At 49.1% G+C, this 115,343-nt stretch carries 103 protein-coding genes and 6 tRNA genes (2 of these 109 only partly in view); 49 read left to right on the top strand and 60 right to left on the bottom strand.

The genetic code is table 11. The annotated features are described in order from the left end of the window. On the bottom strand, positions 1-129 hold the start of the coding sequence (sucD, locus tag K384_RS01925; protein ID WP_038029028.1) for a succinate--CoA ligase subunit alpha. The gene continues 756 nt to the left of window position 1, outside the view; only the first 129 of its 885 coding nucleotides appear in the window; the start codon lies at positions 127-129; its stop codon lies beyond the left edge, outside the window. Positions 130-290: 161 nt separating this feature from the next. Between sucD and K384_RS01920 the strand changes: the two genes are divergently transcribed. Next, entirely contained in the window at positions 291-506 is a 216-nt protein-coding gene (locus K384_RS01920; protein ID WP_038028780.1) for a hypothetical protein, read from the top strand. A gap of 70 nt (positions 507-576) precedes the next feature. Here K384_RS01920 and K384_RS01915 read toward each other — a convergent pair whose 3' ends face one another. From K384_RS01915 to purB, 21 genes are all read right to left on the bottom strand, one after another. Then, on the bottom strand, positions 577-1,200 hold the full coding sequence (locus K384_RS01915; RefSeq protein ID WP_038028778.1) for a lipoprotein signal peptidase: 624 nt from the start codon (positions 1,198-1,200) through the stop codon (positions 577-579). A gap of 12 nt (positions 1,201-1,212) precedes the next feature. Beyond that, the gene (hemL, locus tag K384_RS01910) at positions 1,213-2,508 is read right to left on the bottom strand and encodes a glutamate-1-semialdehyde 2,1-aminomutase (RefSeq protein WP_038028776.1); all 1,296 of its coding nucleotides are present in this window, start codon (positions 2,506-2,508) and stop codon (positions 1,213-1,215) included. Between the two features lie 11 nt (positions 2,509-2,519). After that, positions 2,520-4,238 (bottom strand): tetratricopeptide repeat protein, encoded by a 1,719-nt coding sequence (locus tag K384_RS01905; RefSeq protein WP_038028774.1) that lies wholly within the window; start codon positions 4,236-4,238, stop codon positions 2,520-2,522. Between the two features lie 85 nt (positions 4,239-4,323). Continuing rightward, a complete protein-coding gene (locus K384_RS01900) occupies positions 4,324-5,004 on the bottom strand; it encodes a DUF2461 domain-containing protein (protein WP_038028772.1) in 681 nt (226 codons plus the stop codon). After that, entirely contained in the window at positions 5,004-5,312 is a 309-nt protein-coding gene (locus K384_RS01895) for a DUF3467 domain-containing protein (RefSeq protein WP_038028770.1), read from the bottom strand. The genes K384_RS01900 and K384_RS01895 overlap by 1 nt, the downstream gene beginning before the upstream one ends. Before the next feature lie 97 nt (positions 5,313-5,409). After that, positions 5,410-9,747 (bottom strand): DNA-directed RNA polymerase subunit beta', encoded by a 4,338-nt coding sequence (gene rpoC / locus K384_RS01890; protein ID WP_038028768.1) that lies wholly within the window; start codon positions 9,745-9,747, stop codon positions 5,410-5,412. A 93-nt stretch (positions 9,748-9,840) separates the two neighbouring features. Then, the gene (gene rpoB, locus K384_RS01885) at positions 9,841-13,740 is read right to left on the bottom strand and encodes a DNA-directed RNA polymerase subunit beta (RefSeq protein WP_051633020.1); all 3,900 of its coding nucleotides are present in this window, start codon (positions 13,738-13,740) and stop codon (positions 9,841-9,843) included. Positions 13,741-13,871: 131 nt separating this feature from the next. After that, positions 13,872-14,249: a 50S ribosomal protein L7/L12 gene (rplL, locus tag K384_RS01880; protein ID WP_038028766.1), complete on the bottom strand. Its 378-nt coding sequence runs from the start codon at positions 14,247-14,249 to the stop codon at positions 13,872-13,874. Positions 14,250-14,325: 76 nt separating this feature from the next. After that, positions 14,326-14,868 carry a 50S ribosomal protein L10 gene (rplJ, locus tag K384_RS01875; protein ID WP_038028763.1) on the bottom strand — a complete coding sequence of 181 codons (543 nt, stop codon included), beginning with the start codon at positions 14,866-14,868 and terminating at the stop codon, positions 14,326-14,328. Further along, a complete protein-coding gene (rplA, locus tag K384_RS01870; protein ID WP_038028760.1) occupies positions 14,865-15,563 on the bottom strand; it encodes a 50S ribosomal protein L1 in 699 nt (232 codons plus the stop codon). Before rplA ends, rplJ begins: the two co-directional genes overlap by 4 nt. 13 nt (positions 15,564-15,576) lie before the next feature. Beyond that, complete coding sequence (gene rplK, locus K384_RS01865; RefSeq protein WP_038028757.1) at positions 15,577-16,032, bottom strand: 50S ribosomal protein L11; 456 nt, start codon at positions 16,030-16,032, stop codon at positions 15,577-15,579. An 86-nt stretch (positions 16,033-16,118) separates the two neighbouring features. Continuing rightward, positions 16,119-16,694, bottom strand: a complete 576-nt coding sequence (gene nusG, locus K384_RS01860; protein WP_038028755.1) for a transcription termination/antitermination protein NusG — start codon at positions 16,692-16,694, stop codon at positions 16,119-16,121. 34 nt (positions 16,695-16,728) lie between these two features. Next, positions 16,729-16,959 carry a preprotein translocase subunit SecE gene (gene secE, locus K384_RS01855; protein WP_051633019.1) on the bottom strand — a complete coding sequence of 77 codons (231 nt, stop codon included), beginning with the start codon at positions 16,957-16,959 and terminating at the stop codon, positions 16,729-16,731. A 14-nt stretch (positions 16,960-16,973) separates the two neighbouring features. Next, positions 16,974-17,046 (bottom strand) — tRNA-Trp (locus tag K384_RS01850). A 91-nt stretch (positions 17,047-17,137) separates the two neighbouring features. Then, on the bottom strand, positions 17,138-18,325 hold the full coding sequence (gene tuf / locus K384_RS01845) for an elongation factor Tu (RefSeq protein WP_038028752.1): 1,188 nt from the start codon (positions 18,323-18,325) through the stop codon (positions 17,138-17,140). 110 nt (positions 18,326-18,435) lie between these two features. Further along, positions 18,436-18,507 (bottom strand) — tRNA-Thr (locus K384_RS01840). Between the two features lie 24 nt (positions 18,508-18,531). After that, positions 18,532-18,604, bottom strand: a tRNA-Gly gene (locus K384_RS01835). 10 nt (positions 18,605-18,614) lie between these two features. After that, positions 18,615-18,697 (bottom strand) — tRNA-Tyr (locus tag K384_RS01830). A 137-nt stretch (positions 18,698-18,834) separates the two neighbouring features. After that, positions 18,835-19,824: a SiaC family regulatory phosphoprotein gene (locus tag K384_RS13885; protein WP_211245206.1), complete on the bottom strand. Its 990-nt coding sequence runs from the start codon at positions 19,822-19,824 to the stop codon at positions 18,835-18,837. Beyond that, entirely contained in the window at positions 19,802-20,557 is a 756-nt protein-coding gene (locus K384_RS01820; RefSeq protein WP_038028750.1) for a ribonuclease H-like domain-containing protein, read from the bottom strand. Before K384_RS01820 ends, K384_RS13885 begins: the two co-directional genes overlap by 23 nt. Before the next feature lie 56 nt (positions 20,558-20,613). Further along, positions 20,614-21,969, bottom strand: a complete 1,356-nt coding sequence (gene purB, locus K384_RS01815) for an adenylosuccinate lyase (RefSeq protein WP_038028748.1) — start codon at positions 21,967-21,969, stop codon at positions 20,614-20,616. Between the two features lie 163 nt (positions 21,970-22,132). Here purB and K384_RS01810 point away from each other — a divergent pair, with 163 nt between their 5' ends. From K384_RS01810 to K384_RS01780, 7 genes are all read left to right on the top strand, one after another. Beyond that, positions 22,133-23,407 carry a dicarboxylate/amino acid:cation symporter gene (locus tag K384_RS01810; RefSeq protein ID WP_051633018.1) on the top strand — a complete coding sequence of 425 codons (1,275 nt, stop codon included), beginning with the start codon at positions 22,133-22,135 and terminating at the stop codon, positions 23,405-23,407. A gap of 122 nt (positions 23,408-23,529) precedes the next feature. Then, positions 23,530-24,195, top strand: a complete 666-nt coding sequence (locus K384_RS01805) for a heme exporter protein CcmB (RefSeq protein WP_038028747.1) — start codon at positions 23,530-23,532, stop codon at positions 24,193-24,195. Positions 24,196-24,207: 12 nt separating this feature from the next. Further along, the gene (ccsA, locus tag K384_RS01800; RefSeq protein WP_051633017.1) at positions 24,208-24,903 is read left to right on the top strand and encodes a cytochrome c biogenesis protein CcsA; all 696 of its coding nucleotides are present in this window, start codon (positions 24,208-24,210) and stop codon (positions 24,901-24,903) included. After that, complete coding sequence (locus K384_RS01795) at positions 24,900-25,106, top strand: CcmD family protein (protein WP_038028746.1); 207 nt, start codon at positions 24,900-24,902, stop codon at positions 25,104-25,106. The genes ccsA (K384_RS01800) and K384_RS01795 overlap by 4 nt, the downstream gene beginning before the upstream one ends. An 18-nt stretch (positions 25,107-25,124) precedes the next feature. Continuing rightward, complete coding sequence (locus tag K384_RS01790; RefSeq protein WP_038028744.1) at positions 25,125-25,562, top strand: cytochrome c maturation protein CcmE domain-containing protein; 438 nt, start codon at positions 25,125-25,127, stop codon at positions 25,560-25,562. 97 nt (positions 25,563-25,659) lie between these two features. Further along, positions 25,660-28,236, top strand: a complete 2,577-nt coding sequence (ccsA, locus tag K384_RS01785; protein ID WP_038028743.1) for a cytochrome c biogenesis protein CcsA — start codon at positions 25,660-25,662, stop codon at positions 28,234-28,236. 87 nt (positions 28,237-28,323) lie between these two features. Next, positions 28,324-29,553, top strand: a complete 1,230-nt coding sequence (locus K384_RS01780; RefSeq protein WP_038028742.1) for a WG repeat-containing protein — start codon at positions 28,324-28,326, stop codon at positions 29,551-29,553. Positions 29,554-29,571: 18 nt separating this feature from the next. Here K384_RS01780 and K384_RS01775 read toward each other — a convergent pair whose 3' ends face one another. Continuing rightward, the gene (locus tag K384_RS01775; RefSeq protein WP_038028740.1) at positions 29,572-30,189 is read right to left on the bottom strand and encodes a rhomboid family intramembrane serine protease; all 618 of its coding nucleotides are present in this window, start codon (positions 30,187-30,189) and stop codon (positions 29,572-29,574) included. 79 nt (positions 30,190-30,268) lie between these two features. On the opposite strand from K384_RS01775, the gene K384_RS01770 reads away from it, so the two are divergent. Both K384_RS01770 and K384_RS01765 read left to right on the top strand, forming a co-directional pair. Beyond that, the gene (locus tag K384_RS01770) at positions 30,269-31,825 is read left to right on the top strand and encodes an NFACT RNA binding domain-containing protein (RefSeq protein ID WP_038028739.1); all 1,557 of its coding nucleotides are present in this window, start codon (positions 30,269-30,271) and stop codon (positions 31,823-31,825) included. A gap of 58 nt (positions 31,826-31,883) precedes the next feature. After that, positions 31,884-32,525 (top strand): LysE family translocator, encoded by a 642-nt coding sequence (locus K384_RS01765; protein ID WP_038028738.1) that lies wholly within the window; start codon positions 31,884-31,886, stop codon positions 32,523-32,525. Here the strand turns inward: K384_RS01765 and K384_RS01760 are convergent. Next, positions 32,515-33,036, bottom strand: a complete 522-nt coding sequence (locus tag K384_RS01760) for a dihydrofolate reductase (RefSeq protein ID WP_038028737.1) — start codon at positions 33,034-33,036, stop codon at positions 32,515-32,517. The two genes, K384_RS01765 and K384_RS01760, sit on opposite strands and share 11 nt — an antisense overlap. Next, positions 33,033-33,950 carry a methionyl-tRNA formyltransferase gene (gene fmt / locus K384_RS01755; protein WP_245605267.1) on the bottom strand — a complete coding sequence of 306 codons (918 nt, stop codon included), beginning with the start codon at positions 33,948-33,950 and terminating at the stop codon, positions 33,033-33,035. Before fmt ends, K384_RS01760 begins: the two co-directional genes overlap by 4 nt. A 137-nt stretch (positions 33,951-34,087) precedes the next feature. On the opposite strand from fmt, the gene K384_RS01750 reads away from it, so the two are divergent. Together K384_RS01750 and K384_RS01745 are read left to right on the top strand one after the other, a co-directional pair. Further along, complete coding sequence (locus K384_RS01750) at positions 34,088-35,236, top strand: iron-containing alcohol dehydrogenase (RefSeq protein ID WP_038029015.1); 1,149 nt, start codon at positions 34,088-34,090, stop codon at positions 35,234-35,236. Between the two features lie 111 nt (positions 35,237-35,347). After that, on the top strand, positions 35,348-35,917 hold the full coding sequence (locus K384_RS01745; protein WP_038028735.1) for an NDR1/HIN1-like protein: 570 nt from the start codon (positions 35,348-35,350) through the stop codon (positions 35,915-35,917). Here the strand turns inward: K384_RS01745 and K384_RS01740 are convergent. Then, positions 35,914-38,916, bottom strand: a complete 3,003-nt coding sequence (locus K384_RS01740) for a glycoside hydrolase family 3 N-terminal domain-containing protein (RefSeq protein WP_157630008.1) — start codon at positions 38,914-38,916, stop codon at positions 35,914-35,916. The genes K384_RS01745 and K384_RS01740 overlap by 4 nt on opposite strands. Positions 38,917-39,061: 145 nt before the next feature. Between K384_RS01740 and K384_RS01735 the strand changes: the two genes are divergently transcribed. Together K384_RS01735 and mutL are read left to right on the top strand one after the other, a co-directional pair. Continuing rightward, on the top strand, positions 39,062-39,397 hold the full coding sequence (locus K384_RS01735; protein ID WP_038028734.1) for a hypothetical protein: 336 nt from the start codon (positions 39,062-39,064) through the stop codon (positions 39,395-39,397). A gap of 4 nt (positions 39,398-39,401) precedes the next feature. Further along, positions 39,402-41,300, top strand: a complete 1,899-nt coding sequence (gene mutL / locus K384_RS01730; protein WP_038028733.1) for a DNA mismatch repair endonuclease MutL — start codon at positions 39,402-39,404, stop codon at positions 41,298-41,300. Positions 41,301-41,340: 40 nt separating this feature from the next. Here the strand turns inward: mutL and K384_RS01725 are convergent, their stop codons facing one another. Continuing rightward, positions 41,341-42,813, bottom strand: a complete 1,473-nt coding sequence (locus K384_RS01725) for a trypsin-like peptidase domain-containing protein (RefSeq protein ID WP_051633014.1) — start codon at positions 42,811-42,813, stop codon at positions 41,341-41,343. Between the two features lie 209 nt (positions 42,814-43,022). On the opposite strand from K384_RS01725, the gene K384_RS01720 reads away from it, so the two are divergent. Next, positions 43,023-43,096, top strand: a tRNA-Asn gene (locus K384_RS01720). A gap of 29 nt (positions 43,097-43,125) precedes the next feature. Here the strand turns inward: K384_RS01720 and K384_RS01715 are convergent. The 5 genes from K384_RS01715 to K384_RS01695 all read right to left on the bottom strand — a co-directional run bounded on the left by K384_RS01715 (position 43,126) and on the right by K384_RS01695 (position 49,293). Next, a complete protein-coding gene (locus K384_RS01715) occupies positions 43,126-43,983 on the bottom strand; it encodes a hypothetical protein (protein WP_038028732.1) in 858 nt (285 codons plus the stop codon). Positions 43,984-44,110: 127 nt separating this feature from the next. Continuing rightward, positions 44,111-45,091: a hypothetical protein gene (locus tag K384_RS01710; protein WP_157630007.1), complete on the bottom strand. Its 981-nt coding sequence runs from the start codon at positions 45,089-45,091 to the stop codon at positions 44,111-44,113. A 138-nt stretch (positions 45,092-45,229) separates the two neighbouring features. Further along, a complete protein-coding gene (locus tag K384_RS01705; RefSeq protein ID WP_038028730.1) occupies positions 45,230-46,111 on the bottom strand; it encodes a hypothetical protein in 882 nt (293 codons plus the stop codon). A 264-nt stretch (positions 46,112-46,375) separates the two neighbouring features. After that, positions 46,376-47,011 carry a DUF4290 domain-containing protein gene (locus K384_RS01700; protein WP_038028728.1) on the bottom strand — a complete coding sequence of 212 codons (636 nt, stop codon included), beginning with the start codon at positions 47,009-47,011 and terminating at the stop codon, positions 46,376-46,378. A gap of 14 nt (positions 47,012-47,025) precedes the next feature. Beyond that, the gene (locus K384_RS01695) at positions 47,026-49,293 is read right to left on the bottom strand and encodes an ATP-dependent helicase (protein WP_245605266.1); all 2,268 of its coding nucleotides are present in this window, start codon (positions 49,291-49,293) and stop codon (positions 47,026-47,028) included. A 104-nt stretch (positions 49,294-49,397) separates the two neighbouring features. On the opposite strand from K384_RS01695, the gene K384_RS01690 reads away from it, so the two are divergent. Together K384_RS01690 and K384_RS01685 are read left to right on the top strand one after the other, a co-directional pair. Continuing rightward, positions 49,398-50,633, top strand: a complete 1,236-nt coding sequence (locus tag K384_RS01690; RefSeq protein WP_051633013.1) for a WG repeat-containing protein — start codon at positions 49,398-49,400, stop codon at positions 50,631-50,633. A gap of 108 nt (positions 50,634-50,741) precedes the next feature. Then, positions 50,742-51,317 carry a DJ-1/PfpI family protein gene (locus K384_RS01685; RefSeq protein WP_084147078.1) on the top strand — a complete coding sequence of 192 codons (576 nt, stop codon included), beginning with the start codon at positions 50,742-50,744 and terminating at the stop codon, positions 51,315-51,317. A gap of 60 nt (positions 51,318-51,377) precedes the next feature. Here K384_RS01685 and K384_RS01680 read toward each other — a convergent pair whose 3' ends face one another. The 7 genes from K384_RS01680 to K384_RS01650 form a co-directional block, all read right to left on the bottom strand. After that, on the bottom strand, positions 51,378-51,977 hold the full coding sequence (locus K384_RS01680) for a short chain dehydrogenase (protein ID WP_038028720.1): 600 nt from the start codon (positions 51,975-51,977) through the stop codon (positions 51,378-51,380). 101 nt (positions 51,978-52,078) lie between these two features. Further along, complete coding sequence (locus K384_RS01675) at positions 52,079-52,537, bottom strand: VOC family protein (RefSeq protein ID WP_051633012.1); 459 nt, start codon at positions 52,535-52,537, stop codon at positions 52,079-52,081. 81 nt (positions 52,538-52,618) lie between these two features. After that, positions 52,619-52,930 carry an ArsR/SmtB family transcription factor gene (locus K384_RS01670; RefSeq protein ID WP_038028717.1) on the bottom strand — a complete coding sequence of 104 codons (312 nt, stop codon included), beginning with the start codon at positions 52,928-52,930 and terminating at the stop codon, positions 52,619-52,621. A 363-nt stretch (positions 52,931-53,293) separates the two neighbouring features. Next, a complete protein-coding gene (locus K384_RS01665; protein ID WP_157630006.1) occupies positions 53,294-55,972 on the bottom strand; it encodes a TonB-dependent receptor in 2,679 nt (892 codons plus the stop codon). Beyond that, positions 55,944-56,846, bottom strand: a complete 903-nt coding sequence (locus K384_RS01660) for a GLPGLI family protein (RefSeq protein WP_038028713.1) — start codon at positions 56,844-56,846, stop codon at positions 55,944-55,946. The genes K384_RS01665 and K384_RS01660 overlap by 29 nt, the downstream gene beginning before the upstream one ends. 89 nt (positions 56,847-56,935) lie before the next feature. Next, entirely contained in the window at positions 56,936-57,229 is a 294-nt protein-coding gene (locus tag K384_RS01655; protein WP_038028711.1) for a hypothetical protein, read from the bottom strand. Between the two features lie 214 nt (positions 57,230-57,443). Next, positions 57,444-58,697: a cystathionine gamma-synthase family protein gene (locus tag K384_RS01650; protein ID WP_051633011.1), complete on the bottom strand. Its 1,254-nt coding sequence runs from the start codon at positions 58,695-58,697 to the stop codon at positions 57,444-57,446. 143 nt (positions 58,698-58,840) lie between these two features. Here K384_RS01650 and K384_RS01645 point away from each other — a divergent pair, with 143 nt between their 5' ends. Both K384_RS01645 and K384_RS01640 read left to right on the top strand, forming a co-directional pair. Next, positions 58,841-59,452, top strand: a complete 612-nt coding sequence (locus K384_RS01645) for a DUF3109 family protein (RefSeq protein ID WP_051633010.1) — start codon at positions 58,841-58,843, stop codon at positions 59,450-59,452. After that, a complete protein-coding gene (locus K384_RS01640) occupies positions 59,449-60,363 on the top strand; it encodes a hypothetical protein (RefSeq protein ID WP_038028709.1) in 915 nt (304 codons plus the stop codon). The genes K384_RS01645 and K384_RS01640 overlap by 4 nt, the downstream gene beginning before the upstream one ends. A 27-nt stretch (positions 60,364-60,390) precedes the next feature. Here K384_RS01640 and K384_RS01635 read toward each other — a convergent pair whose 3' ends face one another. The 5 genes from K384_RS01635 to K384_RS01615 all read right to left on the bottom strand — a co-directional run bounded on the left by K384_RS01635 (position 60,391) and on the right by K384_RS01615 (position 63,388). Beyond that, positions 60,391-60,738 carry a hypothetical protein gene (locus K384_RS01635; protein WP_038028708.1) on the bottom strand — a complete coding sequence of 116 codons (348 nt, stop codon included), beginning with the start codon at positions 60,736-60,738 and terminating at the stop codon, positions 60,391-60,393. A gap of 153 nt (positions 60,739-60,891) precedes the next feature. After that, a complete protein-coding gene (locus K384_RS01630; protein WP_038028706.1) occupies positions 60,892-61,311 on the bottom strand; it encodes a BrxA/BrxB family bacilliredoxin in 420 nt (139 codons plus the stop codon). Positions 61,312-61,343: 32 nt separating this feature from the next. Next, complete coding sequence (locus K384_RS01625) at positions 61,344-61,685, bottom strand: SUF system Fe-S cluster assembly protein (RefSeq protein WP_038028705.1); 342 nt, start codon at positions 61,683-61,685, stop codon at positions 61,344-61,346. Between the two features lie 13 nt (positions 61,686-61,698). Next, the gene (locus K384_RS01620; RefSeq protein WP_038028703.1) at positions 61,699-62,118 is read right to left on the bottom strand and encodes a SufE family protein; all 420 of its coding nucleotides are present in this window, start codon (positions 62,116-62,118) and stop codon (positions 61,699-61,701) included. A 31-nt stretch (positions 62,119-62,149) separates the two neighbouring features. After that, positions 62,150-63,388 (bottom strand): aminotransferase class V-fold PLP-dependent enzyme, encoded by a 1,239-nt coding sequence (locus K384_RS01615; protein ID WP_038028701.1) that lies wholly within the window; start codon positions 63,386-63,388, stop codon positions 62,150-62,152. 202 nt (positions 63,389-63,590) lie between these two features. On the opposite strand from K384_RS01615, the gene K384_RS01610 reads away from it, so the two are divergent. From K384_RS01610 to clpX, 3 genes are all read left to right on the top strand, one after another. Beyond that, the gene (locus K384_RS01610) at positions 63,591-65,192 is read left to right on the top strand and encodes a DUF4139 domain-containing protein (RefSeq protein ID WP_038028698.1); all 1,602 of its coding nucleotides are present in this window, start codon (positions 63,591-63,593) and stop codon (positions 65,190-65,192) included. A gap of 104 nt (positions 65,193-65,296) precedes the next feature. Next, a complete protein-coding gene (locus K384_RS01605) occupies positions 65,297-65,980 on the top strand; it encodes a ClpP family protease (RefSeq protein WP_038028696.1) in 684 nt (227 codons plus the stop codon). A 134-nt stretch (positions 65,981-66,114) separates the two neighbouring features. After that, on the top strand, positions 66,115-67,344 hold the full coding sequence (gene clpX, locus K384_RS01600) for an ATP-dependent Clp protease ATP-binding subunit ClpX (RefSeq protein ID WP_038028694.1): 1,230 nt from the start codon (positions 66,115-66,117) through the stop codon (positions 67,342-67,344). 84 nt (positions 67,345-67,428) lie between these two features. On the opposite strand, the gene K384_RS01595 is transcribed toward clpX, so the two are convergent. From K384_RS01595 to K384_RS01580, 4 genes are all read right to left on the bottom strand, one after another. Continuing rightward, complete coding sequence (locus K384_RS01595; RefSeq protein WP_038029004.1) at positions 67,429-69,615, bottom strand: S9 family peptidase; 2,187 nt, start codon at positions 69,613-69,615, stop codon at positions 67,429-67,431. Between the two features lie 218 nt (positions 69,616-69,833). Beyond that, positions 69,834-73,103 carry a TonB-dependent receptor gene (locus tag K384_RS01590; protein WP_038028692.1) on the bottom strand — a complete coding sequence of 1,090 codons (3,270 nt, stop codon included), beginning with the start codon at positions 73,101-73,103 and terminating at the stop codon, positions 69,834-69,836. A 467-nt stretch (positions 73,104-73,570) separates the two neighbouring features. After that, entirely contained in the window at positions 73,571-75,595 is a 2,025-nt protein-coding gene (gene ligA / locus K384_RS01585) for an NAD-dependent DNA ligase LigA (RefSeq protein WP_038028690.1), read from the bottom strand. Then, positions 75,592-75,843, bottom strand: a complete 252-nt coding sequence (locus K384_RS01580; RefSeq protein WP_038028688.1) for a cytochrome b5 domain-containing protein — start codon at positions 75,841-75,843, stop codon at positions 75,592-75,594. Before K384_RS01580 ends, ligA begins: the two co-directional genes overlap by 4 nt. Positions 75,844-76,129: 286 nt before the next feature. Here K384_RS01580 and K384_RS01575 point away from each other — a divergent pair, with 286 nt between their 5' ends. The 10 genes from K384_RS01575 to K384_RS01530 all read left to right on the top strand — a co-directional run bounded on the left by K384_RS01575 (position 76,130) and on the right by K384_RS01530 (position 85,356). Then, on the top strand, positions 76,130-76,933 hold the full coding sequence (locus K384_RS01575; protein WP_038028686.1) for a prohibitin family protein: 804 nt from the start codon (positions 76,130-76,132) through the stop codon (positions 76,931-76,933). Between the two features lie 170 nt (positions 76,934-77,103). After that, positions 77,104-77,547, top strand: a complete 444-nt coding sequence (locus K384_RS01570) for a hypothetical protein (protein ID WP_038028684.1) — start codon at positions 77,104-77,106, stop codon at positions 77,545-77,547. A 91-nt stretch (positions 77,548-77,638) separates the two neighbouring features. Beyond that, positions 77,639-78,763: a TolB family protein gene (locus K384_RS01565; RefSeq protein WP_038028682.1), complete on the top strand. Its 1,125-nt coding sequence runs from the start codon at positions 77,639-77,641 to the stop codon at positions 78,761-78,763. A 19-nt stretch (positions 78,764-78,782) separates the two neighbouring features. Further along, positions 78,783-79,370: a hypothetical protein gene (locus K384_RS01560; protein WP_038028680.1), complete on the top strand. Its 588-nt coding sequence runs from the start codon at positions 78,783-78,785 to the stop codon at positions 79,368-79,370. A gap of 5 nt (positions 79,371-79,375) precedes the next feature. Then, positions 79,376-79,651, top strand: a complete 276-nt coding sequence (locus K384_RS01555; RefSeq protein WP_038028678.1) for an acylphosphatase — start codon at positions 79,376-79,378, stop codon at positions 79,649-79,651. 91 nt (positions 79,652-79,742) lie between these two features. After that, complete coding sequence (locus tag K384_RS13190; RefSeq protein ID WP_051633009.1) at positions 79,743-81,746, top strand: ankyrin repeat domain-containing protein; 2,004 nt, start codon at positions 79,743-79,745, stop codon at positions 81,744-81,746. Positions 81,747-81,874: 128 nt separating this feature from the next. Then, positions 81,875-83,242, top strand: coding sequence for a DNA repair protein RadA (gene radA, locus K384_RS01545; protein WP_038028676.1), 1,368 nt, complete (start codon positions 81,875-81,877; stop codon positions 83,240-83,242). Positions 83,243-83,294: 52 nt separating this feature from the next. Then, the gene (locus K384_RS01540) at positions 83,295-83,747 is read left to right on the top strand and encodes a hypothetical protein (protein WP_038028673.1); all 453 of its coding nucleotides are present in this window, start codon (positions 83,295-83,297) and stop codon (positions 83,745-83,747) included. A gap of 270 nt (positions 83,748-84,017) precedes the next feature. Further along, positions 84,018-84,245, top strand: coding sequence for a hypothetical protein (locus tag K384_RS01535; protein ID WP_038028671.1), 228 nt, complete (start codon positions 84,018-84,020; stop codon positions 84,243-84,245). A gap of 4 nt (positions 84,246-84,249) precedes the next feature. After that, complete coding sequence (locus K384_RS01530; RefSeq protein WP_051633008.1) at positions 84,250-85,356, top strand: AMP-binding protein; 1,107 nt, start codon at positions 84,250-84,252, stop codon at positions 85,354-85,356. On the opposite strand, the gene K384_RS01525 is transcribed toward K384_RS01530, so the two are convergent. After that, complete coding sequence (locus K384_RS01525) at positions 85,298-86,749, bottom strand: sodium:solute symporter (protein WP_038028668.1); 1,452 nt, start codon at positions 86,747-86,749, stop codon at positions 85,298-85,300. The genes K384_RS01530 and K384_RS01525 overlap by 59 nt on opposite strands. Before the next feature lie 119 nt (positions 86,750-86,868). Between K384_RS01525 and K384_RS01520 the strand changes: the two genes are divergently transcribed. The 4 genes from K384_RS01520 (at position 86,869) to K384_RS01505 (ending at position 89,016) form a co-directional block, all read left to right on the top strand. Next, entirely contained in the window at positions 86,869-87,156 is a 288-nt protein-coding gene (locus K384_RS01520) for an ATP-dependent Clp protease adaptor ClpS (protein WP_038028664.1), read from the top strand. A gap of 93 nt (positions 87,157-87,249) precedes the next feature. After that, the gene (gene recR / locus K384_RS01515) at positions 87,250-87,849 is read left to right on the top strand and encodes a recombination mediator RecR (RefSeq protein WP_038028663.1); all 600 of its coding nucleotides are present in this window, start codon (positions 87,250-87,252) and stop codon (positions 87,847-87,849) included. A gap of 13 nt (positions 87,850-87,862) precedes the next feature. Then, positions 87,863-88,204: an MGMT family protein gene (locus K384_RS01510; RefSeq protein WP_038028662.1), complete on the top strand. Its 342-nt coding sequence runs from the start codon at positions 87,863-87,865 to the stop codon at positions 88,202-88,204. 182 nt (positions 88,205-88,386) lie between these two features. Then, complete coding sequence (locus K384_RS01505) at positions 88,387-89,016, top strand: porin family protein (RefSeq protein WP_038028661.1); 630 nt, start codon at positions 88,387-88,389, stop codon at positions 89,014-89,016. Between the two features lie 350 nt (positions 89,017-89,366). Here the strand turns inward: K384_RS01505 and K384_RS01500 are convergent, their stop codons facing one another. The 3 genes from K384_RS01500 to K384_RS01490 form a co-directional block, all read right to left on the bottom strand. Further along, positions 89,367-90,668, bottom strand: a complete 1,302-nt coding sequence (locus K384_RS01500; RefSeq protein ID WP_038028660.1) for an aminopeptidase P family protein — start codon at positions 90,666-90,668, stop codon at positions 89,367-89,369. A 63-nt stretch (positions 90,669-90,731) separates the two neighbouring features. Then, complete coding sequence (locus K384_RS01495; protein ID WP_038028659.1) at positions 90,732-91,262, bottom strand: NADH-quinone oxidoreductase subunit C; 531 nt, start codon at positions 91,260-91,262, stop codon at positions 90,732-90,734. Positions 91,263-91,266: 4 nt separating this feature from the next. Further along, on the bottom strand, positions 91,267-91,908 hold the full coding sequence (locus K384_RS01490; protein WP_038028658.1) for a DUF1684 domain-containing protein: 642 nt from the start codon (positions 91,906-91,908) through the stop codon (positions 91,267-91,269). A gap of 78 nt (positions 91,909-91,986) precedes the next feature. Here K384_RS01490 and K384_RS01485 point away from each other — a divergent pair, with 78 nt between their 5' ends. Beyond that, entirely contained in the window at positions 91,987-92,796 is an 810-nt protein-coding gene (locus tag K384_RS01485) for a 2OG-Fe(II) oxygenase (protein ID WP_051633007.1), read from the top strand. 42 nt (positions 92,797-92,838) lie between these two features. Beyond that, positions 92,839-94,203 (top strand): signal recognition particle protein, encoded by a 1,365-nt coding sequence (gene ffh, locus K384_RS01480; RefSeq protein ID WP_038028657.1) that lies wholly within the window; start codon positions 92,839-92,841, stop codon positions 94,201-94,203. Between the two features lie 97 nt (positions 94,204-94,300). On the opposite strand, the gene eno is transcribed toward ffh, so the two are convergent. Next, positions 94,301-95,578 carry a phosphopyruvate hydratase gene (gene eno, locus K384_RS01475; RefSeq protein WP_038028656.1) on the bottom strand — a complete coding sequence of 426 codons (1,278 nt, stop codon included), beginning with the start codon at positions 95,576-95,578 and terminating at the stop codon, positions 94,301-94,303. Between the two features lie 143 nt (positions 95,579-95,721). On the opposite strand from eno, the gene K384_RS01470 reads away from it, so the two are divergent. The 3 genes from K384_RS01470 (at position 95,722) to rpmB (ending at position 96,904) form a co-directional block, all read left to right on the top strand. Beyond that, positions 95,722-96,363, top strand: a complete 642-nt coding sequence (locus K384_RS01470) for an OmpH family outer membrane protein (protein WP_038028996.1) — start codon at positions 95,722-95,724, stop codon at positions 96,361-96,363. Between the two features lie 41 nt (positions 96,364-96,404). Continuing rightward, positions 96,405-96,488 (top strand) — tRNA-Leu (locus K384_RS01465). A gap of 155 nt (positions 96,489-96,643) precedes the next feature. After that, complete coding sequence (gene rpmB / locus K384_RS01460) at positions 96,644-96,904, top strand: 50S ribosomal protein L28 (protein WP_038028655.1); 261 nt, start codon at positions 96,644-96,646, stop codon at positions 96,902-96,904. 381 nt (positions 96,905-97,285) lie between these two features. Here the strand turns inward: rpmB and K384_RS01455 are convergent, their stop codons facing one another. The 4 genes from K384_RS01455 to K384_RS01440 form a co-directional block, all read right to left on the bottom strand. Further along, complete coding sequence (locus tag K384_RS01455; RefSeq protein WP_038028650.1) at positions 97,286-98,584, bottom strand: alpha/beta fold hydrolase; 1,299 nt, start codon at positions 98,582-98,584, stop codon at positions 97,286-97,288. Between the two features lie 89 nt (positions 98,585-98,673). Continuing rightward, entirely contained in the window at positions 98,674-100,146 is a 1,473-nt protein-coding gene (locus tag K384_RS01450) for a TolC family protein (RefSeq protein WP_038028647.1), read from the bottom strand. Further along, positions 100,106-101,473: an HlyD family secretion protein gene (locus K384_RS01445; RefSeq protein ID WP_038028646.1), complete on the bottom strand. Its 1,368-nt coding sequence runs from the start codon at positions 101,471-101,473 to the stop codon at positions 100,106-100,108. Before K384_RS01445 ends, K384_RS01450 begins: the two co-directional genes overlap by 41 nt. Positions 101,474-101,477: 4 nt before the next feature. Continuing rightward, positions 101,478-103,673 (bottom strand): peptidase domain-containing ABC transporter, encoded by a 2,196-nt coding sequence (locus K384_RS01440; RefSeq protein ID WP_051633005.1) that lies wholly within the window; start codon positions 103,671-103,673, stop codon positions 101,478-101,480. A gap of 79 nt (positions 103,674-103,752) precedes the next feature. On the opposite strand from K384_RS01440, the gene mnmD reads away from it, so the two are divergent. After that, complete coding sequence (gene mnmD / locus K384_RS01435) at positions 103,753-104,436, top strand: tRNA (5-methylaminomethyl-2-thiouridine)(34)-methyltransferase MnmD (RefSeq protein WP_038028643.1); 684 nt, start codon at positions 103,753-103,755, stop codon at positions 104,434-104,436. A 2-nt stretch (positions 104,437-104,438) separates the two neighbouring features. Here the strand turns inward: mnmD and K384_RS01430 are convergent, their stop codons facing one another. Further along, positions 104,439-105,632 (bottom strand): M20 metallopeptidase family protein, encoded by a 1,194-nt coding sequence (locus K384_RS01430; RefSeq protein WP_394330436.1) that lies wholly within the window; start codon positions 105,630-105,632, stop codon positions 104,439-104,441. 51 nt (positions 105,633-105,683) lie between these two features. Here K384_RS01430 and K384_RS01425 point away from each other — a divergent pair, with 51 nt between their 5' ends. From K384_RS01425 to K384_RS01415, 3 genes are all read left to right on the top strand, one after another. After that, complete coding sequence (locus tag K384_RS01425; RefSeq protein WP_038028640.1) at positions 105,684-106,193, top strand: shikimate kinase; 510 nt, start codon at positions 105,684-105,686, stop codon at positions 106,191-106,193. Positions 106,194-106,215: 22 nt separating this feature from the next. After that, a complete protein-coding gene (locus K384_RS01420; RefSeq protein WP_038028637.1) occupies positions 106,216-106,938 on the top strand; it encodes an SAM-dependent methyltransferase in 723 nt (240 codons plus the stop codon). Between the two features lie 89 nt (positions 106,939-107,027). Further along, a complete protein-coding gene (locus K384_RS01415) occupies positions 107,028-108,728 on the top strand; it encodes a PorP/SprF family type IX secretion system membrane protein (protein WP_038028634.1) in 1,701 nt (566 codons plus the stop codon). Here K384_RS01415 and K384_RS13550 read toward each other — a convergent pair. Then, positions 108,720-109,502: an RMD1 family protein gene (locus tag K384_RS13550; RefSeq protein ID WP_038028631.1), complete on the bottom strand. Its 783-nt coding sequence runs from the start codon at positions 109,500-109,502 to the stop codon at positions 108,720-108,722. The genes K384_RS01415 and K384_RS13550 overlap by 9 nt on opposite strands. 154 nt (positions 109,503-109,656) lie before the next feature. On the opposite strand from K384_RS13550, the gene K384_RS01405 reads away from it, so the two are divergent. Continuing rightward, the gene (locus tag K384_RS01405; protein ID WP_051633004.1) at positions 109,657-111,924 is read left to right on the top strand and encodes a sodium-translocating pyrophosphatase; all 2,268 of its coding nucleotides are present in this window, start codon (positions 109,657-109,659) and stop codon (positions 111,922-111,924) included. Positions 111,925-112,006: 82 nt separating this feature from the next. Here K384_RS01405 and K384_RS01400 read toward each other — a convergent pair whose 3' ends face one another. Then, positions 112,007-112,861, bottom strand: coding sequence for a DUF58 domain-containing protein (locus tag K384_RS01400; RefSeq protein ID WP_038028630.1), 855 nt, complete (start codon positions 112,859-112,861; stop codon positions 112,007-112,009). Positions 112,862-113,053: 192 nt separating this feature from the next. Between K384_RS01400 and K384_RS01390 the strand changes: the two genes are divergently transcribed. The 3 genes in view from K384_RS01390 to K384_RS01380 are tightly spaced (at most 49 nt apart) and all read left to right on the top strand, a layout consistent with a single transcriptional unit that may run on beyond the window. Beyond that, positions 113,054-114,343: a sigma-54 interaction domain-containing protein gene (locus tag K384_RS01390; protein ID WP_038028626.1), complete on the top strand. Its 1,290-nt coding sequence runs from the start codon at positions 113,054-113,056 to the stop codon at positions 114,341-114,343. Then, positions 114,324-114,839, top strand: coding sequence for an LptE family protein (locus tag K384_RS01385; protein ID WP_038028624.1), 516 nt, complete (start codon positions 114,324-114,326; stop codon positions 114,837-114,839). Before K384_RS01390 ends, K384_RS01385 begins: the two co-directional genes overlap by 20 nt. Before the next feature lie 49 nt (positions 114,840-114,888). After that, positions 114,889-115,343, top strand: partial view of a flavin reductase family protein gene (locus K384_RS01380; protein ID WP_038028621.1) — the 5' portion only. The gene runs 199 nt beyond the window's last position; 455 of the gene's 654 nt are visible here — the first part of the coding sequence; the start codon lies at positions 114,889-114,891; its stop codon lies beyond the right edge, outside the window.

Below are 115,343 nucleotides of genomic sequence, written 5' to 3'. Positions count from 1 at the left end.
TTTGCCGGGTGTTACGCCCCCTACCACATTGGTGCCATATTCTATCATTTGCTCCGCGTGAAAGGTACCTTCAGAGCCTGTAAATCCCTGAACGATAACGCGAGAATTCTTATTGACCAAAACGCTCATAACAATGAATTTAATATTTAACGATATGCACAAAAATAACTTTTTCTGTTGCTTTGGCAAAAGCAAAATTATAGAAGATAGCGCTTTTTCAACTGTTTGCAAGAAACTCTCAAGGGGGCGCCACTGTTTTAGTGAAAAGTCTCAAAAACCAAACTGTAGCCATGAGTAAAAAAAGTAAACGTCTTAAAGACAAAGGGAAGCCACGCGTTCATCCTGAATTAGAAGGCTTTGATATTACCATCAACTCATTTGGGGAAATCAACAGCACCTATGACATCGATAAAATCAATGAGTTTTTGAACCGGAAGGTAAAAGACAAAAAATTAAAAGACAGAGACGATTTGCCTTTCAATCAATTAAAAGACGAAGAAGAATAAGCTAACCCCATAATAAAAAGCAGATGCGCACAAGCACATCTGCTTTTTTGCCATGTTATTACAAGCACAGTCACGCCTTCTGCTCTTGTTCTGCCGCTTGCTGCTGTTCTTGGTTGTGAATATCTTCTTTAAAAAAGCGCTTTTGAAAAAGCAAGATAGCTGCCACTCCCACGAATATAGCTGCATCGGCGACGTTGAAAATAGGCCACAGTGCCATATAGTCGCCCCCAATCAGGGGCACCCACTCGGGCACATAGCCTTCCCATATGTCTATGTAAAACATATCGACCACCTGCCCATAAAGCCATGGCATGGGTGCATGCAGCGGGGCATTGTTGAGCCAAACACCATAAAAGACACTATCGATAAGGTTGCCCACGGCTCCTCCTAAAATAAGAGCCACACACAGCTGCAAACCGCGGGGCATGCCTTTCTTTACGATATGTACCAGATAGTAGGCAATGGCGCCCATAGCAATGATGCGAAAAGTGGTAAGCAACAGTTTGCCATAGCTACCACCAAAAGTTGCCCCAAAAGCCATTCCTTCATTGAGTGTGTAGTGCAACTTGAACCAGCCGTCAAATATGGGGATTTCTTCGCCCAGTTGCATATTATGAGCCACCCACAGTTTGACCAGCTGATCTATGATAATCACTGCCAATGCAAGCCCAAATACCGGAATATATCTTTTCATAAAATGTGGTGCTTATTGTTCCATGATTTCATCTAAGGATTCGGCATGTGCCTGTATGATATGCTGAATGTCTTCTTCGCTCAGGGCTGCCGAACAAAACCAGCTTTCAAATTGCGAAGGTGCCAGGTAAACCCCACGGCGCAGCATTGCTTGGAAATACCCGGCAAACAGCTGCAGGTCACAAGTTTTAGCTGTAGCAAAATCATACACCGGCTGCTCTGTAAAGAAAACATTGAGCATTGACCCTATTTTATTCATAGTAAAGTTTAGCCCACGCTTTTCCAGCTCTTCTTTCATGCCCTTGTACAGCTTGTCACCAATGCTTTCAAGGCGGGCATATATGGCCGAGTTTTCGCGCAATTCACGCAAGATGGCCAACCCTGCCGCCATGGCTACGGGGTTTCCCGAGAGCGTACCGGCTTGATATACCTTACCCACAGGCGACACCTTTTCCATGATTTCGCGCTTGCCACCGTATGCTCCCACGGGCATTCCGCCGCCAATCACCTTTCCTAAGGTGGTGAGGTCGGGCAAGATACCAAAGCGCTCTTGTGCCCCACCGGGTGCCAGACGGAAGCCTGTCATCACTTCATCAAAAATCAACACAATACCATGTTTGTCGCACAGGTCACGCAGCCCTTGCAAATAACCGGGCTTAGGCAGCACACATCCCATATTGCCGGCTACCGGCTCCACAATGATGGCAGCTATTTGTTCGGGGAATTGTGCAACCAAGGCTTCCACGGCTTCCAGGTCGTTGTAAGGGGCTATGAGGGTGTCTTGTGCCGTTCCCGGCGTTACCCCCGGGCTATTGGGGGTGCCCATAGTAGCTGCCCCACTACCGGCAGCTATGAGGAAGGAGTCACCATGCCCATGATAACACCCATCGAATTTAATAATCTTGTGGCGTCCGGTATAGCCACGCGCCAAGCGAATGGCCGACATGGTGGCTTCGGTTCCGGAATTGACCATGCGCACCATTTCAACCGAAGGCACCATGGAAATAATCAGTTCTGCCATTTCGACTTCAAGCCGGGTAGGCGCACCAAACGAGGGGGAATCGGCCGCCGCTTTTTGAATGGCTTCTACCACAGGGGCATAGGCATGCCCCAAAATCATGGGGCCCCAAGAGTTGATGCAGTCGATATAACGGTTTCCGTCTTCGTCATAGAGGTAAGCCCCTTCGGCTTTCTTAATAAACAGAGGTTGTCCCCCTACGGCTTGAAAAGCACGCACCGGTGAATTAACCCCACCGGGAATTACTTTCTTAGCGCGGTCAAACAGAACTACACTTTTGTCGATATTCATAATAGTAAAAGCTAGTTGTGAACAGGATAGTTTACAATCTGTATTTTTTCTTCTTCGTATTTCAGTATAGGCACAAATATATTGATAAGTCCTTGCCCTTTTTCTTTTTTGAAAAGATAAGGACGCAGTGTCATGGCTGTTGGGGGATTTCCGGCAAGCGACAGCCAGCCTGTGGCGGGGTCTGCTTGCAAAGCACGCCCCAACAGACGCAAGGCATCATAAGTAAGGTAAGCTTCTATGGGCGGGCGGCGGTAGTTGCCGGTGTGTGCAATGCGATATGCCCACCAATTGAACTTCGCCAAAAAAGGTTCTTGGGTGTTGAAAGGGCGAAATTCGGGAGCAACAAAATACACGGGCATGCCACTGAGCTCTTTGGCCTCCAAATGCCCATGCAAGCGCCATTCATCGGGCACCAGCAGCATATTTTTAAGCTCTTTGTCTTTCCAATATTGTAGCATGAGCTTTTCAAACAGCTGGCTTGTGCTTAAACAATATACAAAGTCAAAGGAAGTCACGCCCCATTCGCTTAGTAAGGTGGACAGTCGTGGCAAGTCTTCACTTTTAACAAGACGAGCACTTAAATCGATGCCTTCGGTGCGCAGCCGGTCCATTTGAGTCCGGGCTTTGCCTGCCATTTCTTCGGTGTACAGCAATATACCCCGTGTTTTTACTTTTTGTATCAGGAAAGAAGCCATGGCGCGGCTCTCATGATGTTCAGAGGCGCGCATCACAATACTAAAAGGCGAGGCTGCAAGGTCCTCACTCCCATGATGTACTTGCACCACCGGGATTCCCAATTTTTCGGCCAGCCGCAGCTGCAGCAGGTAGGCGTCCATTTCAGGCGAAGCAATCATGGCATCGGCAAAAGCAAACTCACCGTATTCTGCCCATGCAAATAAAGAATCTTTTGCTCTTTGCCAGTCGTAGGCTACCAAAACCCAGCGCTTGCCCAGCGAGTCGACGATGGCTTCTGCCGCCTTGGCAGCCCAAAAAGCCGAAGCACCGGGGCTGTGCATCATACGTTGCTTGTAAGTAAGGGTATCGATGGTTTTCAAGGTGTCCAGAGAGAAGTTGTAAAAGAGCACGGCGTAAAGCGTGTCGTTTTGCGGGCGCACCACTTCTATGCTAATTGACTCGGGCACTTCGAGGTTATACTCGGCAATGAGCCGTTTCATCAGTGCGATGTCCTCTACACTACGAGCATGCTTCGCCAAATGATTGACCATGATTTGAGCCAAGAACAAGTCTTCGGGATACAGCGCAAGAAGGTTTTCCAGTACTTTACGGGGGCGCCGCTGAAGGTAGTAGCCTTTCATGCTGTTGGCTGCGTTGTGCAGGTCTATATTGCCGATTTTTGCAATATAACGGAAAGCAAGCGGGTCCTCTTCTTTTTCAAAAGCTATGTTGGCAAGTAAGTAAAACACCTCGTCTATGCGCTCCCAAGGGGTGGTGCGGTTCAATATGTTGAGTAAAAAAGCTTCGGCATCGTCGTATTGCTGCATTTGAAAGGCACAAAGTGCAGAGAAGTAATAAGCTTCCACCTCATAGGGGTTGGCGGGCTCGCTCACGCGCAGCTGTGCCCATATGCGTGCCGCTTCTGCCCATTGGCCTGTGTCGGTATAGCGAACCGCTTCGGTAAAAAGCGCCTCATATTTGCTCGACTGTGCCCATGCCGGGCCGCCTGCCGTCAGCAGCAACAAAAACACGCAAAATATTGAATGTCGCAACATGATTCTCTCGTTTAATGAGACGGTAGTATTAGGCTCAAAATTAACAAAATTCAAAAGGAAGTGAAGGATTACAGCCAAAGAGTCTCTATGATTCTTCGGGCTCCTGCAAGGCGGTATTCAAAAAGTCGATAAATGGCTGCACAACGGTAGCATAGGCCAGCAGGCGATTCATAAAATCGGGCGCCAACACCTCCTCATCGCTGCATTGCTTACGTACAATCCACTGTTTATGACGAAGCAAGGTATGCAGCGCCTCCGGCGCATCGGCATATTCTTTGGGCAAACGCCGTAGTTTCTGCCCTTCCACTTCCGGGAAATAGCGTGCAAAGGTGCTTTGCTGCAAGATCGAAAGCAGCTTTTCCGCTTCGTAGTATATTTCCTGACGTACCGCTTTTTGCTGCGCGGTAGCCGGGGCATACAAACCTGCGGCTACAAAAGATGCTGCCGGCTCTATGTGTAAATAAAAGCCTGCCCACCCACTTTTGCGCCCTTCCGGTGCAATAAAGGCTCCAAAATTGGTTTTGTAAGGGCTTTTATCTTTACTAAAACGGGTATCGCGCGCCAAGCGAAATATGCACCGGGCAGCATGCAGGTTTTCTTGGCGATGCAAGTGCATGGTGGACTGAATGAAGGCTTCAACAAACTCCGAAAAGTTTTGCTTTGCCCGCTCATATGCTTGCCGGTGCGCCTGCATCCATTCGCGGTTGTTATTTTGCCCTATGCCCTGCAAAAAAGCAAGGGTTTCCGGATGAATCGTGTATTGCATCAGGCTTCTCCCATTGGTCCGCTATAAGGGATATGTTGATTTTTGCCGGCTTGAAGGGTAATCTCGCCAAAGTGGGCTTCATATTTTTTAATGTTGTCTTCCAAAGCCAATAAAAGGCGTTTGGCATGTTCGGGCGTCATAATCACACGGCTTTTCACTTTCGCTTTGGGCATGCCCGGCAGCATTTGAATAAAATCCAGCACAAACTCGCTGGGCGAGTGGGCAATCATGGCCAAGTTGGAATAAATGCCTTGTGCTACCTCTTCCGATATTTCTATGTTGATATTCTGCTTGTTGTCGTCTTGCATAACTTATTGTGATTTTTTTAAACAACATGAAGGTACAAAAAAGGCGCTCATTGTACAAATGAGCGCCTCGTGCTTGGCTTTATACCGGCTTAGGCTTTTATTTGCTCTTTGCCTTGCGCGTTGTTTTACGACGCTTGGGCTTCTCTTCTTCTTCTTTCTGAGCAGCCTCTGCCTGTAAAGCCTTTTCGTATTCTTCTTTCGAGAGCACGATATAATCTTGGTAACGACGGATGCCGGTACCGGCAGGCACAAGGTGTCCTACAATTACGTTTTCTTTGAGTCCGAGCAGCTCATCTGTTTTGGCGGCAACGGCTGCCTCGCTCAATACTTTCGTGGTTTCTTGGAACGAAGCCGCAGAGATGAAGCTTTCGGTACCCAGCGAAGCCTGCGTTATACCTTGCAGGGTGGGTTTTGCCACCGCTGGGCGGGCATCACGCACTTTCACCAGTTTCAGGTCTTTGCGGCGCAGCACAGAGTTCTCATCGCGCAGTTCGCGCATGGTCACAGGCTGGCCGGGGCTGAAACGGTTAGAATCGCCGGGGTCTTCTACAATCTTCAATTCAAGGATGCGGTCGTTCTCTTCACGGAACTTCCATTTTTCTACCAGCTCGCCGGGCAGGAAGTCTGTATCTCCGGGGTCAAGCACTTCTACCTTTTGCATCATCTGACGCACAATCACTTCGATGTGCTTGTCGTTGATTTTCACCCCTTGCAGACGGTACACCTCCTGGATTTCATTTACCAAGTAGGCCTGCACGGCGGTAGGTCCTTTGATAGCCAAGATGTCGTTGGGTGTAATGGCACCGTCGGAAAGAGGCGCACCGGCTTTCACGAAGTCGCCATCTTGCACCAGGATATGCTTCGACAAGGGTACCATGTATTTTCTTTGCACCCCGTCTTTGGCCTCTACAATAATCTCGCGGTTACCGCGCTTGATGTTGCCGAACTTCACAATACCATCAATGGCGCTCACCACCGCAGGGTTGGAAGGATTACGTGCTTCAAACAGCTCAGTTACCCTTGGCAAACCACCGGTAATGTCGCGGGTCTTACCAACGGCACGCGGTATTTTTGCCAACACCTGACCGGGCTTAATGGTGCTTCCTTCTTTGGCCACCACATAAGCCCCCACAGGGATGTTGTAGCTTTTCACCTCTCCACTGTCAGTAGTAATGACAATGGCGGGGTTTTTGGTTTTATCTTTCGATTCTACGATAATCTTCTCGCGGAAGCCGGTTTGCTCGTCCACTTCTTCCTTGCAGGTTACCCCTTCGATGATGGCTTCATAAGACACTTTGCCACCTACTTCGGAAAGGATAAGGGCGTTGTAAGCATCCCATTCGCAGATGATATCGCCTTTCTGCACGGTATCGCCTTCTTTCACATGCATCACTGCACCATAGGGCACGTGGTTGGTCACCAGCACCTTCTTCGTCTTGGGATCCACAATTTTTATTTCACCCATACGCGAGAAGACAATATCGGCTTCTTCGCCTTCGGTGGTTACCCCGCGAATCACCCGCATGTTTTCGAACTCAATCACGCCGGGGAATTTCGCCTTCAGGTTGGCATCTACCGCAATGTTGGAAGCTGTACCCCCTACGTGGAAGGTACGCAGGGTAAGCTGGGTACCGGGTTCACCAATCGACTGGGCGGCAATTACCCCTACTGCCTCGCCAATTTCCACCATGCGCCCGGTAGCGAGGTTGCGTCCATAACATTTGCGACAAATGCCCCGCTTGCTTTCACAAGTCAGCACCGAACGCACCTCTACCTCTTCAATGGCAGACTCTTCGATGCGCGCAGCGATTTCTTCGGTTATTTCTTCACCCGAGCGAACAATCAATTCATCGGTAATGGGGTCATATACATCATGCACCGACACCCGTCCCAAGATGCGTTCGCTAATGGGCTCTACAATATCCTCTTCGTTTTTCAGTGCACCGATGGAAATGCCACGCAGTGTGCCGCAGTCTTCTTCATTGACGATGACGTCCTGGGCTACGTCCACCAGACGGCGCGTCAAGTAACCGGCGTCTGCTGTTTTCAAAGCAGTATCGGCCAGACCTTTCCGCGCACCGTGGGTAGAGATAAAGTATTCGAGTACGTCGAGCCCTTCTTTAAAGTTCGACAAGATGGGGTTTTCAATAATAGCTCCCACCGAGCCTTGCAGACTCTTTTGTGGTTTAGCCATCAAACCACGCATACCACCCAACTGACGAATCTGCTCTTTTGAACCACGGGCTCCCGAGTCCATCATCATAAATACGGGATTGAAGCCCTGGTCATCTTCACGCATTTTCTCCAGCAAGATGTTCGTCAGCTTGTTGTTTACGCGGGTCCAAATGTCGATTACCTGATTGTAACGTTCGTTATCGGTAATCAGACCCATCATGTAGTTTTGATAAACGCTCTCTACTTCTTCCTTCGCTTTTGCGATGAGCTCGTGCTTTTCTTCCGGTACGATAATATCGCCCAAGCCAATAGACAAGCCCCCTTTGTAAGCCATGGTGTAGCCCAACTCCTTGATGTCGTCAAGGAATTTGGCTGTAGCGGGCACCCCTGCTTCTTTGTGCACCAAAGAAATGATTTTTTGAAGTTTTTTCTTGGTGAGCAGCTCGTTGATGAAACCAATATGCTCGGGTACAAACTGGTTAAAGATAACCCGCCCGGCAACGGTTTCAATCATTTTTTCAACCAACTGGTTGCCCTCTTTTACCTTCACTTTCACTTTAATGAAGGCATGCTTCGATATCTTGCCTTCATTCAGGGCAATAATTACCTCTTCGGGCGAATAGAAAATCATGCCTTCGCCGGGCACCGGTTGCTCTTCGGTGCTACGACGCCCTTTGGTGAGGTAATACAAGCCCAATACCATGTCTTGCGAGGGTACGGCAATAGGCGCACCGTTGGCAGGGCTCAAGATATTGTGGGTTGAAAGCATCAATAAGGATGCTTCAAGAATCGCTTCATTGCTCAAGGGCACGTGCACAGCCATTTGGTCGCCGTCGAAGTCAGCGTTGAAGGCGGTACATACCAATGGGTGCAGCTGAATGGCTTTCCCTTCAATCAATTTGGGTTGGAAAGCCTGAATCCCCAAACGGTGCAAGGTAGGTGCACGGTTCAGCAGCACGGGGTGCCCTTTCAGTACGTTTTCGAGAATATCCCAAATAACGGGGTCCTTACGGTCAACTATCTTCTTCGCTGTTTTTACCGTCTTTACGATACCGCGCTCAATCAGCTTACGGATAATAAAGGGCTTAAACAGCTCGGCAGCCATGTCTTTGGGCAAACCGCACTCATGCATTTTCAGTTCCGGCCCCACCACAATCACCGAACGGCCGGAGTAGTCCACACGCTTACCCAAAAGGTTCTGACGGAAACGCCCTTGTTTTCCTTTCAAGGTGTCGGAGAGGGATTTCAAAGCGCGGTTGCCGTCTGCTTTGACCGCATTCACTTTGCGCGAGTTGTCGAACAGAGAGTCGACGGCTTCCTGCAGCATACGCTTTTCGTTGCGCAGAATCACTTCCGGCGCTTTGATTTCGAGCAGTCGCTTCAAACGGTTGTTACGTATAATCACGCGGCGATACAGCTCGTTCAGGTCAGAGGTAGCAAAACGGCCGCCATCCAAAGGCACCAAGGGGCGCAATTCGGGCGGAATCACCGGCACCATGCGCACCACCATCCACTCGGGACGGTTTTCTATTTTCTTTTGCGCTTCCTGGAAAGCACGCACCACACGCAGGCGCTTCAAGGCTTCGGCGCGGCGCTGCTGCGAAGTGTCGTTGGCTGCCTGATGGCGCAGTTCATAAGACAATTTGTCTAAGTCAATGCGAGCCAAAAGCATTTCGAGCGCTTCGCCCCCCATCTTGGCAATGAACTTACGGGGGTCGCTGTCGTCGAGCATTTGGTTTTCGCGCGGCAGCTTATCCAAAATATCGAGGTATTCGTCTTCGGTAAGGAAGTCAAGGTAAGAAATGCCTTCCTCTTCGAGAATACCCGGTTGAATGACCACGTAGCGCTCGTAGTAAATGATTTGGTCGAGCTTTTTAGAAGACAGGCCCAATAAATAGCCTATCTTGTTGGGCAATGAGCGGAAGTACCAAATATGAGCTACCGGCACCACGAGCTCAATATGCCCCATGCGTTCGCGACGCACTTTCTTTTCAGTTACTTCTACCCCACAACGGTCGCAAACGATGCCTTTATAGCGAATACGTTTGTATTTGCCACAGTGACACTCATAGTCTTTAACCGGTCCGAAGATGCGCTCACAGAAAAGCCCACCCATCTCCGGCTTGTAGGTTCGGTAGTTGATAGTTTCGGGTTGGGTAACCTCCCCGTAGGAACTATCAAGGATTGATTCCGGCGATGCAAGGCTAATGGTAATAGCCTCGAAATTGCTGTTTACTTTTTTGCTTCTGCCGAATGCCATATCGTATATTTCAGGTTTGAGCTTGAATAAAAAGAGACGAGAGTATAAGTAAGAAGAGCGGGCCACCCACAACGGGTGGCTGCTCCAACGGAATTATCTGGCTGTTGCGTTTTTGATGCGCTGCAGGTCTTCTTTGTCGTGGAAGGTTACTTCAAGCGCCAAGCCACGCAGCTCGTGTACCAAGACATTGAAGGACTCAGGCACACCCGGTTCGGGGAAGGGCTCACCTTTCACTATACTTTCGTACACTTTGGCACGTCCTACTACGTCATCGGACTTGATGGTCAAGATTTCGCGCAGGATGTGAGCGGCGCCGAAAGCTTCGAGTGCCCACACTTCCATCTCACCAAAGCGCTGACCACCGAATTGCGCCTTACCACCCAAGGGTTGTTGTGTAATGAGTGAGTAAGGACCAATAGAACGGGCGTGCATTTTGTCATCTACCATGTGGCCCAGTTTCAGCATATACATCACCCCTACGGTTACGGGCTGCTCGAAGCGCTCCCCGGTCAAGCCGTCGTACACATGGGTGCGCCCCAATGGCGGCAAGCCGGCTTCTTGTATTTCTTTTTCAATGTCTTCGAGCTTGGCACCGTCGAAGATGGGGGTTGCATATTTGCGTCCCAGTTTTTTGCCCGCCCATCCGAGCACTGTTTCATACAGCTGCCCGATGTTCATACGCGAAGGTACCCCCAAGGGGTTGAGCACAATGTCCACAGGGGTGCCATCTTCAAGGAAAGGCATATCTTCCATGCGCACAATCTTCGCGACTACCCCTTTGTTACCGTGGCGCCCTGCCATCTTATCGCCCACTTTCAGCTTACGCTTTTGGGCAATATAGACCTTCGCCAGTTTCAAAATACCGGCCGGCAACTCGTCGCCTACTTCCAAATTGAAGCGCTCGCGTTTAAACCAGGCGATCACTTCATTGCGGGCACGCTGATAGTTGGCTACCAGCTTGGCAATCAACTGGTTGGTTTCTTCGTCTTCCACCCAGCCGTCGAGGCGTACTTCCGAGATGAGGTTCACCTCTTCGGGCACGTTGTACATGCTCTCGTCGCTGTAAGGGTTTTTCTTGGGGAAGAGGTTTTGTTCTATGTTTTTACGGGTAAATTTCGTACCCTTGGAAATAAGCTCATCACCAAACTTATGCTTCACCCCTTGCGACACCTTGCCTTCCAGCAGTTGGGTGAGCTTGTCAATCATCGTGCTGCGCAATTCAGCCAGTTTTTTAGAATAGGAATCCATGAGTTTTTTCACTTCTTCCTTCGCTTTTTTGCGCAGCTCTTTGTCTTTACGAGAGCGGGCAAACAACTTGGTGTTGATTACCACCCCATCCACTGCGGGCGGCAGGCGCAGGGAAGCATCTTTTACGTCGCCGGCTTTGTCACCAAAAATGGCACGCAAGAGCTTCTCTTCCGGTGTGGGGTCCGATTCACCCTTAGGCGTGATTTTACCCACCAAGATGTCACCTTCTTTAACGAAGGTCCCTACTTTCACAATACCGTTTTCATCCAAATGACGGATGGCATCTTCGCCTACGTTCGGGATTTCGGACGTCAGTTCTTCTTCCCCACGTTTGGTATCGCGCACCTCCAATTCATACTCATCGATATGAATAGAGGTATAAATATCTTCCCTTACTACACGTTCAGAAATTACAATGGCATCCTCGAAGTTGTAACCACGCCAAGGCATGAAAGCCACCAACAAGTTACGCCCCAATGCCAGCTCGCCCCCTTGGGTAGCATAGCCTTCACACAAGGGTTGTCCTTTTTTCACACGATCGCCCTTGCGCACAATGGGGGTCAAGTTGATGCAGGTACTTTGGTTGGTACGGCGGAATTTGGTAAGCGGGTAAGTCTTATACTCGCCGGTAAAGCTTACCAGCATGTCTTTGTCATCATAGTCGTATTTCACGACAATTTTGGTGCTGTCCACATAATCCACTACCCCATCGCCTTCTGCTACTACCAAAATACGCGAGTCAAGTGCGGCACGCTCTTCGAGGCCGGTGCCCACAATGGGGGCTTCGGGTTGAATCAGTGGCACTGCCTGACGCTGCATGTTCGAGCCCATGAGCGCACGGTTCGCGTCGTCGTGTTCCAAGAAAGGAATGAGTGAAGCGGCTACCGATACAATCTGGTTGGGCGACACATCCATGAAGTCCACCTCATCGGGGCTAACCATGATAAAGTCGCCCTGTCTGCGCGCCTTCACCTGTTTTACCAGGAAGTTTCCTTTATCATCAATAGGCGCGTTGGCCTGTGCTATAGTATATTTGTCTTCTTCTTCGGCAGTCATATATACCACCTCACCGGACATATCCACTTTGCCGTTTTCCACGCGGCGATAGGGCGTTTCAATAAAGCCCATGCCATTGATTTTGGCATATACGGTCAAAGAAGAGATAAGACCAATGTTGGGACCTTCCGGTGTTTCGATAGTACACAAGCGCCCATAGTGAGTATAGTGCACGTCGCGCACCTCAAAGCCGGCACGTTCACGTGACAAACCACCCGGACCCAAAGCTGACACACGGCGCTTGTGGGTGATTTCAGCCAGCGGGTTGGTTTGGTCCATGAACTGCGACAGCTGGTTGGTGCCGAAGAAGGAGTTGATAACAGAAGACAAGATGCGGGCGTTGATAAGGTCAACCGGCTTGAAGTCCTCATTGTCGCGCACGTTCATACGCTCGCGTATGGTACGCACCATACGTGCCAAGCCCACACCAAACTGTGCGTATAGCTGCTCACCCACGGTACGCACGCGACGGTTGCTGAGGTGGTCGATGTCATCGACTACCGCGCGCGAGTTGATAAGCCCAATCAAGTATTTTACGATGCTGATAATATCTTCTTTGGTCAATACCCGTACATCCAAATCTATATCCAAGCCCAGCTTGGTGTTGATGCGGTAACGGCCTACTTCGCCCAGGTCGTAGCGTTTTTCGCTGAAGAACAAACCGTGGATAAGATCCCTTGCGGTAGATTCATCCGGTGGTTCGGCATTACGCAACTGACGATAGATTTGCTCAACCGCCTCGCGTTCAGAGTTGGAATTATCTTTTTGAAGTGTATTGTATATGATTTGATAATCGGCAGTGTTGACGTCTTCGCGGTGCAAAATGATGGTAGTAGCACCGGAATCCAGAATCAGGGGCAAATGTTCTTCCTCAATCACAGTATCGCGCTCCAGCAACACTTCGTTACGGCTGATAGAAACTACCTCGCCGGTGTCCTCGTCCACGAAATCCTCTACCCAAGTGCGCAACACACGGGCAGCAAGCTTGCGACCAACTACTTTTTTCAGGTTCTTTTCATTTACTTCTACCTCTTCGGAAAGCCCAAAGATGTCGAGAATATCTTTATCGGTGCTGAAGCCAATGGCACGCAGCAGCGTGGTGACGGGGAATTTCTTTTTACGGTCGATGTAGGCGTACATGACGTTGTTCACGTCAGTAGCGAATTCAATCCACGACCCTTTAAAAGGAATAATACGGGCAGAATAGAGCTTGGTACCGCTGGCGTGCTTGCTTTGAGCAAAAAACACCCCCGGTGAGCGATGCAGCTGCGATACAATGACGCGTTCGGCACCGTTGATTACAAAAGAGCCGCGCTCGGTCATGTAGGGGATATTGCCCAAGAAGACCTCTTGTTCTATAGGCTCAAAATCTTCATTATCTTCATCATTGCAAATTAAGCGGAGCTTTGCTTTTAAAGGAACAGCATAGGTTAAGCCTCTGTCAATGCACTCATCTACGGAGTATTTCGGGGGATCTATTATGTAATCTATAAATTCAAGCACAAAATTTTCGCGCGAGTCGGCTACCGGGAAGTTTTCCATAAACACTTGGTAAAGCCCTTCGCGCTTGCGCTTTTCGGCAGGTGTATCTAATTGGAAGAAATCTCTGAACGATTGCACCTGAACATCAAGGAAGTCGGGGTAGTCAATCACCCGTTTGGTAGAAGCAAAGCTGATTCTCTTTGACATTGTAAAGTTTTTTTGGTGGAAGAAAGAACGAACAGAGGCGGAAGAGAAAGTAGTGTATTATTGAATACAAATAGGTTTAGACCTGACTGTAATGCCAGGCCTAAAACCTATTGTAAATGTGTAAAAGAACTCTACTTGACTTCTACTTTAGCACCTGCTTCTTCGAGTCTCTTCTTGATGTCCTCAGCCTCTTCTTTGCTTACACCTTCTTTGATAGGCTTGGGCGTGCTGTCAACCAATTCTTTGGCTTCTTTCAAGCCAAGACCGGTGATGTTTTTCACTTCTTTTACTACGTTGAGCTTCGAAGCACCGGCGTCAGCCAAGATAACATCGAAAGAAGTTTTCTCTTCGGCAGCCTCACCTGCACCGGCAGCACCGGGGGCAGCTACGGCTACTGCAGCAGCAGCAGGCTCGATACCATACTCTTCTTTCAAAATTTGAGCTAATTCATTAACTTCTTTTACAGTCAAGTTTACGAGTTGTTCTGCGAAAGCTTTCAAATCTGCCATTGTCGTACCCTTTTATAGTTGTTGATAACTTTTGATTAAACGTTGATAAAATAAAATTTGATAGAATGATTGAAGATTAGCTGGCGGCTCTTTCTTCGAGCGTTTTGAGGATGCCGGCAATCTTTTGCCCTTGTCCCTGCAGTGCAGAGATAACATTTTGAGCAGGCGATTGCAGCAAGCCGATGATTTCGCCCAGCAATTCTTGTTTGGATTTGAGCGAAGCGAGTGTATCCAGGTGCTCGTCGCCGATATAAGTATCGCTGTCAATGAAAGCGCCTTTCAAAATGGGCTTTTCTGCTTTATATTTCTTGCGATACTCCTTCACTATTTTAGCCGGAGCACTGGCTGCCTCTTCGGAGGCAAACATCACTGCCGAGTAGCCTTTCAGCACTTTTTCGTTGAAAGCCTCGAGGTCGCCTTTTTGGCTTTTTTCAAGTGCTTTACGAATCAAGGTGTTTTTTGCCACCTTATACTCTACACCGGCTTTGAAGCAAGCACGACGCAAGTCGTTGATTTGGGCTACGGTAAAGCCGCTTGCATCTACGATGTAGAAGTAATCGGTTTGGGCAAACTTATTGGCTAACTCTTCTATTAAGAGTGCTTTTTCTTCTCTTGTCATAATCCTGGCACTGTGTTTTTATCGATTTGAACACTTGGGCTCATCGTCGTCGACAAATAAATCGACTGGATGTAGGTCCCTTTAACAGCCGCCGGCTTCAGTTTCATCAAGGTAGTAAGCAGCTCTTGTGCGTTTTCGGCTATCTGCTCAGGCGTAAACGAAATACGTCCGATAGAAGCGTGCACAATACCGTATTTATCTACCTTGAAATCGATTTTACCGGCTTTTACATCCTTCACAGCTTGCGCAACGTCCATGGTCACAGTACCGGCCTTGGGGTTGGGCATCAAGCCACGCGGACCCAATACACGCCCCAGTTTACCTACCTTTGCCATGACGGTAGGCATGGTAATGACCACGTCGAAGTCAAGCCAACCTTCTTCTATCTTCTGGATGTATTCATCCAAGCCTACATAGTCAGCGCCAGCAGCTTTGGCTTCTTCTTCTTTATCGGGCGTACAAAGCACCAACACGCGCTTTTCTTTCCCGGTACCATGCGGCAAAGTCACCACGCCACGCACCATTTGGTCGGCTTTGCGCGGGTCAACCCCCAAGCGCACGTCAATATCTACCGACGCATCGAAGTTGGTATAGGTGATTTCTTTTAAGATTTTTGCCGCATCGAGGAGAGAGTAAGCCTTGTTTTTATCGTACTTTGCTAACGCCTCTTTGCGTTTTTTTGAAATTTTTCCCATGGTTTAAGGCTCTTTATTCGGTTGATTCTGTTTCCCAAGGCGCCTTACCGGTAACCGTGATACCCATACTGCGCGCCGTTCCGGCTACCATACGCATAGCGGCTTCGACGGTATAGCAGTTGAGGTCCGGCATTTTGATTTCGGCAATTTCACGCACCTGGTCCCAAGTAACCGAAGCGATTTTCTTACGGTTGGGCTCAGGTGAGCCTTTTTTCTGCTTGGTGGCTTCCATCAGCAATACTGCTGCTGGAGGGGTTTTAATAACAAAGTCAAAGGACTTATCCGTATAGTAAGTAATTACCACGGGCAGTACCTGACCCATTTTGTCTTGAGTTCTGGCATTGAACTGCTTACAGAACTCCATGATGTTAATCCCCTTCGCACCAAGAGCAGGCCCGATGGGCGGTGCCGGGTTAGCCTGGCCGCCGCGTACTTGTAACTTAAGATATCCTGCTACTTGTTTAGCCATTGTTTTTCTGCGGTTTGAATGTTGTGCGAACTGATTGGTGTTGGTGGAAGCAAGCCAATATTTTTGCGGAGAGCACTACACCTTGCTTAGTCGAGTTTTTCCACTTGTGTATAACTCAACTCCACGGGTGTGCTTCTTCCGAATATTTTCACAATTACATTGAGTTTCTTTCTGTCCTCGAAGACTTGGTCAATCACCCCGTCGAATCCACTGAACGGACCGTCTGCCACCTTCACATGCTCCCCAACCATAAAGGGTGTTTCGAGGCGCTCGGCTTCTTGCGACTCGTCTGCTTTGCCCAAAATGCGGTTCACTTCCGAATCACGCAAAGGGATGGGTTGTTTTACGTAGCCATCTTTGGGATTTTCACCGGCGCGGGCTTCTTCTTGCAAGAAGCCGATTACTCCGGGCAAGCTGGTAAGAGTGTGCACCAATTCGGGCTGGGACAAATCTGCCAGGATAAGCACATAACCGGGCAAAAAGATTTTTTCTCTAATCTTCTTTTTGCCATTACGCACTTCGTAAACCTTTTCTGTGGGAATAAATACCTCTTTTACTTGCTCTTGCCACCCTTGGCGAGCAATTTCGTTTTCGATGTAAGTCTTTACTTTTTTTTCCTGCCCGGCTATTGCACGGAGCACGTACCATTTATGCGTTTCCATTCCCACCCCCGAATTAGGTAATATAGGCTCTGATTTAGATTTGCTCGTAGAAGAAAGTCAAGGCTGTTTTAAAGACAAAGTCCATGGCACCGATAAGCAGTGCAAAAAGCAAAGAAGCGAAGAGGACGATAATAGCGTCTCTCCACAGTGTCTTTCCTTTGGGCCAGGTCACTTTGGTAGTCAATTCATGATAAGATTCGCGCACATAGTGCACGAATCCTCCCCAAAGGCCTTTCTTTTCATTTTCTTGTGTAACTGACGACATAAGCCTGTTTTTTGCACAGGTGGCAGGACTCGAACCTGCAGCCTGCGGTTTTGGAGACCGCTGCTCTGCCAATTGAGCTACACCTGTAAGTGTTAAATCAAAAGGAGTGCAAATATAAGCACTTGTTTTGAAAAAAGCAAGTGCATCCCGAAGGATACACTTGCCTGTTATGGTATGATTAGTCAAGGATTTCAGTTACCTGACCGGCACCTACGGTTCTACCACCCTCGCGGATAGCGAAACGCAGACCTTTTTCCAATGCGATGGGCTTTTGCAATTCCACAGTGATGGTTACGTTATCACCGGGCATTACCATTTCTACACCCTCAGGCAATTGGATAGTACCGGTTACGTCAGTAGTACGGAAGTAGAACTGAGGACGGTAGTTGTTGAAGAAAGGCGTGTGACGACCACCTTCTTCTTTGCTCAATACGTAGATTTCAGCTTTGAATTTCTTGTGAGGCGTTACGGTGCCGGGCTGGCAAATCACCATACCACGACGGATTTGAGTTTTCTCGATACCACGCAGCAACAGACCTACGTTGTCACCGGCTTCGCCTCTGTCCAAAATTTTGCGGAACATTTCCACACCGGTTACGGTAGAGGTCAGTTTTTCCTCACCCATACCGATGATTTCCACAGGGTCACCGGTTTTGATAACACCGCGCTCGATACGACCGGTAGCCACGGTACCACGACCGGTGATAGAGAATACGTCCTCGATAGGCATCAAGAAAGGCTTGTCAACCAAACGCTCGGGAGTAGGAATATACTCGTCAACAGCGTTCATCAACTCTTCTACGGTAGCCACCCACTGAGGCTCATCGTTCAAAGCACCCAAAGCAGAACCACGAATCACAGGAGTATTATCGCCATCGTATTCGTATTTGCTCAACAGCTCACGGATTTCCATTTCAACGAGGTCGAGCAACTCTTCGTCGTCCACCAAGTCCACTTTGTTCATGAACACTACGATGGCAGGCACACCTACCTGGCGAGCCAAGAGGATGTGCTCACGAGTTTGAGGCATAGGACCGTCGGTAGCAGCCACTACGAGGATGGCACCGTCCATTTGAGCAGCACCGGTAACCATGTTTTTCACGTAGTCAGCGTGACCGGGGCAGTCCACGTGTGCATAGTGACGCTTTTCGGTTTCGTATTCTACGTGAGCGGTGTTAATGGTGATACCACGCTCTTTTTCTTCGGGAGCGTTATCGATAGAAGAGAAATCTTTTTCTTCTGCCAAGTTTTTCTTAGCCAATACGTGCGTAATTGCCGCGGTCAAGGTAGTTTTACCGTGGTCAACGTGCCCAATAGTACCTATGTTTACGTGGGGCTTGGTTCTCTGAAATGTTTCCTTTGCCATATCTCTGTTTTTCTTTTGAAGTTATAAATACAAGCGATGGATAAACAAATAAGCTATTCACAAGGCGAATAGCGTCGTCCGTATGCTTTTGCGATATAAAATTAAAATAGAGCCAATGACGGGATTTGAACCCGTGACCTCTTCCTTACCAAGGAAGCGCTCTACCCCTGAGCTACATCGGCTTTACGAAATGATTCACAAGAAAGAGCGAGAGACGGGACTCGAACCCGCGACATTCAGCTTGGAAGGCTGACGCTCTACCAACTGAGCTACTCTCGCTTCAAAATAGTGGGGAGAGCAGGATTCGAACCTACGAAGGCATAAGCCAGCAGATTTACAGTCTGCCCCGTTTGACCGCTTCGGTATCTCCCCAAGTGTTTTATTCGATGTGTTTCGTATTAGCCATCTGCTAACGGAATGCAAAGTTAAAGGGTTCTTTCAAAGTTGCAAAACTTTTTTTAACTTTTTTTTAGCACACACCCCTACTGTGCTGATTTTCAAAAAATTGCTCAATCAAATTTTTCTACGGAAATAATATTAAACTTCATACCGGTACTCAATTGGAAGTCTTCTGCTTCCTCCAGCATGCTTTCGTCATGTAAGAGATAATACCAGTTGATGGTCACTTCGCCCCCTTGCTCTTGATATTCTTTCAATAAAAGAAAGATTTCCTGCAAAGCACGCGAAGAGGAAGTATTGAAATAGGTAAGCTTCAAGTTAAACGTAATCGGCTTTTTTACTTCGTGGATATAAGTATCGATCCAGTTGATAAGCGTATTGTAAAACTCAAAGGTATCTTCCTGGTAAGACTCGCCTTTGATTTCGCACACACCGGTCTGTGCCGAAAAGTAAACATCCGGTGTTAAGTAAGTACCTTTCTCACCTTTGACAACCAAATCATCCATTTTAGGACCACTGTCTTCTTTTTTATCAATATACGCTTTCACTATGAATAGAACAAGATTTTCGCCGGCATCTATCCATTGAAAATCCACTTTTTTATCGAGGCGCAAAAGGATTTCTATCAATCCTATATTGCCCGAGGGATGATGGTTTTGAATGGCCTGCTGGCGCAGTTCGTTTTTATAGGCGCGCAGTTCGCGGCGGCTCATGTTTTTGACCTGCGCCAGGCGCTGTTGCAGCTCCTTTTGCTGCTGCGGCGTAGCATAGTTGATTGCCTGAATACAATAGTTGTTTGGGTCTTCGCCAAGCGCCACCAGTCCGGTACCCACACGTTTATTACCTACGACTTCATAGGTCACCGCATAGCTGCCTATGTTTTCGCACAGCTCCACGAAAGCATAAAACACCTTGTCACGCACACTCTTTGAGTTATCGAGGTACTGTTTGATATGATACCCCAACTCATTGATGACATTATAGGTAAAAGGACCATAATAGAAGGTTCTTATGCCTTCGGTACGCAAGTATTGAATCAAACGGCTAAGTTCCACCTTGCTCTCCTTTGTTTGCGTATTAAACCATAATCCGGTCTGCATATTCTACTTGTTCGTCGGTGATAGAGGGCAAGCGCATGTATTTTAAATAAAGGCGGGCGGTTGCCAGCACATCGTTTTCGCAATAGCGGGCAATGCGCTCAAAGTCCCGGTTTTTCCAAAACACCTCCCCTACTTTGCTGCCATCGATATCAGACTTGGGCGAAGGAATATCGAAGACGGCACAAAGCAGCTCCAGACGGGTGAAGTTCTTCCTGTCACCAAAGCTCCACAGCTCCATGGTGTCGATGATACGCTTGGCTTCGTCGTCCCATGGCTTTTTCATGCGTAAGTCTATCATCTCCGGCACCGGCAGTGATTGAATCAGGTAACGGCGTGCCAGGAAGGGTACGTCAAACTCCCGTCCGTTATGAGCACAAAGGTATTTTATAGACTGATTATCAAGGATTTTAGCAAACTCCTGCAGCAAACGGCTTTCGTCTTCGCCACAGCAAGACTTCAAACGGAAGAAATACTGCCCTTCCTTTTTTCCGAGCAGACCGAAGCTCACACATACTACACGGGCAAACTCCGCATAAATGCCGGCTTTGAGAGGATACAGCTCCTCGGGCGACATCCCGCTGTCTTCGTAGCGATTTATTTTATCTGTCTGCCGCCGCCATTGGTCCTGCAAAGCCGGCGGCATAGCATCGAAAGAAGGAAAAGCAGGTGCTGTTTCTATGTCAAAAAACAGCACCTTAGTACATATATCGTCAAGGCTTTGAAATAGTGCCATAATCTAAGAAATAGGTTCAACACACAAGATTACAGCACATAAAATAGTATTTTATTTCAAAAACGTAAAGCAGAGCCTACATAATTAAAGGGTGTAATCTCACGAAGCTCGTTTTTCACCTCTTCCCGCACGTCGAGCGAATCAATGAAAGCACGGATGCGCTCCGCTGTAATACGCTCATTGGTGCGTGTAAGTGCCTTCAAAGCCTCGTAGGGTTTAGGATAGCCCTCGCGCCGCAAAATGGTCTGAATGGCTTCTGCCACCACTGCCCAGTTGTCTTCGAGGTCGCTGCGAATGGCTTCTTCATTCAGCTCGAGCTTGTTCATGCCACGCATGAGCGAAGTCCATGCCAGAAGGGTGTGTGCCATAGGAACGCCCAAGTTGCGCAAAACGGTGGAATCGGTCAGGTCGCGCTGCAGGCGTGAAACGGGCAGTTTGTTTGACAGGAAATCAAAAGCGGCATTTGCCCACATGAGGTTTCCTTCGGCATTTTCGAAGTCGATAGGGTTCACTTTGTGCGGCATAGCCGAAGAGCCTACTTCGTTGGGGTTGATTTTTTGCTTGAAGTAGTCAAAGGCAATGTAGGTCCACACATCGCGGGCAAAGTCTATCAAAATAACATTGATGCGGCGGAAAGCATCCAACAAGGCAGCCAGCTGGTCATAGTGTTCGATTTGTGTGGTAAAGTGGCTGCGGTGCAAGCCCAAGTAATTGCCTACGAAGTCATCGGCGAAGGCATGCCAGTCTATTTGAGGATATGCCACATAATGGGCATTGAAGTTGCCAGTAGCCCCGCCAAACTTGGCAGCATAGGGCACGCGCTGCAAATGAGCTATTTGCGCTTGCAGGCGTTCCACAAAAACCATCCACTCTTTGCCCATGCCGGTAGGCGAAGCGGGTTGGCCGTGGGTGCGTGCCAGCATGGGCACCTCACGCCAGCGGGTGGCCAATGTCTGCATGAGTGCTACCAGTTCATGCAGGCGTGGCAGCATCACCTGCTCCACTGCCTCCTTGAGCATTAAAGGGGTGGCCGTGTTGTTGATGTCTTGTGAGGTGAGTCCGAAATGAATAAACTCGAGGTAAGCGTCCAACCCCAGTGCCGGAAATTGTTCTTTTAAAAAATATTCTACGGCCTTGACATCGTGGTTGGTCGTGCGCTCTATTTCTTTGATGCGTGCGGCATCGGCTTCCGTGAAGTTGTTGTACAGCGCCCGCAATGCTTGTTTTTGTCCGGCGGTTAAAGCAGGCAAAGGCGGGATGCCCTGCTCACAAAGGGCAATGAAGTATTCTACTTCTACTCTTACCCTGTAGCGAATCAAGGCATATTCCGAAAAATAGGGTGCCAGTGCTTCCACTTTGCTTCTGTAGCGCCCGTCGATGGGCGAAATAGCGGTTAAGGGGGTCAGTTCCATGGTTAATTGCTTGTTTCTATGGGCACAAAAGTAGGAAAAACACGGCAAAGGCGATATGCTTGACGGACAACCACCGTTTGCAAAGCCTTTTAGAAATCTTTAAAAAGCTGTTATCTTTGAAAGCTTTCCATGAAAAAGTATAAATTTAACTTGCTTCAATACTATGAGTTTATCAAACGGAAACAATAAAGGTTTTTTGGCTTTTTACCAGCGTAATCTTTTCGTTTTTATCCTAATCGCCTTAGTGGCCGGTATTGGTGTTGGTTATGTTTTACCGCATCGAGCCACATGGTTCACCTGGATGGGCGACTTGTTCATTCGCGGTCTTAAAATGGTGATAGTTCCGCTTATTCTCAGCTCCATTATTTCCGGTGTCAGCAATTTGGGGCAAAACAATAGCTTGGGGCGCCTCACTCTGAAGACCTTGGGCTACTATGTAACCACCAGCTTACTGGCCATCCTAACCGGTCTGCTCTTGGTTAACTTGATAGAGCCGGGCGTAGGGGCGCCTCTGCCTGATTCTACCGAAAACCTGCCGGAACTGTCTGCCGAAGGGGCTTCGCTGAAAGATACGCTGCTACGCATGATACCCACCAATGTGTTTGCAGCTTTTAGCCAAGGGCAGATGCTCAGCACCATCTTTTTTGCCGTTCTGTTCGGCGTATTCATCACCAAGGTAAAAGAAGCGCGCTACCGTGACTTGTTGAGTGATTTTTTCAATGCCACCTTCGAGGTGATGATGGGCATTACTATGTTTGTGATATTGTTTACTCCTCTGGGCGTATTTGGTTTGGTAGTAGATGTGGTAGCCGAGCAGGCAGGCGACAAGGCAAAGCTTGCCCTTATGGCAGCCAGCTTAGGGAAATACATGCTCACGGTCATTGCCGGCTTGGGCATCCATGCTTTCGTCACCCTTCCTTTGCTTATGCTGCTGCTGGCGGGCATCAACCCCATCCATCATTTCCGTGCTATGCTTACCCCGCTCATTACCGCCTTTTCAACCAGTTCGTCGGGGGCTACCCTGCCGCTTACGATGGAAGCCCTTGAACACAAAGCCGGCATTTCTAACCGCATCACCAGCTTCACCATTCCGTTGGGCGCAACCATTAACATGGACGGCACGGCGCTTTATGAGTGTGTGGCTGCCATGTTCATTGCCCAAGCCTACAATATACACTTGGACTTCGGGCAACAGCTGATAGTAGTCATCACCGCCCTTCTGGCTTCCATTGGTGCCGCGGGCATTCCCATGGCCGGGCTGGTTATGATATCGGTGATACTCAGTGCGGTGGGGCTGCCACTCGAAGGCGTAGGTATGATATTGGCCGTTGACCGTATTTTGGATATGATGCGCACGGCCGTCAACGTATGGAGCGACAGTTGCGGGGCTGCCATCATTGCCCGCTCGGAAGGCGAAACCACGCATACCGTGGCCTGACGGCTTTCTGATAATATTCCACAAACAAAAGGCGCCGGCAAGCGCCTTTTTTATTTTATGGTCACTGCTTTGTATTCAATCATTTTTGTAGCTTTGCAGCCGACTTTGAACCCAAAAAGCCTGTGTCCATACGGCGCGTAATAGCACTCATACGGAAAGATTTGCTTTTGGAGTGGCGGCAACGCTATGCTCTCAACGGTCTGTTGCTTTATGTCAGTGGGGCTACCCTTATCATCTACATAGGTATTGAGCAAAGCGGAAGCGAGCTCCTGCCTGCCTTGTGGAATGTGTTGTGGTGGATAGTGGCACTATTTACGGCTACCAATGCCATGGCCAAGAGCTTCATGCAGGAAGAAGAAGAGCAGCAACTGTATTATTACACCATTGCCACCGCTCATGAAATACTGCTTGCCAAGGTAGTATATAACACACTGCTGATGTTGATATTGGGCACCGTAGGCTTTGGTCTGTACTACTGGTTTTTGCCGTTGCCTATTCCTCAAGCAAGCTTTTTACTCTGTTTGTTGTTGGGCTTCGTGAGCTTTGCCTGCTCGCTCACCATGATTGCCGCCATTGCTTCCAAGGCTGGCAATAACAGCGTATTGATGGCCGTGTTGAGCTTCCCTGTGCTGATTCCTCAACTGCTGATGCTTACCCGTGCTGCTTCTTTGAGTCTGATGTCAGCCGCTTGGGAGCTGATTCAGAAGGAGTTGATTATGCTTTCTCTGATAAATATCATTGTGTTAGGCGTTGCTTTTGTGTTATTTCCGCTGTTGTGGCGGAGCTAAAACATCTTTACTATGAAAAAATGGTATCAAATAAGCACCATCCTGCTCCTGCTTTACGTGATTGTAGGCGGATTCTTGATGCCTGTGCCACGGCTGCCCATTGTGAACGAAAGCATTCGCAATCTTTATTTTCATGTGCCCATGTGGTTTGGCATGACCATCCTTTTGGCAATTTCTGCCTACTACTCTGTGCAGTATCTGCGCAAGGGTACGGAAAGCCTGGACGACCACGCCGTGGAAAGCGTCAATACGGCAGTACTGTACGGGCTGTTGGGGCTTAGCACCGGTGCCATCTGGGCAAATTACACTTGGGGCGCTCCTTGGAACGGCGACCCTCAGCAAACCATGGCCGCCATTGGCATTTTGATTTACGTCGCCTATTTGGTGCTGCGCGGTGCCATCAACGACCCGCTGCGGCGTGCCCGCGTCAGTGCCGTTTACAATCTGTATGCCTTTGCCGTATTCATCCCCCTTATTTTTGTGCTTCCGCGTTATACGGACTCACTGCATCCGGGCAAAGGGGGCAACCCGGCCTTCAGCCAATATGACCTGGACAACACCATGCGCATGGTGTTCTACCCTGCCGTCATTGGCTGGACCATGCTCGCCTGGTGGATTACCAAACTGGCGGTGCGTGTGCGACAACTCAAAAGAAAACAAGAAGAAATTCAAGCTCATAGACAAATACAAATTGAAGAAAACACATGAAACGGTTATTCTATAGCTTATGCCTGTGGCTGTTTGCCGTGCTGCCTTCATGGGCGCAAGGCAACGAAGTAGAGATGGCAGATGCTCTGCGTGCCAACGGGAAGATTTATGTAGTAGTGGCGGTGCTTGCAACCATCTTTTTGGGCATCGTGTTATATCTTGTGTCAATCGACCGCAAGGTCAAAAAACTCATGAAAGACTAAAAAAACAATGCTCTACCTATGAAACGTATCCATATTTTCATCCTCATTGTAATTGCCGCCGCCATCGGCTTGATTGTGAGCTCCATGGGCAGCGCAAGCAAGTATGTGTCTTTCGACGAAGCCATTGCCATGAGCAAAAACGGCAACAAAAAAGGCATTTATGTGATTGGCGAACTGCCTAAAGATGCCCAAGGGCACATTGTAGGCATGGAGTACAACCCCTCGGTGAACCCTAACCTTTTCCGCTTCATGCTCAAAGATGAAAAGGGCAAAGTGATGCCGGTCATCTACCCGGATGCCAAGCCGCAAGACTTCGAACGCGCCGAAAAGGTGGTAGTAGTGGGAAACGTGGAAGGGGATGCTTTCCATGCCAAAAAAATACTGATGAAGTGCCCTTCGAAATACAACGACCAACAAAGCCAAACCGGCTTCACCGAAGTAAGTGCTTCGAACTAACAGGACCCCTCATGTTTGTTACAGTTCAAACTCCCTTAGGCGGCAACACACGCAAGGGAGTTCTTTTTCTTATGTATGCAACTGAATGTAAGCACCTATGATACATTATACCATTGGAAATATCGGGCATTTTTCACTCATTGCTGCCTTCGTATTGGCACTCATGAGTGCATGGGCCTACCTGCTCACCGGTCGTTCAAAGCTGCCTTTGCAAGCGCGTGAAAGCTGGCGCCGTTTTGCACGCCGGACTTTCCTGCTGCATGGTCTGTTTGTAACGACTGCGGGCATAGTACTGTTCGTTATCATCCTCAATCATTATTACGAATACTACTATGCCTATGCGCACGCTTCGCGTCACCTGCCCATAGAGTACATCATTGCCTGCTTCTGGGAAGGTCAGGAAGGCAGTTTCTGGCTTTGGATTTTTTGGAACGTACTCATCGGGCTGTTCTTTGTACTGCGCCGCCCTACCGAATGGGAAGCGCCCATTATGACGGTGTTGGTGCTGGTGCAGGCTTTTCTTACTTCCATGATTTTAGGCGTGGTTGTAGGCGAGCTGAAAATAGGCAGTTCACCTTTTGCCTTGACCCGCGACGTGCTGGACCTGCCCATCTACACGCCCGGCAGTCCTATGTATAACCCTGACTTTGTGCCTGCCGACGGCACCGGCCTCAACCCGCTGCTTCAAAACTACTGGATGGTCATTCACCCGCCCACTTTGTTTTTGGGCTTTGCACTCAGTCTGGTGCCTTTTGCCTTTGCCGTAGCGGCTTTGTGGAAAAAAGAATTTACTGCTTGGATACGCCCTGCCCTGCCTTGGTTGGTCATTTCGGCGCTTGTGCTGGGGCTGGGCATCTTAATGGGTGCCTACTGGGCATATGAAACGCTCAACTTCGAAGGCTATTGGAACTGGGACCCAGTAGAAAATGCCGTGTATGTGCCTTGGCTGGCACTGGTAGCTGCTATTCATACCGCCTTGATTGCCCGTAAGTCAGCCGCTGCCCTTCGCTTTACTTTCTGGCTGGTTATCAGCAGTTTTATTTTGGTGCTTTATTCCACTTTTCTTACCCGCAGCGGTATTTTAGGCAATGCCTCCGTGCACTCTTTCACCGACTTGGGCTTGTCCGGGCAACTGTTGCTTTACCTGCTGTTTTTCATGGTGGCATCGGTAGGGCTGCTCATTGCCCGCTACAAACAATTGCCCAAAGGCGACAATGAAGGTGACCTGTCTATTTACCAGCGTGAGTTTTGGATATTCACTGCGGCGGTCGTCATGCTACTGTCGGGCTTTCAGGTATTGAATACCACCTCTTTTCCCGTTTACAACAAAATAGCTGAGTTGTTTGGCTTTGAGCTCAACTTGGCACCGCCCGAAGATCAGGTCATGCACTACACCCGCATTCAGCTGTGGTTTGCTGTGCTACTGGCTATAGGCTCGGGCTTGGGGCAGTTTTTCTGGTGGAAAAACATCAAGGGCAAGCAGCAGTTGAGTGTGCTTTATCTGCCCACGGCACTGGCTATGATAAGCACTACGCTGGTCATCATATTCACCAGTGAAAAGCATCTCAACTATATAGCCCTTTTGTTTGCCGCTTTCTACTCTATCATCAGCAACGCATGGATACTTACGGAGTTGTTACGTAAAAAACCCCGGCTTGCCGGCGGCGCACTCACACACCTGGGCGTAGGTCTGATGCTCATCGGTATTTTGTACTCATCCGGCTATACCCGTGTGGTATCGCTCAATGTGAGTGGTTTGCTTTACACCACGGATGAAAGCGCCCCTTCCGATTTCAACGAAAAAAACACCTTGTTGTGGTTGGATGAGCCCACGCCCGTAGGGCAATATGTGGCTACTTTCGAAGGCACCGCCCTGGAAGTGGACGGCTACCCTTCGTATATCCCTTATGACAAGGTGTATTTCCTCGATGACCCGCACAATATCGTTGCCCTTGAAGACATTCAGTACCGGGGCAAAACCTACTTCAAAGCCGGTGATACGCTCTACACCCGTCCCGAAAATGTGTATTATCAGATTCGATTTGTTGACCAAACAACGGGCGATAGCTTCATCATGTATCCACGTGTGCAGGTCAATCCGTCTATGGACTTAACCCCCTCTCCTTCCATACGCAAGGAATGGGGCAAAGACCTTTACACGCACATCACGGCGGTATATCCTGACCCCAAAGAAGGGCGTGAATGGAGCGAAGCCGAGCGGCATGAAGTAGTTCCCGGCGATACGCTCTTTCTGAATGACTTTATTGCCATCTTCGACGGCGTGAAACAGGTGCGTGTGTATAAGCAAATGGCGTTGAAAGACCATGAAATGGCGCTACAAGCGCACTGGCGTATTCTGAGCAAAACAAAAGAATACCATTTATCCCCTGTGTTCATGCTCAACATACAGGATGGCATGATTGCCTCACCGGCAGAAATAGAGCCTGCCTTAGGCTTGAAGATGGCTTTCGTGCGTGTGAATCCTGACAAGGGCACATTCGTTTTTGAAACACAGCGCACCCAAAGAGATTATATCATTTTAAAAGCCATTGAAAAGCCACTTATCAACTTGCTGTGGATAGGCAGTTTGTTGATGATAGCCGGCTTTGGCGTGAGCGCCTACCGGCGCCTGCGGGCTGCCAAAGGCAAGCCGGTGGTAGAAAGTATCGCCTGATGTTTTTTAAAAACAAGCACATTCCGGCGCTGCCTTTCCCCATAAAGGCAGCGTTTTTTTATATTGAATCAACCAACTCGTATAATCATGCGCCCGTTTGTTGCTTTGCTCGCTTTTCTTTGCTTATGCCTGTTCGATGGCTGTCGAAGTCAAGAGAACGACATACACCCGCCACCGCCTTCGCTTATCCCCTACCGCATAAGTCAAAATTGGAAAGTGCGCTGGGGCTACTGCACACCAAGCAAGCAAATTGCAATCAAGACCGGATATGAAGCTGCCGAGCCTTTCGACAGCTTGTTTCAACGGGCAAAAGTCAAAAAAGGCGGCCTTTGGGGATATATTGACCCACAGGGCAAGTTTCTGATTCCACCTCAATTCAAAGCCATTGGGGCATTCCGGAACGGCATAGCACCGGCTTGCAACAAACAAGGCAAATGGGGGTTTATCGACTCATTGGGCAATGAAGTGCTTGCCTGCCGCTTCGAGCGCCTAAGCGAACCAAACGAAGCCCAACAAGCAACGGCTTTGTACCGTGGGCAATGGGGCATTATTCACCGCAACGGCACATGGTTGCTACCCCCCGCTTTCGAAGCCACTGCCCTGTGTGGCGAAGGGCTGCTCGCAGCGAAAAAAAAGGGGCAATGGTTCTTTTATGACGCCCAAGGGCATTTGCTCTCAGAAGAAAGCTACCGGCGCATCCGGCAATGCCGCGACGGACGCATAGCAGTTGCAAACATAGTCAATGGCGAGTACCGCTATGGTTTTGCCGGCAAGCATGGTCATTTGGTCATCCCTTTGCAGTTTAAGGAGGTGCATAATTTTAGCGAACAATTGGCTGCCGCCCAAGATGCGGCTACCGGCAAGTGGGGCTTTGTGGACACCACCGGGCAGTGGCACATTCCGCCCCGCTACGAACAAGTACGCGACTTCAAGCAAGGACGGGCAAGCGTACAATCAAACGGCTATTGGGGCATCATCAACACACAAGGGCAAGCGGTGGTTGAGTTCCTTTACACCATACTGGGCAACTTCTCGGAAGGGCTTGCCCCGGTTCAATATCAGGGGCGCTGGGGCTACATCACTTCGCAAGGCGCCAATGCCATTGCGTTTTTCGAAGCAGAACAAGCCGGGGCCTTCAGTCAGGGGCTGGCGGCCGTCAAACACAAAGGCCAATGGGGATACATCAACCGCAAAGGCGAATGGCAAATCCCCCCTCAATATGAGGAAGCCGCCCCCTTCCGGCATGGGCTTGCCAAAGTGCGCTTTCAGGGCAATGAAGGATACATCGATGCTGCCGGCAGGCAATATTGGAAATAAAAGGCGGCTTTCCGCTCTTTAAAAAGCATTAAAAAAATGCTGCCATGCTCCGGGCACGGCAATCAATGTAAACAGCACCCCTATGGCAGCACCGCCTAAGTGTGCCGCATGGTCTATGTTTCCTTTACGGGAAAACAATCCATACAGTGAGTAAGCCACAAAGCCCAACGCAAAAAGATAGGCAGGAATGGGCACCGGAATAAAGAACAAATACAAAACGGCGTCGGGCGATATGAGAATAAAGGAAAACAAAACGCCTACTACACCACCCGATGCCCCCACCGACTGAAAATAGCGGTTGTTTCTATGGCGCCACAGGTTGAAAAGCTGCCCACCGATGGCACTCAACAGAAAAAGAGCCAGATACCACCCCCAATAGGCAGTTCCAAAGAAATAGCGAAAGTACTTTTCCAAGGCACGCCCGAAGAAAAACAGCGTGATGGCATTGAATAAAAGATGCAAGGTATTCACATGCACGAAGACGGCAGTTATGAGGCGGTACCATTCGCCCTTGTGCCACACCACATAGGGATTGAAAGCCAAGCGCGCACGCAGGCGGGGCACAAAGTTTACAATGCCGGCTACTATCACCATAAGACCAATCAGGGCGGCTGTTGTCAGATTTTGAGTAATCATACTTTTTGTTTAGATAATAAAACTTTTAGTCATGCAATAAAAGCATTTTTCTATTTTTGAAGCCAACCATTCATTCAAGATGCATCTCTCCTACTATTTCATACGGCAAATAAGCCAATATTTGGCAGAAACAATTTGCGACTGGCAACTGGGCACTGCTTTTAGCCAAGAAAAAGACGAATTGATATTGGGCTTTCATCTTGGTGAACGGGAGTTCTTTATCCGGGCACAGCTCACCCCCCAATGGGCAAGCCTTTCCTTCCCCACACACTACGCCAAAGCCAAAGCCAATGCGGTGGAATTGTTCGAAGCCCTCCATGGGCGGCGTCTGTTGCGTGTAGAGCAGTTTCATAATGAACGCGCTTTTTGCCTGCATTTTGAACAAGACTACAGCTTGTTGTTTAAGCTCTTCGGCAACCGCTCCAATTTGGTTGCCTACCAAGGCGGGCAGGTCATCGAGTTGTTTCACAAAAAAATGGAAGAAGACCACCATCTTGAACTTGACAGCCTGCACCGCCCTATTGAACACTCAGCACAGGCATTCATAGCATCCGGCGGTAACATACAGGCATTCTTTCCGGCTTTCGACCGCTTCGTGATGCGCTACATAGAACTGCAAGGTTGGTTGCAGCTGCCCTTAAGTGAGCAATGGCAAAAGTTATTGACCCTCCACGAGCAGCTTCTCCATCCCGGCGCTTACTATATAGGCACGTGGAAGAACAAACCGCTATTGTCGCTTGTCGAGCATTCCGAGCTGCAAGTGCGGCACGTGACTACCTCGCCCATAGAGGCCGCCAACGAGCTGCACCGCTTGTATGTACATGAGGTTGTTTTTTTACAAGAAAAACAGCAATACACCAAGCAGCTTGAGCAGCAGCTTAAGCGCTGCGAAAACACCCTGCAAAAAAGCAAGGAGCGCCTGCAGGCCCTCCGGAACGCACGCTTCGAAGAGCTGGGACACTTGATTATGGCTCACCTGCACGCCATAGAGCCGGGAAGCGAAGAAGTGGAAGTATTCGATTTTTACAAAGAAGCGCCTTTGCGCATCAAGCTCAACCCACAGCTAAGTCCGCAACAGAATGCCGAACGTTTTTACCGTAAGGCAAAAAATCAAAAAATAGAAGAACAAAAGCTATTGCAAACCATCGAAACGAAAGAAAACGAATGGTTGCGTCTTCAAACGCTGCTCCAAAGTCTTGACGAATGCCATGATTTCAAAAGTCTGCGCCGTTGGGCAAAACAGCATGGTTTTGCCGGTCAAAGCAAAGCAGATGAAAGCCTGCCCTTCAAGCGCTTTGAATACAAAGGATTTCAAATATGGGTGGGCAAAAATGCCAAAAGCAATGACCTGCTTACTCAACGCTTTGCCCATAAAAATGACCTTTGGCTACATGCCAAGGACGTCGCCGGCTCTCATGTGGTCATCAAACGCAGCGGACAAAAGCAAATACCCCGGGATGTGATAGAAAAAGCGGCTTCACTGGCCGCCTACTATTCCAAACGCAAAACCGACAGCCTGTGCCCCGTGATTGTCACAGAAAAAAAATATGTGCGCAAACCGAAAGGGCTGGCACCCGGGCAGGTGATTGTAGATAAGGAAGAAGTGATAATGGTAGCCCCCGCACCTTTTGAGTAAACTTGCCTGATGCCTGCTTTTTTATTTAAAATAGCAATTTCAAAACCAATGCAACTTTATGATACTGGCCATCGTAGCAGGGATTTTCACCGGCATAGTGCTTAGCTGCACCTTGGGAACTGTCTTTTTTTCGCTTATTCAAAACAGCATTGAAAACGGCTTTAAAAGCGGCATGATGATAGCCGGCGGCGTGATTCTCTCCGATACCATGTTCATTTTGCTGGCTTACTTTAGCGCACGTTTCATTCCGGAAAACAACCACAACTGGGAATTTTATGTGAGCCTCGCGGGCGCATTGCTTCTATGGGGGCTGGGATTGGCTTCGTTGCTCAAAAAGCATATTAAAAAGCGCCCCGTCAAGCGCATGCAGTTTCAAAAGAAGGTTTATTTTGTTGTAAACGGCTTTTTGCTCAATACACTTAATCCCGTGAACTTCTTTATCTGGGTGGGCATAGCCGCACAGCTCGAAGCCAAAGGCTACTTCCCCGACAGCTACAATTGGCTGTTTTTTTGTTTTGCCCTCTTGGGTATCTTCAGCACCGAAAGCCTCATCGCCCTTTCAGCACAACGCCTCAAAAGAGTCTTCAATGAGCGTACGCTTCTTCGCATCAGCCGGTTGAGCGGCCTTGTTTTCCTGCTTATTGGCAGTAAGCTGTTCTACGATGCCCTCACCAAATACACTGACCACCTCATGTGGTAGGCTTTTGCCAATGCTGCCACACGAAAGCATAATCGTTGTGTTCATTGGCTTCAAAAAAGCGCTCTTCGAGCAGGTGCCACCCCTCCACCACATGTAAAGGAAAGAAAGTGTCGCCCTGTGGGGCTACCTGCACCAACGAAAGCATCAGTTCATCTATTAAATCACGCTTGAACATCTGTTGATAGAGTTCGCCCCCGCCTATCACAAACACATGCCCGCTGGTGAGTTCTTCTGCCAACTGCAGGGCTTGGTCGATGCTGTGGGCCACCCAAAGCGGCTTGCCTGCCTCTATCAGCTCGCGGGCATAATCTTTCTGCCCTGTGAGCACAATGTGCGGGCGCCCGGGTAAGATGCCGGGCAGCGATTCAAAGGTTTTGCGCCCCATGAGTAAGGGGGCGCCCATTGTTTGTTTTTTAAACAGCTGCAAGTCGTCGCGCAGATGCCATGGCATCTTTCCTTCCTTGCCAATTACCCCATTGAGGGCAGCTGCTACTATAGCTATTCGTTTCATATTGTGTGCCCTCTTAAAAACTCTTCAATATCCATGACACGCTTGCCTTCGGGCTGTAGTTTTTTTACAGACAGATAGCCGTCGCCCGTACGCACCAGCGCAAAACGCTTTTGGTCAGTAGCCCATTCCCCGGGCTTCAAGTGCTGCCACAAGTCCGGAGCGTATGGCTCTTGGTCAGGGCGCAGTGCCCAGTATATTTTCAAGTTCTTTCCTTGCCATTCAGTCCATGCTGCCGGATAGGGCGACAAGCCACGAATAAAATTATAAAGTGCTTCTGACGAACGCTGCCAATCGATACGGCAGGTGTCTCTGAATATCTTGGGCGCCTGGGTTGCTTCGCCCTGCTGCGGAACAGACGGGCAGCGCCCCCATGCGATGGCTTGCACCGTGCGCAAGACCAAAGCAGCGCCTTTATGCTTCAAACGCTCGTAGAGTGTGCCTACTGTGTCGTAGTCGTCGATAGGCTCCGTATCTTGAAAAATAATGTTGCCGGTGTCTATCTGTTCATCAATAAAGAAAGTGGTCACGCCTGTTTCTTTTTCCCCGTTGATGATTGCCCAGTTGATGGGCGCCGCCCCTCGGTATTTGGGCAAGAGCGAAGCGTGCAGGTTAAAAGTAGGTGCCAGCTGCCACACTTCCTTAGGCAGCATACGAAAAGCCACGACCACCTGCACATCGGGCTTCAGTGCCTGCAAGGCTTCCAAGAAGGCGGGCTCTTTCATGCGCTCCGGTTGCAAGATGGGCAGCCCTTTGCTTTCGGCATACTGCTTCACGGCCGAGGCTTGCAGCTTACGCCCCCGCCCGGCGGGCTTATCGGGCACGGTCACCACACCCACCACTTCATAACCGGCTTCTACCAATGCTGCCAAAGAAGCCACCGCAAAATCGGGCGTACCCATGAATACAATGCGCATAAGCTACGTGTATGTTTAAAGTTTGAACATCATGACTGTCAACAGCTGCAAAAGTACGCAAGCCCGGCTTGAGAACCAAAGGCGGCTCTCCCATGTTATGAATGCACAACAACATAAACCAAACAGCCGTATTCATCATGGAAAACTTTAGTGTTTACAACCCCACCCGTCTGCATTTCGGAAAAGGATGTGTGAGCGAAAAGCTCGCTCAAGAAGCAAGCGTATGGGGCAAGCGCGCCCTCATTCTCATTGGCAAGGGCTCGGTCAAGAAAAATGGCATTTTGGATGACGTCACCCGCCAATTGGACCAAGCCGGTATTGCCTACGAAGTGTTTGAAGGCATCAAGTCCAATCCCATTTACCAAGACGCCGACCGTGCCATAGCACAAAGCAAAGCCTTCAAAGCCGACATGATCATTGGTGTAGGGGGCGGCTCGGTTATCGACACCGCCAAGGCAGTAGCCTTAGGCCACTACAGCAATGCCTCCATCTGGGATATTTACATGCGCCAAGTGGAAGCCCCGGCACAAGCCCTTCCCCTCTTGTGTGTGCTTACTTTGGCAGCCACCGGCACCGAAATGAACATGTTTGCGGTGCTGCAAAACGACGAAGCACGCATCAAAAAAGGATTTGGGCACCCGGGCATGTATCCGAAAGTGTCGTTCCTTGACCCCGCCTATACCCTTTCGGTACCTTTGAACTATACCGCCTATGGCGTAGCCGACCTCATGGCACACACTTTTGAGCTTTATTTCGACCCCTCCGACGCACCGCTCTCCAACTACTTTGCTACCGACATCATCGCACTTGCCTTCGACTATGGGCGGGCGGTCATACAGAAACCGCAAGACTACGATGTACGGGCAAACATCATGTGGTTGGCCACCACTGCCCTCAATGGCACCCTGAATGCCGGTAAACGCGGGGGCGATTGGGGCGTGCATGCCATCGAGCATGCGCTCAGTGTTTTGTTCGACATCCCCCACGGGGCGGGCTTATCCATTGCTTATCCGGCATGGCTCAAGCACTTCCTGCCCAAAATCAAAGACAAGCTCACTTTTATGGCAGAGCGTACCTTGGGCAAAGGCACCACAGCAGAAGCCTTCATCGATTATCTCGAAAACTTTTTCAAGGAAATAGGCACCCCCATACGCCTTAGCGAAGTAGGTATAGGTGAAGACAAACACCCCCTGATTTTGGAAGTATTCAAGCAAAACCGTGTACGGGGCATGCACTTCGATATGAACGAAGAAGATCATAAAGCCATCTTGCAGTTGATGGCGTAAAAAAACACTGCTGCTCATATGCATTTGCACCGTCCCGCTAAAAGGGGCGGTTTTTTTGTGTATTTTTAAGCTTTGTGTAGAGGTTCATAAGTTTTAAAACAAGATTGCCCCATGAAATACCGCCCTCTTATTGCTTGTGTTTGCGTGTTGTTACTTGCCGGTTGCCGCAGCCTGCGCGACATGAAAAACTTCTCCCGCTGTGAGTTTCGTTTGGAACGTATCGAAGCGGTTCAATTGGCAGGACAGGACATCACCGGCTTGCAAAGCTGGAAAGAACTCAACATGCTTCAAGCCGGCCACATTTTGCGCCATGCCATGCAGCAAAAACAACTGCCTTTACAACTCACCTTCCGCCTGGCAGTGTATAACCCCAACCAAGCGCGCGCCGCACTCAACCGCATCGACTACGAACTGTGGTTGTTCGGTAAAAAGGCAGCTACAGGCAGCTCCGGGCAACGCATGGAAATAGAAGGCGGGCAAACGGCCTCTTTTTCCATGAGCATAGACAGCGACTTGTGGGCACTATTCCAAGGGCAAGGCGCGAAAGAAGTTGCAGAGAAAGGCTTTCGCTTGCGCCAAGCCGACGGCAAAGCCACCGGGGCGGTCGAGTTGCGCATCAAACCGTACATACGCATACTCAACCGCTCCATTGCCTATCCGGGCTATGTACGCCTGCCTTAGCGGCGCAGATTGAGTTCTTGCTCCAGCTGCTCCTCCAGCTTTTGAGTGGCAAAAAAGAAGGCATGTTCCATCAAAGAGCGGTAAACCACATCCGACACCTTGCGCCGTATATGCTCGGTAATCAGCTTTTTATTGTCGGCTGTGGGGTGCACCCGGTTCGAAAGGAAAACAATCAACAAATTATAGGAAGGGTCTGCCCATACGACCGTGCCCGTAAAACCCGAATGACCATAAGACAAGGGCGAGGCATAGCGCGAAATATAACTATACAGGTCGCCTTTGGGCGGTTTGTCCCATCCCAACCCGCGGCGGTTGGTACGCTCCTGCCGTGCCGAAAAGAGCGTGACGGTTTGGGGCATTAAGTAACGGCGTCCTCCATAATATCCCATCTGCAAATACATTTGCATGACCTTTGCCAGATCGTTGGCATTAGAAAAGAGACCGGCATGCCCCCCTACGCCCCCTTCCATGGCAGCAAACGGGTCATGCACATAGCCCTGCAACATCTGTTTGCGAAACTCCCGGTCGTCTTCGGTAGGGGCAATCAAGGTTTTCGGATAGCGCAAAGTGGGGCGATACATCAAACGGTAAGCCCCCAAAGGCTCGTAAAGATTTTGCGCCAGGAAACGGTCCATTGGTTGGTTGAGCAAACGCTCCGCAATTTCTTTTAACAAATAAAACCCTAAGTCGCTGTACACATAAGGATATTTGCCCTTCCGCTTTTTAAGCATTTCTGACTCAATCACCCATTTTTTTAAAGAGTCGGGTAAGGAACGGTGGGCATACATGCGGGCGGCCACTTCTATAGGATAATTGACAGAAAAGCTATTCAAATAGAACCGGGGCAGCCATTGGCCATCGGGGGAAAGCGTGCGTTGCCAGAAAGGAATGAATGCTTTCAAGCCGGCTTGATGTAAGAGCAAATCATAAATGGTGACTTCGCCTTTTGAACTGCCCTCCAGCTCGGGTAAGTACTTTTTAATGGGGGTGCGCAAATCAATGAAGCCCTGCTCATAAAGAAACTGTATGGCATAGAGGGTGCCGGCCACCTTCGATACCGAGGCGATGTCGTACAGGTCGCGTGTAGTAACCGGGCGCTCGCCAAAGTAGGTAAAGTGACCATAGGCTTTATGCCATACCACCCGCCCGTTGCGCGCCACCAACAGCTGCCCCCCGGGCATGGCTTGCATGTCTATGGCTTGCTGCATGAGTGTATCTACCTGTGCAAGCAGACGGCTGTCCAGCCCGGCGGTTTCCGGTACCTGCGAATACTGCAGGCGCTGCAGTTTTTGTGTGACAATGCCGGTTCCCTGCCGGAACTTGCCTGCCGACACCGGCAGTTGCCCTTCGAAGGCAATGGCGCCAAAAATAGCCTGCGGCACTGCCTGCAAGGTTTGCGGCGTTTCTTCATAGGCACAAATGAGGTGTTCGATGTCTTCGAGTTGTTTCAATGCATAGGGGCTGCCGAAAACAGCCACGACTACCTTGGTCTTTTTCTGCAACTCTTTCAAAAAGCGGATGCTTTCGGCCGGGATGCCAAAAGAGGGCTTGCGGCGCCAGCTCATGTCAAAAATCCCTACCACTACCAGAGAATGGCGCGATGCGTTGGCCAGTATCTCATTGTAGAGGTAGGTATTGTTTTTTTCTTCCTTGTCTATGGCGTAATGCGTAAACGAAGCGTAGAGGTCGAGGTAGTCCTGAAAATCGTTTCCATCGGGCAAGCCAATGCTCACCGAAGCCATCTCTTCGAGCTCTATATGGCGAAGGGGCAACAGGTCGTCTTCATTGCGCACGAGCGTCAAGGCTTTTTGGTAGCATTCTTCTATGAGTGCCCTATAAACGGGCTTGTGCAAGTCTTGTGCTATTCCTTCAATCGCCACTTCTTGGGGGGCTGTAAGCCCCAAGTCATATTTTGCCGACAAGATACGGCGCACATGGGCATCCAAGTCTTCTTCTTTCAATTCGCCTTTTTGCACAGCTTCTTCTATGAAAGCTACTGCCTGCGGCACGCTCTGCGGAAAAAGCAGTACGTCGTTGCCGGCTTGTAGGGCCATCAGTTCTATTTCACCGGCTTTAAAATAGGCGCTCACCCCCTTCATATTCAAGGCATCGGTAAACAACAGCCCGTCATAAGCAAGGCGCTTGCGCAGCAAGTCGGTAACGACGGGCTTTGAAAGGGTGGTAGGGCGCTTGCGCTTATCCAAGGCCGGAATATAAAGGTGGGCTACCATCATGCTTTGCACCCCCCCCAAAATCAATTCTTTGAAGGGGTATAGTTCGAGTGTGTCGAGGCGCAAACGGCTGTGAGGTATTACGGGCAGGTCGTAATGAGAGTCGGTGTCGGTGTCGCCATGGCCGGGAAAATGTTTGGCACAAGCTATCAAACCATGTTCTTGCATGCCACGGGCATATGCCAGCCCCTTGGCTGCCACCCGGTATTTGTTTTCCCCAAAAGAGCGATAGCCTATTACCGGATTGGCAGGGTTGTTATTGATATCGACCACCGGTGCAAAGTTGATATGCACGCCAATGCGGCGGCACTGCTCGGCTATTTGCTTGCCCATTTCATAAATGTAGGCATTATCGCGCAGGGCGCCCAAGGTCATTTGGCGTGGGTAGGAAAGCGTACTGTCCAGGCGCATGCCCAACCCCCATTCACCATCGATGGCTATCCACAAGGGTATTTTGGCTGCCGCCTGTAAACGGTTGGTGATAAGGGCTTGCCGCACCGGTCCACCCTGAAAGAAGATGACCCCGCCAATATGGTAGTCGCGCACAAGACGCTCCAAATCCTGCACGTGGCGCTCGTCTTTATTGGAATAAGCGGCCACCATCATCAGCTGTCCAATCTTCTCGCGCAAGCTCATGCTACGCATGACGCTATCGACCCAGCGTGCTTTATTGATCTGCCCGGGCGGCGCCTCCGGCCGGGGCGGTGCGGGTGGTATAAGTGCAGGTATCCATAAAGTCAGCAGAAGTGCCGCAAGTGTTCGAATCATTGAAGTGTACCCGGTTTTAAGATGGTCATTGCCCTTGGCTACAAGATGTAGATAAAGGTAAAACTTTAGTACTTTTGCAAAAAAGCAAATACTTTGCAACTTTTGAAGCAAAAGGCATCGTTATTTTTCTAAATACACAAATACCATGCGCTTTTTCCTGTTTAAATTACCCAAATACAAGCGTTTTCATTTTATTACCCGCTACTACGACCCCGAAAAAGAAGAAAGAGCGCAACGTTATGAACGCATTTTACGGGCAGCCCGTCCGGAACGCGACCCGGAAGAAATCAAAGAGTCAATCAGAGCTTTTTACCGCCGTCGTCAGGCAAGCAGTGCGCCGCCGGTCAAGACGCGCGGCCTCTACATTGGTGCTATAGCCATCAGCACTCTGGGCTTTCTGTATATTGGCTTGTGGGCATACTTGTTTGCCGGTATAGTGATTGCTGCGGACTGGTGGCGTCGTCGTAGCTCAAATGCATAAGCCTATGACAGACCGTATTCGACTATTACCGGACAATATAGCCAATCAAATAGCTGCCGGCGAGGTAGTACAGCGCCCTGCCTCGGTGGTAAAGGAGCTGCTTGAAAATGCCATCGATGCCGAAGCCTCACATATCAAGCTGATTGTAAAGGATGGCGGCAAGTCTTTGATTCAAGTAATAGACAACGGGGTGGGCATGTCGCCCAATGATGCGCGCATGAGCTTTGAGCGGCACGCTACCTCCAAAATCAAACAGGCCGAAGACCTTTTTCGCATTCGCACCATGGGCTTCCGGGGCGAAGCCTTGGCTTCTATTGCCGCCGTTGCCCAAGTGGAAATGAAGACACGCCTCAAAGGTGCCGACTTGGGCACGCTGTTGCGTATCGAGGGCTCGGAATTGATAGCCCAAGAAGAGGTCATATGCCCGGAAGGCACCTCCATCGCCGTCAAAAACTTGTTTTTCAATGTGCCGGCACGCCGCAAATTCCTAAAGTCGAATGCGGTGGAAATGCAGCATATTTTTCAAGAGTTTTACCGGGTAGCCTTGGCCTACCCCAACATTCACTTCGAACTGCACCATAACCAAGTGGAGGTGTACAACCTGCACCCAAGCAAACTAAGTCGCCGCATCGTTGATTTGTTTGGCAAGCAGTACCGCCAACAGCTTATCCCTTGCAAAGAAGAAACCCCTACGGTCAAAATCCACGGTTATATAGGCACGCCCCAGCAAGCCAAAAAGACACGGGGCGAGCAGTTTTTCTTTGTAAACAAGCGCTTCATCAAGCATGGTTATTTACACCATGCAGTCATGCAAGCCTATGCCGATACGCTCCCCGAAGGGAATTATCCCTTTTATTGTATCTTCATTGACATTGACCCCGAACAGGTGGACGTAAACGTACATCCCACCAAAACCGAAGTGAAATTTGAAGATGAGCGCACCCTCTATGCCTTTATGCTTACGGCCGTGCAGCGTGCTTTGGCTACCCACCATATCAAACCTTCGCTTGACTTCGAGGTAAACATTAACTTTCCGGAGTCGCTTTCCGATGTGCGCAGCATTCACACACAAGGCGAAGGGGGCACGGGCAGCAAAAGCAGTGGTAGTGGCAGTTTTCAATCGAAATTGCCTAAACAATCAACTAAAGACTGGAAACGCCTGTTCGAAGACTTCGAAGCAGAGCAGACACTGAATATACCACTGGAAGGCGAAGAGCTGGAGCTGTTTCAAAAAATACAAAAGCGCGAGCAGGAACAACAGAGCGGCAAAGTCATCAAGGTAAGCAGCCGCCTCAACCAAATCGACGATGAAGAAGAGAGCAGCAAGCAAGCTTTCAGTCCGGAAAGTGAGCCTGTCTTTCAATTGCACGAGCAATATTTGGTATCACAGGTAAAATCGGGCTTGCTGCTTATCAACATCAAAGCAGCCAAACAGCGTATTCTTTACGACCGCTTCCTGCAACAGATACGCTCCGGCAAACGCTTTGCCCAACAGGTGCTTTTCCCGGCGCGTGTCAGCCTGCCGGCTGCCGACCGCACTTTATTACAAGAAATAAGCCCTCAACTGCAGCAAGTGGGCTTCGAACTGGAATTCCTGCAAAGTGGCGAGGTATTGGTGCGCAGTGTGCCTTCCGACCTGCAAGATGAACCACAGCATATTCTTGAGTCCTTTCTGGAGCAATACAAGCAAATGCATACCGACCTTTCTTTGGCACAGGATGAAAAGGTGGCACGCACCTTGGCTGCCCGGGCTGCTCACCGCCTGCCCAAGCGCTTGTCGCAGGAAGAAATGCAAAGCATGATTGCGCAGCTGTTTGCTTCCAGCAATCCCAACTTTTCGCCCTATGGCGAGCGCATCTTGGTAATTTTGGATGCACAGCAAATTGCCGCTATGTTTGAGTAGGTAGCCGGTGTGCTAAGTTGTGCGCACGGCTGCGCGGCGGCTACCACTCAATAGGATAGTATTGCCGGCTGCCGTTCGGGTAAATTCCCTCCATATACAGCACATGACGGTGGGCTTCGGCGCTCCGCAGCAGTTTTGCCAGTTGGGTGGCACTTTTTACCTTTACTTTCTTTCCGTTGATGCTCAGGTCTGTTACAATGAACCCCTTTTCCAGGCCGGCATTGAACAAAGGACCGGGGCGCAGCTGCAAAAGACGGGCACCGCTCTCCAACTCGTAGCGGCTGAGCTCCTCACGGCTGAGGTTGGCCCATTCACCGCCCAAAGCAAAGGTGTGTACATTGTTGACTTTCTTGGCCACTGTCACGCCGCCCTTTACGTTGCGTAGCTTTGCCGATACGCTCAACGTTTTTCCATCACGCAAAAAGGTCACTTTCACCACTTCGCCCGGATAGTGCAAAGCAATGCGCTCTTGCAGTTCCGACATATTGCGCACCGGCAGGCTGTCCACCATCAGAATGATGTCGCCGGCCTTCAGTCCGGCTTCTTCGGCACCACTGTTGGCATTCACCGCCCTTATCAACACACCATTCAAGTGGGGCAGTTTGTAGGCACGCGCCGTTTCTATGTCCAAATCTTGGATTTGCACGCCCAAGATGGCACGCTGTACCTCACCATACTCAAGCAAGTCATAGGCTACCTTGCGCACCAAGTTGGAAGGCACGGCAAAAGAGTAGCCCGAATAACTGCCCGTTTGGCTGGCTATGGCTGTATTGATACCAATGAGCTCGCCCCGCAAGTTGACCAAAGCCCCTCCGCTATTGCCCGGGTTTACTACCGCATCGGTTTGCAGAAAAGATTCTATCTGCAGGCCGTCTTCTTCTCGTATAATGTTGATGTTTCTTGCTTTGGCACTGATGATGCCGGCCGTTACGGTGAAGCTCAGGTCAAAAGGGTTGCCCAATGCCAGCACCCACTCGCCTACTTGCACTTGGTCGGAATTGCCAAAGGGCAGGAAAGCCAAGCCGTCGGCATCTATTTTGAGCAATGCGAGGTCGGTACTGGGGTCTATGCCTATGACTTCGGCTTCAAAATAGCGCTGGTCCCACAAAAGAACTTGTATTTCATAAGCGCCCTCTACTACATGGTAATTGGTGATAAGATATCCGTCTTCGCTGATAAGCACACCCGAGCCGGTGGTTGTGCGCGGCACGTTGAAGCTGCGGTCATGGAAGCTGTAAATGTGGTAATCTTCGTCTTCTTGTGGGGGACGCATGCGCGACTTGATATGCACAATGGCCGGTGCCGCCTTGTTGGCTGCTTGCAGGAAAACCCCTTCTTCTATTACCTTACCTTTCACCGCTGCCACGGGCCGGGACGAAAAGTCGGGCTGATGCTTGAGTGCCTCGGGCTTGGAGGGCGAACTCCACCATTGAAAGAGAAGCAAGACCACCACGGCACCCGCCGCTCCCCCTGCAAAAGGGCTTAAGAGTATATTTTTGATTTTATTGCTCATTGTCTCCTGTTCGTTTTTTTTTAGAAAGTTAGCACGGCTTCATAAAAACAGCAAAAAGCATGCAAGAAAACATGGCTTTATTTTAACTCTATAACAATTTGACAAACAATTAGTTGTTGGTTTTACCAAAAAAATTTTCACACAAATGCTTGCATAGTTTTTTCAAAGCTATTAATATTGCATCAGAATTCAGGAACAAAGAGCAACACTCCTCAGTAGCTCAGCTGGTTAGAGCACCTGACTGTTAATCAGGGGGTCGCTGGTTCGAGCCCAGCCTGAGGAGCACAAAGCCCGCCAAAAAGCGGGCTTTTTTCATTGTGCTGCTTTTTGCTTCTCGCGGGCTTTCAAGGTTAGTTCTATGGCATACTCTGCGGAAGGCAGGGTGCTTATGAAAAGAAAGTATTGATTGGGTCTTTTAGGCACTTTTATTTCTTCCTCTTTGCTTAGAGTCACTTCTTTTGACCGGTCTTCGCTTGCTATTTCGTATTTCCACCCATCCGTTGTGTTCAATGTCACCTCATGCACAAATAGCAACCGATGCTTCGTCTCCTTCTTGTATCCCATCATCACAATCGGGTAGGCATTCAAACAGGCAACAAGCTTTGAGCCATCTGTAAAAGAAGCTTCAAGTTTCACTGCCGGCGAAATGAAGTATTTCGTGATATTGTATCCATCGGCACGCTGCTTCTCCTTTTCCAAATCCGGGCTGTCGTAAAAGTCTGTGTAAACCTGAAGCCCGGCGGGTGCTTCTTGATTAAGCTCGTGGCGGAAATGACTCAAAAAGTCGTATGCATACAACATCAGCAAGTAATTGAAACCGAGTGACTTGTACACACTCCATGATAAGGAGACATATAGAATCAAGCATATAACTGCTGAAGAAGCAAGGGGGAACATGACAAGCGTGAATCCCTCCATGTCCTTATCAATAGGATAGACGCCTATTATAATTAAAGCCAGTATAAAAAGTGCAACTGTGAGCATTCCTAAAAAAGAAAGCTCCCGCTTGGCTTTTGATACCACTTCATCTTCTCGTTTGACCTCTTCCAAGATGGACATAATTCGTCGCAGGGGCACAGCATGTAAATGAAAATAGTTCTCCTGCATATAAGGTTCTATCATATTCAGAATAGCTCTTCTTGCGTTGCCGGCTTTTGTAATGTTAATCATAGACTTATTTTTTTACTTTAAAATTTAACATACTTTCCTCATGAAATAACCATCATCACATAAGGTATCTTCGAAGCAAATCGTGTTTAGTTTAAGCAAGACAGAGCAGCTGCCAAAAAGCATTTATTCAATAGTTCTGCGGACTATGAAAGCGATGATACGCCTCATACAGCAGCTTTTCGGTAACCTCCAACGACGGTGCCGCTTCAAGATGAATTGTATTCTTATCAGACTCTACTTCTTCCAATTCGAACAGGCGCACTGCCTGCCCCTTCCTTACCAGCTCTTCTATCTCTTCACCGGTCAGCTGATTGAACGCATCCGGCACACCGGCAGGAAGCAATACAACTTCATGGACAAAAAAAGAAAAATAAATGTAAGTCCTCTCTGCGTTCTTACCGGTTCCGATTACTATGCAATGCTCACGCCCGAACTCATGAATGGCAACACACAGGCGTGTATTGTCTGAAAGAGTAACATGCAACTGCAAAGAAGGCGACCATTCATAGTAATAACGCCAGCCTTCGTTTTCGACTTTCTCTTCCGTATCCAATAGTTGTTGCAAGGGGACGGGCAACTGCCCGTATGTTTCCGAACGGAACCTTTTCTTACGACTGCTGCTATACAATGGAATAACCGAAGCACTCAGGTCGATGGTTGCATCCCTGTGCAGCTCAGTATGCAAACGCTTCATCAAAGCGGGGGCATACTTCGAAAGCGTGTTGTTTATGCTAAGATTCATCAGAAGATTTGTAACTGCCGATGCAAGCACCCATCCTGCATAAATGGCAAGTATTGCGCAAAGAAACACTACCAATATCGTTGCCGCTGCACTCATCCCTTTATAGGAAAGCGGGTTAAAGTAAATAAATGCAAGCGGCAGCAATAATATGAACACACCTATTGTCCCCACCGTAATGATGAAATTACTTACAGGGGCATCATAGAGATTTTTAAATCGCACATCCTGCTTACGCACCTTATTCAACAAAGTCAACAACTCATCCGGCGGCATTTCCTGTATGTGTACTTGGTCGCCTGTGCGGTAGAGGCTCAAGAGCGCAAGGTTGGCAAAGCCGGCTTTGATCATTTCTCTAATTTCTTTCATTGATGCCATGGTACTCTCTTTGCAAAGACGTGGTGAGAAGCGAAAGCCCACAGATGGTAACTACCCAAAACTGACATGACAGTGAAAAGGCAGCCTCGTTGTGCAGATGCCTGTGGGCTTCCCTGTGATTGAGGCGGCTTATGCAGCCTGCCCGGGCTTCAGCATCTGATAAGCCCGGTAGAGCAGTTCCATGGTAATATCGACCGAAGGGGCCAAGTGTATAAGCGCTATCTTGTCTGTGCCGGTTTTGTGCTTCTCTTTTTTTGCCAGACGCACTTTGTCGCGCTTCTCGCCTTCTTTGATTTTTGTTTTGATACCTGCAACCGGTGAAGCCGTCAAGGTCATTTCGGTGGGAATTGCCAAGTTCACCTCATGCACAAAACGCAAGCCGTACTTCGTTTTGGTTTTAACCTTACCACGATAGTTTACCCGGGTTACGGTCTTTTCATAAGGGTATTCATGGATGATGGCACGCAGGCGCGACTTATCTGCCAGAACGGCGTCTATTTGTACCGAAGGGGATATTTCGTAATACTTGGTGCGTGTTCTTCCCCGTTTAGTTTTCTTTTTAAATGCCTCTTTGGAGTATCGCTCAGCCACAAAGGCTGTCAACGCAAGAGGTGCCTCTTCGGCGAGGTCGAAACGCAAACGCTCCAGCAATTCAGGTACATACTGCGAAAGTGTATTGTTTACGTCGGCACGCTTCAATTGTGAATCGGCAACGAAGTAAAAAACAGTGAGAGCAATAAGCAGTACAAAACCTATAATGCCGGCAACTACCGACACAGCGGCCATTAGAAAAACACATCCCACCAAAAGGATTATCAACACCGCTAATAAAATATTTAGCCCTTTCCTTCCTTTATCGATGAACTCATCTTGTTCGCGTATTTGTGCCAGTAGCTTCAGCAAGTCGTCAAGAGGCAGGTTTTGGATATACAAGTGGTTGCCCTCCCGGTAGGGGCTCAACAGGTCTTCCACGACCTTGGCAGCTTTTTGCGCCCGGAGTATGCTTTTCATGGTTATACTTTTTCATGAACTTAAAAAAAACCGAGTAATAGACCTAATATTTGACGTAAAACATTCAGTCAGTTTGTCTTTTTCAGGAAAAAGGAAGCCGCCCGGCTTGCCGGATTGGTGTTGTCTTGCGCCTTTCACCGTTTAGAAGGTAGCTTGTGCTGTGCCAACCGAAGGGGCGCCTCGCTTGCTCTTATCGCACGAATAGAAAAACCGGCACTCATCTTTACAGAGTGCCGGTTTCAATGCCAAGGCGCATGCAGCGGACTACGAGCGGCGCTTGCGTTTCTTTTTATTTTGCTTGCCGTTGCTGTGTCCGTTGCCGTTGCGGTTTTTACTGCTGCGCACGCTCAGGTTATCGAAAAGCCCCAATGACTCTGCCTCTTCCAAAGAGAAAGGCAAGTCGGTGCCTGTCATCTCTTTCAGGTGTTGATAAATCACGGCATTTTCCACACTGTCGTGATTCCACGACAGGCTTTGCATTTTCATCAGGCTGCCGATGTATGCGAAAGTTATTTTGCGCTCTTCTTCGTCTTCTATGGTTTTTGCCATCGCAATCAAGCGCTCTATGTTGCGCCCATAGTGCTTGTATTTCAAATCTTTTTGTGGATAAGGTACGGGGTCGGGGCGGCGATTGAGCTGCTCCGGGTCGGGCATGGGAAAGGGGGCATCCACATCCAAGCGGAAGTCCGTCATAATAAACAAGTCGTCCCACAGTTTGTTATACACATCCTCGCCGTCGCCATAGTTGGGCAGCATGTCTTTCATAAGCTCCACCAACGCATGGGCGTAATCGGTACGCTTCTGCCGGTCTTCAATGGTGAGCAGATATTCTGCCAGCCCTTGTATATTACGCCCATATTCGAGCAACTTAAGGGGTTTTTTCTGTTGGTATTCAAACATAATTGTATTGTTTTTTAATCGTTGGGGTGTACTCTCAATTTGGCAAATTTCAGCAGCAGGGTTTTTTGCCCTACTTCATCAAATTGAATGGTGGCTTTCTTGCCGTCGCCGCTGCCTTCTACGGTCAACACGCGTCCAAATCCGAACTTTTTGTGCTCTACTCGCGCGCCTTCCACCACCAAGCCAATGTCGCTGGGTTGGAAATCTGCCGGCGGGCGATAGCTTGTCGCCTTTGGCGGCATTTGGTTTTGCTTGTACTGCCGGATGGCACTTGCCAAGTGCGCTTTGGTATCGTCACCATTGGGGCGGCTGCTTGCCATGCTGCCCCGCCAGTCAAGATAAGCCGGAGGAATCTCCTGTAAGAAACGGCTGGGGGTGCGGTCTTTTAAGTTACCGTAAATATAACGTTTTTTGGCGAAAGAAAGCGTAAGGCGCTCTTTCGCCCGTGTCATGGCTACATAAAACAAGCGGCGCTCTTCTTCGAGCTCTTCGGCTGTGCCCGATGAAATATAGGACGGGAAAAGCTCTTCTTCCATGCCTACAACATATACCTGCCGGAACTCAAGCCCTTTGGCACCGTGCACGGTCATCAATGACACGGCTTCTTCGTCGTCTTCGGCTTCGTCCACCGAAGTAAGCAGCGCCACTTCCTGCAGGAAAGCACTCAGGCTTTTATCTTCCCTGTTGGGGTCTTGCACAAACGCCTGCACACCATTCAAGAACTCTTGTATGTTTTCGTAACGGACGATGCCCTCCACACTCTTATCTTCATAATATTCTTTGAGCAAGCCCGAGCGCCGTACCACTTCGGTGGCTACCTCGTAAGCATCCCGCTCTTGAATCATCAGCCTGAAAGCTTCTATCATCAGCGTAAACTCTTCGATGGCACTGAGCGTGTTGCCTTTCAGATAACGGTTTGCCTGCTTCAAAGCGCCCCACAAGCCCAGTCCTTCGGTGCGGGCAGCCACCAATACTTTATCTATGGTTACATTGCCCAAACCTCGCTTCGGAAAGTTTACAATACGCTTAAATGCCTCCTCGTCGTTGGGGTTGAGAGTCAGACGCAAATAAGCCAAAATATCTTTGATTTCTTTGCGCTGATAGAATGAAATGCCGCCGATGATGCGGTATTTGACGCCGGCACGACGCAAGGCTTCTTCAAAAGCCCTCGACTGTGCGTTGGTTCTATACAGAATGGCAATTTCGCCATTGGGCAGTTGTTTTTTTAGTTTCTGCTCTTGCAGGTCATCTACCACCAGGCGTGCTTCTTCGTTGTCGCTCCATGCTTCTATCACCTTGATAAGCTCGCCTTTGGGATTGCTTGTCCATACTTTTTTGGGCAGCTGGTTCAGGTTGTGGGCAATCACTTCGTTGGCTGCGTCCACTATCACCTGTGTGGAGCGGTAATTTTGCTCCAAACGCACCACCACCGCTTCGGGGTAATCTTTCTGAAAGTTCAATATATTGCGTATGTCGGCACCGCGAAAAGCGTAAATGCTTTGGGCGTCATCGCCCACCACGCCTATGTTGCGATGCACATTGGCAAGCTTCCGTATAATCCAATATTGAGCCAGGTTGGTATCTTGAAACTCATCGACCATAATAAACTGAAAACGGTGCTGGTATTTGTTCAGCACGTCGAGGTGGTCACGAAACAGCACATTGGTATTGAACAGCAGGTCGTCAAAATCCATGGCATTGGCTTTGAAGCAGCGCTCCTGGTACATTTTGTAAATGGTGCCTATGTGGGGGCGTTCCGCCGCTTCGTCTTCTGCCAAAAAAATAGGATTTGACAAATATTCACGGTAAGAAATCAGGCTGTTCTTGAGCAAAGAGATACGCCCGTGCACATAAGCCGGGCGATAGAGCTTATCATCCAGTTTCAGCTCCCGCACGATGCTTTTGATGAGCGAACGCGAATCGTCGGTATCGTAAATTGTAAAGTCACGGGTATAGCCCAAACGTTGGCCTTCGATACGCAAAATTTTGGCAAACACCGAGTGAAAGGTGCCCATCCATAAGCTGCGTGCTTCGGTGCCCACAATGCGCTCAATACGCTCGCGCATCTCACCGGCCGCCTTGTTGGTAAATGTAAGTGCCAATATTTGAAAAGGCTCCACGCCCAACTCCATCAAACGGGCAATGCGAAAGGTAAGCACACGCGTTTTGCCGGAACCGGCACCGGCAATCACCATCAAGGGACCTTCTACATGCTCTACTGCCTGCCGCTGGGGCTCGTTCAGTGTGGCTAAATATTGCTCCATGCTGTCTTGTGAATTCATGGGGGCAATTTACGAAAAACAAGGCACTTCAAACCGCCCGCCATAAGTGACTGCCTTGCTTTTGAAAACAATAGTCTTTATCTTTTTTTAAAAAAAGAAGCCTCATGAAGAAACACTACTTGCTAAGCCTGCTATTGCCCACGGGCTTTTTGCTCTTATGTCTGCTTGGCGGCTGCGCCAAACGACCGGTTTCCCGAAGCCCGGATGAGAGTGTGGGGCTTTTTCCTTATCGCCAAGGCGAGCGCTGGGGCTTTTGCGACCGGCAAAAGCAAATAAGCATTCCCTGCCAATACGACTATGTGCAGCCGTTTAGCGAAGGCTTAGCCAAAGTAATACGTCATGGCAGTGTGGGTTTTATAGACACCTCAGGCAGGGAAGTGATTGCCCTGCTGTATGACGATGCCGATGCTTTCAGTGAAGGACTGGCCAAGGTGAAACACAAGGGAAAATGGGGGTTTATCAACCGGCAAGGACAGTGGGTTATTGCGCCCCGCTATGAGGCGGCTTCTTCTTTTCGAAATGGTTATGCCGTCGTTAGCCTGCACGGGAAACAAGGCATCATCGACCGGCAAGGAAGAGAAATAGTGGCTGCACGCTATGAACAAATAGAGCCGTTTCACGAAAAAAGGGCTGCGGTGTTGCGCAACGGCCAATGGGGGTTCGTCAATACGAAAGGTGAAGAAATAGTGCCACCGGTTTATGAAGAAGTGGGTCCTTTCCGGGAAGGCTTAGCCCCTGTACGCCGCAACGAGCTGTATGGTTTCATCAATCGAAAAGGTAAAGAAGTGATTCCCCCGCAGTATGAAGAGGTCGATCTTTTTCGTGAGGGCTTGGCACTGGTAGTCACCGATGCACTGGTGGGCTTTATCGATAAAAAGGGCAAATGGGTCATTGCCCCACAATATGACTACGGGGGCGGATTTCACGAAGGGCTGGCCGTAGTTCATGACAAGCGTGGTTATTTCTATATCAATCGCCGCAACGAAGTCGTAATTCCCGGACCTTTTGAGGTGGCTTTTGAGTTCATCAACGGCTTGGCAATGATACGCCAAGGCCGGCACTTCGGCTTCATCAACCACCAAGGCGAGATGGTGATTCCCCCTGTTTTTGATGATGCATGGCATTTTCAGTTTCCGGAATACACATGGGTTGCACAAAACGGCAAGTATGGGTTCATCAACCGGAAGGGACAAGCCATTCTCCCTTTGAAATACGCAGAAGCTTACCTGGTGTCGAAAGAAATGGCTGAAGTGAAGCTGTTCAATGGAAAAACCGGCTATGTGGGCTTGCACGGTGCCGAGTTTTGGGATGAAGCCGACGCCGCGCCCCAAGCCCCCTGACCTTCATACTAAAAACACAAAAAATTCACGGAAAAACAACATTAAATACTTGATTTTCAAAGACAAAAAAACTAACATCATGACATGTTCAACTAAATCTTTACAATCATGAAAAAAGTACTGCTGCTTACCGGCGACTACGCCGAAGACTACGAAACCATGGTACCCTACCAAATGCTACTGATGGTAGGCTACGAAGTGCATGCCGTCTGCCCCGACAAAAAGAAAGGGGAAAAAGTGCGTACGGCCATTCACGACTTCGAAGGCGAGCAAACCTACAGCGAAAAGCCGGGACACTGGTTTACCCTGTCCTATTCTTTCGATGAGGTGCAGCCCGAACAATACGACGGCCTGGTCATTGCCGGTGGACGGGCGCCCGAATACCTGCGCCTCAATAAACGCGTGCTCGACATCGTGCGCCACTTCTTCGAAGCCGACAAGCCGGTAGCCGCCATTTGCCATGGCATACAAATCCTTACGGCTGCGGGCGTGGTAAAAGGGCGCACCTTGACCGCCTATCCGGCAGTGGGTCCGGAAGTAACGCTTGCCGGTGGTACTTTCAAAGAAGTGCCTGCCGACCAGGCCGTGGTAGATGGCAATCTGGTAACAGCGCCTGCATGGCCTGCTCATCCGGCTTTCATTCGTGAATTTTTGAAGCTCATGCGGGAAGAAATCCCTGCCTAAGCAAAAAAAAAAAAAGCGTTTACACTTCATGGGTAGTGGCCATCCACTACCCATGTTTTTTTAATACACCCGCACAATTTGCCCATGTATGCGTCCTTCTACACTCTTGGTATAAGCCTGTATCACCCGCTCCATAGATACGGGCACATGTCCGGGAAAATAAGAGGCATAGCGTTCGGCTGCCGGCTCCACCAAGCCGGGTGATACCACGTTCAAACGCACCCCATAAGGCATTTCCAAAGATGCTGCCTTCACAAAGCTGTGCAACGCACCATTGACCATCGCCGCCGAAGTGGTCTGATAAACCGGATCATCGGCTAAAATACCTGTAGTAAGCGTAATGGAACCACCGGCTTTTACATAGCGGGCGCCTATCTGCACCACTCGCACCTGCCCCATCAATTTGGACTCCAGCCCTATCCGAAAATCTTCTTCGCTCATTTCTTCAAAAGGCGCCCAACGCGCTTCCCCCGCCGTGCATACTACCGCATCGAGCGCACCGGTCTGTGCAAACAACTGCTCAATGGAATCACGGGAGCGCAAATCAACCTTCAATGAGCTGCGTGCATAAGAAGCTTCCAGCACTTCGTGCTTGTCTTTCCATACATGCACCAGAGCGCTACCAATAGTGCCCGTGGCGCCTATGACTAAAATTTTCATGCCTCGAATATTAAAACATTGAACACCTCAGTAAGCAGAACTATTTCGAGCAAAGCAAAAGGCATATACAGGGACAGCCGCCTGCCCCCGCTCCCCCTGCTCTACGATTTACAACAGCTGCTTGCCGCAGTAATCGCCTCGCCCTCGCCTTCTGTTTGCTCCGGTGCCGACCACTCGGCATCTTGATGAAAATAGTAAATTTCCAACCAATTTCCCTCCGGATCCTGCACCCAAAACTTATCTTGAATGGCATAACAGCAGTTCACCCCCTTTTCTTCACGCACGGCTATGTTCTGTGCCAAGCAATGCTTTTTCCAAGCTTCGACCTCTTGTGGGGAGCTCACCCTTATGCCCAAGTGTCCGGGTACGGCAGCTGCCATTTCCGGTTTCAACACAAACGACAACACCCACGGCGGAACGTCCAAGTCGTATTTGGCATAGTCTTCCCGTCTTTTGTCGGGCTGCTGACCCAAAAACCGGCTGTAAAAGTCAGTCATTGCTTCAATATCTCGTGTGTAAAGACTGATGTGTACTTTGGGTGATACGGTTAACTGATTCATGATTTTTTAATTTTTAGTTATTGCAATATTGCGATGAATAAATAAAATCACTTTTGATTTTAATAGCCCTTTTCTTGCTTTTCAAGCTATTTCAGACAAAAAAGACATGATTTGCTGCTTCACTTCCTGCCAGCGTTCCGTGTCAATACAATAGCACAAGCAATTTCCCTCGATGCTTCCTTGAATAATGCCGGCTTCTTTCAGTGCTTTCAAATGCTGTGAAACTGTTGCTTGAGCCAAGCCCAACTCCTGCACCAAATCGGTGTTGATACAACCGGGTGTACTTGCCAAATGCTGCAAGATGGCAATGCGTGCCGGATGCGCCAACACCTTCAACAGCGTACTCAGACGATTCTGCTCTTCACTAAACAGGTTGCTCTTGGTAATCCCCACTGCTTTGCTTTTTTACAAAGGTAGTTACTATTTTTTAATATCGCAATATTACGATGAATATTTTTAAAAACTCTTCTAAAAACAGCCAAGCTTTTCTTCTTTGTCTTTTCGGGCACAAGCAAGAAAGTGCCGATTCTTTTTATTTTGAAAATATGGACTTGCGATTTCTCTCCTCACCACATGGGGTTCGAAATGACAGGTTTCGAGGATCGAGAAGTGACAGGCTTGGTTCGTCACTCCATGCTGCATAAGCGGCTGAAGGCAATGCTCTCTCCGTTTGGTGTTTACCGTAACAGCTTGGACTTGTATTGCGCTGCCACCGGCATTCTTTTGATATGGCGCCTGTTTTTTGAGCAGTACACTTCAGAAGTTGAAATATGCGCCCACTGTCAGGGTGCGTGGACGTAAAAAATAAACGGCTTGCAACAGACGGTTCTGCTCGATAGACTGCTCTACCCACTGCTTTTCATTCCATAAGTTCAGGCAACTAAAAAACAAATCGACCATTGGAAGCCTGTATTGCAAGCGCCCATCGGTTTGCAAGAACTCATATGCCTGCCCCGTTTGCAGATAGTAATACTTGTTTGTCAGCTGCAAAGACCACTTCCCCGCTTTCATGTTTACTTTCGCTTCTATGCTTAGGCTGTTGACAGGGGTGCCCAAGCGTTGCGCCCGGCTCGCATCATAAACATCATTTCTTGTGTATTGTACGTTAGCATCCATATCCAGCCACTTTAAAGGTGACAGCTGCAAGCGTGCGACGTACTGCCACCTCCGCTGATACACAGCTTGCGGCGTACTTTGTTGCCATATCCAGTTGCGTATATGACTGTAATACAGGTTTAAAGTAAGCAGCAAATCCCAAAAGCTCCAGCGTTTATCCAAACCACCGTTGAGCATGTAATGCTCGCTTTGATTGTCGAAAGTCTGTTGACGGCTGCGCAGAAGTCCATTTTCAAAAACAACTTTTGTCAAGAAAGGGCTATGCTGCCGCTCGTATGTTGCCCGCCAATGGAAAAATAAACCTTCAGACAACCATTTGTAATCAAGGCGCAAGCTGGTATTTTGCCTTTCCAGCAGCTGCACCTCCATTCCGTTAGCTGTCAAAGTGCGATAATCGGTAAGCACATAGCCCGTGGGCAGCTGCCACAAGTCAGTGATTTCTTGCTTGCGCTGCCACGACAATACACCGCTCCAGTCGCCCCACCTATAGGCTATGTGTAGTTGGGGCATGAATAGCAAAAAAGCCAGCTGTTGCCTTTGTGTTTCTATGGGGTGGTTGCGGTACCAGCCGCCCATGTAACTCAATGGCAAAGTCCCTTTGAAGTTCCAACGCCCATGCTGCCGTTGCCACTTCAGTGCGAGCTCGCCCTGCTGTTTGAAAAAAGTAAATGAATTGATAAAAGCAGCACTATCTATGCGGCGTGCTTCGGCGTACAGGTCCGAATAAATTCCGGCATATTCCAGCCGGTGGGCTGCCTGCGAAGTCAATTGCCATGCCCCCCATTGCCACTGCCTGTCAAATCCCAAGTCACTTTGGGCATAGGTACTTTGCCAGTGCTGTCGGAGCTGCTCGAATGCCTCCCCACGATTGAGCAGTGCATCATATATACCGGGACGCACCTGCAACTGCTCGCTGCGCCTGCGGAACTGCAAATGGTGATGCAAGTCCCAAAAGCCCCCTTTGGCAAGCTTGCTTTGCCGAAAGGTGTTATTCAAGCGATAGCCTTCACGTGAAATCTCTTGTTGTTGCACAGGCACTTCGGCTTGTAAGTGTCCGGCACCTGTGTCTCCGGCATATTCCAGTTCCAAATGATTGGAAAGAAAATAGTTTTGGGCATTATCTTGATAGCCCACAGAAGCAAGCAGACGGTTTTGTCCTTGCCCAAGCTGCTGCCACTCCTGCTGCCGCAGCGTATCGGTAGGCAAAAAGTAGCTATAATCTGCCTTGTATTGCTGCCAGTCAGTATGACGCCATGCATACACATTGCCCCGCCAAGTAGCCTGCTTGCTTACAGCACGTGAAAGGTTTAAAGAAAGCAAAGCGCTTTCGTTGAGCGGATAGTAAGCCTTCGGTAAAATATTTGCCGAAGGTGTAGGAAAACGCAAAGACAGCTTGTTGAGATAGCCTTGTTGTTCAAGTTGTCTTTCTACCTGCGTCAATACATCAGCGGTATGGTCTATCAAATATTGCGACAGTGACTCACCCAAAGTATTGTAGTAGGCACTGCCCATCAACTTCCACTTTTGATTGACCGACAGGCTGTTCATCTCCCCTCTGTAGGCTTTTGCCGGCATGCCTGCCTCTACTTTGGCAGTACCCTTCAGCTGCATTTTGGCTTCTTCCTTCAGCTTCACGTTCAGTGCTGCCCCTTCCCCTTGGACTACCCCCTGCAACATACGCAAGGGCTGATGCTTTTCATATATCTCTATCTTATCCACATCTTTGCTTTGCAACGCTTTTGTAGCAATGCCGTAGCGCCCTCCCAAAAAGTCGTCACCTTCGATGTAAAACTTCCGTATGGCTTCACCTTGGTAAAATATGCGTCCGTCGTCACTCACCTCTATACCGGGCATGCGGCGCAGCACATCAGCTAAAGTGCGGTCTTGCGCTTTGGTGAAGGACGCCACATCATAAACAAGGGTATCGCCCCGGCGTTGCACGGCGGCATCGCGAATAACCACCTCTTCGAGGGCAAAGGCAGCTGGACGCAAGCGCAAAATCAAAGGCGAAGGCAGTTTATTTAAAGGCAACTCGAGGGGCTCATAACCCATGAGGCTTGCCTGGAGGCGTGCTCCGGCAGGCAGTCCGTCCGGCAGGGTTAGCACAAACCGCCCCTCAGCATCAGTGATGGCATAGGCAGCGACCGTATTTGCTGAATCAAGCAGCAAGACAGCAACACTTGGCAAAGGAACAGAGCTGCTGTCATCCAGCACTTGCCCGTTCAAATTCTGTGCCCACAAGCCACGAACCCCCAACAAGTACAATCCCAACAAAAGTCCCCAACAACAATTACCTGTTCTTTTGCTTTTTATTGACATAAAACAGTTCTAAAGGATTATAGGAAGCTTGTTTATGGTACTTTTTCACGTATTCTTTTAAACTGAGTCTTTCGCCATCCGGAGTGCCTATTTGAATTTGGTCAGATGTAATACCTATCCCACTGTTCAAAGCATACTCCACGTCGGTGCTTATGCGCTGTTCTTGTTCTGCATACTCTTCATAGGGCATCATACGGTAGGGTTTTCTTTCAAAGGGAGTGAGCTCAGAGTAAGTGATTGCCTCTGCTTTGTCTTTGACAGGGCTCACCTTCAGCAATGAAAAGCGGAAATTATGCTTGCTGTCGCCGGCTTCCACAACCAGCCCCGGCAAGCCTTTAAGCTTCCAAGGACCTTCGGGTAAAGGTAAGGCAGTGGTAAACCAAACCTCCCAATGGCGCCCCCGGTAAAAAGTAGTTGCTTTTTGACATGGCAACAGACGGCTGCTGTCGGCTATTGCCAATTGTTTTCTTTCATTTGTAATGGTCCATTGGGGTACTTCCATCTCTTCGCTATAACCTATGGCATTCGTCAGCACCTCATTTTGCCATGTATAACTGCCGGCTTGCGGATAGTTCGTAAAAAGAATCCAAGGGGATGCCGTACACCGGTACTCGCCCGGATTAGCCAATATCATAGCCGGGGTAGCCGAGCGTTTCTTTTCCACACAGGCTTCATAATCCAAGCTATAAAACTTAGATACCCGCCTGCCTACCTCCAAACGCATTACCTCATAGCGCGAAAAAGTGGCTTCGGCAGAGTCTGCCTTATGTTCAAAGGCATAGTCTATATGCCACTGAGCCGTATCTACGGCAATTTGCGCCGAAACAACACGCACAAAAAAAAGTGCAATAACAAGTAAATACAACTTCTTCATACTACGTATTTATTTAATCAAGCTTAAACATAAAATAATAAAGAAGACAGCTTACAAACTCTTGTAAGCTGTCTTCTATTTTTCAATTACTACCCACAGAAGAATGCATCCACAACTAATGCAAACCGTATTACCTGTCCGGTATCTTCAAAAGCATCTGCGGACACCCATACGGTTACACCACAGGATGTTGTTATTGTTATTACATCATCTTCTGGTGGTATTGAGCTAAGTATTTGTAAATCAATATCTTGATAAACTTCTTTTTGCTCTTTAACTGATGAATCTATTAAAGACTGCGGCTCATCAATATTGCTTGCATAAATGTTGGTTGCAAACAGCAGCATCAACAAAAATGCGAAAGTCTTTTTTATATTTTCCATATTTTGCTCATTTTTAATTGTTAAGCATTTGATACTTTCGTAGCGCTACGGCAATCCCCTAAAGTTCCCGGGTGCACTTAAGGGACTGCAAAAGCAATAATAATAATAATAATAATATCCAAAACTTACAATGTATTTTTTTAGATTACAAAACAAAAACGGGGCAATCAAGCTTGCCCCGTCATTTTCTCACTTCAAACAAAAACTAAAAAACTCATGCCTGCTCGAGTGCTTGCTTCAGGTCCCAGATGAGGTCATCGGGGTGCTCCACACCTACCGACAGACGCACCATCTTATCGGTAATACCCATTTCGGCTTTTCGCTGTGGCGGCACACCGGCGTGTGTCATGCTGGCAGGGTGCTGCGCCAAAGACTCGGTGCTGCCCAAACTCACCGCCAGCTTCACCAATTTCAGGCTATTGAGCATGCGGAAAGCAGCCGGCTCACCGCCTTTCACATCGAAAGAGAGCATGGCACCGGCATTTTTGCACTGCTTGCGGAAAATGGCGTATTGTTCGGGCGTGTTTTCATCCAAGAAGCCTAAATAATGCACCTTTTCCACCTTGGGATGCCCGCGCAAAAACTCGGCAACCAGGCGGGCGTTTTTGGCTTGGCGTTCCATACGCAACTGCAGCGTTTCCAGGCTGCGCAGCAGCAGCCAGCCCGTCCATGGACCTGCCATGTTGCCTAAAAACGTACGCAATACTTTTACGCGCTGCATGTAATCGGCTTTTCCGGACACAGCCCCCGCAATCACATCGCTGTGCCCGCCAATATATTTGGTTGCCGAATAAGCCACCAGGTCGGCGCCATGCTTGAGCGGGTGCTGCCAAAGAGGACCCAAATAAGTGTTATCGACAACCACCACTGCCTTGTGCGCGTCGCTGCTGAAATGCTCTGCCAGGCGCTTGCCCCACTCAATATCATAAAGCGTATTGGTAGGGTTGGCGGGCGTTTCTATATAAACCACGCCCAAGCGCTTGCCTTGCAATTTGGCTTCAAGCCGCTGCTGCAAGGCTTCGTAGCTGTCGCAGCTGTTCCACTCCACCGATTCTATGCCATATTTGGGCAATATCTCGGAAATGAAGTGGTCTGTACCACCATACAGCGGATTGGTATGCAGGACCACGTCACCAGGCTGCAAAAACTCGAGCAGCACCGTCGTAATAGCCGACATGCCGCTTTCAAATACGGCGCAATCATCAGCTTCATCCCACAGTCCCAAACGGTCTTCAAGAATTTCCAAATCGGGGTTGTTGATACGGCTATAAATCAAGCCTACCTGTTCGCCTTCTTTCGGCTGACGTAGGCCATACGCCAGTTCAAAATGTGCTTTGCCCTCTTCGGCTGTTTTAAACACAAAAGTAGAAGTCTGGAAGATAGGACATTTGACTGCCCCCTCCGACCACTCGGGGCGATAGCCGTAAGACATCATTAAGCTTTCGGGATGAAGGTCCGGCTTGTTCATAATTTTTTGAATTTTTTATTGAAAAAATAGCATTTATACACGCTCAAATGTAAGAAATTTTGCAAGATATTAGTTTGATATTGGCGGTTTTCGTCGTACTTTTGAGTAACACCTTTTAGACTTCCATTGGCTTTTTGTGGATTATGATTATTGTAGGGAATGTATATCTGTCAGACGATATTGCAGAGCAATATTTTGTATGTGAACTTTCTGCCTGCAAAGGGGCTTGCTGTGTGGAAGGCGACGCCGGTGCCCCTTTGGAAGAGGCTGAGTGTGAAACCATAGCCCAATTGTTGCCTACGGTGCGCCCTTACCTTTCGCAAGAGGCGCTTGAAGTAATAGAAGCGCAGGGCACCCATACCATTGACCAAGAAGGCGACCTGTCAACTCCTATCCTGCCCACGGGCGAATGTGTGTATGCCTTCCGTGATGAAAAAGGGCAGTTGAAGTGCGCTTTCGAACAAGCTTATTATGAAGGAAAGAGCGACTTCAAAAAGCCGGTTTCCTGCCATCTTTATCCTATCCGGATTACTCGTTACGATGAATTTGATGCGGTCAATTACCATCGTTGGGAAATATGCAAACCGGCGTGTGCACATGGCAGTGCCCTGCGTGTGCCGCTCTACCGCTTTTTGAAAGAACCTTTGATAAGGAAGTATGGCAAACGATGGTATGACGAGCTGTGCCGAATCATCGAGCTTCAATTTGGCGCTTCACATACCGAAGACTCCGGTCAAAAAACATCACAATCATGAAACTTACCTACCTGTATGCCATGGCTGTTTTGTTGCTGTTGACTGCCTGTGAAGGCACTACACAGCAAGAGGGGCAAGAGCTGTCTGCCAACAGACAAGATGTGTCTTCTTCAGAAGAAGAGCAAACAGCAGCCGGCGATGACAACGACCATTTTCAACCATTGATTAGTGAATTTATTCCCGAAGTCAGTTTGTTGATAGAGCAGCTTATCGAGTACCCTACCCAACTGCAGGATGCCGACGAGCTGCTTCAAAAAGTATCTGTTCCGGAAAACGCGCGTCTGTCGCGTGCTGCTGCCCTTGCCTGCCGTTTGCATTTTGCCTTGGCACAACAAAACAAGTCGCAAGCGCTGGTGTACCAAAAAGCATTGCAAAGCCATGTGGAAAGCATGCAGCTTGACTTTCTGCGCCCTATTGCCGGTGCTTCCATAGAAAGCACCTCCATTGACTCACTGCTCATATTGAGCCGCCGCTCACTGAGCCTCGAAACAGCGCAGCAATTTTTGCTCAATCATTATCGTTCGGCCTACCCGGCAAGCCGCTATGTGCTGTCCATGTGGCTGGAGCAGCTGTACCTTAGCTGTTTGGTTTTCGAAGCCCATCCAAAGCCCTCTACCAAAAAGCTTTTGGCAGAACAAAAAATTTATCTCGGCAACCTGATGATGTATTTGTCTTTCTTTGACCGGGACAAGCAGCTGCAACAACTTCAAAAAGAATTTGAAAAGCTCATGCAAGGTTTTGAGCCCATCACCATCACCTACGACTACCAACACCCTACTACTGAAATACAGGGCAATGTGTTGGTTGTAAAACAAAATGACATTATGAGTTTCCGTATGCCCGAAGAGAGTATCTTGCAGATTAAAGAAGAAACGGAACGTTTACGCAACTATCTTTTGCAAAAGCCTTGATTTCAAAAAAACGGGCATAAGGCTTTTTCAATTGCCGTGGTCTTCTTCATCGTCCCATATGGAACGGGACGCATAACGCAGGCGCCACTGTGCCTTTTTTTTCTCCCGTTCGATAATGATTTCTGCCAAAGCCATCAAGTCGCCTTTGTTTAAGCAGGCCCGCACCTTGTTCTCATCTACATCCAGGCGGTACATAATTTGAAAGAAACGCTCGGGAGCACGCTTCAGGTAGTAATCCACCACTTCGAACACCGCCTGACGCAAGGCGTCCCAGTCGTGCGAGCGAATGGCCGGCACATCGAAATCACGATGAAACAGACGCTCGGTTGTTTCCATCAAAGCTTGGGGTTCCCGGGATTGTAGTTCGCTGCTCATCGCCGCTTTAAGTTTAGATATTCTTTATGAAACAAAAAATAAAAATCTACAGTTCAAGCAAGCTTGTTTTTTAACTTCCTGCATATTCCCTTTTTCAACAAACAAAAAAAGGCACCGGGCGGTGCCTTTTCTGCTGAGATATGACAAAAGGAATCAGCAAAATTCCTCAAATACTGCTACCAGATGGTCGGCCAACATTTGTGCCGTGCGGCCTTCAATATGATGGCGCTCAATGAAATGCACCAGCTCGCCGTCTTTAAACAAAGCAATAGAAGGTGAAGAGGGTGGGTAAGGCAACATATACTCACGTGCTTTGGCTGTTGCCTCTTTATCCACGCCGGCAAAGACAGTTGCCAGCTTGTCGGGGCGTTTTTGGCTCATCGAAAGCGCCAGCTTGATGGCCGGACGCGCAGCCCCGGCAGCACAGCCACACACAGAGTTGACCACCATCAGAATGGTGCCTTGGTTGTTGTTTTCCAACAAATCAACTACCTCTTCGGGCGTTTTACATTCTTGGAATCCTACTTCGGTGAGGTCGGCACGCATGGGTGCCACTAATTCTTCCGGATACATATTGTTCTCTTTTTTTAAAACCTAAACAAAAATTAAAGCAGTCCCAATTCAAGGCGCGCAGCTTCCGACATCATATCCATAGAATAAGGCGGGTCGAAGGTAAGCTCCACTTCCACCTCGTTCACGCCTTCTACGGCAGCTACTTTTTGTTTCACCTCGTCGGGGATAAACTCCGCCGAAGGACAGTTGGGCGAGGTAAGCGTCATCAAGATATACACATTATTGACCGGGTAAATTTTGATATCGTAAATCAGGCCCAATTCATAAATATCTACCGGTATTTCGGGGTCATACACTGTCTTGATGGCTTCAATAACCCGCTCTTTCAAGTCAGGGATGTTCTCCAAATGTTTGCTTTTATTTTCTTCGCTCATAACAATGGCTTTTTTATGATTGACTGCTGACAGCTTCGGCGTAGGCTTTCATATGTTTAATCATGGACACCAAGCCGTTGGCACGTGTCATAGACAGGTGTTGTTTCAAGCCTATGTCTTCAATCACATGCAAATGGGCTTGTGCTATTTCTTCAGGCTTGTGCCCTGAAAGCACTTTAATCAGCAAGCTGACAATGCCTTTGACAATAAGCGCGTCACTGTCTGCCAGGAAGTAGAGTTTTCCATCTTTCATGTAGGCATGCAGCCATACTTTCGACTGGCAGCCCTTCACGAGCCTATCGTCGGTTTTCAGTTCTTCGGGCATGGGCGGCAACTGCTTGCCCAGCTCTATCAAATAGGCGTATTTGTCTTCCCAGTTATCGAACAGGGCAAAGTCTTCGGCTATTTCTTGTTGTATTTCTTCAATGGTCATTGTCAAACAGGTATAAAATAAGTGTGATTCACTAACGAAGCATGTTGACAGCCTTTTGCAAGGCTTCGGCAAAGCGTTCTACTTCTTCCGGTGTATTGTAAACAGCAAAAGAAGCGCGGCTTGTTCCTTCCAAACCCAAATAACGCATCAATGGTTGCGTGCAGTGGTGCCCCGTGCGAATGGCTATGCCCATGTTGTCGAGCAATACGCCAACATCGTGATGGTGCACCCCTTCTATCACAAACGAAAGGATGCCGGCTTTTTCTTTTGCCTGCCCTATCACCTGCAAGCCATCGATGCGGCTGACCAGGTCGGTAGCGTACGTAAGCAGCGCCTGTTCATGGCGCAACATAGCCTCTTTGCCTATCTGTTCCACAAACTCAAGAGCGTAACGCAGCGCAATGGCATCGGCAATGTTGGGCGTGCCGGCTTCATACTTAAAAGGCAAGTCGTTGTAGGTGGTTTTTTCGAAGGTAACCTCTTTAATCATTTCACCCCCACCATGGTAGGGCGGCAGCTTTTCCAACACCGAACGCCTGCCATACAATACACCGATGCCTGTGGGCGCATACACCTTGTGTCCGGAAAAGGCATAAAAGTCACAATCCAAGCCTTGCACGTCCACCGGCAAATGCACGGCCCCCTGCGCCCCATCGATGAAAGTAAGAGCCCCTACGGCTTTTGCTTTGCGAACCAGTTCCTTCACGGGATTGATGGTGCCTAAGGCATTGGATATATGCACAACCGACAGCACCTTTGTACGGGGCGTTATCAGTGCCTCTGCCTGTGCCATATCCAGCTCGCCCAAGTCATTCAGGGGAATGACCTTCAAGACTGCCCCCGTACGCTCACAAGCCATCTGCCAGGGCACTATGTTCGAATGGTGCTCCATGGTAGAAATCACCACTTCATCGCCTGCCTGAAGCCAGGCCCGCGACAAGCAGTCTGCCACCAGATTCACGGCTTCGGTAACCCCACGTACAAACAGGACCTCCTCTATAGAAGAAGCATTCAAAAAGCGGCGGGCTGCTTCGCGGCTTTGCTCATAGGCTTCCGTTGCTTTGGCTGCCAGATGGTGTGCCCCGCGGTGTATGTTTGAATTGTATTGTTCGTAGTATTGTTTGAGCGCCTCGATGACCACACGTGGCTTTTGAGAGGTAGCCGCATTGTCGAAATAAATCAAAGGTTTTCCGTTGATCTGCTGATGCAATACGGGAAATTCTTCGCGAAGGGCGCGCACATCAATCGATGAACTTGTAAGTGAAGACATAGCTGTTGGTGTTTCTTCTGTTTATGCAAAGTTACAAGTTTAGAACTATTCTAAAAAAAGAAAGTTTGCGAATACGTCTTTTTTAGTAGCTTAAGGAACAAAAACACCAACAACAAGCTGCTGACTACCCCTTGTGGAAAGATATTTGCACTCTTAAAACCTTAAAAAAGACTCTTCTAAAACCTAAAATGTAGCCAATTCTATGCGTACTTTATTTGTTTTACTATTGTGGGCGGGCATGCTGCCTGCTTATGCCCAGGACACTATATCCGTTAGCCACACACTCAAGAAAGCAACTGTTTACTTGAAAAATGCCGAGCTAATACATGAAGGGAAGGTGCGCCTGACTGCCGGCACACATGTACTCGTATTCGAACAATTGCCTTTGGAAGTCTTTGAAAACAGCGTACAGCTTCAAATGCAAGGCAATGCCACCCTGCTCAGTGTGAAATATGAGGTAAACTTCTTGCAAAACAATGTCCAGAAAGCCGAAATAGAAGCCTTGCGCCAACAGATGCTTGCAGCCGAAACCAAGGTGGCGCGCCTGCAGGCAAGTAAAGAAAGTATAGAAGAAGAGCAGAACTTACTGTTATCGAACAAACAAATTGGGGGCGCCAATACCGGACTCACTGCCGAGCAACTACGCCAAATGGCAGACTTTTACGGACAGCGGCTGCTCTCTTTGAAGAACCGCCTTTTTGATACCGAGCGCGCGCTAAAAGAAGCTCAAGAAGAGCACCGGCGGTTGAAAGCCCAACTACACGCACGGGCACGACAAAAGCCTACCGGCGAGGTGAAAGCCATCGTACGTTGCACGGCACCGGCTACCCTGCAACTCTCACTGCGCTATTTGGTACGGGGGGCTGCATGGTATCCGGTGTACGACTTGCGCGTGGCCGATGCCAACGCCCCTGTGGAGCTGAGCTACAAAGCCATGGTGATGCAAAACACAGGCACCGACTGGGACAACATAAGCCTCACGCTTTCCACCGGCAACCCTTCGATAAGCGGAACCAAGCCTGAGCTTAGTCCCTGGTTTGTTGATTTCATCAATACCTACGCTTACCAAAAGCGTCATGACAAAAAGAGCAGACGAAACTACGAAGAAGTGGACGCCGTAGCCGAAGAAGTTGCCCCGCCCCCCATGGCAGAATTCGAGCCCACCACGGTTGCCGACTTCACAAAGGTGAACGAAAGCGGCTTGCAGGTCCTGTTCGAAATAGGCATACCGGTCAGTATCCCCGGCGACGGCAAAGAGCAGCTTGTGGACATACAAAAACACGAAGTGGACGCCGTTTATACTTATGCGGCCGTACCCAAAGCCGCCCCGGAAGCCTTCCTGATGGCAAAAATTTATGATTGGGCAGCGCTCAACTTATTATCCGGCGAAGCCAACGTATATTTTGCCGGCAATTACGTAGGCACCACCTCGCTTGACCCGGGAGTCACCGGCGATACCCTCACTTTTTCTTTGGGGCGTGACGCACGCATTGTATGCAAGCGGAAAGAAATCAAGGACTTTACCAGCAAACGTTTTTTGAAAAACGACATAGAAGAAGAGCGCGCCTACGAAATCAGTGTGCGAAACAACCGGAAGGAAAGCATCACCTTGACAATAGAAGACCAAATACCTGTTTCAAAACAAAATCGCATTCAGGTAGAAGCCACCGAACTAAGCGGCGGGCAGCTCGATGCATCCAACGGCATTGTTCGCTGGCAGCTAACCCTTGCCCCCGGACAAGAAATCAAAAAGGTAGTACGCTTCAAAGTGAAATATCCCAAGGGCACACAAATCAGATGGTAATAGCCCAACATTTTGAAGAAAAGGAACGCTACTGCCGGCAAATTTGGTTATATTGGTTGCCAAGTAATCAATAAAGCAATCAACAATTAAAAAACAACATACCTATGTCAAGTAACGAAAAGTTCAGTAAAGAATTCCGTGACTTTGCCGTAAAACACCAAGGCATTAGCAGCCTTGCTTTTGACAAATATGTAGAGACCGTCACCAACCTGACCCCCAATATCATCGAAGAGCGTCGTATGAACGCCGTAGCCATGGACGTTTTCTCCCGTTTGATGATGGACCGCATCATTTTCCTGGGCGTGCCCATCGATGATTATGTGTCGAATGTGGTCATAGCTCAGCTGCTTTTCCTGGAGTCGGTCGATTCCAAAAAAGACATTCTGCTTTACATCAACAGTCCCGGCGGTTCGGTATATGCCGGCTTGGGCATCTATGACACCATGCAGCTCGTGAAGCCCGACGTAGCTACTATCTGTACAGGCTTAGCCGCCTCGATGGGCGCCGTGCTTTTAGCCGGTGGCACCCAAGGCAAACGCGCTGCCTTGCAGCATGCCCGCATCATGATTCACCAACCGATGGGCGGTGCCGGCGGACAAGCATCCGATATTGAAATTACTGCCCGTCATATCCTCGAACTCAAAGAAGAGCTGCACCGTATCCTGGCAGAACACACCGGCAAAAGCATCGAGCAGATAGAGCAGGACTCTGACCGCGACTTCTGGATGAAAGCCGAGCAGGCCGTAGAATACGGCATTATCGATGAAGTATTGGGAAAGCGAAGCTAACTAAGTAGTTAATAAACAAGGCTTTTCCTTCTGTTTTACACTTAATTTTGTAACTTTGCAACGCATCAAGTAGCCACCGGAACAAAGTGGCTACTTGTGTTATTGTTATTACCTAAAAAAACCGGCAAAGAAATATGTCTAACCATCACAATTTGAGCTGCTCGTTCTGCGGAAGAAGTAAGAAAGACGGGGCGGTATTAATCAGTGGCATCAAAGCGCATATCTGCGAGCAGTGCGCCACGCAAGCCTATCAGATTGTACAAGAAGAACTCAAGCACCTTCAAAATAAAAAGCGTCCTAAAATCAATCTGATTAAGCCCATTGAGATAAAGAAACACCTGGACCAGTATGTCATCGGGCAAGACGAAGCCAAGAAAGTGCTTTCAGTGGCCGTATATAACCACTACAAGCGCATCATGCAGCCCCCACGGCAAGACGATGTAGTTATTGAAAAATCAAATATCATCCTTGTAGGGCAAACCGGCACCGGCAAAACCTACTTGGCGCGCACACTCGCACGCCTGTTGGATGTGCCTTTTTGCATTGCCGATGCCACCGTATTGACCGAAGCCGGCTATGTGGGCGAAGATGTGGAAAGCATTTTGACACGCCTGCTCCAAGCTGCCGATTACGATGTGGAAGCTGCCGAGCGTGGCATTGTGTATATCGACGAAATCGACAAAATCGCCCGCAAAGGCGATAACCCCTCCATCACACGAGATGTGAGCGGTGAAGGTGTGCAGCAGGCACTGCTGAAACTGCTGGAAGGCTCTATTGTGAATGTGCCCCCACAAGGCGGGCGCAAACACCCCGAGCAAAAAATGATACCCGTCAACACGGAAAATATTTTGTTTATCTGCGGGGGCGCCTTCGACGGCATCGAGAAAATCATAGCCAGTCGCCTGAATACCAACCCCATTGGTTTCCACCCACAAAAGCAAGACTTGGTGGACGACCGCCAGTCCTTGCTGCGCTATGTGTCGGCACAAGACCTCAAGACCTTCGGTCTGATACCCGAACTTATTGGGCGTTTGCCGGTCATTGCCCATCTGGACCCGCTCGACAAAGCCGCTTTGGTGCGCATTTTAAAAGAGCCCAAAAATGCCCTCATCAAGCAGTATCAAAAGCTGTTTGAAATGGAAGGCATACAACTCACCTTTACCGACGAAGCCATTGATTACATGGCAGAGCAAGCCATCAATCTCAATTTGGGCGCCCGGGGCTTACGCTCTATCTGCGAAGCCATCGTTACCGACGCCATGTTTGAGCTTCCTTCTTCACCGGTCAAAGAGTTGGTCGTTGATTTGGCATACGCCAAAGAGAAGTTCGAAAAGTCGAAGCTTGCCAACTTGAAAGTAGCTTAAAATATTTTCCTTCTGAAAAGGAAAAAGCCGTGACGGTAAACTCCTGTCACGGCCTGTTTTTTTTGCGGGCAAGGATGCCCAAAATTAAAGCTTTCTTTTGATGAAATCCGTCATCAAGTTGTAAAGATGCAGGCGCGTATTGCCGCCGTAGATACCATGGTTGCGGTTCGGATAGAAAAAGACTTCGAACTGCTTGTTTGCTTTAATGAGGGCATCCACCATCATCACGGCATTTTGGAAATGCACGTTGTCGTCGCCGGTGCCATGAATCAATAAATAGTTACCCTTCAGGCGCGCTGCATGCGTGAGCGGTGAATACTCATCATAACCTCCGGGATTGTCTTGCGGACGCTGCAAATAACGCTCTGTGTAAATGGTATCATAATAGCGCCAAGAAGTAACCGGTGCCACGGCAATGGCTGCTTTGAACACATCGTTGCCCAGAAGAATACAAAGCGAAGACATGTAGCCGCCATAGCTCCACCCCCAAATGCCGATGCGGTTGGCATCTACATAAGGTAGTGTTGTCAAATATTTTGCCGCATCGATTTGGTCGGCTACTTCCAGCTTGCCCAGTTGTTTGTAGGTGGCATGTTTAAAATCGCGCCCACGCCCACCGGTGCCCCGGTTATCTACACACACGACCATGTAGCCTTCGGCTGCCAAGTGTTGGTACCAAAAGAAGTTGAAGCTGTCCCATTGGTTCATAACCTGCTGCGAGCCCGGTCCACCATACACAAACATCAATACAGGATATTTTTTTGTTTCGTCGAAATTCAAGGGCTTGATGCGCCAAGCATTGAGCTCTATTCCTTCACTGTTTTTGATGGTAAAGAACTCCTTGGGACTGATGGCATAGCGGCTCACTGTTTTGGCAAGCTGTGCGTTGTCTTCCAATACGGCAATTTCTTTACCGTTGCCGGTGTGCAGGCTATAACGGGGCGGTGTTTGGGCACTGCTGTAATTGTCGATATAGTAGCTGCAATCGGGGCTCATGTCGATGCGGTGCACGCCGGCGGCTTGCGTGAGCTGTGTCAGCTTCCCTTTTCGCCAGTCCACTACAAACAGATGGCGCTCAATAGAAGACACCTTGGTGGCGGTGAAGTACACTTTGCTGCTTTTTTCGTGAATGCCCACCACTTCATCCACTTCCCAGTTGCCCGAAGTAATTTGCTTTTTGAGCTTTCCGCTCATGTCATACAAGTAGAGATGTTTGTAGCCGGAACGCTCACTGCTATATAAAAACTCTTTTCCGTTGTCTAAATAAGTCAAATCGTCGTTGAAGTCAATATCTACATAAGTATCGGCGGTTTCGGTAAGCACCACTTGTTGTTTTCCGGTCGCCACATTGGCATGAATCAACTCAAGGCGGTTTTGCAGGCGGTTCAGCTTGCGAATCGACAGCAGGTCGGGATGCTTGGTCCACTTTACACGGGGCACGTAGATGTCTGTCTCGGCGCCCAAGTCGATAGTCTTGGTCTCTTTGGTGTCGAGATGATAGACGCGAATGCTGACTACTGAATTCTTTTCGCCTGCTTTGGGATATTTGAAGCGGTAGTCTTTGGGATACAAGTCGCCCCACATTTGCATATTGTACTCGGGCACTTCGCTTTCGTCGAAGCGGTAAAACGCAATTTTCTTGCTATCGGGTGCCCAGTAAAAGGCTTTAGCAAAAGAAAACTCTTCTTCATATACCCAGTCGGCTGCCCCGTTGATGATATGATTGAAACGGCCGTCGGTGGTAATGGCTTGCTCTTGCATGCTGGCCAGGTCCACTACAAACAGGTTGTTGTCGCGCACAAAAGCCACTTTCTTGCCATCGGGCGAGATGGTAGCATACGATTGTTTTCCGTTTTTCGAAAGGCGCTTCAAAGAGCCGTCTTTCAGGTCATAAATAAAATATTCAGCCTTGTAGGAACGCCGGTAAATAGGCTCTATGTCCGTTTTAATCAATATTTTATCTTCGGTGGCGTTCAGCTCGTAGTCTTCTATTTCTATGGCACGGCTTTCGCCTTCGGGCACCAAAGGTTGGTCACCGGCAAGTGTTTTCACTACCTGCCCCGTGGTGATGTCATACTGCAAAATTTTGCCATCCACCAAGGCGGTGTAATACTTGCCGTCTTTCATCCAGTTGATACTCCCAATTGATTTGGGATAAAAACGATAATAGCGCCATACATCTTCGACGCTTACCTTCTGACGCTCCTGCGCATATATAAACGAAGCGCCCAAACACAAAAGGGCAGTCAGGAAAACAGTTAATCTATTCATTTTCAGAACTTTATTTGTTTGCACATTGTTTTTGGTTTGAACAATATAAAAAGAAAAAGCCCGAAAAGCCAAGACGACTTAACGGGCACTTGTGGCATAGAAGTTGATATACAATAAGATAGCCGTAGTTTCTGTTTGTTTATGTTGTTTAATTGTTACCGAAAAAACCTACCCCTTTGGGGTAGGCTTTTTTCTTTTCTGTCTATTGAGACGGTTTCTTATTGGAAGATATAACGGATACCCAGTTGGGCTTGCCAACGTGAGCTGTTAATACCGCTATCATCAATGGTAGCAAAATCTTTTACTTTCTTGGTGTTCACATCGAAAGTAAACTGCGGGGTCACGCCGTCAGACTCATAGCCTGCGAAGTTGATAACACGGTAGCGTGAGATGAAGTATCTTCTACCCCAGTTTTTGTTCAACAAGTTGGTAAAGTTGAATACATCGAAGGTGATTTGCAGACGGTTTTCCTTGCCGTTGTTCATCTTCAACTTAAATTCCTGCATCAACTTCAGGTCTACGATGTGGGTGAAGGGGGTGCGACCGGCGTTGCGCGGCGCAATTTCACCACGGTATTTGCGCAAGTAAGGATCGTCTTCGATGAATTTATTCAGTGCCTCCCACTGTTGTGCTGCCGTGATGGTGTTGCCATTGCCATCTACGTAGTCAACCAAGTTGATTTCGCTGGCATCGCGCGGCACGTAAATCAAGTGATATTGGCTACGCTCTGTGCCACCTGATTGGTCGTTGCCACCAATGGCACCGTTGTAAGTGTAAGAGAAGCGGTCGCCCGATTGCCCGTTGTAGAAGAGCGAAATCATAGTAGAAGCATACTTGCTGTATTCGAAGCGATAGGCTACGTAGGCGTTGATACGCGAGCCGAGGTCGAAATCGGAGAAACCAAGGTCGAGGTTGTTCTTGTCGGTCGATTCCACACGGCGCCAGTTCGAAGAGTTTTGCGAAGACAAGCCGTCATGCAAAGACATGGCGCGCCCAAAGGTATAAGACAGGCCGGCAGTCCAGTTGTTTGAGAAAGGACGGCTCAACGAAGCGGTCAGGTTGTAGGTGTAACCTTCGTTGGTGTTGTCTGCCCAAATCACACGGTCATAAGCGGGGTCCACTTTCTGGCCGTTGTAGATGGGACGGTTGTCACCATAAGGTGTATTCAAGAACTGGGTAGGCTTCTGAATGTTCAGGTTGCGGTAATACACGTAGTTGATATTTTTGGTGTAGATACCCTCTACGGTGGCTACCCAACCCATCGGCAGTTTGTAATCCACTGCCAAGCTGGTGCGGAACACTTGCGGGAACTTAAAGTTATCGGTAAACAGGTCTATCTGGCTGGGCGAAGAACCTGCACCGGCGATGTCACTACCTACGTAATTTTTGGGGTTGGGATTGAAAGGCAAGGGCTGACCATTCGATGCCAAAGTAGGATTCGAGGCATTGATGGTTGCCAGATATACGCCGTTGTTGGTGTAAGCACCACCGGGCCATACAAAAGGAATGCGACCGGTGAAGATACCTGCACCACCACGTATTTGCAGGGTTTGATCGCCTTTCACGTCGTAGTTGAAACCTACTTTGGGCGAGAACATCACCACACCTGAAGGCATGTTGCCGCTCTTGGCTCCTTTCAAGTCACCCCATTCGGCTTCGAGCAAAGGCAAGGTGTTTTGGTTGAAGTTTTCGTTGGCTTCGGGCTTATCCAAGAAGAAAGGAATGTCGATACGCAAGCCACCGGTGATTTTCAAGCGGTTGTTTACTTGGAATTCGTCTTGTGCATACCAGCCGGTTTGCAATACGCGGAACTGGGCAGCTACATCTTTGGCAGCATCGCCTTGCGCCGCATCGATACTGGGCTTTAGCACATAGGTACGGGTATAGAACGAAGGACCGGCATCGTTCAAGAAGTCTTGCAGGCTGCTGTAAGTATATGAACCGAAGTTCTGACGAATAAACAAGTTATAGATATTGTAATATTCGTTGTGAGTTCCCAAAGTGATGGTATGGCGGCCTTTGTAAATAGAGAAGTTGTTGGTCAAGGTGAGTATATCCTGATTCAGTTCGTTGCCTATTGAGAACTGCTCTGAACCGAAGTTGATTTCGCCATTGCCGTCAATGATGGTCACGAAGGGGAAAGGATTGCCCGTATAGCCACGGTCGTCGCGTACTGCGGTATAACCGAGGATCATCTTATTGGCAGTGTTGTTGCCATTATAGGACCACTCCAGAGCAGTAGAGTTGGTAGTGCTGGGGAAGAATTCGGCAGTATTGAAGAAGTTAATTTCTTGCGAAGTACTGCGGTTGGCTTCCAACTCTTCGGCATAAGAGTAGCTGTGACGCAGCGACAACTGATGCTTCTTGTTGATGTTCCAGTTCAACTTCACGAACAACTTGTTGCCGTTTTGCTCACGGGTGTTGTCGCGGTAGTCACCGGGGTCATAACCATACTGGGTAATGAGGTATTGACGCAGGTTGTCTAAGTCTTGCTGGGTGGCGTTTCCTTGATAGTTTTGGTCGAAAGGCTGCGGAATGCGGTCGCGCTGAATTTCGCCATTGATGAAGAAGAAGAGTTTATTCTTCACTATAGGACCACCCACACGGAAACCATAGGTCTGAGAGGTAAAATCGTTCAGTTTGGTGCGCTCGGCATTGGGGTCGTTGGTAGGTGTCAAGCCGGCAAGCTCCTGGTTTCGGAAGAAGTAGTAAGCCGACCCTTCCACGTTGTTGGTACCGCTGCGGGTTACGGCGTTGATGCCACCACCGGTAAAGCCACCAATGGTTACGTCATAGGGCGAAAGCGATACGCTCAACTGCTCGATGGCGTCCGGGCTGATGGGCTGAATACCGGTTTGCCCACCGTTGGTACCACTACCCGACAAGCCAAATACGTCGTTGTTTACGGCACCATCGATAAAGATAGAGTTGAAACGGTTGTTTTGACCGGCAAACGAAATGGCAGGACCGTCGTTGGTTTCCAACACAGACGACTGAGGCGTAAAGCGCAGATAGTCAGTCAGGTTACGCGAGGCTGTAGGTGCCACATAGTTGATGATGGTTTCATCTACCACGGTTTTGGCACCGGTGCGGTTGCCGTCGAAGAGGTCATCTTTTTTGGCAGTTACCTCAACGGCAGCCAATTCATACTCTTCGGTTTGCAGGCGGGCATCGATACGGAAAGTCTGTCCCAGCTGCAAGTAGATGTTCTCCAAGGTAAAGGTTTTGTAGCCTACAAAAGAGATTTCCACTTTGTAGGGACCACCCACGTTCATGTTGCGGATGTTGAAAATACCGTTTTCATTGGTCACGGCACCATACTCAGTACCGGTAGGCTCGTGAATAGCCAATACCACGGCGCCCGGAAGGGGCTGTTTGTTTTCATCGACTACCTGCCCGTTCATAGAGGCAGTAGTTACACCCTGGGCGGCTGCGGTGAGCATCCCTCCCAGCAGGAATACCAAAATTGATAGATACCAGTTTTTCATGACAAAAACTCCATTTTGTTTGGCGCAAAGTTATCATTATCAAAGCAGTTCAATGTTAAGACATTATTAACAATCGCAGAGTTGTTCATATTTTTTAGTTTTTTTTATTACCCCCTCCTTTGAAAGCAAGCGCTTACACGGAAAGTTGTTTGGTCAAGCTCTGCTCATTGCCAAAAAAGCAGTTATAAAAATTGAAGAACAGCTCTATATCTTTCTTTTTACCTCAAACAAGGCGGTATCTTAGTTTGTCTTCTCTTAAAATCCACCTCATGCATAACGCATTCACTATCAATCAAAAAAAATTAAAACAAGTATCTTTTTTGGGACTTAAGTCGATAAAAAATTACATAATTGACACACTAAGCCCACCCGGTTTTTCTCATCAAGCAAAAAGCAGCAGACTTTTTTAAGTACTGCTGCTCTTCCTCTTGCCGTCCGGTCAAACAGGCGATATAGCATGAACAGAATCAGGCTTGACACATTGCCAACAGCTCGTCTTCTGTAATGACTTTAATGCCCAGTTTTGTTGCTTTTTCCAGCTTGGAAGCTCCGGGCGCCTCCCCTACTACCAAAAAGTCGGTTTTGGAAGACACCGAGGACTTCACCACCCCGCCATGCCGTTCAATAAAATCTTTTATCTCATCGCGGGAAAAATGGCGAAATGTGCCGGACACAACAAAAGAAGCACCGTTCAAAACATGACTTTGCGCCCGCTCTTCTTTCGGCATTTCAAGCTGCACCCCGGCCCGTCGCAGGCGCTCTATCAACTGCATGTTTTTTTCGTCTTCAAAAAAGGCACGGATGCTGTCGGCAATGACCTCGCCTATTTCCGGCACTTGCATCAGCTCTTCTTTGCCGGCACGCCGCAAATCGTCGATAGAAGGAAAATGTTTTGCCAGCACTTTGGCGACCGTTTCGCCCACATGCCGGATGCCCAAAGCATACAATACGCGCGGATAGGGCACCTGCTTGGACTTTTCAATGGCATTGAGCAGGTTTTGAGTAGAACGCTCTTTGAAGCCCTCCAACTGCAGAATTTGCTCTGCTTTCAAATCGTATAGATCGGCAATATCCCGCACCAGGCCTTTTTCGTAGAGCAAAGCAATGATGCGCTCACCCAGCCCTTCGATGTTCATTGCACGCCGGTAGGCAAAGTGCTCAATGCGCCCTTTAATTTGCGGGGGGCACCCCCAAGTATTCGGGCAAAAATAAGCAGCTTCTTGCGGCTCACGCTTCAAAGGCGTGCCACATTCAGGACAGTTTTTGGGGAAATGCACCGGGCGTGCCCCTGCTGGGCGCCTGCTTGCATCCACACCGGTGATTTGCGGAATGATTTCTCCGCTTTTTTCCACACGCACCCAGTCGCCATAGTGCAAATCCAGCTTTTTAATATAGTCTTCATTGTGCAGCGAAGCCCGCTGCACCGTAGTGCCCGACAGCTGCACCGGACGCAAGACAGCCACGGGCGTAACGGCTCCCGTGCGTCCCACTTGAAACACCACATCTTCCAATACGGTCAATGCCTCTTCCGGCTTGTATTTATAGGCAATAGCCCAGCGTGGGCTTTTGGCGGTGGTGCCCAGCTGCTCCTGCCAGTCATAGCGGTTTACTTTTATTACGATGCCATCGATTTCAAAGGGCAAGTCATGGCGTTTTGCCTCCCACTCTTGCACATAGGCCAACACTTCTTCTATATTATTGCACAGGCGGGCGTGGGGCGACACCGGCAGCTGCCAACGTTCGAGCTGTTGCAGTGCTTCCCAATGACTGGACACTATTCTTGGCTCTGTCAGCAGAAAATAGGTATAGCAGCTCAAGCGCCGGCGGGCTACTTCTTTGGGGGCTTGTAATTTCAAAGTGCCGGCAGCCGTGTTGCGCGGGTTGGCAAACAGAGGTTCCCCATCCATAGCCCGCTGCTCGTTTAGCTTTTGAAACTGCGCTTTGGTCAACACCACTTCGCCGCGCACTTCCACATAAGCGGGCAAGGGTTCCCGGCTCTCGATACGCAAGGGGATGGAAGCAATGGTTTTGATATTGGGCGTTACGTCTTCTCCTTCCACACCATTGCCCCGGGTAACACCCCGCTGCAAAATACCGGCACTATCATAAATCAAGCTGATAGATACCCCATCTATCTTCAGCTCGCATACATATTCTATAGGCTCTGAGGCAGTCAACCCCAAGAAACGACGGATGCGCTGCTCGAACTCCCGCAGTTCGCCCTCCGAGTAGGTGTTATCGAGCGAAAGCATGGGATAACGGTGGCGCACCGTAGGAAATTCTTTAGTAAGGTCTGATCCTACGCGGCGGGTGGGCGAGTCGGGCAATGCCAAGTCGGGAAAGGCTTCCTCCAGGCGGCGCAGTTCGTCCATCAGTTGGTCGAACTCGTAGTCGGAAATTTCCGACACATTGTCCACATAATAGCGTTTGTTATAATAATTGATGCGCTCAACAAGCTCTTGTATGCGCTTTTTGGCAGCTTCTTTATTCATGACTGTTTGAGTTTACCTACTACCGGAAATTTTTCAAATACGCCTGCCGTATGGGGGGCATCGTGGTCCAGCTCTTCTGTCAGGTCTTGCCCTGCCCAATGTTCATAATGTTTGCCATTGCGCCACAAACGCGAAGCCGATACGTCGTAAATCACACCACGGTAGGCTACCCATATTTCGGCTTTGTCTTGTCCGTTGCGCAGGGCAAGCTGTGCACGAGTATATTCTTTCCGAGTATATTCTTTCATACAATACTATTGACATTGAACGGCAGTCCGTAAAGTTGCAAAAAAGGCATGTATTTTTCGCCTGACAGAGGTTTGAGCATCGCTATTTTTTGCCTGCGCAGCTTATGCTTTTTATTCGTACAAGCCTCACTGCCAACACCAACAGCTGCTAAAAGCATATTTTTCCCAAAAACACATGTAAATGAACAGACAGGGCAAGGGAAAAACCCAAAAATTTACTAACTTCCAACAGGCATCATGCACAAAAACAAAAATACTCATTTGTAAAACCAAACAATAGAAAAGTATGAAATCGAAAACCATCATTACCATTTTTGTAGGTGTCGTTATAGGCCTTGTGATTTTGGGCATGATTTCCAACACCTTTGTGCAAATTGAATCAGGCACCGTAGGGGTAGTCAAAAAACTGGGTGCCGTGCAAGAAGAAGTCCTTCAAGAGGGGCTTCACTTTGTCAACCCCTTTATTACCGATGTGGTCATCATGGATGTAAGAGTGCAAAAATATGAGGTGGACGCCACCGCTTCTTCCAAAGACTTGCAGCCCATAACCGCCCGTGTGGCAGTAAACTTTTACATAGACAAAGAAGCGGCATCAATCATTTATCGGGAGTTGGGGCTGGGCTATTTGAGCACCATTATCGACCCTACCATTCAAGAGTCCATGAAATCGGCTACTTCGCGCTATACCGCCGAAGAACTTATCACCAAGCGCCCGGAGATAAAGCAGGTAGCCTTTGACTATGTGCGCGAGCGTTTGGGTAAAAACCATATCATTGTTACCGACTTTTCTATCATCGACTTTGCCTTCTCACCCGATTTTACGCGTGCCATTGAGCAAAAGCAAATCGCCGAACAAGAAGCATTGGCAGAGAAAAATCGCCTGGAGCGTGTCAAAATGCAGGCGCAACAGGAAATAGAACGTGCCCGTGCCCAAGCCGAAGCTCAACGCTTACTGCAGCAGTCTATTGACGATAAGGTGCTTACGCTGCGTTTTCTTGAAAAATGGAACGGCGAATTGCCCATCGTCATGGGCAGCAGCGACGGCGCCTTCCTCGATGTTACCCAATTTGCCCGCACACGGCGTAAATAACCCCTTACACGGCGGAAGTTTTTCTTCCGCTTTTTTTCTTGCCCGGATAAGCAACATAATTCCACGCCTGTTCGTAAGCTAAACACAACAAAACAGGCTTTTTCCTTTGCTTTTTTAAAGGGAAAAGTTATTTTTGAAAGGAATCACCCACCTTTAAAACAAGCACCCATATGAAAAATGTATTTACCCTTGCCTTCTTGCTGGTCTTTCTAAACGTTTTTGCCGTTTGTGCACAGCAAAAAGCCCAAAGCTACGAAGACCCTTCACCGCTGAACAGCGCTTTGGTAGAAGAGCAAACAACGGCTCCGGTGGCAGATGTGCGTACGGCACCCGCCCATATTCAAAAAGAAGCACCGGCAGTGAAAGCCCCCGAATCCGTGCAGTTAACTGAAAAACAACAAAAGCGTTTTGAGCGCATTCAAAAGAAACTGGAGAAAAAGGTCAACAAGAAAGCCGACAAAGCCAAGAAAGCATACATGAACAACTATGTGCTCATCGGCATCATACTGATGGCTGTGGGCTTGATTCTGGCACTCTTGCCGGTAGTAGGCATCATAGGCATTATTCTTTTGATTGTAGGCTTGGTATTCCTTATTTTAGGCTTGGTTGGCTAAGGTCCATAGTTCTTTTCTATAAATTTCTAAATTTAGGGGCTGTAAGCAGCCCCTTTTTTATTGCATACAAGCAGCCTAAACCTATCGAAGAATGAAAACATATGCCGTTTTTTCCGCCTTACTGGCAATGTGTCTGTGCAGCTGCGGTGATAGCCGCCACCATACACAGAACACCACACAGCAGCAAGAGAGCCGCTCAACAGCATCGCATGACAGCTTGCGTTATCCACAAGAACACCACCTGCGCAATGTCCGGCAACTCACCTTCGGTGGTAACAATGCAGAAGCCTATTTCAGCTTCGACGGGCAAAAGATAGTTTTTCAGTCCGACTATGCAGCCTGGGGCGTCAACTGCGACCAAATCTTTTATTTCGACCTGCAGCAGGGCAATATGAAAGAGCACATGCCCCGGCGCATCAGCAATAACCTCGGGCGCACGACCTGCTCCTATTTCCTGCCCGGCGATAGCCTCATTGTTTTTGCCTCCACTTTTAAGGCCGACAGTGCCTGTCCTCCGCCCCCGCCACGCCTCAAAGGTAAATATGTATGGCCCGTTTATGACAGCTACGATATTTACGTTGCCGACCTGCAAGGCAACATAGTGAAGAAACTCACCAACACACCCGGCTATGATGCAGAAGCCACCGTTTCGCCCCGTGGCGATAAAATTGTGTTTACTTCCATGCGTTCGGGCGACTTGGAACTGTGGGTCATGAATATCGACGGCAGTAACCCCAAGCAAATCACCCACGAGCCGGGCTATGACGGGGGCGCCTTCTTCTCGCCCGACGGCAGTAAGATTGTGTTCCGGGCTTCGCGCCCCAAAACAGAGGCCGAAATGAAAGAATACAAAGAGCTGTTGGCACAAGGGCTGGTGCAACCTACTGAAATGGAAATATTTGTTTGCGATGCCGATGGCAGCAACCTGCAGCAGGTTACGCATTTGGGCAAAGCCAACTGGGCGCCTTTCTTTCATCCTTCGGGCAAAAAAATCATATTCAGCTCCAATCATGCCTACCCGCAAGGCTTCCGTTTCAACCTCTACATGATCAACCTTGACGGCAGCGGCTTGGAACAAATCACCTACGACAGTGTGTTTGATGCCTTCCCTATGTTTTCGCCCGACGGCAAAAAACTGATTTTCAGCTCCAATCGCAACAATCAAGGCACCCGCGACACCAATTTATTTATTGCAGATTGGGTGGAAAATAACTAACCAAAAAAGCAACCGTGTTATGAAAAAATTGTATCCACTTTTAGCAAGCCTGGTAGCAGGCCTCATATTATGGCAATGCAAGGAAAGCAAAAAGCAAGAAATGCCGCCCGTGCCGGTCAAGCAACAAGGCTATTACGAAGTGGCACTGGGCGATACTGTTTACAAGGACAGCTTGCTGCACTCCGACAGCCGCTTTCAGTATCCATACAATGGCAAGTTTCCGCTCGTAACGGCCATCATTGTGGACTCGCTGGCTCCTTACCATCGCATTATTGCCAACTTTTTTGTAAAAGACACGACCCGTTACCTGACCGACACCGTATTCCATTTACGCAAAGAGCAATTCATGGATACGCTCAAACCGCAAAGCTTTTTAGTCTTTATCTTTCACGGCACCGACCACTACTCTTTTCTTGACAACTTAGCCTTGCAAGAAGGAAGCATCCATGTAAAAGAGCTGGGCAAAGGGCGCTTACAGGCTACCTTCGAAGGTACTGCCTATACCCTGCGCGACAGCCTTTATCAAAACGGAAAAAAAGTGAAAGGGCGTATTTGGTTTGAAACTCCACATATCGTGTATAAAAACATGGGACCAAAAGAACAATAAACAGCATGCAAAAAGCCTGTAAAATAAGAGTCTATGGCCGGGTGCAGGGGGTGTGGTTCCGGGCCTACACCCAACGCAAAGCCGAAGAACTGGGTATCAAAGGGTTCGTACGCAACGAAGCAGACGGTAGTGTGTACATAGAAGCCGAAGGCGAAGAGCAAGCCTTACAAGCATTCATTGAGTGGTGCCACGAAGGCTCGCCTTTGGCAAAAGTAGAACGTGTGGAAATAGAACCTTTGGAACCGCCCCCCGGCTATCAAGAGTTTGCTATTCGTCGCTAAACCGGCAGAAATCCTCTGTTTTTTAGTCGTTTCCCTTTCACAAATGCCATCGTTTTTTTAAATTTAAAAAGAACGATGGCTTACTTTTTCTATGGCAAACCTGACTGCTCAACAACAACTTTTTTTGGACTACTGCCTGAATGGGCAAGTTGCCGAGGCCGAAGCCTTGCTGAAAGCAGGCGTTCCGCCCAATACACGCGACAACCTCGGACGCACGGCTTTGATGCTCGCCTGCATGCAAGGCGATACGCCGGAGCTGGTTGCCCTTCTGCTGGAATACGGTGCCAACCCGGCACTCATAGACCAAGAAGGGCGCACCGCCATCGATTATGCAACACAAGCACAGGCGCAGGAAAGCCTGCGTTTGCTTCAAGGCTACCCAAAGAAGCCGGCCCCTTCTGCCAACCCATTGCCAACCAACGAAAACACTTCAAGCATGGATAAAAACAACGCTGCAAAAGCCCCCTCAACCGAAGTACTCGAAGCCATTTTACAAGTATGCGACGAACTGAAAGGCTTACACCCCGAAGTAAACCCTTTCATTTATTTCAAAAAGGCATCGGTGTACTTGCAGATGGGCAGGCGCCACGAAGCGCAAAAGCTTCTGCACATCACCTTCGAGACCTTCAAAGAAGCCTATGGCGACGCTACCCAAGCCGCGCATTGGCGCAAGGAAGTCAAAGAACTGTACATACAAATCATACGCCTCAAAGCCAGCTTGCAGGCCGAAGCCATTTATGAAAATATGTGGCTTTACAACGAAGCTTACCACCTGGCCGAAGAGCCGGAGCTTCGTTTCGAAATGCGGGAAAAAAGAGATGAGCTATACCGGCGCTTTGTAAACAGTGCCCTCCGGTTGAATGACAAAAAAGCCGCTTTCCTTACCGATGACCTTCCGCTTGAAGAGCCGGAAATCGTTTTACCTCTTATAGAAGGCGCTACCGGCATCTTTCGCTTTCTGCACGAAGCCCCGCAAAAAGGAAATCTTTACTTGTTGCACCCCTATCGCCGCCACGTTGCCTATCCGTTCAAGCATGCCTACGGTGCCTTGCTTGAAGACAAAGTCAATGAGCTGGTGCGTATCTTGCAACATTTGGGCGCTCAAAAAATTGAAATCTTCCATGAAACCCTGCCCCCCGACCCGGCTGCCGACAGCGACCGGCCGGCCGACTTCTTGTATGAACTGCATCCCACCCAGCGCCCACACATTCCTTCTGACGTGGTGTGGTACCCCTACGAAACAGAGTGGCAACGTATGGTCAAACAACGAATGCAGGGGGCAATTTTCTCTGCTGAGTTTGTGTGCAGCATAGAAACCCTTCCCACTTTGAGCGACGAAGAACTGGATGCAATAGACAAGGACCTCGCAATGCTCATGCAGGAACAAGAGCATGCAAGCAAACGCAAAAAAGGCAAACGAAGCAGTAAGGCGTCCATCCCCAAAGCCGAAATACATCGTCCTGCCCTGCAATATCGCATCCGCGTACACTTTAGCCCACTCGATGCCCTCACCGCCGACATAAAAATGGAAGAGATACCCACCATCGATGTGCAGCTGTTGCGCCAAGGGCAACTCACGCCCCCCGATGTGACCACCTCTTTCAAAGAAGAAAGAAAAGAGACGGATGCTCCCACGCCTGTCTCCGGCAAAGACACCCGTGTTGAGCCCATTGTGCCCAAAGAAGACACCGAGAGTGCGCCCGCCCCCCCGGTAAAAACAGTAGAAGAGAAAGCAGAAGAACCCCTTGTGCCGCCGCCCATTCGTCGCGACCGCCCCGAAGTGGAAGATGTGCTCGCTCAAAAAAAGGCAAAAGCAAAAGAAAACGGCGACAAAAAAGACGCAGCAGGCTCCAATAATAAGAACAACAACGCCCAACCAACAGAAGAAATGCAGACACACCCCGGCAATTTTATTCAGAGCCTGACGCAGGAAGAAAAATTCTACTTTGAAATGCTGCAACACGCCTATCAAGACGGCGAAATATCGGCAGATATTCGAAAAGTGCTGGACCGCCGGCGCGAGCGCCTGCAAATCTCCTTAGAGCGGGCACAAGAGCTGGAAGAAGTAGTAAAAAAATATTACAGTCCTCAATAAAGCTTTGTGCATGCCCAGCACTTGTACGCCCTTTGCTTTTGGCAAAGGGCTTTTTTCAATGCCTGCCTAATAATTTTGCTTATCTTCGTTTCATGTATCATGTGCAAACCTAAGCCTTGTAGAGCATCGTGGCAAAACCCAAAACCCAATACTTCTGTCAGAACTGCGGACATGCCTCACCTAAGTGGATGGGGCGTTGCCCTTCATGTGGCGAATGGAACACTTTTGTAGAAGAGATTACCACAACCACTCAAGAAAAAAACGAATGGCGCCAAAGCAGCAGCAAGCAAATAGCCAACAAGGCTCGCAAGCTGCAAGAAATAAGCTATGAATCCCGCCGGCGCATAGAAGTGGCCGACCGGGAACTGAGCCGGGTACTGGGCGGCGGCATCGTTCCGGGCTCATTGGTGCTTATAGGCGGCGAACCGGGCATAGGCAAGTCAACGCTCATGCTGCAATTGGCGCTTTCGCTTGCGCAACTCAAAGTACTGTACGTTTCGGGCGAAGAAAGCGAACAGCAGATAAAAATGCGGGCAGAACGCTTGGCTGTACATAGTGATCGGTGTTTTATTTTGGCAGAAACATCTACTCAAAACATATTCAAGCAAATAGAAGCCATAGAGCCCAATTTGGTCATTATTGACTCCATACAAACCCTGCATTCGGCATTGCTCGATTCGGCAGCAGGCAGCGTGTCACAAGTGCGCCAATGCACCGCCGAAGTAATGAAGTTTGCCAAGGAAAGCAATACGCCTGTGTTCTTGGTGGGGCATATCACCAAAGAAGGCAGCCTGGCGGGTCCTAAGGTGCTGGAGCACATGGTCGATACGGTGCTTCAGTTCGAAGGCGACCGCCACATGACCTACCGCATTCTGCGCACCATCAAAAACCGCTTTGGCTCCACCTCCGAACTGGGCATTTATGAGATGCGTGCCGACGGCTTGCGCGAAGTAAGCAACCCCTCCGAAATACTGCTCTCACAGCGCGAAGAAGAGCTGAGCGGCGTAGCCATCGGCTCCACCATAGAAGGGAACCGCCCCTTGTTGGTAGAAGTGCAATCGCTGGTGAGTCACGCCACCTATGGCACCCCCCAACGCAGCAGCACCGGCTTCGATGCCAAACGTATGAACATGTTGTTGGCAGTGCTTGAAAAACGGGCCGGTTTTCGTCTGGGCGACCAAGATGTGTTTTTGAACATAGCCGGCGGCCTGCGCGTAGAAGACCCCGCCATTGATTTGGCGGTATGTTGCTCCATAGCTTCTTCTTACGAAGAAATTGTATTGCCCCCCACCATTTGTTTTGCCGGCGAAGTGGGCCTGGGGGGCGAAGTGCGTGCGGTAGCCAAAATAGAGCAGCGTATTGCAGAAGCCGAAAAACTGGGCTTTCGCACCATCGTTACTTCCAAGTACAACCTCAAGGGGCTTGATTTGAAAAAATTCAATATAGAAATCCGTGGTGTGGCTCAATTGGATGAAGTGTTCCGTGCTTTGTTTTAAACTTGGTCTATTTTTTGCCCTTTGAAAATCCGGTACACCAAAAAGCAAAATTATGAATACCAAGTTGTTTTTATTGTTCACCGTCACCTTGCTCCTTGTCTTATGGGCAGGTGCTCATGCACAGTCCCGGAAGGTACAAGAGAAATGGCTTTGCCAACGATGGATCTACGAGCCTTCTTTATCGCAAGCCCCTGCTTCGCTCTTGGAAAAAGAAGCACTCGACAAATCGGATACCGAGCTGCAGCTTGAAAGTGAGTTAAGCCAAAAGCATGTAGAGCATTTCGATTTTGCCACATTGCAGTTTAAGCGCTCCGGCAAACTTCGCTACCGCAACCAAGGCGATATAGAACGTGACGGACGGTGGCGCCTCAGCGGCGATGGACGCACCCTCTTTATGGAGCTCGACGGAAAAACATACCGCTACCGGGTAGTGGCACTTACGCCTTCCCAACTGGTTATCAGCCATGAAGACGGCAGCCGGTGGGTGTTCGCACCAGAGAAATAGTGAAACCAATGTTACAAGTGTAAAGTCTTTTTACACATTTTTTGCGCCCTGCCGTTGGTCGTTTGTCTGCTTCCGTTCGTCCCTTAAAAAATTTGGTCCATCGGCAGGGCGGCTTATGCTGCTACTACCCACATTTGTTCCTGCGTTTTTGGCGAATGTCTATGCCTGTCAATCTTACATTGCCCGCCGGGCGGACAGGGTACACAGAGCCCTAACCTTTTGTTATTTAGAGGAACAAAAAGATGAAAACTGCTATAACTTTTGAGAATCATGAAAAAGCTTGCTGAACTTCCCCCCGTTCCTTTCACTGTGCGCATGCATGACTTGCGCAACCTGGAAGAATTCGGTGTAACCCCCAATCAGCTGTACACCGTAGTGAAAGTACTGGAGGTCAATGGGCAAGTAGTAGGGTACCGCCTGTTGGAAATTCCTCTTGCCGAAGATGAGGTATTCAATGCCAGCAGGTTTTATATTTACGCCATAGCCAACCCCAACTAACCCCATGACTACGGAAGGAGGCTTACATATCCGTCATCATTTTATTCCGTTCGCGGCTTGCCGGCACCTGTCTTCCCTTCCCGGCGATCTTGATGATTACGAACGACAAGCCATTCATTTTTGCCATCACTGGCTGAAGGGCACCGCCCATTTTACTTTTCACACTTCGGGCTCTACGGGCACCCCCAAGCGCATAAAGCTCTCCCGCCGGCTCATGGCATGGAGTGCCCGCAATACACTTCAATATTTCGGACTACAAAAAGGCGATAGCCTCCTGGTCAATATGAATATTGCATTTGTGGGCGGTGCCATGATGCTGGTGCGCGCCATGGAAGGGCAGCTGCATGCCTATGTGCAAGCCCCTTCGCGCTTGCCCTTGAGTGAAATTCCCGGCAAGCAGTTCGACTTTTACGCTTTTGTGCCCATGCAGCTGCAAAGCATGTTGCACGAAGCCCCCCGGCTGCTTGCCTCTTTAAAACAAGCCAAAGGCATATTGATTGGCGGTGCACCGCTTTCGAAGCATTTGGAAAAGCAGCTATTGCCTCTACAAGCCCGCATGGTTCAAACGTATGGCATGACTGAAACAGCCTCGCACGTGGCTTTGCGTCCTTTGGGAAAGCCTCTGTACGAAGCCATGCCCGGGGTGCATTTCAGCTGCGACAAACGGCAGTGCCTGGTGGTGCATACGCCGCATCTCCCCCCTTTGGTTACTAATGACCGCGTCCGCCTGCACGATGCTACCCACTTCGAGTGGCTCGGGCGCATCGACAATGTCATCAACAGCGGGGGCATCAAAATACAAATAGAACAGGTAGAAGAAGCCACTGCCCGCCTGCTGGAAGAGATGAGTATCCGGTGCCCTTTCTTCGCGACGGGCATTCCCGACCCGCTCTTAGGTCAAAAACTTGTACTGGTGTTCCCGGAGAAAAGCTTGACCAAAGCTGCCGAAGAACAATTGCTACAAGCCCTGCGGCAGCGTATGGAGCACTACAAAGCGCCCAAAGCCGTGCTTTATCAAGCATATATTCCACAGAGCCCTTCCGGCAAAATACTCAGACAGCTGCTCGACGACTCGCCATCCACAGACCCACAAAACAAAGCAGACCATTAAGCAACAACAACTCATAGCCAAACTGGTATCCGTTGAACCAGCGTTCGCTGTTTTCGGCAATGCCCCAAGTGATAAAAGGCGCGGCAATGGCAATCCACGGCACCAGCTTGTCGTTGGTACGGCGGCGGGTAAGCAAACCGAAAGCATACATTCCCAAGAGTGGTCCATAGGTGTAGCCGGCCGCTTTGAATATAGCGCTTATTACACTTTCGTCGTTCAGGCGGTGGAAAACCATAATCACCAACCAAAGCAAAGCCGTAATGCCTATGTGTACACGACGGCGCAGACGCTCCTGTTTGTCCTTGTCTTTTATTTTTTCAAAATCGAGTATGTCTATACAAAAAGAAGTAGTGAGGGCAGTCAAAGCCGAATCGGCACTTGAATAAGCCGCTGCCGTAATACCCAACAAAAAAAAGAGGGCTGCCGTCCAATGAAAATGATTAAATGCTAAAGTCGGATACAACATGTCTGACTTGGCAGGCATAGGCAGCCCGTGCGTTTCGGCATACACATACAGCAGCAAGCCCAATGTCAAAAAAAGCCAATTGACCGGCAGCAGTATCCAGCTAAAAGTAATCATGTTTTTTTGCGCATCACGCAATGTGCGGCAACTCAAGTTTTTCTGCATCATGTCTTGGTCCAAACCGGTCATGACAATGGCTATGAAAGCCCCGGCAATGAACTGCTTCCAGAAAAATTTGCCGTCTTTCCAATTATCCCAAAAAAAGACCTGACTGCGCGCATCTTTCGACAAGCGTTCACTTAGCTCTGTCCAACTCCATCCCAAATCTTCCTTAATAAACCAAATGGTAAATACCACTGCCAGAAGCATGAAGGTAGTCTGCAGGGTGTCAGTCCACACGATGGTTTTGATGCCGCCCCGTGCCGTGTAAAGCCAAATGAGAAGCAAGCTTACCAGCGTGGTCAAGCCAAACGAAAGCCCCCACTGCCGGAAAATGCCTACATGCAAAACCAAGGCAACCAAGTAGAGGCGGAATGCCGCGCCTATAGTACGTGATAAAAGGAAGAAAGCCGCCCCTGTTTTATAAGCCCGCTCTCCGATACGCTCTTGCAGGTAACTGTAAATAGACACCAAATTGAGGCGGTAATACAGCGGCAAAAGCACAAAAGCAATCACGGCATAGCCCAGCAAATAGCCCAGTACCATTTGAAAGTAGGAGAATGCCGAAGTACCCACCCAGCCGGGCACCGACACAAAAGTAACGCCTGACAGCGAAGCCCCTATCATGCCAAAAGCCACCACATACCAAGGCGACTGCCGGCGTGCCACAAAAAAATCGTAGCTGTCGGCTTGCTTGCCTGTCAGATAACCAATAAGCATCAAAACACCAAAATACAGTAGTAAAACCAGTAAAATCCAGTGTGCACTCATAAAAAACTTGTTTTTGCAGGGACTAAACTAATAAAAATACGCACTTTTGTGTTTCCATATAAAAAGCTTGCATATATGGCCGGCTTTTTTTACATTTGACTAACAAAAACACATTGAATATGAGTAGCTTAACCAAAGAAACACCCGCCGTATTTGAAGAGCTGGACACAGTTATTGTAGAAGAAGAGGTGCACGATTTGGTCGTTTTCAATGACGATGTAAACACTTTTGACCATGTCATTCAGACCTTGATTGAAGTATGTAAACATACCCCCGAGCAAGCCGAGCAGTGCACTTGGATCATCCACTTCAAAGGCAAATGCTCGGTAAAGAAAGGCAGTTGGGACGAACTGGTGCCCATGCGGCAAGCCATTTGCGACCGGGGCATTCAAGCCGAAGTGGTATAACCACGCCGCTGCCGGTTTTATTCTGCAAAAGCTTGGCTGAACCCTTCCGTTCAACCAAGCTTTTATATTTTTGTATGCCAAAGACATTGCCTTATGCATTACTCTTCGAAGCTTATAGAACGTGCAGTGGAGGAAATAGCCAAGCTGCCGGGCATAGGAAAAAAATCGGCCTTGCGCATCGTTTTGCATTTGCTCAAACAAGAACCCCGGCAAACCCATCAGCTGGCAGAAGCGCTGCTTCAACTGCGCGACCACATTCAATATTGTAAAGAGTGCCATAACATTGCCGATGAAGCAATATGCAGCCTGTGCAGCGACCCGCGGCGCCACCGCGAAACCATCTGCGTAGTGGAGCATTTCAAAGACATTGCCGCCATCGAGCGCACCGGCCATTATCAAGGCTTATATCATGTGTTGGGCGGCTTGATTTCGCCTATTGATGGCGTCGGTCCACAAGATATTCACATAGAAAGCTTGCTACAGCGTGTACAGAAGCACAAGGTGGAAGAAGTCATACTGGCACTCAGCTCTACCATGGAAGGAGACACTACCGCTTTTTATCTGACCAAGCGTCTCAAAGAACTGCAGGTAAAAGTAACGGCCTTGGCACGTGGCGTGCCCATAGGCAGCGAACTGGAATTTACTGATGAACTCACCTTGGCACGCAGCCTGCTCGGGCGCGTGGAGTTTTAAACTACACTGCGCAATGAAACAGCACGAAAAACATTCATTTTTCAACGATGTGTATGCAGTGGTCCGGTGTATCCCACGTGGCCGGGTAAGTACCTACGGCGCCATTGCCCACTATTTGGGACTGCGTTCGGGGGCGCGCATGGTAGGCTGGGCACTCAACCACGCCGCAGCCTTGCCGGACATACCTGCCCACCGGGTAGTCAACCGCCGTGGGGAGCTCACCGGAAAGCGCTATTTTGGCAGCCCTGACCGTATGGCAGAACTATTGCGCCAAGAAGGCATTCAAGTAGAAAACGACCGCGTGCAAAATTTCGACATGGTTTTTTGGGACCCAAGCCGGGAGTTAAGCCTATAAGCCGTTTTTTTAAAATTTAATTTCGCAAATCAAAGGTAACACAAACGACTCTACTGCGCAGTAAAATCCACCCTCAAAAGCCCTCCTCAGCCCTTGCAGTTTGGCACGCACTTTGTAATGATACTACATGCGTTCGTTAATGAGCGTCAGTTTTAATGTTTCACTTAAAACTCATCAGAACTATGAAAAAGTTATTGTTGACACTCGCAGCCGGAGCCCTGTTCTTTGGCGCACAAGCACAAATCTCTATCATGCCCAAAGCCGGCGTTTCATTGGCCAGCACTGCGTACAAATCTGCCGGGGAATCAGATAAGACTGACATGAAAACCGGCTTTGCCTTTGGTGTAGCTGCTCCCATCAGCGTATCTGACCAGTTCTCTGTACAACCCGAGTTGCTTTACATCCAGAAAGGTGGTGAAGAAAAAAGCAATGGACTCACAAGCTCTGCCACTATCAACTACTTGGAAATCCCTGTGATGGCACGTGCTCATTTCGGCGGCTTCTATGTAGGTGCCGGTCCTTACTTGGGTATTGCTTTGGGTGGCAAAGCAAAAATTGATGACGGCAGCGCCTCAATCGAAGCAGACCTGAACATCGGTACAGACGAAGCAGAAGATGACGTAAAACCCACTGATTTCGGTATGTACTTTGGTTTGGGCTACGGCTTCGAAGTAGGTTCAGGCAAGTTGGTGTTGGACGCCCGCTATGGCTTGGGCTTGTCTAACATTCAGCCCGGTGGCGACAGCGACAACTTCTCTAAGAACCGCAACATTGCCATCACCGTAGGTTATGCTATTCCTTTGGGTCAATAATCCCTGAAAAGCATCCATCCTTTAAAAAAGCTGCCTCTGTGGGGGCAGCTTTTTTTGTTGTAGAGAACAATATACTTGCTTGGTAGTACTACTCAATGAGAGATGCCGGGAAAAACACCGGTTATCATTCCGAACCTCACGCAGCTTGTCATCTCGAACGAGCAAAGCGAGTGAGAGCTCTCATCAAACTATGCCACAAAAAGCAAATAGATTTCTCGCTAACGTTCGAAATGATAAAGAGAGTTCCGGAAGTGTAAAACCTCATCTACTTTTAGCTTAGATTTTCTTTTCAAGAACAAAAAAAGCGGCACTTTTGGATTGTGCCGCTTTCCTCCGGTGTTTATCAGGTTTTATGCCTTCACCGAAGCGTTCATCAATTCTTCTATTTCCTCGGCTTCTATAGGGATGTCAGCCATCAGGTCAAGCAAGCCGTTTCCGGTAATGACCACATCGTTTTCCAAACGAATGCCAAGCCCTTCTTCACGGATATAGATGCCCGGTTCACAGGTAAATACCATACCCGGTTCAAACTTGCGGTATTTGTCGCCCACATCGTGCACGTCCAAGCCCAGGTGGTGCGAGGTACCATGCATGAAGTACTTTTTGTAAGCAGGCCAATCGGGGTTTTGGTTTTTCACTTCGTCCATGGTCAACAAGCCCAAATCCACGAGCTCTTTGGTCATCAATTCGCCCACGGCGGCATGGTACTCATCCAAGGTGTTGCCGGGGCGCAGCATATCCATAGCCCCGCGCATCACGCGCAATACCGCGTCATATACTTGACGTTGGCGGGGCGTAAAGCGTCCATTCACCGGAATAGTGCGGGTCATATCGGAGGCATAGTTGGCATACTCTGCCCCCACGTCCATCAACAACAGGTCGCCATCTTGGCACACTTGGTCGTTGTCTATGTAATGCAACACGCAGGCATTGGCCCCCGAAGCAATAATGGGCGTATAAGCAAAGCCACGCGAGCCGCGGCGCAGAAACTCATGCGCATATTCGGCTTCGATTTCATATTCTTTTACGCCCGGCTTCACGAACTGAAGCACGCGCCGGAAACCGGCTTCCGTAATTTTGCAAGCCTTCTGTATCAGGGCAATTTCAATATCGGATTTAATAGCCCGCAAGTCACGCATGATAGGCGCCAAGCGGCGATAGCTATGCAATGGATAGCGTTCTTTGCACCATTTAATGAAACGGGCATCACGGGTTTCCACTACTACTTCTGCCCGCGGATGTTCGTTGGTATTCAAATACAAATGTTCGGCATCGCCCATCAGGGTGTTGAACACCTTTTCGAACTCCGAAGTCCACATGACCGTGCGGATACCGGAAACTTCGGTAGCCTCTTCTTTGGTGAGCTTATGCCCTTCCCAAATGGCTATGTGCTCGTTGGTTTCACGCACAAACAAAATTTCACGGTATTTTTCTTCCTTGGCATCCGGATATAACAACAAAATGGTCTCTTCTTGATCCACACCGGTCAGATAAAACAAGTCTGTATTCTGCTTGAAGGGCATGGTGCCGTCGGCACTGGTAGGCATAATATCGTTGGAGTTGAAAACAGCTATGGAATTGGGAAGCAGGCGCTCCGCCAAACGACGGCGGTTCTCTATAAACAGCCGGTTGTCAATGCGTTCGTATCTCATAACAGACAGGTATTTGGTTTGAAAAGAACAAAGTACAAATTTTTGATGGTCTTCGGTAAAAAATCAAGCTTGAAATGGGTCTTCCGGCGGGTTTTCTGCCTTCACCGTAATGCCATGATAAGTTTCTTGCGCCTGATAGTCTTTGCGCAGCGGATGCCCTTGCCAGTCGGCAGGCAACAAGATGCGACGCAAGTCGGGATGCCCCGTAAAGCGAATGCCCAACAGGTCGTAAATTTCACGTTCGTGCCAGTCGGCTGTGCGCCATATATCGCTGACCGTGGGCACCTCCGGTAGTGGCTCGCCCTCGCGGTTGCGTGCTACTTCTACCTTTACCACCAAAGCGTGTTCATAGGGAATGGAAAAAAGATGATAAAGCACTTCCATGCTGCCGGCTGCCGGTCCGTTGTCGATGCCCGTGATGCAAGCCAAATAATCGAAATACAGGTCTTTGTGCTCATAGAGCAGGCGGGCAACCGTAGGCAGGCGCACCGGTGCCACTTTTATGTAGGGCTGTATTGCCTCTTCGTTGACTTCTTCCAGATAGTCATCGCCCAACAAATGGCGAATCAAAGCAACTATATCGCGAAATAACATATCCTCAGGGCTTTGAAGTACTGCTGCTGTCAGCTGTTACGAATTTCTTTTCGCCTGCCAAGATAGCAAAATCCAGATGGTTCTGCTTCGGAGGAATGGGACAACTATAATCGGGACTATAGGCACAATAGGGATTGTAAGCAAAGTTGAAATCCAATATCAAAGTGTTGCCTTTGGGCTTTTCCACGTCCAGATAACGCCCGCCTTCATAGGTTTCTTTGCCATTCGAAGCATCTTTAAAAGGCAAAAACCAATAGCCGGCATTGTCTTCTTTTTCAAATAATAAAAGCTGATACTCTTTGCCTTCATACTCAAAAAAAGCATAGGCTACCGAGCGCAAGCGGTCGAAGGTGCTATCGGTCATCTGCACCAAAAAATCGGCTTCGTTTTCATCTACGGGAACCCAACGGGCTTTGATACGGTACTGCACATTGGGTGGAAAATAATTCAAGTGAGAAAAGGCTTCCCTGTTTTCTATGGGCGAGTCGTCGCGGTATTTGAAGGCTTCGTCTTTTTCACGACGAAACTTCTCTATCTTTTGCATTACGTCCTCTTCTTTACGCTGGTCTATGAGCGAATAGGCAAGAATGGCTATCAGAATAAGCAGCACCCCAAAAAAGAAAAGACGGTTTTGCTTTTGCTTCATGGCTCAGTGTTTTGTATTTCAACTGTTAATAGAAAAACGTATTTTTGCACCAAAGCTATTGAAAAATAAGACATAAATATGAATCCACAAGCCGGTATTTCGCTTTTCAACCCTCGTCTGTTTGAAGAAGCTACCATTGCACAACTCCAAAATGAGTTCAACACAGCACGGCCTTACCGCCATGTTGTTATAGATAACTTTCTGCAAACCGACTTTGCAGAAAAGCTATACGAACACTTTCCGCCTACGAAGGTACTGCGCAAGCATTATGACGGCATCAATGAACGCAAAGCCGAAGGCGCCAATTTCGAAGACTTTCACCCGGACTTCAGCCGCCTGCGCGATGCCCTTATGTCGCCGGAGTTCTATGCTTGGGTCAGCCGTGTCACCGGCATTCAAGATGTATTCATCACCAATGACCACCTGGGCGTAGGCTTGCACGAAGGCGACAACGGCAGTTTTCTGGATGTGCATATCGACTTCAACATACACCCGGAAAAAGACGTACACCGTCGTCTGAACCTGCTCATTTACATGAACCGGCATTGGGAACCTCATTATGGCGGCGATTTGGAGCTGTGGAACGCCGACGTGACCAAGTGTGTAAAGAAAGTACCGCCGGCTTTTAACCGTGCCGTCATATTTGAAACCAGCGAAATCTCGTATCACGGTTACTCCCGCATACAAGTGCCCGAGGGCATGTCGCGCAAATCGGTGTATGCCTACTTCTACACCACCGAGCGCGAAGACGCCGCCCCCTATCACGACACCATCTTCAAGGCGCGCCCGGAAGACAGCACCGTAAAGAAGGTGGTAACCCCCATCAAAGAGCGCCTCAAAAACGGTATTAAAGCGGCACTTAAAAAGGTAGGCATTGTATTAAAGTAGAAAAAGAACCATCAAAGGATAGTTTGTAAACCGGAAAACTCTATGTTTGAAAATTTAAGTGAGAAGTTAGAAGGTGCCATACGCACGCTCAAGGGCTCCAATCGCATTACGGAAGTAAACGTAGCCAATACAATTAAAGAGATACGCCGCGCCCTTTTGGATGCCGACGTAAACTACAAGGTAGCCAAGGAAGTTACCGATAAAATCAAAGAGAAAGCCTTAGGGCAAAAAATACAAATTGCCGTAGAGCCCGGTCAGATGCTCGTCAAAATCGTATATGACGAGCTGACACAGCTCATGGGGGGCACCAAGCAGGACATCAAACTGGATGGCAACCCTGCCATCGTGCTGATGGCCGGCTTGCAAGGTTCAGGGAAAACAACCTTCTCTGCCAAGCTTGCCAACTACTTAAAGAAACAGAACAAACGCATTTTGTTGGTTGCCTGCGACGTGTACCGCCCGGCTGCCATAGAACAGCTCAAGACACTGGGCGAACAATTGGGCATTGAGGTGTACAGCGAGCCGGAAAACAAAAACCCGGTAGAGATAGCCCAACATGCCGTAGAATATGCCAAGCAAAACAAATATCAGGTGGTGATTGTCGATACGGCCGGCCGCTTGGCAGTCGATGAAGAGATGATGGACGAAATCAGCCGCCTGAAAGAAACGCTGCAGCCTTCCGAAACACTCTTCGTGGTGGATGCCATGACCGGTCAGGATGCCGTCAATACAGCCAAGGCGTTCTATGATCGCATTCAATATGACGGCGTGGTGCTCACCAAACTCGACGGGGATGCGCGCGGTGGGGCTGCCCTCTCGATTCGTGCCGTCGTGGACCGCCCCATTAAGTTCATAGGTACGGGCGAGAAAGTCAATGACCTGGATGTATTCCACCCGGACCGTATGGCAAGCCGCATCCTGGGCATGGGCGATGTGGTGTCGTTGGTAGAGCGTGCCCAGCAGATTTTCGATGAAAAAGAAGCCGAGCGCATCAACAAAAAGCTGCGTCAGAACCAATTCGACTTTCAGGATTTCTACTCTCAAATACAGCAAATCAAAAAGATGGGCAACGTCAAAGATTTGCTGGGCATGTTGCCGGGCGTAGGCAAAATGGTCAAAGACCTCGACATAGACGACGATGCTTTCGTGCCTATAGAAGCCATCATACAGTCTATGACCCCGCAAGAGCGTGAAAATCCTGCCCTCCTGCTGACACACCGCACCGCTGCCAGCCGTAAACAACGGATTGCCAAAGGTAGCGGGCGCAGCATACAGGAAGTCAATAATTTGCTCAAGCAGTTCGAGCAAATGCAAAAAATGATAAAGAAGATGAACCAGATGGAAAGCGGCGGCGGTGGGCGCCTCAGCCGCATGCTCAAGCGCAACAAGAAGAAGAAAAGAAGATAAGAACCAAACAGCCTGCGGGCACCCGCAGGCTGTTTAAAAGAAAAAGCACTTACACATCAAGAAAGCTGCTTTTGCTTGGGCAAAAGTAGCTTTTACATTAGAAGTTCAAGCCGGGATAGTAAGCAGCCTCGCCGAGTTCTTCTTCAATGCGTAACAATTGGTTGTACTTAGCCATGCGGTCCGAACGCGATGCCGAGCCTGTCTTGATTTGCCCGGTATTCAAAGCTACAGCCAAATCTGCAATGGTACTGTCTTCGGTTTCTCCCGAACGATGCGACATCACGTTTTTATAACGATGGCGTTTTGCCAACTCAATGGTATCGATGGTTTCAGTAAGTGTGCCTATTTGGTTCACTTTAATCAATACGGCATTGGCTACCTGCTTGTCTATACCCTCACGCACACGCTCCACATTGGTCACAAACAAATCATCACCCACCAACTGCACTTTGTCGCCGATAGCTGCTGTCAGGCTTTGCCAGCCATCCCAATCGTCTTCAGCCATACCGTCTTCAATCGAAAGAATCGGGTACTTCTTCACCCACTCTTGCCAGAAATTCACCATATCGGCAGAAGTCAGTTCGTCGCCGGTCGATTTTTTCAAACGATAAACCTGCTTCTCTTCGTCGAACAGCTCGGAGCTGGCGGCATCCAGCGCAATGAAAATATCTTCACCGGGACGATAGCCGGCTTTTTCTATGGCTTGCAATACCACTTCAATAGCTTCTACATTTGACTTCAGGTTGGGCGCAAAACCGCCTTCATCCCCCACGTTGGTAGAAAGCCCTTTGTCTTTCAGCACCTTTTTCAAGTGGTGGAACACCTCTGTGCCCATGCGCAAAGCCTCGCTAAACGAAGGCGCATTCACCGGCATAATCATAAACTCCTGAAAGTCGATGCCGTTGTCGGCATGCGCCCCTCCGTTCAGAATATTCATCATGGGCACCGGCAAGGTAGCCGCGTGCACGCCACCTACGTAACGGTAAAGCGGAAGTTGAAGGGCCGCTGCTGCCGCTTTGGCTACTGCCAGCGAAACGCCCAAAATGGCGTTGGCGCCCAGCTTCGACTTATTGGGTGTACCATCCAGCTCCAGAAGCAAGTGGTCTATCATCTTTTGCTCATACACCGACACCCCAATCAACTCGGGCGCAATGATTTCGTTGACATTCTCCACAGCCTTAAGCACGCCTTTGCCTAAATAGCGTGTGTTGTCGCCATCGCGCAATTCTACTGCTTCATACTTGCCGGTAGAAGCCCCTGACGGCACTGCTGCACGGCCTATGAAGCCATCTTCGGTGATAACATCTACCTCAACCGTGGGATTGCCACGGGAGTCCAATATCTGACGGGCGTGTACGTGATCTATAAAACTCATTGTTCATCAATTTTTTGCTGCCAAAAATAGAAATATTCCCGCATTCAACAAGAAGATAGCGAGGCTTGCCTGCCAATAAAGTTTGCGTATATTTGCAGTTGTTGTCAGAAACAAAAGAATCCATTTTTCAAAATTCGAAAAAGATGAAAAAACATTTACTACCTCTGGCTATTTCCCTATTTTTATTTGGGGCATGCCAAAACAACGAACAAAAGACCGACGAGCAAAGCAATCAGACCGCAACCGAAACAAACACTCAAGAAAAAGACGAAGCGGCAGGCATTGTTTACATCAACTCTGACAGCCTGCTTGCCAAATATGATTTCTACAAAGACGCCCAAAAAGAGTTGGAAAAGAAGCGTCAATCGTTTGAGCAAGACCTGAACCGTCGTGTCAGCAGCCTGGAGCGCGACATTGCCAACTTCCAGCAGCAAGCCAACAGCATGACTCTGCAGCAAGCCAAAGCCACCGAGCAGTCGCTCATTGAGCGCCAACAGAACTTGGCACAGTATAAGCAAACGCTCGAAAATCAATACTTGGAAGAAGAGTTCAAGATGGCTGAAAAGCTGAACAAGAATTTGGAAGACTTCATGCAGCGCTATGCCAAGGAAAAAGGCTATAAGCTCATTCTCGGCTATAAACCGGGCGTAACCGTATGGTATGGTGATCCTGCTTTGGACATCACCGACGAAGTGGTGAAAAGACTCAACGAAGAGTATAAAAACCAAAGCAAACAAACAGATAAGCCCGCCGAAGAAAAAAAATCTGAAAAAAAAGCTGAATAATTTTTAAAAGCTTTTTATATTTGCGTCTGCAAAGACGCTGCGCCGAAGTGGCGGAATTGGTAGACGCGCACGTTTCAGGGGCGTGTGGTGGCAACACCGTGCGGGTTCGAGTCCCGCCTTCGGCACACTGAAAGGCTCCATAACGGAGCCTTTTTTCATAAAGAAAGCGGCAGCAACTGCCTGAATTTCCGTGGCATATTTGCGTAGCATCGGAAAAGGTCTTATATTTGCCGTCCTAAATGAGTATATGTGTCACCGTTTTAATAAAAGATAGTTTATCATGGCAAAGGTTTGTCAATTAACCGGGAAGCGTCCGCGTGTGGGAAACCACGTATCGCACGCTAACAATAAAACAAAGCGCCGTTTCTATCCCAACTTGCAAAAGAAGCGCTTTTATCTGCCTTCGGAAGACCGTTGGATTGAAATGAAGGTTTCTACCCACGCCCTGCGCATCATCAACCGCATTGGCATAGAAGAAGCCTTGCGCAAAGCCAAAAAGAAAGGCACTCTTAACTTGAAAAAAGGCGTGATTGCGCTCTAAGAGCAAGTCTCTGTTTTCATAACTAAGCAAAGCGGTTGTCAGGATACAACCGCTTTTGTTGTTTTATACCGTGTCTCACCGGTTCTTCTGAGAGCAGGCGGCATAAAGTTGCTCGCCTGTCCCCTTCCCTGCCTTCCCTGAAGTTGAAAACAAAACCTGCCGTGCCGGGCAAAAGCAACGTGGCTTGTCCCTTCAAACGAAGTGCAAATGCAGTTAAGAAGCCCGCTGAAGCTATTTGTCATGTCGAACGAAGTGAGACTTCTCGTCAAACCAAGGCAAGAGATTTCCCGCTTGCGCTCGAAATGGCAGCAGGGAAGCTCGAATTAACGAGGCAAGAAGCCCGAAACGGCAAAACAATACCAGTGCCTGCCTACACTAAAATCATGGTGCTTGACAGACGGCTTGTATCCACTGATTCACAATATGCCCAATAACAGGATTATAGGGCGCCACCACCTCGCGGTATGAAGTAGTCCAGCGCATGCCGTGGTCGGCTTGGGGCACACGCACATACACTGCCCGTTCGGGCTGCCGTTTATTCACGATATGGGCTATCATTTGGTGGTCTTCTTCAAGCGAAGCCACATCGAACTCGCCCCACAAGCTAAGCACAAAGCCATCGTAACGGCTCCACTCTGCCGGCACATTGACCTCCTGCAGCTGAAACCAATATTGGTCGCTGCGTATGTCGAACAGCCTTAAATAACGCTCATAAGCGGGATTGGCATTGGCCACTTCGCTCTTAGGGCGATGCAGCACGAAGTACTCCACATTGCAACGGTTGATACCATTCAGGTAATCGTCGATTTCGGCTTCAGGCTTGCCTTTCATCATAAACAGACGGCGGCGCGATTCCAGCAGGTAGTCTGTCCAGCGACGCCCTACCGTTCCATACACAATGATGCCTTTGACCGGTTCATGGTTGGCTATTTGTACTGCCAGAATGCCCCCCACACTATGCCCCAGCAAAAAAACCTGTGTGCTGTCCACGAAGTCGTATTGCTTGACTGCCCGCAGGGCTTGCAAAAAAGCTTGGCGTTCGGTTTCAAAATCTACTTCTATGCAGTCGGGGCCTTCGCTGTCGCCAATACCAAATTTTTCTACGCGTATGGTGGCCACGCCTTGGCGTGTCAGTTCATAAAGCAGTTGTGTATAGGGGCGCTGCGTGTCGAAGGGGGTATCGATACTTTGGCAGGCAATGCCTTGTATGAAAAGCACGGCCGGCACCGCTTGGCTATTTGGGGGGCGCGTAACGATGCAACGCAAGTGTCCTTGCGGGGTTTTTATTTCGCGATAGTCTATGGCAAAATCGGGGGCTTGTTCGGTAGGATACTTCCCCAGCCGCAGGCGGTAGCTTAACAACTGCCCGCCACGCCGGATGCTTAATGTAACCTTGTCGCCCACTTTGTAATTACGCCTTACCAATTCAAGTAGCTGGGTATAGCTTTTCAAAGGGGTGTCATCGAGACGCAATAGACGGTCACCGGGCAAAATACCGGCTTTTTCGGCAGCACTTCCGGCGTGTACTCTTGCCACTTCAAGCACCTCTTCCTCGGTATTCCAGCGTAAATCCAAACCTATAAAGGGACGACGCGGCAAGGATTGCGCACTAAGCTGACAGAAAACGCCTATCCCCACAATAAATAGCAGCGCTCCCAAGACCTTCTTTCTTAATTGCATAGTTTTTATTTGAATTCTTTGGCTAAAAAGATAACGCATAAGCACATGTGCTTAGTATGCAGCCATACAAGCCCGGGCGCTACGTAAGCTTAGGGCAAGCTCCACAGGGGCAATCCACTCAGCCAAAGCACTTCTACCTTGAGCTTTTCGTAGGCTGCTTGTGTCTTCGCCAGCTTGATTTCTGCATCAAGCAGCTTCTCCTCACGTTTGTTTACCAAAAAAACGTAACTCTCACCGGCTATAAACTTGGCATACTCTCCATCACGCAAAGCGCGGTAGTTCTGCACCATGCTTAAAAGATTGCGCAAGTTTTGCTCCGTAAGCAAGAGTGTACGGTAAGCGGCCTCCAGATCATTATACAGCGTGCGCACTAAATAAAGCTGTTCTTGCTCGTTTTGCAACTGTTTCACTTTTACCTGCTGGCGCTTGCCACCGGCCTCACGCATGAAGAGCGGAAAAGCCAATTCAATGCCAAATTTGTAGTTGTTCTGCAAATAAGTGCCGTTCCACTCGCCACTCTTTACCGGTTGTGCCGAAAGAAAATTATAGTTTAAGTTGAGCTTGGGTTTCATCTTTTCGGCATACAGACGGCGCTCAAACTCTAAGCTTTGGTATTTCAAGCGTAACTTTTGCAATTCGGGATGTTGTGCTTCCAACTGCTGTTTGAGCGTTTCGAGTGGATAGCGTTCTTGAAAAGGCTGCTCGGTAGCCTGCTTGGGTTCGTCGGGTGCCACTTCCGGATTTAGCTCTACGGGCGTGCCGTCTTCGGTCCACAAGTGCGCCGACAACGCCAAGCGTGCTTGTGTAAGCTCGGCCTCGGCTTCCAACAACATAATCTGGCGGTCCTGACGGTTGATGCCGGCCTCCAGGGAATCGATAGGCGCCTCTTCGCCCATCTTCACCTTTTCGAGGGTAAACTCATAACGGGCATTTACCAAGTCATAGGCACGCTGAAGCGCCTCCTTTTTGCGGTAGGCAAAGTACCAGTTCCAGTAGTCTTTCACGACTTGATAATACAGCTTGTTGATGGTCTTCAGCCGCTCGGCAGCGGCCATTTCTTGCATCAGCTGTGCTTGGCGCAGGGCATTGCGCCGTTCATCGATAAACAAACCATAGCCCAAAGGCACCTTTATGCCGGCATACCATAGCCCTTCTTCGGGCACTGTGCGATCCGGGTTGATATACAAACCTTGGTTACGCTCATAGCCGGCTTTCAGCTCGCCAATCCATAAAGGCACCGACACATACGTATTGATATACTGATAGTATTGTTTGGTTTTAAAATTTTTCTCGTCCCATGTACCTTTCAGTTGGGGATCGAAGTTGCCACGTGCCTGGCGCAAGGCAAAGCGCCCCTGCTCCAAGTAGAGGTCGGCCTGTTTCATCACAGGGTGGTAGGCAGCCACCCACTGCAACACCTCCTGCAAGCTCAGGCGTTTGGTGGTGTCTTCTTGCGCATAGGCAGTAACTGCCAAAAACTTTAATATCCAAAAGAGAAATTGTTGTTTTCGAATCACCGGCTTATTTCTTTTTTGCACCTTTGTCTTTATCACCTTTTTCATCGGGCGCTTCTTTTAAGCTGGGCGGGAAACCGTTCAGCTGTCGCCAGATTTCATACCACACGGGCACATCATCGAGCAGGATGAATGCCCGCACAGCCGAGCCGATGCGCAGTTGCTCGGGCCATTCGGGGTCGTTGGTAGCATCGGGCAAAGCCAAGATACGATAAGTACCATCAGGCTGGCTTACATAGTCGATGACCTTCACCCTGCCGGCAAAGGTACCTACACTCACACTGGGCCATCCCGAAAATTGGAAAGCAGGCCATCCGGCAAATTCGATACGCACCTCACGCCCGGGGGTAATCAAAGGCACGTCCATGGCTTTCACATACAACTCCACTGCTTTTTGCGGGCGTGCCGGTTGGATTTGCACCACGGGCTCGCCCTCCTTTACGATTTCGCCAATCCCTTGGCTCATTGCCTTGACCACATAACCGGACTGCGGAGCTAAAATGTAGTAATTTTCATTCCGTATGACCGTGCTGGCATATTTGTTTCTGTAGGCAGCCAATTCCAGCTGAGCATTGGCAAGGTAGGATTCGTAATTGCGCAGCTCTGCTTCGGCTTTCAATATTTTTTCCCGGTACTCTGCCCGGATAGAGCTAAGCTCAATCAAAGCGTTCAGATATTCTTGTTGCGAGCCTAAGTAGTCGTTTTCGGCTTTTATCAACTTTGCCTGCGATTCTTGATATTTTAATTGGCGTTTTTGGTAATCGGTCAATGAAATAAGTCCTTTTTGATAGAGCGTATCATAGCGGCGCAATTGGTTTTCTGCCAACTGAAAATTAACAAGTTGTGCCTGGTAGTTCGAGCTGTCGCTGCTTACCTTCAGGCGATACTGCTTCACTTTGTTTTCCGCCTTCTGAAGGCTCAAATTTGCCGCCTGCCGCAATACGGGCAAGCGCTGCTTCAAAGCTTCGATATTGGCTTTGGTGGCTTCAATGGCCGCTTCTTTGGCTACCACTTGTTCGCGCAAGCGCTCCAAGAGGTCGGGGTCGAAATACTCCGGCTTGATTTCCCCAATGCGCAGCAAAGTATCGCCCCGGTTCACAAACTGCCCCTCCTGCACATACCATTGTTGAATACGCCCCCCAATCACTGCCGGCACTTCTTGTGGGCGGTCTTTCGGAAAAAAGGCAGTTACCTTTCCGCTGGCGGGTATGTTCTGCGTCCATGGTAAGAAAAGGGTTAAGAGACCAAAAGCAAACAGCCCCACCAATACTTTGGCAAAATTGCGCGCCGATCGCGGGGTCTGCAGCAGGCGGAAGGCATACACCCGCCGTTCAATATATTCATTTTCAATGCTTTCTTTCGATATCTTCAACATAACATCATACGTTTTCGGTCATAAATGCACGGAAGTGACGCTCATTCATTAACTCTTCGTAGGTTCCTTCGGCTACAACCTGTCCTTTTTCCAATACTATCACCCGTTTTGCCAAAGACAAGAAAATAGGGTCATTCGACAACATCAACAGGGTCCATGGGTGCCTTTCCTGGGTGAGCCACTGCAAGATGCGCTTCTTCTCGGAGTTTTGCATTTCTTGGAAGTGGTCTATAATAATCAGCAGTTTAGGCTTCGACACGATGCAGCGTGCCAAAATGAGTTTATGACGCTCGCTGATAGAGAGCGGGCGCCCATCTGCCAAAAGCTCGGTATGAATGCCTTTAGGCAGGCGGCCTATGACGTCGGCCAGTCCCATAACTTCTATGGCTTCATACACGTCTTTCATCTTTACATTGGGCTTGCCCATGACAATATTTTCCAGGATGGTGCCTGCAAAGACTTCATCTTCGGAAAAGTTGTTTTCCACTACTGCGCGCCACATGTCCACATCAATATCCTTGAGTGAAAAGCCATTGACGGAGATATAGCCTTCGTATTCCACAAAGCCGGTAAGCACCCGCATGAGTGTATGCTTGCCCGCACCTTCGGGGCCTGCAATGCATATGGCTTCTCCCGGCAAGGCAGTGAGGGTAATTCCTTTTAAAATACGCTTACTGGAATTGTAGGAAGCACGCACGTCCTCCATTTGTATTTCCAAGCCTTCGGGATAACGATGAAAATCGACCAGCACACCGTGGCGCTTTTCCAGGGGCAAATCGGTTACCTGCGCTATTTTTTCCACTGCCGTCAGCGCATCGTAAACGGTGGGCAGGCCCAACACCAGCTTTTCAATGGCATTGACCACCAAAATAATCATCACTTCGGAAGCAACCAGCTGTCCTAAGCTGATTTGCCGCTCCACCACAAGGGTGCTCCCCAGTATCAACAAGCCCCCAACAATGATGATTTTGAACACCAACACAAACAAGTATTGATTCACCAGCACTTTGAAGTGCTCTTTGCGATAATACAAATAGTAGTTTACCAGCTCGTCCATCTTAGAGAGGGGCAGCCGGCTGCTTGTAGATAAACGAAAAGAGCGCACGGTGCGGGCTATCTCTTCCAGCCAATGGGCAATTTTGTATTTATAGGTTGACTCCTTGATGGAAGTGTACAAGCCACGGTCGAAGGTATAGTAAAGCAAGATGCCAATAAACAAAAAGGTAAAGAATATCAACCCCAAGAAAAAGGGGTGGTAAAGCGAAAGCAACAACAGCCCGAAAACCACTTGCAAGGCGGCTGCCGACAAGTCAACCAGCAGTTTGGGAAGCTCTTTTTGCAGAATGACCACATCGAAAAAGCGGTTCATGAGCTCCGGCGGATAGTATTTTTTCAAAACCGAAGGTAAAATTTTGGGGATGCGATAGGCAAACTCAAACGCTGCCTTGGCAAAAACCCGCTGCTGAAGAATTTCCACCAGCCAAAGCTGCATCAGCTGCAAGCCACCCGATGCCCCCAAGCCCACAATCACCAAGGCTATGACAACAATCACCGAAGTCAGTATTTTTCCACTGGAAATCAGCCGGAAAGTAGCTTGCACACCCAACGGCAGCGAAAGGGCTATTAGACCGGAAATGATAGCATACACATAAATGTAAAGTAGAATATGCCGCTCACTTTTAAGCAAAAGAAGCAGGCGCTGAAAGGGAGTCAAAGCCTTTTTTTCCTCATACTCCTTAAGAGCATAGGGCATGGGGAAAGCCGTCAAAGCTATGATTTTGTCATTGAGCGACACATCTACCGGGTCTTCGAAGCGTATATAAACGTTCAGGTCTTTCACCTCACGCTCTTTCCATGCTCCGCTTGTTTCGTCGAAATACTCTTCTACAACAGTCTTTGACCCTTTCTTTTTTAAGATGACGGGCACAATCTCACCATTGGGCAAATAGCGGAACAAAATAATGGGGGAATCTGTCTCGTAAAAGTAAGCCAAGAGCTCATCATTACTGTATCCATGCACGACAATGGCAAGGTGCAGGTCCTCGCCTCGATCGATGATGGCACGAATCCACCCATCGGGGCTCAGGTCCCCTTCGGTACGCTCGTTTTGAATGCGTTCCAGCTCTGACTCGGGAAATTCAGCCATTTTTTCGCGCAGGTGAAAAGCCACCCGGCGCACAAGCCTTTCAGATAAAAGCATAGTTTGCTATTTTCGACGTATCTTTGATTTTATACAAAAGTAGTTATTTTAAAAGTTTCTAAATAAGTGTTTTCCCAAAATGCAAGAAGCCCCCATCAACGCTCCTCTGCTTGAAACACAAGACGGTTCGTTCACACTGCGCCATCCTTTGCTGGGCGCTACCTACCACTCCACACACGGCGCACTGCAAGAATCCATGCATGTGTTCATCGAACAAGGGCTTTTGTTTGTTGCAGAACGCCAAAGCAAGATAAAAATTTTAGAGATGGGCTTTGGCTCCGGCTTGAATGCCCTGCTGAGCCGCATCATCTTAGAAGAGCGGCTTCCCTCACACTGCCTCGCTTATGAAGGCATAGAAGCCTACCCACTGGCTCTTGAAACCATACGCGCCTATCCGCTGCCTCCGGCCCTTAGGGCTTGGCATCCCGCTTTCATCGAACTGCATGAAAAACCATGGGCACACGCTTTCGCTTGGGGGGCACGCATGCAGGTAATGAAACACCACATCACATGGCAGGCGTTTCAAAGTGAGCATACTTTTGACCTTATTTACTACGATGCCTTTGCACCTTCGGCGCAGGCAGAGCTATGGGACACGGCAAGCGTGCAGAAGCTGCATGCCTTGACTCACCCGGGCAGCGTAGTAGTCACTTACTGTGCTCAAGGTGCATTTAAACGCCTCTTAAAAAGCCATGGCTTTGCCGTGGAAGCACTGCCCGGACCACCCGGCAAACGGGAAATGACCCGGGCAATACGGTTATAGAATCATTGCCGGAGTTCGGTAAGTGCCAGCCACGCCATCAGGCCGGCCCCTATGGGCAGCGCTGCTTCGTCTATATCGAAAGTGGGCGTGTGCACCGATGACACAATGCCACGCGCTTCATTGCGTGTACCCAAGCGGTAAAAACAAGCATCGGCTACTTGGCTGTAGTAAGCAAAGTCCTCGGCTGCCAGCCATAAGTCCAAATCTACCACGTTTTCTTCACCCAAATACTCAATGGCGGCTTGCTTGGCTCTGCGCGTCAATTCGGGCGCATTGTAAAGGAAAGGGTAGCCTTTGCGTATTTCCACCTCACAGCGGGCGCCCATGCTTTCGGCTATGCCGGTGGCCATTTGTCTAATGATGTCGTGGGCTTGAGCACGCCACTGTTCATCGAAAGTGCGGAAAGTGCCTTCGAGGTACACCTCATTGGGAATGACGTTGGTAGCTCCATTGGCTACCACTTTTCCAAAAGTGAGCACCGTAGGCATTTTGGGGCTGCTGCGGCGGCTGACGACTTGCTGCAAGGCCACGATGATTTGCGCAGCAATGGCTACGGGGTCAATGCACAGCTCGGGCATGGCACCGTGCCCGCCCTTCCCTATGACGCGCAAATACAACTCATCGGTGCTTGCCATGTACATGCCTTCACGAAAGCCAACCTTGCCTACCGGAATCAAGGGCATGACGTGCTGGCCTATCACTGCCGAAGGGCGCGGGTTTTCCAAAGCCCCCTCTTTTATCATCAAAGAAGCCCCTCCGGGAATGCGCTCCTCGCCGGGCTGAAAAAGAAGCTTGACAGTACCCTCCCAGTGGTCTCTGCATTCATACAACAAACGGGCGGCGCCCAGCAGGCAAGTGGTATGCACATCATGCCCGCAGGCATGCATAACCCCCGGGTTCTGCGAGCGGTAAGGCACATCATTGGCTTCTTCAATGGGCAGGGCATCCATATCGGCACGCAGGGCTATGGTCTTTTTCTCCGGATTTTTGCCTTCTATCTTCGCCACAATGCCCGTGCCGGCAATGCCTGCCTCAAAGGGAATGCCTATATCGCTAAGACGGCCGGCTACATAACGTGCCGTTTCGTGTTCTTGAAAAGAGAGTTCAGGATGTTGATGCAAATGCCGGCGGATGGCTACCAGCTCACCGGTTAGTGCTTCGGCTCTTTGCTTGATTTGGTCTTTCAGTGATTGCACAGCTTTTTGTTTATTTTTGGGAAAAATAAAAAGCTTAGAGCAGAGAATCAAATGGTCGTTTACTTGATAGGAATGCCCGGTGCAGGCAAAACCACTTGTGGCATGGCATGGGCACGCTCCATGGGGTACAAGTTCTATGATATGGACGTGTTCATTGAAGCACTGCACGGGCAGAGCATCCCGGCACTGTTTGAAGCATCGGGCGAAGCGCAATTCAGGGAAATAGAGCGCCAGGTGCTTCATCAGATTAGTCAAGGAGCGAACCGTATCATAGCTACCGGCGGCGGTACGCCCTGTTTTTTCGACAACATGGCATTCATGAAAAAAAATGGCTTGGTGGTATTCCTGGATTGCCCGCTTGAAAGCATCATACAGCGTCTGTGGCATGGGCGGGCGCAACGTCCGCTTTTAAAGGAGTGCGATACGGAAGAGCGTCTCCGGCGCTTTGTAATCGAGCTTTATGAAAAGCGCCGCCCTTTTTACGAACAGGCACACCTTCGTTTGCATCAGTATGATTCCAACACCTTCCCGGCAGCACTGCGCTCTGCCGTTCGTCAATAGTCAAAACTAAACCGGCAACCATATGGGCACCAATACATCCGGCACACTTTTTTTGATTCCATCGGCACTGGCAAGCGGCAGCGAGCAGGCAGTCACCACGCCGCAGGTCATTGAAGTGCTGCGCCACGTGCGTTGTTTTTTTGTGGAAAATGTGCGTTCTGCCCGCCGTTTTATCAGTGCTTTGAAAATAGGCGTTGACATTGGCGCTCTGGAGTTTTACGAGTGGCATAAAAAAAGCGACTTTCATAGCTTGGATGCCCCGCTGAAAAAGCTGCTGGCAGGCACCGATTTCGGCGTGATATCAGAAGCCGGCTTGCCGGCAGTAGCCGACCCCGGTGCTCAAATTGTGGCATGGGCCCATCGCCATGGGGTAGCCGTGCGTCCGTTGACAGGCGCTTCTTCCATTTTTTTAACACTTATGGGCTCGGGACTGAATGGACAGGCTTTTTGCTTTCATGGTTATCTGCCCATAGACAAGGGCGCACGTGCCCGGAAGCTGAAAGAAATAGAGCAGGCTGCCCGGCAAGGCGCTGCTCAAATATTTATGGAAACGCCTTACCGGAACAATGCTTTGCTGGAAGCCGTGGTCAAGCAAGTACAGCCCGACTTGCACCTGTGTATTGGGGTAAGTTTAACTTCCCCGGATGAGTGGATATTTACGCAGCCTGTCAAAAGCTGGAAGCAAAACCTGCCCGACTTACACAAGAAGCCGGCTATTTTTATATTGGGACAACCTTCAAGATAAACATTTGCAACATTTTCTTCGTAAGAAGCCTAAGGCTTTCACAATTTTTGCTATCATTGTAAGATAGGGTAGGTAAAAATGCATTTTTTATGCCGGCAACTATACGCTTTTTAAGTTTGTATTTGATTTCTTTTTGCATGCTGGGGAGCTTTCATGCCCTGAAAGCTCAAAATGTGTTTTTCACACAGTATCAACAATCCCCTTTGTTGACCAACCCGGCTTTACCTGCCACCTCTGACGTCATGTCGGCAAGTCTGCTCTATAGGCGCGAATCGGTGGGTGGTGGCACTACCTTTGCCACGCCTCTCTTGAGTCTCACCTACCCTCTGTATAAGCGTTTCGAAGACACCTTGGGTTACCGCTGGGCAGGCATAGGTGCCACCGTACTGAGCGACCAAGCCGGTGCTAATGGATTGCTGCGTACTTCCGGGCTGAAAATAGGTTTTTCCTACCTATGGAAGCTCTCCGACAGCAGCCATCATTACATAAGCATTGGAGGGCAAGCCGGCTTCTTTCAAAGAGCACTGAACCTGAACAGCCTCACCACAGGCAGCCAATGGAGCGGTGGCGGTTTTGACCCTACCCTGCCCAATGGCGAAAACATAGAAAATGCAGCCGTGTTTTTTCCTACCGGTGATGTGGGACTTCAATGGCGTTGGGACGACAGCATACGCCGCCCCATAGCTTCTGCCGGTGTGGCACTTATGCAAATCAATCAACCCAATACTTCTTTTATTGGCGGTGACGACAAGCTGCCCATGACCTTGGTTGCCAATGCTTCGTTCAAAGCCATTGAAAAATACTCGGTGTCTTTGCATCCGAATGCCCGTTACATTATGGCTTTCAACGGTCCTTCACAGCTCAATGCAGGTCTAGGCGTATTTTATCATTTCAACAAAGAATGGGACCCCGACTCCTTGCTTTACCGTGAAGCCACCCTGGGCGTCAATGTATGGTACAACCCCGATGGCGTAGTGACTGCCGGTATTCAGCTCGAGCACCAGCGTTATGCTTTTAGCTTCAGCTATGACTTCAATATGCCTTCGGCCGAAGCCCTCAGTGTGCCGCAAAATGCTTTGGAGGTGCAAATAGGCATCCGGCGTGATTTCGGATACAAGAAGCGCCCCATCAAGCGCATAGTGCCTCAACCCGATACCCTCTTGGTAGAACAAAACCTGCCCGACAGCTTAAAAGATTTGGCGCCACGCTTCTTGCGCCTGGATGCGGAACTGGTTTATGCCAAGCGTGAAGACGTAGAGCTGGCAGAAGCCGAATATAATTTATTGTTGCGCAGTATCTTGTTTCACTTTGGCGAAACAGAGCTAAGCCCTGGCAGCCGCTTGTTCTTGGATCGCTTGACCACTATCCTGAGTGCCAACCCTGACTTAAAGCTGGAAATTGCCGGCTATACCTGTAATACCGGCGACCGCCGCACCAATGTCAAAGTATCGGAAGCACGCGCGTTGGCTGTATGGAGCTACTTCGTGAAGGCGGGCATATCCCCCGACCGGCTCTTGCTACGGGGCTGGGGCGACCTCAACCCCGTGGCCGACAATGCTACGGAATCGGGACGCATACGTAACCGGCGCGTGCAGCTGCGCCTTGTAAAAGAAATGCCGGGTCCGGAAGCCTTCCGTGCCGAAGGCGAGGAGGCAGATCTTCCCGAGGAGCAGCCGGATATCGAAGCCGTACCTATCGATGACGTGCCTATCGATGACGTGCCCATAGATGACATTCCCATAGAAGATCTTCCCGAGGAGGATCAGCCCGAAGAGCCGGATTCAGAGTAGTTTTTCCAACAAGAGGTTGACAACCTCTACCAAAATCAAAATAATGATAATCCATTCCAGACGACTGCTTTCGCGATGGTGGATAAGGTCAGTAAAGAGCGTGAGGTTTTCTTCTATGATGCGCAGCTTATAGTCCATGTCGCGAAAGCGGTTGTAAATATCAAAAGACTCTTTGAGACGGCTGTTCAAACGGCTCAAATCGGGGTCTTCCCACGTAATCAAAGGTTCATCGAGAATGTAGAGGTTATCCACAATGCTGTTTTTTACATTGCGGCAACGCCCGATGAAGCGCAGCAGGTTGCGCTTCGATATTTTTAAACGCCCGTTTTCTTCCAACTCATCCACATAGGCTTTGTTGGCTTTCAGCAGCTGCAGTGCCAGCTCTTCATAGAAATCGAGTGCTACAGACTGCGCCAAATTCAGGGTGATGATACGAATGTAATCGAGCGATAAGTCCGGAATCATCACCACATCGTCTTGGACGCGCGGCTTAGCCAAACGATCGTTTACTTCTACTTCTATGAAGTCCGAAAGAGGCTGTTCGAGTGCTGCTTCTGCGTGCTTTTTTATGAAAGCAATATGGTCGCTCATTTCTACCTCATCGAAACCATAAAAGGCAACCACACCGTAGTCGAAGACGTGCAGAAATTTTTTATCCTGCAGAATATACAACAGTTCGGCATTGGTGGCTACTTCGGGCGCAGCAGCAAAGCCTTGCCGCAATTGTTTGATGTGTATTTGCTCGGCTACCTGAAATGCAAATGCTTTTGCCATACATTTGTTTTTTTAAGTTTGAAAGTCTTTTTCTTTATAACCTTCGCCAAAGGTTATTGGAAAAATACAAGGATTCGTTTAGTCAAAATTACTATATTTGCAGGCATTTGCATGAAGTAAGTAACCTAAAAAACAACATAAAAACGAAAGCGTTATGAGTATTGACTTACTAATTTACTTAGTCCCTGCCTTAGGCGCAGTGGCTTTGTTCTTCACCTGGCTAAAAGCCGTTGAAGTAAAGAAAGCCGAACCAGGCGACGAGCGTATGCAAGGCATCGCCAAGAAAATTGCAGAAGGTGCCATGGCCTTTTTGAAAGCCGAGTACCGCATTTTGATTCTGTTTGTTTTGCTGGTGGCCGTCATATTGGGCTTGAGTGGTGCCAAAGAGGCAAGCTCTTCAAGCTTAATTGCCCTCTCATTCATTACGGGTGCTATCTGCTCTGCCCTGGCCGGTTTCATAGGCATGCGTGTGGCTACCCAAGCCAACGTGCGCACTACCAATGCCGCCCGTAACAGCTTGAGCCGTGCGCTGAAAGTAGCCTTCACCGGTGGTACCGTTATGGGCTTGGGCGTAGTAGGCTTGGGCTTGTTCGGTTTGGGCGTGCTTTTCGTGGTGTATTCTAAAATGTGGGGCATCAATGATCCGGCTTCTGTTCAAAAAGTTATCAACGTATTAACCGGCTTTTCGTTTGGTGCTTCTTCTATTGCACTCTTTGCCCGTGTAGGTGGTGGTATCTATACCAAAGCTGCCGACGTAGGTGCCGACTTGGTGGGTAAAGTAGAAGCCGGCATTCCGGAAGACCACCCGCTGAACCCGGCTACCATTGCTGACAACGTGGGCGACAACGTGGGCGACGTAGCCGGCATGGGTGCCGACCTCTTCGAGTCTTACATTGGCTCCATCATCGGTACCATGGTATTGGGTGTGGCATTCATGCAACACGGCTTGGCTGACGACTTCGGTGGCTTGTCTGCTGTGTTGTTGCCATTGGTGCTTGCCGGCTTTGGCATCATCGCTTCTATCATTGGCTCTTATCTGGTGCGTGTAAAAGAAGACGGCAACCCCCAAAAAGCTTTAAATACCGGTGAGTTCATTTCTGCTATCATCATGCTGGCAGCTTCTTATTTCATCATTGACTTCTTGCTGCCTGCCGAGTGGACTTTCGAAAACAAAACATACACTTCTCTGGGGGTATTCTGGGCAACCATTATTGGCTTGGTAGCCGGCTTGCTTATCGGTTTGATTACTGAATTTTATACCGGTACCGATACGCCGCCGGTACGTCGCATTGTGAAGCAATCGGCTTCGGGTGTAGCCACCAACATTATTGCCGGTCTGGGTGTGGGTATGCAATCTACTGCCCTGCCCTTGATTATCATCTCGGCTGCTGTCATTGGCGCTTATCAGCTTGCCGGGTTATATGGCATCGCCATTGCTGCTGTGGGTATGCTTGCCAACACCGGCATTCAGCTGGCTGTGGATGCTTATGGTCCTATTTCGGACAACGCCGGTGGTATTGCCGAAATGAGCGAGCTGCCCAAAGAAGTGCGCGAGCGCACCGACAAGCTGGATGCCGTAGGAAACACCACGGCTGCCATCGGTAAAGGTTTTGCCATTGGTTCGGCTGCCTTGACTGCCCTGGCTCTGTTCAGTGCCTTCAAAGTAACGGCAGGCATCAGCGCCATCGACGTATCGTCGCCCGTAGTAATGGCCGGTTTGTTTATTGGTGGCATGCTGCCTTTCCTCTTCTCATCTATGGCTATGGATGCCGTAGGACGTGCCGCCCAGTCGATGATTCAGGAAGTGCGCCGTCAGTTCAATGAAATTCCTGCGCTGAAAGCCGCCTTGAACGTAATGCGCAAAAACGAAGGCAAAGACATGAAGCAGTGGTCCGATGCAGACCGCAAGACTTTTGAAGCTGCCGACGGCAAAGCTGAATACGGACGCTGCGTGGAAATTTCTACCAAAGCTGCTTTGCGTGAAATGGTACTGCCCGGTATCATTGCAGTAGTCACCCCCGTACTGGTCGGTTTCTTTGGTGGTGCCGAAATGCTGGGCGGCTTGTTGGCAGGCGTTACCGTGTCGGGCGTATTGATGGCCATCTTCCAATCGAATGCCGGCGGTGCCTGGGACAATGCCAAGAAAATGTTTGAAAAAGGTGTGGAAATTGAAGTAAACGGCAAAAAAGAAATCTTCTACAAAGGTTCTGAGCCTCACAAAGCGGCTGTAGTAGGCGACACCGTAGGCGACCCCTTCAAAGATACTTCCGGTCCTTCGTTGAATATCTTGTTGAAACTTATGTCAGTGGTGGCTCTGGTAATTGCTCCTTATATTGCCATGGACAACGCCAAAGCTACACAACAAGCTGAAAAGCAAGCAAAGAAAGCCAAAGTAGAGCAGGTGAGCCAAAAGATAAAATAAGGGCTTATCATATTGCTTATGCACATAATTATTAAAGGCAGTGTGTTGATGCACTGCCTTTTTTCTTTTTGATTAGATGAATTCACCCCAATGCCTGCCACAAGACACGATGTATAGGCTCCTGTAAACGAAGGCGGTGGTAGTGCACGCCTGTCTGCAAACAGCTTTGGCGGGCTTCTTCGAGAAAAGCTTCCATCTTGGCCAAATACAGCTTCCGGTAGCTGTCGATATGCACCTTTTTTATCCGTTTGCTTTCCAGGTCCTTGAACACCAATGTCCCTTTCCACGAAGCATTGATTTCCTGCTCACCCAAAATATGCCAACAATGCACTTCATGCCCCAAAGCACGCAGCCGCTTCCACAAAGCTACCCATGAGGCAGGTGTATCGTATAAATCAGTAAAGAACATCCACAAGTGCTGTCCCTTGGTTGCCGGGACTTTGGTTTCCGCTAAGTCGGGCAGCTTTTCACCTGCGCGCATCCGGCTTAATTGATGCAACAAAGCATGCAGATGGTATAAGGCAACGCCCCCTTTGAGCTGCGCCTCCATGCTACCCCATACCCTCAGCCCTTCGCCCTGCTTCAAAGCAAGATAGCCGAGCGCTGCCGCCAGCAATTGCGCATAAGCCCACTTGGAGCGTCCGGCTTCTTCATACAACATGGAAGCAGACACATCCAAGACGCAATGCACTACAGTATTTGATAAAAAAGGCGACTGCCTGACCCACAGCTTCCGGCTGCGCAAAAAAGCCCGCCAATCTATTTTGGTTACATCATCGCCCGGCTGATAAGCCTTGAACTGCTCGAATTCCATGCCCTCATGCAAGCGGCCGGACAGGTGCTCACCGGCAAACAAGCCTTCTACACGATGGCGCAAGAGCAAGCGTAAACGGTTCGCCGGCAGATGTATTCCCTTCCATTCGTCGATGAAGCTCATTGGTTTTTGTTTGTTCAACTATATGACATGCGTTTTTAGTATGTTTTCATATACGAAAGAAGCCCGGCAGAAGACTATAGAGCTTCAACTATACCTCATGATAGCGGCACGCAATGAAGCTACACAAAAAGACAATTTGTCTTATCTTTGCATAAAGCTGACATTTTTTCACAAATAGTATAAGACGGTCGAATGCTGAGAAGAAACAAAGATTTTGATATACAGTCCATCAAACAGCGGTTTGGTATCATTGGCAACTCACCACTACTCAACCAAGCCATTGAACGCGCTGTATTGGTAGCTCCCACCGACCTCAGTGTGCTGATTCTGGGCGAGAGCGGTGTGGGCAAAGAGTCTTTTGCCAAAATCATTCATGAGCTAAGCCCGCGGCGCCACAACACCTTTTTAGCCATCAACTGCGGAGCTATTCCGGAAGGCACCATCGATTCGGAGTTGTTTGGGCATGAAAAAGGGGCTTTCACCGGTGCAACCGAAGCGCGCAAAGGCTTTTTTGAAGTAGCCGATAAAGGCACCCTCTTCCTCGACGAAATAGGCGAAATGCCTCTGGGCACCCAAGCCCGTTTATTGCGCGTATTGGAATACGGCGAGTTTATCCGCGTCGGTTCGTCCAAGGTACAAAAAACAGATGTGCGTATCATTGCTGCTACCAACGTAAACCTTGAGCAGGCAGTAAGGGAAGGCAAATTCCGCGAAGACCTCTACTACCGTCTGAGCACCATGACTATCTATGTGCCGCCTTTGCGCGAGCGTGGCAATGATATCTTTCTACTCTTTCAGAAATTTGCCATTGACTTTGCCGAGCGCTACCGCGTGCCCCCCATAGAGCTCACCGAAGACGCCATGGAGCTGCTGCGTGCCTACCGCTTTCCGGGCAACATACGGCAACTGCGTAACCTCGTCTATCAAATATCGCTGACAACGCCTCAACGCAAAATCAATGCTGAAATACTCAGCCGTTTTTTGCCGAAGGAAGAGCGTAGCATGGTGCCGATGCCGCTTCATACATCACAAAACAACGGTGCGCAGGACCTAAACGAGCGGGAAATTCTTTACAAGGTGCTCTTTGACATGCGGCGCGACATCACCGAGTTGAAAAAGCTGGTTTTTCAACTCATAGAACTGTCGGGCAGCCAAGCAGGTGAGCGTATCATCGAAGAACACAAAGAGCTGTTTCAGGATATTGACACCCAAGAGTTGCGGCGTGAAATGCGCCTGATCGGCACACGCTCAAGCTCAAAAGAAACAGAAAGCACACCGCCGACCATCGAACTGCCCGACAGTGACTCGGTCATTGAAATAGAAGCAGAAGAGAGCCTTTCGCTCGAAGACAAAGAAAAAGAAATGATAATCAAGGCGCTGAAAAAGCATAACCACCGGCGCCGGGCTGCTGCCGAAGAGTTAGGCATTTCGGAACGCACGCTTTATCGAAAAATAAAAAAGTATGGTTTGGAGAATCTGTAAAATCAATCCAGCACTCATATTGAGTCTTTTGTTGTTGCCCGGTCTTTATGGCTGTGGACATTATAGCTTTTCCGGCGTAAGCACCAACGCACAAAGCATCACCGTTGCTACCTTTTTTAATAACGCGGGCGCCGGCCCGGCCGATTTGGCACAAAACCTCACCATTCAATTGCGCGATTATTATCAGCGCAATAGCCGCCTGGCAGTAGTCAACGATGGAGGCGATTTGTATGTAGAAGGTGAAATCACCGGCTATTCAATAGCCCCCATTGCCCCCACCGGCAACGATCAGGCAGCCCAAACACGTCTTTCCATCTCGGTGCGTATCCGCTTTGTGAACACCTTGAACGAAGAAGAAAACTTTGAAGAAACCATCACCCAATATGCCGACTTCGACCAAGGGCTCAGCCTTTCCGATGTAGAAAGCAGCAAAGTGCAAGAGATTTTGGACAAAATCATTTTTGACATTTTTCAACGCACGGTTGCCAACTGGTAAGTCAAACATTTCCGGCTCAAGGTAGTTTTTTACAAAAAACACAAAGCACATGAGCCGGAAATATTTTTCTCAAAATGATATATTGGCGATGGATGTACTCTATCGCCGTACTTTTATGAACACATTGAGCGGCTTCAAGCCGGCTTTTCTGATTGGTACCACCAACGGACAAGGCACACACAACCTGGGCACCTTCAACTCAATTGTACACATAGGGGCCAACCCACCACATATAGGCTTTATTATGCGCCCGCTGACCGTGCCACGGCATACTTACAGCAATATAGCCAACACGGGACATTACACACTCAACTTGATTACGGCCGGTTTTGTGGACAAAGCCCATCAATGTTCCGCCAAATATGCGCAAGATGAGTCTGAATTCGAAGCCACGGGACTACGACCGTGGTTCAGCGAGTCGTTCCCGGCACCTTATGTCAAAGAAGCGCCGGTAAAGATAGGGCTCCGTTTTGCAGAAAAGCACCACATTGCAAGCAACGATGT

The sequence above is a fragment of the Thermonema rossianum DSM 10300 genome, from assembly GCF_000426825.1.
GTDB lineage: Bacteria > Bacteroidota > Bacteroidia > Cytophagales > Thermonemataceae > Thermonema > Thermonema rossianum.
This window is presented reverse-complemented; position numbering and strand designations above follow the sequence as displayed.

Excerpts from the sequence above, each read along its gene's own strand:
- K384_RS01770 (WP_038028739.1), top strand. The coding sequence starts at position 30,269 with ATGCATCTCTCCTACTATTTCATACGGCAAATAAGCCAATATTTGGCA.
- K384_RS01575 (WP_038028686.1), top strand. The coding sequence starts at position 76,130 with ATGAAATCGAAAACCATCATTACCATTTTTGTAGGTGTCGTTATAGGC.
- clpX (WP_038028694.1), top strand. The coding sequence starts at position 66,115 with ATGTCTAACCATCACAATTTGAGCTGCTCGTTCTGCGGAAGAAGTAAG.
- K384_RS01715 (WP_038028732.1), bottom strand. The coding sequence starts at position 43,983 with ATGATTAACATTACAAAAGCCGGCAACGCAAGAAGAGCTATTCTGAAT.
- rpoB (WP_051633020.1), bottom strand. The coding sequence starts at position 13,740 with ATGTCAAAGAGAATCAGCTTTGCTTCTACCAAACGGGTGATTGACTAC.
- K384_RS01735 (WP_038028734.1), top strand. The coding sequence starts at position 39,062 with ATGCGCTTTTTCCTGTTTAAATTACCCAAATACAAGCGTTTTCATTTT.
- K384_RS01445 (WP_038028646.1), bottom strand. The coding sequence starts at position 101,473 with ATGTTGAAGATATCGAAAGAAAGCATTGAAAATGAATATATTGAACGG.
- K384_RS01415 (WP_038028634.1), top strand. The coding sequence starts at position 107,028 with ATGCCGGCAACTATACGCTTTTTAAGTTTGTATTTGATTTCTTTTTGC.
- K384_RS01535 (WP_038028671.1), top strand. The coding sequence starts at position 84,018 with ATGAAAAAGCTTGCTGAACTTCCCCCCGTTCCTTTCACTGTGCGCATG.
- K384_RS13190 (WP_051633009.1), top strand. The coding sequence starts at position 79,743 with ATGGCAAACCTGACTGCTCAACAACAACTTTTTTTGGACTACTGCCTG.
- K384_RS01915 (WP_038028778.1), bottom strand. The coding sequence starts at position 1,200 with ATGAAAAGATATATTCCGGTATTTGGGCTTGCATTGGCAGTGATTATC.
- rpmB (WP_038028655.1), top strand. The coding sequence starts at position 96,644 with ATGGCAAAGGTTTGTCAATTAACCGGGAAGCGTCCGCGTGTGGGAAAC.
- nusG (WP_038028755.1), bottom strand. The coding sequence starts at position 16,694 with ATGGAAACGCATAAATGGTACGTGCTCCGTGCAATAGCCGGGCAGGAA.
- K384_RS01920 (WP_038028780.1), top strand. The coding sequence starts at position 291 with ATGAGTAAAAAAAGTAAACGTCTTAAAGACAAAGGGAAGCCACGCGTT.
- K384_RS01745 (WP_038028735.1), top strand. The coding sequence starts at position 35,348 with ATGAAATACCGCCCTCTTATTGCTTGTGTTTGCGTGTTGTTACTTGCC.
- rplK (WP_038028757.1), bottom strand. The coding sequence starts at position 16,032 with ATGGCTAAACAAGTAGCAGGATATCTTAAGTTACAAGTACGCGGCGGC.
- K384_RS01685 (WP_084147078.1), top strand. The coding sequence starts at position 50,742 with ATGAAAAAAGTACTGCTGCTTACCGGCGACTACGCCGAAGACTACGAA.
- K384_RS01775 (WP_038028740.1), bottom strand. The coding sequence starts at position 30,189 with ATGATTACTCAAAATCTGACAACAGCCGCCCTGATTGGTCTTATGGTG.
- K384_RS01635 (WP_038028708.1), bottom strand. The coding sequence starts at position 60,738 with ATGAGCAGCGAACTACAATCCCGGGAACCCCAAGCTTTGATGGAAACA.
- K384_RS01750 (WP_038029015.1), top strand. The coding sequence starts at position 34,088 with ATGGAAAACTTTAGTGTTTACAACCCCACCCGTCTGCATTTCGGAAAA.
- K384_RS01810 (WP_051633018.1), top strand. The coding sequence starts at position 22,133 with ATGAGTTTATCAAACGGAAACAATAAAGGTTTTTTGGCTTTTTACCAG.
- K384_RS01390 (WP_038028626.1), top strand. The coding sequence starts at position 113,054 with ATGCTGAGAAGAAACAAAGATTTTGATATACAGTCCATCAAACAGCGG.
- K384_RS01505 (WP_038028661.1), top strand. The coding sequence starts at position 88,387 with ATGAAAAAGTTATTGTTGACACTCGCAGCCGGAGCCCTGTTCTTTGGC.
- K384_RS01620 (WP_038028703.1), bottom strand. The coding sequence starts at position 62,118 with ATGACCATTGAAGAAATACAACAAGAAATAGCCGAAGACTTTGCCCTG.
- rplJ (WP_038028763.1), bottom strand. The coding sequence starts at position 14,868 with ATGACAAGAGAAGAAAAAGCACTCTTAATAGAAGAGTTAGCCAATAAG.
- K384_RS01660 (WP_038028713.1), bottom strand. The coding sequence starts at position 56,846 with ATGAAGAAGTTGTATTTACTTGTTATTGCACTTTTTTTTGTGCGTGTT.
- K384_RS01630 (WP_038028706.1), bottom strand. The coding sequence starts at position 61,311 with ATGTATCCGGAAGAATTAGTGGCACCCATGCGTGCCGACCTCACCGAA.
- K384_RS13885 (WP_211245206.1), bottom strand. The coding sequence starts at position 19,824 with ATGCAGACCGGATTATGGTTTAATACGCAAACAAAGGAGAGCAAGGTG.
- K384_RS01790 (WP_038028744.1), top strand. The coding sequence starts at position 25,125 with ATGAAACGTATCCATATTTTCATCCTCATTGTAATTGCCGCCGCCATC.
- K384_RS01455 (WP_038028650.1), bottom strand. The coding sequence starts at position 98,584 with ATGCAATTAAGAAAGAAGGTCTTGGGAGCGCTGCTATTTATTGTGGGG.
- K384_RS01655 (WP_038028711.1), bottom strand. The coding sequence starts at position 57,229 with ATGGAAAATATAAAAAAGACTTTCGCATTTTTGTTGATGCTGCTGTTT.
- K384_RS01725 (WP_051633014.1), bottom strand. The coding sequence starts at position 42,813 with ATGAGCAATAAAATCAAAAATATACTCTTAAGCCCTTTTGCAGGGGGA.
- K384_RS01400 (WP_038028630.1), bottom strand. The coding sequence starts at position 112,861 with ATGAGCTTCATCGACGAATGGAAGGGAATACATCTGCCGGCGAACCGT.
- ccsA (WP_038028743.1), top strand. The coding sequence starts at position 25,660 with ATGATACATTATACCATTGGAAATATCGGGCATTTTTCACTCATTGCT.
- K384_RS01695 (WP_245605266.1), bottom strand. The coding sequence starts at position 49,293 with ATGAATTCACAAGACAGCATGGAGCAATATTTAGCCACACTGAACGAG.
- K384_RS01470 (WP_038028996.1), top strand. The coding sequence starts at position 95,722 with ATGAAAAAACATTTACTACCTCTGGCTATTTCCCTATTTTTATTTGGG.
- K384_RS01820 (WP_038028750.1), bottom strand. The coding sequence starts at position 20,557 with ATGGCACTATTTCAAAGCCTTGACGATATATGTACTAAGGTGCTGTTT.
- K384_RS01765 (WP_038028738.1), top strand. The coding sequence starts at position 31,884 with ATGATACTGGCCATCGTAGCAGGGATTTTCACCGGCATAGTGCTTAGC.
- K384_RS01540 (WP_038028673.1), top strand. The coding sequence starts at position 83,295 with ATGAATACCAAGTTGTTTTTATTGTTCACCGTCACCTTGCTCCTTGTC.
- K384_RS01555 (WP_038028678.1), top strand. The coding sequence starts at position 79,376 with ATGCAAAAAGCCTGTAAAATAAGAGTCTATGGCCGGGTGCAGGGGGTG.
- K384_RS01650 (WP_051633011.1), bottom strand. The coding sequence starts at position 58,697 with ATGAACAAGCCGGACCTTCATCCCGAAAGCTTAATGATGTCTTACGGC.
- K384_RS01485 (WP_051633007.1), top strand. The coding sequence starts at position 91,987 with ATGAATCCACAAGCCGGTATTTCGCTTTTCAACCCTCGTCTGTTTGAA.
- K384_RS01495 (WP_038028659.1), bottom strand. The coding sequence starts at position 91,262 with ATGTTATTTCGCGATATAGTTGCTTTGATTCGCCATTTGTTGGGCGAT.
- K384_RS01420 (WP_038028637.1), top strand. The coding sequence starts at position 106,216 with ATGGGCACCAATACATCCGGCACACTTTTTTTGATTCCATCGGCACTG.
- K384_RS01385 (WP_038028624.1), top strand. The coding sequence starts at position 114,324 with ATGGTTTGGAGAATCTGTAAAATCAATCCAGCACTCATATTGAGTCTT.
- mnmD (WP_038028643.1), top strand. The coding sequence starts at position 103,753 with ATGCAAGAAGCCCCCATCAACGCTCCTCTGCTTGAAACACAAGACGGT.
- K384_RS01520 (WP_038028664.1), top strand. The coding sequence starts at position 86,869 with ATGAGTAGCTTAACCAAAGAAACACCCGCCGTATTTGAAGAGCTGGAC.
- K384_RS01560 (WP_038028680.1), top strand. The coding sequence starts at position 78,783 with ATGAAAAAATTGTATCCACTTTTAGCAAGCCTGGTAGCAGGCCTCATA.
- K384_RS01510 (WP_038028662.1), top strand. The coding sequence starts at position 87,863 with ATGAAACAGCACGAAAAACATTCATTTTTCAACGATGTGTATGCAGTG.
- K384_RS01680 (WP_038028720.1), bottom strand. The coding sequence starts at position 51,977 with ATGAAAATTTTAGTCATAGGCGCCACGGGCACTATTGGTAGCGCTCTG.
- K384_RS01580 (WP_038028688.1), bottom strand. The coding sequence starts at position 75,843 with ATGAAAGAATATACTCGGAAAGAATATACTCGTGCACAGCTTGCCCTG.
- hemL (WP_038028776.1), bottom strand. The coding sequence starts at position 2,508 with ATGAATATCGACAAAAGTGTAGTTCTGTTTGACCGCGCTAAGAAAGTA.
- K384_RS01895 (WP_038028770.1), bottom strand. The coding sequence starts at position 5,312 with ATGCAAGACGACAACAAGCAGAATATCAACATAGAAATATCGGAAGAG.
- K384_RS01705 (WP_038028730.1), bottom strand. The coding sequence starts at position 46,111 with ATGAAAAGCATACTCCGGGCGCAAAAAGCTGCCAAGGTCGTGGAAGAC.
- K384_RS01565 (WP_038028682.1), top strand. The coding sequence starts at position 77,639 with ATGAAAACATATGCCGTTTTTTCCGCCTTACTGGCAATGTGTCTGTGC.
- K384_RS01795 (WP_038028746.1), top strand. The coding sequence starts at position 24,900 with ATGAAACGGTTATTCTATAGCTTATGCCTGTGGCTGTTTGCCGTGCTG.
- K384_RS13550 (WP_038028631.1), bottom strand. The coding sequence starts at position 109,502 with ATGGCAAAAGCATTTGCATTTCAGGTAGCCGAGCAAATACACATCAAA.
- fmt (WP_245605267.1), bottom strand. The coding sequence starts at position 33,950 with ATGCGCATTGTATTCATGGGTACGCCCGATTTTGCGGTGGCTTCTTTG.
- rplL (WP_038028766.1), bottom strand. The coding sequence starts at position 14,249 with ATGGCAGATTTGAAAGCTTTCGCAGAACAACTCGTAAACTTGACTGTA.
- ligA (WP_038028690.1), bottom strand. The coding sequence starts at position 75,595 with ATGAATAAAGAAGCTGCCAAAAAGCGCATACAAGAGCTTGTTGAGCGC.
- K384_RS01675 (WP_051633012.1), bottom strand. The coding sequence starts at position 52,537 with ATGAATCAGTTAACCGTATCACCCAAAGTACACATCAGTCTTTACACA.
- K384_RS01645 (WP_051633010.1), top strand. The coding sequence starts at position 58,841 with ATGATTATTGTAGGGAATGTATATCTGTCAGACGATATTGCAGAGCAA.
- K384_RS01490 (WP_038028658.1), bottom strand. The coding sequence starts at position 91,908 with ATGAAGCAAAAGCAAAACCGTCTTTTCTTTTTTGGGGTGCTGCTTATT.
- tuf (WP_038028752.1), bottom strand. The coding sequence starts at position 18,325 with ATGGCAAAGGAAACATTTCAGAGAACCAAGCCCCACGTAAACATAGGT.
- K384_RS01450 (WP_038028647.1), bottom strand. The coding sequence starts at position 100,146 with ATGAAAAAGGTGATAAAGACAAAGGTGCAAAAAAGAAATAAGCCGGTG.
- K384_RS01425 (WP_038028640.1), top strand. The coding sequence starts at position 105,684 with ATGGTCGTTTACTTGATAGGAATGCCCGGTGCAGGCAAAACCACTTGT.
- secE (WP_051633019.1), bottom strand. The coding sequence starts at position 16,959 with ATGTCGTCAGTTACACAAGAAAATGAAAAGAAAGGCCTTTGGGGAGGA.
- K384_RS01405 (WP_051633004.1), top strand. The coding sequence starts at position 109,657 with ATGAGTATTGACTTACTAATTTACTTAGTCCCTGCCTTAGGCGCAGTG.
- K384_RS01590 (WP_038028692.1), bottom strand. The coding sequence starts at position 73,103 with ATGAAAAACTGGTATCTATCAATTTTGGTATTCCTGCTGGGAGGGATG.
- K384_RS01900 (WP_038028772.1), bottom strand. The coding sequence starts at position 5,004 with ATGCAATACACGATTCATCCGGAAACCCTTGCTTTTTTGCAGGGCATA.
- rpoC (WP_038028768.1), bottom strand. The coding sequence starts at position 9,747 with ATGGCATTCGGCAGAAGCAAAAAAGTAAACAGCAATTTCGAGGCTATT.
- K384_RS01570 (WP_038028684.1), top strand. The coding sequence starts at position 77,104 with ATGAAAAATGTATTTACCCTTGCCTTCTTGCTGGTCTTTCTAAACGTT.
- K384_RS01500 (WP_038028660.1), bottom strand. The coding sequence starts at position 90,668 with ATGAGATACGAACGCATTGACAACCGGCTGTTTATAGAGAACCGCCGT.
- K384_RS01690 (WP_051633013.1), top strand. The coding sequence starts at position 49,398 with ATGAAGAAACACTACTTGCTAAGCCTGCTATTGCCCACGGGCTTTTTG.
- K384_RS01605 (WP_038028696.1), top strand. The coding sequence starts at position 65,297 with ATGTCAAGTAACGAAAAGTTCAGTAAAGAATTCCGTGACTTTGCCGTA.
- K384_RS01615 (WP_038028701.1), bottom strand. The coding sequence starts at position 63,388 with ATGTCTTCACTTACAAGTTCATCGATTGATGTGCGCGCCCTTCGCGAA.
- K384_RS01640 (WP_038028709.1), top strand. The coding sequence starts at position 59,449 with ATGAAACTTACCTACCTGTATGCCATGGCTGTTTTGTTGCTGTTGACT.
- rplA (WP_038028760.1), bottom strand. The coding sequence starts at position 15,563 with ATGGGAAAAATTTCAAAAAAACGCAAAGAGGCGTTAGCAAAGTACGAT.
- K384_RS01530 (WP_051633008.1), top strand. The coding sequence starts at position 84,250 with ATGACTACGGAAGGAGGCTTACATATCCGTCATCATTTTATTCCGTTC.
- K384_RS01665 (WP_157630006.1), bottom strand. The coding sequence starts at position 55,972 with ATGTCAATAAAAAGCAAAAGAACAGGTAATTGTTGTTGGGGACTTTTG.
- K384_RS01610 (WP_038028698.1), top strand. The coding sequence starts at position 63,591 with ATGCGTACTTTATTTGTTTTACTATTGTGGGCGGGCATGCTGCCTGCT.
- mutL (WP_038028733.1), top strand. The coding sequence starts at position 39,402 with ATGACAGACCGTATTCGACTATTACCGGACAATATAGCCAATCAAATA.
- eno (WP_038028656.1), bottom strand. The coding sequence starts at position 95,578 with ATGAGTTTTATAGATCACGTACACGCCCGTCAGATATTGGACTCCCGT.
- K384_RS01525 (WP_038028668.1), bottom strand. The coding sequence starts at position 86,749 with ATGAGTGCACACTGGATTTTACTGGTTTTACTACTGTATTTTGGTGTT.
- K384_RS01905 (WP_038028774.1), bottom strand. The coding sequence starts at position 4,238 with ATGTTGCGACATTCAATATTTTGCGTGTTTTTGTTGCTGCTGACGGCA.
- purB (WP_038028748.1), bottom strand. The coding sequence starts at position 21,969 with ATGGAACTGACCCCCTTAACCGCTATTTCGCCCATCGACGGGCGCTAC.
- K384_RS01710 (WP_157630007.1), bottom strand. The coding sequence starts at position 45,091 with ATGAAAGAAATTAGAGAAATGATCAAAGCCGGCTTTGCCAACCTTGCG.
- K384_RS01440 (WP_051633005.1), bottom strand. The coding sequence starts at position 103,673 with ATGCTTTTATCTGAAAGGCTTGTGCGCCGGGTGGCTTTTCACCTGCGC.
- K384_RS01595 (WP_038029004.1), bottom strand. The coding sequence starts at position 69,615 with ATGAATAGATTAACTGTTTTCCTGACTGCCCTTTTGTGTTTGGGCGCT.
- K384_RS01740 (WP_157630008.1), bottom strand. The coding sequence starts at position 38,916 with ATGATTCGAACACTTGCGGCACTTCTGCTGACTTTATGGATACCTGCA.
- K384_RS01760 (WP_038028737.1), bottom strand. The coding sequence starts at position 33,036 with ATGAAACGAATAGCTATAGTAGCAGCTGCCCTCAATGGGGTAATTGGC.
- ccsA (WP_051633017.1), top strand. The coding sequence starts at position 24,208 with ATGAAAAAATGGTATCAAATAAGCACCATCCTGCTCCTGCTTTACGTG.
- K384_RS01780 (WP_038028742.1), top strand. The coding sequence starts at position 28,324 with ATGCGCCCGTTTGTTGCTTTGCTCGCTTTTCTTTGCTTATGCCTGTTC.
- recR (WP_038028663.1), top strand. The coding sequence starts at position 87,250 with ATGCATTACTCTTCGAAGCTTATAGAACGTGCAGTGGAGGAAATAGCC.
- K384_RS01625 (WP_038028705.1), bottom strand. The coding sequence starts at position 61,685 with ATGAGCGAAGAAAATAAAAGCAAACATTTGGAGAACATCCCTGACTTG.
- K384_RS01700 (WP_038028728.1), bottom strand. The coding sequence starts at position 47,011 with ATGTTTGAATACCAACAGAAAAAACCCCTTAAGTTGCTCGAATATGGG.
- ffh (WP_038028657.1), top strand. The coding sequence starts at position 92,839 with ATGTTTGAAAATTTAAGTGAGAAGTTAGAAGGTGCCATACGCACGCTC.